The sequence below is a fragment of the Caulobacter sp. DMC95 genome (assembly GCF_056313785.1).
In genome coordinates this window covers 372,862-485,177 of sequence record NZ_JBQUZP010000001.1, presented here as the reverse complement: position 1 = coordinate 485,177, position 112,316 = coordinate 372,862, and the positions used below count along the sequence as shown (strand labels likewise).

Here is a 112,316-nt window from a genome sequence, read left to right as displayed (position 1 = left end):
GACTCCCCGCAACGCCAGGAGAGCGTGATGACCCAAACTGACCTCAGCGCCTTTTTCGGCGCGGACCTCGCCACCGCGGACCGCGACATCTTCGATCGCATCGGTCGCGAGCTGGGTCGCCAGCAGAACCAGATCGAACTGATCGCCTCGGAGAACATCGTCTCCAAGGCTGTGCTAGAGGCTCAGGGCTCGATCCTGACCAACAAGTACGCCGAGGGTTATCCGGGCAAGCGCTATTACGGCGGCTGCGAATATGTCGACGAGATCGAGACCATCGCGATCGAGCGCGCCAAGGCGCTGTTTGGGGCGGCCTTCGCCAATGTGCAGCCGCACTCGGGCTCGCAGGCCAACCAGGCGGTCTTCATGGCGCTGCTGCAGCCGGGCGACACGTTCCTGGGCATGGATCTCGCCGCCGGCGGCCATTTGACGCACGGCAGCCCCGCCAACCAGTCGGGCAAGTGGTTCAAGCCGATCTCGTACTCGGTCCGGCAGCAGGACCAACTGATCGACTACGACGGCGTGGCCGAGATCGCGCAGCGTGAGAAGCCGAAGCTGATCATCGCCGGCGGCAGCGCCTACAGCCGCGAGATCGACTTCGCCAAGTTCCGCGAGATCGCCGACTCGATCGGCGCCTACCTGATGGTGGACATGGCGCACTATGCGGGCCTGATCGCCGGCGGCGCCTACGCCAACCCGATCCCGCACGCCCATGTGGTGACCACCACGACGCACAAGACCCTGCGCGGTCCGCGCGGCGGCATGGTGCTGACCAATGACGAAGCGATCATCAAGAAGGTCAATTCGGCGGTGTTCCCCGGCCTGCAGGGCGGTCCTCTCGAGCATGTCATCGCGGCAAAAGCTGTGGCGTTCGGCGAGGCGCTGCAGCCTTCGTTCAAGGACTATGCGCGACAAGTTGTCGCGAACGCTCGGGCTCTGGCCGAGGCGCTGCTGAAGTCGGGCGTGAACATCGTGTCTGGCGGCACCGACAGCCACCTTATGCTAGTCGACCTTCGTCCGAAGGGCGTGACCGGCCGCGACGCCGAGCACAGCCTCGAACGCGCTTACATGACCTGCAATAAGAACGGTGTTCCGTTCGACACCGCGCCGTTCACGATCACCTCGGGGATCCGCCTGGGAACGCCCGCCGGGACGACGCGCGGCTTCAAGGAAGCCGAGTTCACTCGTGTCGGCGAACTGATCGGCGAAGTCGTGAATGGCTTGGCGGTCAATGGTCCTGACGGCAACGCATCGGTTGAGGCCAAGGTCCGCGAAGAAGTGCTGGCCTTGACGGGCCGCTTCCCGATCTACAACTAATTGGGTGATTGCGCCGCGGAGGGGGCTAGATCATGCGTTGCCCGTTCTGTGGCCATGCCGAGAGCCAGGTCAAGGATAGCCGCCCGTCGGAAGACGGCGCGGCCATCCGTCGTCGTCGGATGTGTCCTGAATGCGGAGGTCGCTTCACGACTTTTGAACGCGTTCAGCTGCGCGAACTCATCATCGTCAAGCGTTCCGGGCGGCGGTCGCCGTTCGATCGGGACAAGCTCGTAAGGTCGGTGGGTCTCGCAACGCAGAAGCGTCCGGTGGATCCCGAACGCGTCGAACGCATGATCAATGGCATCGTTCGCCAGCTTGAAAGTATGGGCGAAACGGAGCTTCCGTCTTCGACTGTGGGCGAAATGGTGATGAAGGCGTTGAAATCTCTCGATGACGTCGCCTATGTCCGCTACGCGTCCGTTTACCGGGATTTCAAGGAAACCAGCGACTTCGCCAAGTTCCTGACCGAGGAAGGTCTGAGCGACGGCGGCGAAGAAGAGCCATAATCCGTTAATCCAGATGTGTGTTTGTAAGGTCACGCGGCGCGCGTGGCCGTGGAGAGTTGAGCTAGATGGTTGAAGAGAATATCCGCCTGCTGATCGTGGAGGGCCGAAGTCATTCGGGTATCTCCGACGAACTGCTGCGCGGAGCCACACAAGCCATCGAGGCGCAGGGCGCAGAGTACGACGTGATTACCGTGTCCAGCGCGCTGCAGATCCCGACCGTGATCGCCATGGCGGAGGACGCGGGGCACCGGCCTGTCGGCGTGCGCTATGACGGTTACATCGCCTTGGGTGTCGTCATCCGGGGCGAGACCTACCATTTCGAGCTGGTCGCCAATGAAACCGCCCGAGGCCTGCAAGACCTGGGTGTCGCCAAGCGGATGCCCATCGGATTTGGCGTGCTGGCGGTTGATGACGAAGCCCAAGCCTTGATGCGGGCGCGGGTCAGCGAAGGTGATCGAGGCGGGGCGGCGGCCAAGGCCTGCCTGGAGACAATCGCCCTGAAACGTCAACTGCTGGGGCAGACTCGATGAGCGGCGCACGTATTCAACCGCGCTCTGTAGCGCGTCTCGCGGCTGTGCAAGCCCTCTATCAGATGGAAGTTTCGGGCGCTGGCGTCGACTCCGTCATCCGCGAGTTTGGCGAGCATCGCTTTGATCGGGATGTCGAGGGCGAACAGCTCGCGGCGGCCGACGAGACCTTCTTCGCCGACCTCGCGAGAGGCGTCGTGGCGAATCAGAACAAGATCGATCAGGGCATCGTTAAGCGCCTAGCCTCGGGCTGGCGGCTTGAGCGGCTGGATGCGACGGCCCGCGCGGTGCTTCGCGCCGGAGCGTTCGAGTTGATGTACCGACCCGACGTTCCGACCGAAGTGGTCATCAATGAATATGTAGAGATCGCGAAATCCTTTTTTGAGGGTCCCGAGTCAGGCTTCATCAACGGCGCCCTCGACGCGATCGCCCGTGATGCACGAGACTGACGAAGAAGACTGGTTCGCCGAAGACGACGCTGCGGCCCCCGCAGCGGCGCCGGCGACTGAATTCGATCATATCGCGCGGTTGTTGCGGCCGCTGACGCGGGGCGACCCTGTCGCGCTGGATCTTCTGGACGACGCAGCCGTGCTGCCGTCCAGGCCGGGCTACGACCTGGTCATCACCAAAGACGCGATGGTCGCGGGCGTTCATTTCCTCGCTGATGAAGCGTTGGACGTGGTGGCAAGAAAGCTTCTGCGCACCAACCTGTCTGACCTCGCCGCCAAGGCCGCCGAACCCTACGGCTATTTCCTGGCGGTCGGATGGCCCTCCGGCTCTGACGTGGCCTCCCGCGAGACGTTCGCCAGGGGACTGGCCGAGGACGGAGCCGCCTTCGATATCTCACTTTTGGGGGGAGACACCGTCACGACGTCCGGTCCCCTGGTCGTCTCCGCGACCTTCTTGGGGTGGGCGCCGCAGGGCGAGACTATCCTTCGCCGCGGCGCTAAGCCCGGCGACAGGTTGATGGTTTCTGGCACGATCGGCGACGGCTGGTTGGGCCTTCTGGCGCAGTGGGGCGAAGTGGTGGATGCGGACGGGACGATGCTGCGCCGCTATCGCCAGCCCGAGCCGCGCGTGACGTTGCGCGACGCCATGCGGGTGCACGCGAAGGCCGCCGCTGATGTTTCCGATGGGCTGCTGGCGGACAGCAGCCATATCGCCAAGGCCAGTGGTTGCCGGGTCCGTGTCGATCTGGAGCGCCTGCCGCTGTCGCCGGGCGCTCAGGCCTGGCTGGATCAGCAGCCCGAACAGGTCGAGGGGCGGATCTCGCTGGCGTCTGGAGGCGACGACTACGAGATCGTCTGCGCCGTCGATCCCAATGAGGCCTGGGCCTTTCGCGTCGCCGCAGCCGCCGCAGGTGTGAAGGTCAGCGAGATCGGTGAATTCGTCGAAGGCGAGGGGGTTTCGGCCTACTACAAAGGCCGCGACGTCACGCCCTCGCGCCTCGGTTGGCTTCACGGCTAGCGCCGCGATTAGGCATATTTCAAGGCCTCTGGCGTAAATGCTGGGCGCATGAGCCTGCGAAACATTTCTAAGCGCCGCATTCTGATGACCGCCGCTTTCAGTGCTGTGGTCATGATGGCTGGTCCCGCCCTAGCTCTGGAAGAGAAGAAGGAGGGCGGCGGACAGGCGCTCGACCCGACCTACAAGCTGGGGTCAATGACTATTCCAGTCATCGCCAATGGCCGGATCGTCAACTACGTGTTCGTGGCCATGACGTTGAAGCTGACCTCTGGCACCGATGCGTCCACTTTCAAGGACAAGGAGCCGGCTCTCCGCGACGCCATTGTGCGTGCGGCTTACAAAACGCCGTTCACGCGCGCCGATACGTGGAAGGAGGTGGACGGGCCTCGTCTGACGACCTTCGTGCTGAGTCAGTGCGCTGTCTTGCTCGGCAAGGGCAAAGTGGCGTCAGTTGAGATCGTCAAGCAGATCCCGCGGCAGCAGTTGATGCCGCCCAAATCCTCCGGCGCGGCTCAGGCTGATAGGGAAGTCTTGCGCCCCTGATTGGGGTTTCGCTTAAGCTTCCACGCGGCAAACGCTTGTTTCGAGCCGGGTTGCGCGCCCCCCGACCATCTGACAGTCTCGTTCGGATGACGCTGTTCCGGGTGTCATTCTAGGGAGCATCGAGGGGGTACGAGGCCAAAGGCCCGCCCGTCGATCAGGGTGGCGGGTTTGACATGCGTCATTCCTCCGGCGCTCGGATCGACGTCCCCTCGTGATTGAGAAACGCGAAGGGGCGAAGAACTAATGAGTCTTTGGCTTTATCTGGCCATTGCGGCCGGGCTTCTGGCGGTGCTGTACGGCGCCGTGCAGACAGCGAGTCTAATGCGGGCCTCAGCCGGCAACGCGCGCATGCAGGAGATCGCCGCAGCGATCCAGGAAGGCGCGCAGGCCTATCTGAACCGCCAGTACACGACGATTGGTATCGTCGGTGTGGTCGTCGTCGCCGCTTTGGCGTTCTTCTTTAAATCCTGGGAGCAGCCGGTGGGCTTCGCGCTGGGCGCGGCGCTGTCAGGCGCAGCGGGCTTCGCAGGCATGCTGATCTCGGTGCGCGCCAACGTCCGCACCGCCCAAGCCTCCTCCGAGAGCCTCGCCAAGGGCCTGTCGATGGCCTTCACCTCCGGCGCCGTGACCGGCATGCTGGTGGCCGGCTTCGCCTTGCTCGGCGTGGCGGGCTACTACTACGTCCTGCTCTCGACCGGCCACGAGGCCACCGATCGGGTCGTGGTGGACTCGCTCGTCGCTTTGGGCTTCGGGGCTTCGCTGATTTCGATCTTCGCCCGTCTGGGCGGCGGCATCTTCACCAAGGGCGCCGACGTGGGCGGCGACCTGGTGGGCAAGGTAGAAGCCGGCATTCCGGAAGATGATCCGCGCAACGCCGCAACGATCGCTGACAACGTCGGCGACAATGTCGGTGACTGCGCCGGCATGGCCGCTGACCTGTTTGAGACCTACGCGGTGACCACGGTCGCCACGATGGTTCTGGCGGCGATCTTCTTCCGCGGGACCGAAGCCGTCAGCGCGATGATGCTGCTGCCGCTGGCCATTTGCGCGGTCTGCATCGTCACCTCGATCATCGGCGCGTTCTTCGTTCGCCTGGGCAAGAGCCAGAACATCATGGGCGCGCTTTACCAGGGCCTCATCGTGACCGGTGTGTTGTCGATCCCGGCGGTCTGGTACGTGATCCACCAGCTGGTCCCGAACGCTGTCGAAGTGGACGGCCGCTCCTACGGCGCTGATGCGCTGTTCTACTGCGGCTTGGCCGGCCTGGTCGTCACCGCCGCCATCGTGATGATCACCGAGTACTACACCGGCACAGGCTTCCGCCCGGTCAAGTCGGTGGCCCAGGCGTCGGTCTCCGGCCACGGCACCAACGTGATCCAAGGCCTGGCGATGTCTCTTGAGGCTACGGCTCTGCCGGCCCTCACGATCATCGTCGGCATCGTGGTGACCTATAATCTCGCGGGCCTTTTCGGCATCGCTATCGCCACCACGACCATGCTGTCGCTGGCGGGCTTCATCGTCGCGCTGGACGCCTTTGGCCCGGTCACCGACAACGCCGGCGGTATCGCCGAAATGGCCGGTCTGCCGCCGGAAGTCCGCGTCACCACCGACGCGCTGGACGCCGTGGGCAACACCACCAAAGCCGTCACCAAGGGCTACGCGATCGGTTCGGCCGGTCTCGGCGCGCTGGTGCTGTTCGCCGCCTATACCGAAGATCTGAAGTTCTTCTCGGCCAATGCTGCGCCTGGCAGCTTCTTCGACGGCATGGGCGCGGTGACCTTCGACCTGTCCAACCCATATGTCGTTGTGGGCCTGCTGTTCGGCGGTTTGCTGCCGTTCCTGTTTGGCGGCCTGTCGATGACCGCCGTCGGTCGCGCCGCCGAGTCGGTGGTCGCCGAGGTGCGTCGTCAGTTCCGCGAAAACCCCGGCATCATGACGGGCGAGGTCAAGCCGGAGTACGGCAAGGCCGTGGACATCCTGACCAAGGCCGCCATTCGCGAAATGATCGTGCCGAGCTTGCTGCCGGTCGTCTCGCCGGTGGCTCTGTTCTTCGTGATCCAGGCCATCGCTGGCAAGGTCGACGCCTTCGCGGCCCTCGGCGCCATGCTGATGGGCGTGATCGTCACCGGCCTGTTCGTCGCCATTTCGATGACAAGCGGCGGCGGCGCCTGGGACAACGCCAAGAAGGTCATCGAAGAAGGCTTCACCGACAAGAACGGCGTCCTGCACAAGAAAGGCGGCGAGACGCACAAGGCCGCCGTCACCGGCGACACCGTCGGCGACCCCTACAAGGACACCTCTGGTCCGGCCGTGAACCCGATGATCAAGATCACCAACATCGTTGCCCTGCTGCTGCTGGCGGTCTTGGCGCACGGCGCCTGATTTCTCTGAGAGTAGTCTGAAACGCGAACGCCCCGGAGCTCGCTCCGGGGCGTTCTGCTTTGATCCGCGACGACAGCGACTGCGCGCACGCTCAGTAGATGTCTTCGAGGTCCATCTCTTCAAGCGCGTCCTGGACAGCGGCTGGCGCCGCGCCACGGCGCTCTGCGCCCTGGAAGTCGTGGTCGATCCTGCGGCGTCGGCACGGTCCGAAGTACCCGCTGACGCGCACAAAGGGGCGCGGATTGTTGATGATCTCGTTGATCCTGTGCATCACGCCCCGTGCGGTCAAAGGCTTCGCGAGAAACTCCGTCACGCCAGCCATCCGCGCCTCGTTCAGGGTGCGCTGCGTTGCGTGGCCGGTCATCATGATGATGGGCACGAAGTGGTTCGGGCTCGCGGTGGACGTGCGCACCCAGCGGATAAACGCCAGGCCATCCACCGGCTGCATCATCAGGTCGGTGAAGATGATGTCGATTTCCTGGGTCTGAAAAATCTTCAGGCCTTCGAGACCGTCGTTGGCTTCACGAATCCGACGGACCCCGGCCGCCTTCAACATCGTGCCGACCACCTTGCGCATGTTCGCGTTGTCGTCGACCAGCAGGACCGACACATCGCGGAAATCCATTCCCTCCACAAAGCGCCTCCCTCGTTATCGTGAATTCGAGCCGTGAAATCTTGGCGGCTGGAGTCGAGGAAACATCGGATTGAGTTGATAGAGTCTTTCAACTGCCCCTTGGGACTCGAATTGGGGTGGTGAAACGCGCGTTGAGAATAAAATCCCGCGCCTCATCTTGCCATTTTGAGTGGTGCTTCTGAGTTATCGATCACCAGCGCGCGAAAAAGGCCGCCTACCAGACGGTGGGCGGCCTGTTCTACAGTCGACTTGTCGACTTTGGTCTATCGATTGCCGGGGCGTTGGCCTGGAGCGGTATCGTCCTGAGGTAGCATGCCGCCGCGTCCGACGTTCCCGAGCAGCTGCTCGAGAATGGTCATCTCGCGACCACGGGTCGGCGTCTCGCGGCCGTTGTAGGCGATGACCTTTCCGTCCTGCAGCGTGTAGGTGTCCACCGAGGCGACCTTCTCGTCGGCCGGGTTGAACTTGATCGCCACGACATCGCGCTTGATCACGCGGGGCATGTAGAAGGCCACACGATCCGTCGTTTGCGAGATGTAGTACCAGGTGTTGTTGTCAAAGGTCGAAACCGCCGACGGCGAGCCAAGCTTCTCCATGAGCGTGGACTTGCTGTCCTCACCGACCTTCATCTCGGCCGGCTTGGCCTCGATGGCTTGGAATCCGGAGTAGCTTGTCAGCGGCGTGCACGCCGAGGAAGCGAGCGCCAAGGCCAGGACGGCGGCGGCGAAAACGGCGGGGCGAGACATCAAGGCTCCGAACCGGAAAAATGCAGACTTTGACCTATCGCCCGCGCGGGCTTAGTTCAATGCCCGCGTGAACGCGGACTCTGCGGATAGCGGTATGTCGCGGCGAAATCGAGGCGTTTGAATGTTTCTGGACAGGTGGCTGAAGCCGAGACCCGCAAAGCTGGCGGGGGCTAAGCTCTATGCGTCCGCGGTTGGGCAGGCCCGATCCGCGACCTTCTATCGCGACTACGGTGTCCGTGACTCGCTGGAGGGGCGCTTTGAGCTCTTCAGTCTTCACGTCATTTTTTTGATCGAGCGCTTGAAGGGGCAGGGCGATGCGGCGGCCGAGACCTCGCAGGCTGTGTTCGACGCCTATGTTAAGGGGCTCGACGACGCGTTTCGCGAGATCGGTGTGTCCGACACTTCCGTTGGAAAAAAAATGAAGAAGCTTGCGGGCGCGTTCTATGGCCGGTTGAAGGCCTATGACGAAGCGGTCGAAAGTCTACCGGATACGGTTGCGACCTCCGGGCTGATGGCGCGGACCGTGCTGGAAGAGCGCGGGGAAGGCGAAGCGGCGGCGCTGACCGCCTACGTGGCGAGAACGCGCGAAGCGTTGACGGCCCAGCCGCTGGACGCCTTGCTACAAGGAGATGTGACTTGGCCAACCCCGTGACCGCCCCCTGGCCCTGCGAGATTTCTTTGGCTCAGGTGGATCGCGGCGCGGTCAGCCTGCGGCTTGAGCCATCGGCTGATCAGCGCAAGGCGATCGCCAGGCAACTCGGTTTGGTCAGGCTAGAGGCCCTCAGCGCGGAGGTTCATCTTGCTTCATGGCTTGATGGCGCCAGCATCTCGGGCGTGCTTCGCGCGCGTGTGGTCCAGACTTGCAGCGCAACAGCCGACGACTTCGAGACGCCGATCGATGCGCGTTTTTCCCTGAAGGTCCTTCCTGCGAACAGCGAGAACGCGCCGCAGGAGGAGTTCGGTGACCTCGGCGCGGATCCCGATGGCGACGATCCGCCGGATGTCCTGGAAGGCGAGGCGATCGATGTCTCGGGCTATGTCGTCGAGCATCTGGCTTTGGAGCTGGACCCGTTTCCCCGCAAGCCAGGCGCGGTGTTTGTCCAGCCCCCGGAGCCGACGGAAATCTCGCCCTTCTCGGCCTTGAAGGGGCTCAACCTTAAGAGCGAGGAAGACTGACGTCGCCCGTGAAAGGGCCGCGGCGATTGGGCCGCGCGACGCCTCTTGAAGGGGGCGGTCCTGCCTCCTCGGGCGGGTTAGGTCCGACTCGCCTGCTTGCGTGATAATCACGCGGATGTATCGTCCGCCGCCTTGAGGGCGGCGCGACCGCCTGCCGGAGCTCAAAGCGCCACGTGTCACAATCCCTCGTCATCTCCGTCGACGCCATGGGCGGCGACCACGGCCCTTCCATCGTTGTCCCCGGGATCGCTCAAGCACTGAGAGCTCTTCCAGGCGTACGCTTTCTGCTCCACGGCGATAGCGCTGCGATCGAGGCCGAACTGGCGAAGTGTCCCGCCGCCAAAGCGGTGAGCGAGGTTCGCCACTGCGACAAGGCTATCGGCATGGACGAAAAGCCGGCCCAGGCCATGCGCCGGGGCAAGGGCTCCAGCATGTGGAACGCCATTGAAGCCGTTCGCGAGAACCAGGCCCAGGCCTGTGTGTCCGCCGGCAACACCGGCGCCCTGATGGCGATCTCCAAACTGATCCTGCGTATGGGCGCCGAGTTGGAGCGGCCGGCGATCGTCGCCAACTGGCCGACCATGAAAGGCGTCACGACCGTCCTGGATGTCGGCGCCAATGTGGAGAGCGACGCTTCCCAGCTCGTGGAGTTCGCCATCATGGGGGCGGCCTTCCACCACGCCGTTCACGGCGCCAAAAGGCCCACGGTCGGGCTTCTGAACGTGGGTTCCGAGGACCAGAAGGGCCATGAGGAGGTGCGTGAGGCGCACGCCATTCTGCGGGAAACCACGCTGGATTTTGACTACCATGGCTTCGTCGAGGGCAACGACATCGCTCATGGCACCGTCGATGTGGTGGTGACCGACGGCTTCACCGGCAACGTCGCCCTCAAGACCGCCGAGGGGTTGGCGCGCTTCTTCTCGAACGAGATCAAGTCGACCTTGACCTCCGGGCCGTTGGCCATGTTGGGCGCTCTGATCGCTTCAGGCGCGCTGAAGAAGATGCGCCACCGCCTTGACCCCAGCCGCGTAAACGGAGCGCCGCTGCTGGGCCTGAACGGCATCGTCGTAAAAAGCCATGGCGGCGCGGACGCCAGTGGCTTCGCCTCGGCCCTTCGGGTGGCGACCAACCTCGCGCGCAGTGATTTTCGCGCCGAGATCGATAGAAATCTCAAGCGCCTGACCGCTACGGCGGCCATAACCACGCCCGCGGACGGGCAGGGCCCTGGCGCAGACGCCCAAGGAGCGGCCGAGTGAGCGTAGTGCGAAGCGTTGTAACGGGCGTCGGCGCCTATCTGCCGCCCAAGGTCGTGACTAACGACGATCTCGCCAAGTTCGTCGACACCAGCGACGAGTGGATCGTCGAGCGCACCGGCATTCGCCAGCGCCACCAAGCGGCGGACGATCAGCCCGTGTCGGATTTGGCGTTCGAGGCGGCCAAGGAAGCGCTGGCGGCGGCGGGCAAGACGGCGGCCGATCTCGATCTGATCATCGTCGCCACGACGACGGGCGACCTGACGTTCCCGGCTACGGCTACGATCGTTCAGCGCAAGCTCGGCGCACCGGTGGGTGTCGCCTTCGACGTCCAGGCCGTCTGCTCCGGCTTCGTCTATGCGTTGAGCGTGGCTGACGGCTTCGTCGCGCGCGGCCATGCCAAGTGCGCGCTGGTGATTGGCGCCGAAGCGATGACGCGTCTGATGGACTGGAGCGATCGCGGGACTTGCGTTCTCTTCGGCGACGGCGCTGGCGCTGTTGTGCTCGAACCGAGCGAAGGCGAGGGGACCACTGACGATCGCGGCATGCTTGGTTTCGCCCTTCGCGCGGACGGGACAAAGCAGGATCTCCTCTATGTCGACGGCGGACCGTCGACGACCGGGACCGTCGGCAAGCTGCGCATGCTGGGTAATCAGGTGTTCAAGCACGCGGTCGTCAATATCTCCGAAGCGATCCGCGCGGCCGCCGACAAGGCAGGCGTGGCCGTCGCCGATGTCGACTGGTTCATCCCGCACCAGGCCAACCAGCGCATCCTTCAGGGCGTGGCCCATCGCTGCGGCATTGACGAGGAGAAGGTCATCTCCACCGTGGCGATCCATGCCAACACCTCCGCCGCCTCGATCCCGTTGGCCTTCGCGCACGGGATCAAGGATGGCCGAATCAAGAAGGGCGACCTGCTGCTTCTTGAGGCGATGGGCGGCGGGCTGACCTGGGGCGCTTGCGTCATCCGGCTATAGGTTGATCTGAAGTCGTTATCGCCTTGCGCGATCCTCTGTCAGGGCATGAACTCCTGGCGTTGAGTCTTTGACTTCATGCGGTAATCGCGGCATGAGGTCGTCGGTGAACCTACGCGCGGTCAGTTGAGGGCGGCCGCACGACTCCAGGGTTCGCCGCGAGTGCTCCATCTAGAGCGGCCGCTTGGTCGCTGCGATACGCGTGAAGGGGGTTGCATGAAGGGCGCTACTTTGACCCGAGCCGACCTGTGTGAGGCGGTTCATGAGGAAGTCGGGCTGACCCGCCAGGATTGCGCAGGGCTGGTCGAGCGCACTCTCGATCTCGTCGCTGAGGCGCTGGAGCAAGGCGAGACCGTCAAGTTGTCAGGTTTCGGGGTCTTCCAGGTTCGCGCCAAGCGCGCTCGCATGGGGCGCAACCCTAAAACCGGCGAACCAGCCGAGATCGAACCGCGTCGCGTGATCGGTTTCCGCGCTTCTCAGGTCATGAAGGCGCGTATCGACCGCGCTCTGGGCGACTAGGGACTGTTTGCGGTGGCGAAGGGGCCTAACGCCTTCCGCACGATCTCAGAAGCCGCCGAGGAGCTTGGCGTCCCTCAGCACGTGCTTCGCTTCTGGGAAACAAAGTTTTCTTTCATCCGACCGATGAAGCGCGCCGGCGGGCGCCGGTTCTATCGGCCCCAGGATATCGCCGTGCTCAACGGCGTCCGCGCGCTGCTGCATAGCGAAGGCCTGACAATCAAGGGCGTCCAGAAGCTGCATCGCGATCAAGGGCTAGCGCACGTCATCGCCGCAGGTCTGGGTTCGAACGGCTCGGCGAGCCTGGACTCCGGCTTTGACTATGAGACGCCCCGTGGAGAGGCGGCCAGGGTCGATGAGCGGCGTGATCGATTGGCCTTCGCGCTAGCTGACCTCACCGCCATCAAATCCCGCCTCGACGGACTTTTGGCGCGCGGTTGATTTCTGCCCAAATCGGTGTTGCCCAAGGGCAGGGCGGCGCCTATAAGGGCGCTCCTTCCGCGTCGGAGCGTGGCGCAGCCTGGTAGCGCACTTGACTGGGGGTCAAGGGGTCGCAGGTTCGAATCCTGTCGCTCCGACCATTTCCTTCGGGAAAGCGTGGAAGATCAAAGGCCGCCCGTAAGGGCGGCCTTTTTCGTATGCCGTGCTATCGCACGCCGGTGTCGAGAGGCTGGTCCGCCTTGCCCATCCAGCTGATGAGCGGGATCACCGGCATTATCCAGCCCATACCCAGGGCCACGAAATAGACCAGATGTACGAAGCGGTTCTGCGGCAAGTGGTCGTAGAGGCTGGTGAAGATCCAGATCCACGCGAACAGAATCACCATGACGCCGATCGAGCCGATCAGCTTCCGCAGGCGTGCGGGAATCAGGCGGGGAGGATTTGAGGGGGCGTTCACGTAGGTCTCCGAACGAGGCCAAGAATGGACAGGAACAGGATCGCGCCGACACTGGACACGATCAGTTCGCCGACGAACCCCGCCAGATGCAGGTCTATCCGCGAGGCGATGAAGGCTCCGATGAATGAGCCAACGACGCCGATCAAGAGCTTGATGAACAGCGAGTGGCGGCGCGCCAGGACGATATCCGCGATCCATCCCGCCAGAATGCCGATCACTGCAGCCGCGAAAACCCCCATTCCGCTCATCGATCGCTCCGCAATGTCCGCGCCTTGCGTTCTTTCGCACGAAGCGATGGCCCCGTCATGTCGGGCCACAGAGAGATTGATGCAGTCCATTCTCAGGCGTAGGGAGAGAACCGCCGCAATTCGGCCCACAAGTGACGCTTTTCCGACCCCATGACGTCTTTCCTGCGTTCCGACCGCTCGCGACCCGTTGCGATCTGGCTCTTCATCGTCGCCGCAATGGTGTTCGCCATGGTGGTCGTTGGAGGAGCCACCCGCCTGACGGACTCAGGCCTCTCGATCACGGAGTGGAAGCCCATCATGGGCGCTCTCCCGCCCATGTCGGAACAGGCCTGGCGCGAGAGCTTCGAGCTCTACAAGCAGATACCGCAGTACCAACTGGTGAACCCCGACATGACCCTTGAGGCGTTCAAGGGCATCTTCTGGTGGGAATGGGCGCATCGCCTCCTTGGGCGCGTCGTCGGCGCGGCCTTCGCCATTCCCTTTGTCGTGTTCCTGATCCGCAAGGCCATTCCCCGGCGCCTGATCTGGCGTTGCGCAGCCATGTTGGGGCTGGGCGGTCTGCAGGGGCTGGTCGGCTGGTGGATGGTCTCCAGCGGGTTGTCGGAGCGCGTATCCGTGGCTCCCGAACGGCTGATGACCCATCTGGGCCTCGCCCTCGCCCTTTTTGTTTTGCTGATCTGGACAGCGTTGGACGCCTGGAACGGCTCACCGCGCGTCGAGGAGCGCAGTCCCTGGCGGGGATGGGCGCTGGCCTTTCTGGGCGCGGTGTTCTTCCAGAGCCTGCTCGGGGCGCTCGTCGCCGGCAACGATGCTGGGTTGGTGTACAACGACTGGCCGTTGATGAACGGACGCTTGTTCCCAAGCGATTATATCGGCGCGGGTTTCTGGGGCACGCTGGCTCACAGTCAGGCGGCCGTCCAGTTCAACCATCGAGTTTTCGCCTACGCGCTGCTGGTCGCAGCGATTCTGATGGCGGTTGTGGCCAAGCGTGACCGGCTGTTGGTCGCCGACGCCAAGGGGGTCGCGGTCGCCGTCGCCGTCGTGGTCTGTCTGCAGGCGGCCCTGGGCGTCTGGACCCTCGTGGCGGCCGTGCCCATCAGCCTGGGCGTGGTGCACCAGGCTGGCGCTGCAGTGTTGCTGGCGGTGGCGACCACCTTCGCTTGGCGGGTCCGCCGCCCGTAAGAGCGTCGGCGCCGCGAGCAAGGCTTGCGGCGCTGTTTGGATGCTAGACCTTAACGGTGGCCCAAGGACCGCTGATCGCCAGGGTGATGCCGGGCGATTGAACATTGACGAACAGCGTGGTTCCATCCGGCGAGAAGCATGCGCCGGCGAATTCGGAATTGCCGGCGAAGACGTTGCGCCCGAGGGTGTAGACCTTTCCGCTGGGCGTCACGCCGCGCAGGTGGTTGCGTAGGGTGTCCGAATAACGATCCTCGCAGATGATCAGGTGGCCCCAGGGGGCCACCGTAAGATTGTCGGCGTAGTCCAGCACGCGGTCGTTCTGACTTTCGACGAACAGTTGCAGCTTGCCCGGCTGATCGTTCTCGCCGACCTGGCCCTCCGCAGGCGAGGGAACATAGCGGAAGATCTGCCCCGAGCCGGCTGCGCCGCCGGCCGTCGCCGTAAAGTAGACCTCGCCCGCGCCGAAGTGGACGCCTTCGCCTCGCGAGAAGATCGCCGCGCCCGCCCGATGACCTCGACGTCGCAGATCGTCATAGGGGTTGTCTACGCCATCGAGATCGATCCAGCGGACCGCCTTCCAGCCATTGATGGGGAAGCTCTTATCCTCCTGGTTCCGCGTATCGCCGCCTTCCTGTGCGTCGACGAGGCCAAGAGCCTGGAGGCGACCGCCGGCTGCGAGGTTGCGACGGTCATTCGGGAGGAAGCGATAGAACAGCCCGTCGGCGACGTCCTCGGTAAGGTAGACGACGCCGGTACGCGGATCGATGCAGGCCGCCTCGTGCTTGAAGCGCCCCAGCCCCTTCAGCGCAACCGGCTCAACCAGCCCTATGTGCGTGGACGGCACCTCAAAGACATAGCCGTGATCCTTGCCGACCTCGAGGCCAGCTTCCAGGGTCGTCTCTTCGCAGGTCAGCCATGAACCCCAAGGGGTGACGCCGCCGGCGCAGTTCACGATGGTTCCGGCCAGGCTCATGTGCTGGCGCTCAGTCTGGCCGGTCTTGAGATTGTAGAGCTGCGTGGTCGTGCCGCCGGGCAGGGGGACTTCCCCATTCTGGAAATCCCAGACGCGGTTTCGGTCGATGCGATCAATGAGGCGCTGCGAGAGGCCGAATGGGCCGTCATGTATGTCGCTGACGGACAGCTCGTGATTGCGGACGAGCAGAACCTTGTCTTCACCCGCAGCGAAGCAGCCCATGCCATCGAACTTTCCGGGGACCAGAAGGCCGTCGTTCATGGTCTCGCCTGCCTGGGCGATCACGCGATAGCGGAAGCCCTGCGGCAGATCGAGCAGGCCCTTGGGGTCCGCGATCAGATCGCCGTAGCCCTCGACCTCGTTCAAATAGGTTTCGGCCTCCAGGGCCTCATCCTGCGCTCGGACGGAAAAGCCGCTGAACGCCAGGCTGGTGGCGGCGGCTCCCAGGAAGCTTCTGCGTGAAAAGGCCATGGTCGAGGTCCGTGGGGCTGTTGATGGCATGCCTATGCCCAAGGTTCGTGACGGTTCGAACACAGTAGTGCGGTATTATGATACCTCTTAACATAAGGCACTGTAATTATTGACTATTGTAAGTTTTTGGCTGTGCAGTTGTTGACAGCGCCCGGCGCCTCCCGTACATGCCGCGCCTCACACGGACGAAACCGGTTTTCTCGGGTTCGGACGCCCAGAAATTACGGATCAATCCCATGCAGAAGATCACGGCTTCCTTGAAGCCAGCCGAGGTCGAGAAGAAGTGGATCGTGGTCGACGCCGAGAACGCCGTTGTCGGCCGTCTGGCGACGTTCATCGCCATGCGTCTTCGCGGCAAGCATCGTCCTGACTACACCCCGCACGTCGACTGCGGCGACTTCGTCGTCGTCATCAACGCCGACAAGGTGAAGTTCACCGGCAAGAAGATGGACGACAAGGTCTACTACCGTCACACCGGTCACCCGGGCGGCATCAAGGAAACCACCCCGCGCAAGGTGCTGGGCGGCAAGTTCCCGGAACGCGTCCTGGAAAAGGCCGTTGAGCGCATGCTGCCCAAGGAGAGCCCGCTGGCTCGCAAGCAGCTGACCCACCTGCTCATCTACAACAACGGTGAGCACCCGCACCAAGCGCAAAACCCCGAAGTCGTCGACTTCGCCGGTCGCAACGCCAAGAACATCCGGAGCCTGTAAGCTATGACCGACGCTCAAGGCTTTGACGCGCTGGCCAGCCTGTCCAGCAACCCGGAAGCTGCCGCTCCGGCCGAACCCAAGATCGACGCCCAAGGCCGCGCCTACGCGACCGGCAAGCGCAAGAACGCCATCGCGCGCGTCTGGATCAAGCCGGGCAAGGGCTCGATCACGATCAACGGTCGTGACCAGGAAGTCTACTTCGCCCGTCCGGTGCTGCGCATGATGATCGCCCAGCCGCTGGAAGTGACCGATCGTCTGGGTCAGTTCGACGTCGTCGTGACCGTGGAAGGCTCGGGCCTGTCGGGTCAGGCCGGCGCCATCCGTCACGGCCTGTCCAAGGCTCTGACCTACTACGAGCCTGGCCTGCGCCCGGTCCTGAAGCCGCACGGCTTCCTGACCCGCGACAGCCGCGTCGTCGAGCGTAAGAAGTACGGCAAGGCCAAGGCCCGCCGCAGCTTCCAGTTCTCGAAGCGCTAATCGCGACGATTACGTCTACGGGAAAGGGCGCTTCGGTTCGGCCGAAGCGCCCTTTTTCTTGTCCTGTCTCTTGTTCGGATTGGAGTCCGCCATGGCGAACGCTCCCAAGGTCTTCATCGACGGCGAAGCTGGCACCACGGGCCTGCAGATTCGTGAGCGCTTGGTTGGCCGTACCGATCTGCAGCTGATCTCGATCGATCCGGACAAGCGCAAAGACGCCGAGGCGCGCGCTGCGATGCTCAACGATGCGGACGCGGTGATCCTGTGTCTGCCCGACGACGCCGCGAAAGAAGCCGTGTCGCTGGTCAGCAACCCGAACACGGTGATCATCGACGCCTCGACCGCCTATCGTACGGCGGAAGGCTGGGCCTACGGCTTTCCGGAGCTGGACAAGGAGCAGCGTGGCAAGATCGCTGCAGCGAAGCGGATCTCGAACCCGGGCTGCTATCCGACCGGCGCGATCGCCCTGACGCGCCCACTGGTCAGCGCCGGCATCCTGCCGCCTGAACTGCCGGTCTCGTACAATGCTGTCTCGGGTTACAGCGGCGGCGGCAAGGCGATGATCGCCGAGTTCGAGGACGACAGCGCGGCCAACTTCACCAAGGTCCCTTTCCGGATCTATGGGCTTTCCCAGGCTCACAAGCACGTTCCTGAAATTCAGAAGCACGGCGGTTTGTTGACCCGCCCCTTTTTCGCCCCAGCGGTTGGGCGTTACATGCAGGGCATGCTTGTCGAGATGCCCCTGCATTTCGTCACGCTTCACGGCACGCCGTCGCTGCGTGCGATCCACGAAGCGCTGGCGGATCACTACGCCGGTGAGCGGTTCGTCGAAGTCGCCTCTCTGGACGAGGCCAAATCTGTGACGACGCTCGATCCGGAAGGCCTGAATGGGACCAACCGGCTCAAGCTGTTCGTGTTCGGTTCGGGCACCAGCGGTCAGGCTCGCCTGGTGGCCTTGCTCGACAATCTGGGTAAAGGGGCGTCCGGCGCGGCGGTTCAGAACCTGAATATCGCGCTGGGGCTGGATGAGGCCGCCGGGCTTTAGATACGCGCCTCAGACCCGCCAGCGGTAGTGGCCGGCGGGCTTGTGGAGCTTGAAGCGCCACAGCGGCTCCTCCTTGACGCCGTCGCCGATATTGTGCGCGACGCGAACGGGTTCAGCGCTGACCGCCACGCCGAGATGGGGGCGGCCGCCCGCCAGCCGCCAGGTCAGGATATCGCCGGGCGCGACATTGTCGAACGCGTCGCCGCCGAGAAGACGCGAGCCGGGGAGGGGGAGTCTGGCCTTCTGCCGCGCAAGGAACACCTCGAGGTTCAGAACCCGCCTATGATCGATATTGGCGTCGGGCGCGGCTAAGCCCCACTCTCGGCGGGACGGATAGGCGTCGAACGCCGCTTTCATATCTTCATGAATTCGCTGCTGCAGGTCGATGTCCCAAGCGTCGCGCGCCGCGCGGATCAAAACATCAGAGCAAACGCCGCTGGTTCTAAGCACATCGCCATTCGGGTAACCGATCGAGCGATAGCTGGCGTCGTAGGTGAGGGTGACGCCGATCTGCGCCCGGGCGGCGGCTGCCAACTTTCGCCCTGCATCCGGAATGAGGGCGTGACCGATGTCCGCACGCGCCAACAGGGGCGTTGCGGCGAACATTCCCAAGACTGTCCGGCGATTGAACGTGAGCATGCGCGGAAGCTTGGCCACGATCCTGGCGACTTTTGGGCGAACGGGGTTCGCTTTTTGGCCGTGGCGAGGTTGTCCCTCGATAGCCGCTACGGTTGTGACTTTACGAGCACAAACGAGCCCGGTGCTTCCTCCAGCGGTTTCAGCTTGCCCTTGGCCGGATCGCGGGCCGGAACCTGCTCGCCCGAGCGCGCTTTCAGCCACTTCGACCAGTGCGGCCACCAGGATCCGGGATGCTCCTGCGCGCCTGCGATCCATTGTGCGACATCGGTAGGCAGCTGGTCATTGGTCCAGTGCTGGTACTTCCGGGCGTCGGGGTGGTTGATCACCCCGGCGATATGGCCAGAGCCCGCCATCGTGAAGGTCACCGGGCCGCCGAAGGCCTTGGCCCCGCGATAGACGCTGCGGTACGGGGCGATGTGGTCGTCTTTCGAGGACTGCACATAGATCGGGATCTTGACCTTAGAAAGGTCCAGCCGCTCGCCACCCAGGCTCAGCTTGCCGGTTGTCAGGGCGTTGTCCTTATAGAAATTGCGCAGATAGAACAGATGCAGGGCTTTGGGCATGCGCGTCTGGTCGGCGTTCCAGAACAGCAGGTCGAACGGCCGCGGCTCTTTGCCCATCAGGTAGTTGCTGACGAAGAACGACCAGATCAGGTCGTTGCCACGCAGGGCGTTGAAGGTGTCCGCCATGGACTGACTGGGCAGGAAGCCGCCCGCCTGATCCATCTGCTGCTCGATCGACTGCAGCCATTCCTCGTTGGTGAACAGCAGCAGGTCGCCGGCCTCGGCGAAGTCCTGTTGAGCGGCGAAGAAGGTGGCGGAGTTGATCCGCTTGTCGCCCCGCGCGGCCATGTGCGCCAGAGCGACCGAGAGCAGGGTTCCGCCGATGCAGTACCCGACCGTGTTGACGCGATCGACGCCGCACTGGGTCATGACTTGTTGTGCGGCGTCGTAGATGCCCTCGAACATGTAGTCTTCGAAGGTCTTGTCCGCGAGCTTCTGGTCCGGATTGACCCAAGACGCCACGAAAACCGTGAAGCCTTGGCCGGTCAGCCAGCGGATCATCGAGTTCTCGGGCCGCAGATCCATGATGTAGAACTTGTTGATCCACGGCGGGAAGATCAGCAGGGGTATCTCGCAGACGGTCTCCGTGATTGGGTCGAACTGCAGCAACTGCAGGATGTCGTTCTGATAGACGACCTTGCCGGGCGCAGTCGCCACGTTCTCGCCGACCTTGAACTTGGCCAGGTCCGTCTGGCTGATCGCCAACTGGCCGCCCCCACGCTCGAGATCGGCCGCGAAGTTTTCCATGCCGCGCACCAGGCTCTGCCCTTGCGTCTGGACGACTTCGCGAAGTGCGGCGGGGTTCGAGATCAGGAAGTTTGACGGCGAGAATGCGTCGGTCAGCATCTTGGTGAAAAACTCGACCCGACGCTTGGTGGCGGGGTCGACCCCGTCCACCTCGGCGATCAGGCCGTTCAGCCAGTTCGACGACAGCAGATAGGACTGCTTCATGAGGTCGAACATCGGGTTCGACGCCCAGTCGGGGTCGTTGAACCGCTTGTCGCCTGCGGCCGGGGCGACCACAGGCGCGACGTCTTCGCCAGCGGCGCGACGCGCTGCGGTCTGCCACAGCTCCATGTACTGGCCAAAGAGGTCAGCCTGAGCTCGCATCAACCGATCGGGTTGCGCCGCAAGCCGCGTCATCACCTCGTTTAGGGCTGGGGCCACGTGGAAGGGATCGGGCGTCAGGGCGGCGGGACGGTCTGCTTGGCGCAGCGCCGCCTCGGCGATCGCGCCCTGAGCGGTGACGGCCGCGCGCGCAAGATTCGCTGACAGGGTCTCAACCATCTTCAGCTGGTCTGGCGACAGCATAGACTCAAACGGTGGGAAGGCCGCTGCTTCCGCTTCTGGCGGCGGCGGCGGCGCAGCGCGCGGCGAATCGCCTTGGGGCGGAGTTTGGGCGGCTTCAGGCTTGGCCTTTGACTTGGCCGCCTTGGCGGCGGCTTTAGGTTTTGCGGCCACCTTGTCGGTCTTGACGGCCTCATCGGCCTTGAGCGCGGCCTTCTTTCGAGGCTTGGGGGCGGCCTTCGCCGTGGCCATGAGGTTTCCTCCGCGAGTCCAAAGCCGGGTTGAGAAAAGCGCTGGACGCCTTTCGCTCGCCGCGATCATCGCATAAGACCAGAAACAAGATGAACGGCGAAACCCGCAAAATCGTACGCATTGGTTTGATCCTCGGCTTCGCGGCCGGAGTGACCGCGTGCGCCAGCCCGTTCTCATCTGGTCAGGTCGACCCGAGTTCTCCGGTCGCGGCGGCCGCGACAGCGGCAGCCAAGGTCAAAGGGCCCCGCCGGAAGTTCGCTGACATCCCCGCTATTCCGACGGACGTGCCAACGGATGATCAGATTCGAGCCAATGTCGTGCAGCAGCAAGCCGCAGGCGCGGCGCTGAACAAGGCGACCGCGCCGAACACGTGGGAGCTCAAGGACTCCGAGTCGTACGCCGCCAGGGCGCGCCGGGACGCTAACCCGCCCGCGCTCGCCGCGCCGACCGAGGCCGACCGCGCAAACACCGAAGCCTTCGCCCGCGCAGCCCGCGGCCGAGCTAGCGCGCCTCCGTCCCAGCCCCAATAGGGCGACGGAGGCATAATCTTCCTTCAGCTGGCTTGGCTTGGCCCCGCTTGGGGTCTATCCATGCCCGACTTTCGCTCCCAAAGCGCCGGAGCGGCGCATAGAGCCCTCATGAGCACCGATTTCCACCGTATCCGTCGCCTACCGCCCTACGTCTTCGAGGAGGTCAACAAGATCAAGGCCCGCCTTCGCGCCGAAGGCACTGACATTATCGACTTCGGCATGGGTAATCCCGACATGCCGACACCACAGCACATCGTGGACAAGCTGATCGAGACCGCGCGCGACCCCAAGGCCGGTCGCTACTCCGCCTCGAAGGGCGTGCCGGGCCTGCGCAAGGCGATGGCCAACTATTATGGCCGCCGGTTTGGCGTGAAGTTGAACCCCGACACTGAGGTCATCGCCACGCTGGGCTCCAAGGAAGGCTTCGCCAACCTCGCCCAAGCGCTGACGGGGCCGGGCGATGTCATCATCTGCCCGAACCCGGCCTATCCGATCCACGCCTTCGGTTTCATCATGGCGGGCGGCATCATCCGCCACGTGCCCGCGCTGTCGCCGGAGGAGTACCTCTCCAACATCAGCCGCGCGGTGAAGCACTCGGTGCCGCCGCCCAGCGTGCTGATCCTGTCCTATCCGTCGAATCCGACGGCCCAGTGGGTGGATCTCGACTTCTACAAGGACGCCGTCGCCCTGGCGAAGAAGCACGATCTGCTGGTCATCAGCGACGTCGCCTACGGTGAGATCTATTTCGACAACAACCCGCCGCCGTCGATCCTGCAGGTGGACGGGGCCAAGGACATCGCCGTCGAGGTCAACTCGCTGTCCAAGACCTACGCCATGGCCGGCTGGCGCGTGGGCATGGTGGTTGGCAACGCCCGCATCTGCGCGGCGTTGGCGCGCGTTAAGTCGTATCTCGACTACGGCGCCTATACGCCCGTGCAGGTGGCCGCCGCGACGGCCCTGAACGGGCCTCAGGACTGCGTCGATGAGATCCGGGGCATCTACAAGAGCCGCCGCGACACGCTGATCAAGTCGATGAAGGCCGCAGGGTGGGATATCCCCAATCCGCCGGCCTCGATGTTCGCCTGGGCCAAAATCCCGGAAGCTTATCGCGAGGCGGGCTCGATGCTGTTCTCGCGGTTGCTGATCGAGGAGGCCGGCGTCGCCGTCGCTCCGGGTATCGGCTTTGGCGAGTATGGCGAGGGCTATGTGCGGATCGGTCTGGTCGAGAACGAGCACCGGATCCGTCAGGCCGCGCGCAACGTGAAGAAATTCATCGCCAACGCCGACTCCATTCTGGCCAAGGCCCACAACAAGATGGAACAGGCCTAACAAGGCTGCGTCGGACGGCGTAACGAGGATTCGAAGATGACGAACAAGACCTGGCGCATCGGTGTCGCCGGCCTGGGCACGGTCGGCGGCGGTCTCCTGCAGTTTCTGGCGGAGCGTCCCGGATTCGCGCCGGCCGGTGACCAGGCGGTCGTGACGGCGGTGTCCGCCCGATCGAAGTCGCGGCCGCGCACGGTCGACATTTCGAATCTCGTCTGGTTCGATGATCCCGTGGCCCTGGCCGCCTCGCCGGAGATCGACATCTTCGTCGAGTTGGTCGGCGGCTCGGATGGCCCTGCCAAGGCCGCCGTTGAGACCGCCCTTAAGGCGGGCAAGCCGGTGGTCACGGCCAACAAGGCCCTGATCGCCGAGCACGGTTCCGAACTCGCCGCCCTGGCGGAGGCCACCAACACGCCGCTGCTTTTCGAGGCGGCGGTGATGGGCGGCGTTCCGGCCGTAAAGATGATGCGCGAAGCCCTGGTGGGCGACGACATCATCTCGGTCGCCGGCATCCTCAACGGCACCTGCAACTTCATCCTGTCGGAGATGGAGAAGACGGGCCGCTCATTCGCCGACGTGCTGCGCGAAGCTCAGGGCCTTGGCTACGCCGAGGCTGATCCGACGATGGACGTCGGCGGTTTCGACGCCGGCCACAAGGCTAGCATCTTGGCCGCGCTGGCGTTCGGCTGCGCGCCGAACTTCGCCGCCGCCGAGATTGAAGGCATCAGCGAGGTCGATCTGCTCGACATCAAGCTGGCCAAGGACCTGGGCTACCGGATCAAGCTGATCGCCGGGGCGGCCAAGTCCGACGACGGCGTCGCGGTGAAGGTTCATCCTTCGCTGGTGCCGCTGGACCATCCGCTGGCCCAGGCCGGCGGCGCGCTCAACGCCTTGTTCATCGAGGGCAAGCGGATCGGGCGGATTTTCGTGCAAGGCCCTGGCGCGGGCGCGGGCCCGACGGCGGCGGCTGTTGCGGCCGACATCGCCGACGTGATGACCAAGGCCGTGCGTCCGGTGTTCCAGGTGCCTGCTGGCGACCTAAAGCCGTTCGTCTCGATCGATCCGTCCAAGGCGGTCGGCAAGGCCTATCTACGCGTGATGGTCCAGGACCAGCCCGGCGTGATCGCCGCCATCTCGGAAACCCTGGCCGAGTGCGGCGTATCGATCGACAGCTTCCTGCAAAAGCCCGTGGAAGGTGCGGGTGGCGTTCCGATCGTGCTCGTTACCCATGCGACGCCGGAATCGAACCTCCTGGACGCGATTAGCCGCATCGAAAAGCTGCAGACCGTGCTAGAGCGTCCCCGCCTTCTGCGCGTCGCGCGCATCTAACGACCCGAAAAACTGGGCGACGAGGGCGACATTGGGAACAAGGCCGCCTCGTCCGGGGCGGTCGGGAGAAACGGATGAGTTCGAACACCCTGGACCGTGCTCTGGTCCTGGACGCCGTTCGCGTGACTGAAGCCGCCGCCATCGCCTCGTGGACCATGTTGGGTCGTGGCGACGAGATGGCCGCCGATCAGGCTGCGGTCGACGCGATGCGCAACGCTCTCAACGAACTGGATATCGATGGCGAGATCGTCATCGGCGAAGGTGAGCGCGACGAGGCGCCGATGCTCTACATCGGCGAGAAGGTCGGCACGGGGAAGGGGCCGCGCATCGATATTGCGCTGGATCCGCTGGAAGGCACGACCCTGGCGGCCAAGTCCCAGCCCAACGCGCTGACGGTGATGGCCTGGGCCCCCAAGGGGACGCTGCTCAACGCGCCCGACACTTATATGGACAAGATCGCCTGCGGCCCTGGCCTGCCGGCTGGCGTAATCGACCTGGATCGCTCTCCAGCCGAGAACATTCAGGCGGTCGCAGACGCCAAGGGCGTAGCGCCGTCCGAGATCACCGTGTGTGTTCTCGACCGACCGCGCCATGCTGAAATCATCGCCGGCGTGCGCGCTGCGGGCGCGCGAATCCACCTGATTACTGACGGCGATGTCGCGGGCGTGATTAACACGACGGACCCCTCGACCGGCATCGATCTCTATCTTGGATCTGGCGGCGCCCCCGAGGGCGTGCTGGCCTGCGCGGCGCTGAAGTGCGTTGGCGGTCAGTTCCAGGGGCGTCTGCTGTTTCGCAACGCCGACGAACGCGCCCGGGCTGCGCGCTGGGGCGTCACAGACCTCGACAAGAAGTACGACCTGCATGAGATCGTCCGCGATGAGGCGATTTTCGCCGCGACGGGCGTCACGCGCGGCGGACTGCTGGACGGCGTTGTCTATCGCGATGGCTGCGTTCACACGCACACACTGGTGATGAACTCCTCGACCGGCACCGTCCGCGAGGTCCGCATGAAGCGGAAGGTCTGAAACCTTTGTGTCATGGCCAGCGCCTAGATGGGGCGCTCTGATTTCGGTTTGAGGACGAGAATGACCGCTTTTGTCGACCTGGCCGCCCGGCTCGCGGCCGAGCCGGCGGACGCCGCCCTGAAAGACGTGATTTTAACGCTCGCTGAGACCTGCGCGCGGATCAGCCGCGTCGTGGCCTCCGGCGCGCTGTCGGGCAGCCTGGGCGCGGCGGGCAGCACCAATGTGCAGGACGAAGAGCAGAAGAAGCTCGACGTCATCACCAACGATATGTTGAGCGACGCGCTGAAGGCCTGTGGTCCTGTGGCCGGCCTGGCCTCTGAGGAACTGGAAGAGGTCGAGCCCACGGGCCGCGTCGGCGGTTATCTGGTGACCTTCGATCCGCTGGATGGCTCCAGCAATATCGACGTCAACGTCTCGGTCGGTACGATCTTCTCGGTTCTGCCCGCGCCGGCCGGCCATGCGCCGACTGAAGTTGATTTCCTGCAGCCGGGTCGCAACCAGGTCGCGGCGGGTTACGCGGTCTACGGGCCCCAGACGATGCTGGTGGTGACGCTGTCCAGCGGCGTCAACGGCTTCACGCTGAGCGCCGATGGCCGCTGGCTGTTGACCCACTCCGATCTGGCGATCAAGGCCGATACGGCCGAGTTCGCTATCAATATGTCCAACCAGCGCCACTGGGCGCCGCCGGTGCGCCGCTACATCGACGGCTGCCTGCAGGGCAAGGAAGGCGCGCGGGGCAAGAACTTCAACATGCGCTGGGTGGCCTCGATGGTGGCTGACGTCCACCGGATCATGATGCGCGGCGGGGTCTTCATGTATCCCTGGGATGCGCGTGAGCCGGACAAGCCGGGCAAGCTGCGCCTGATGTACGAGGCAAACCCGATGAGCCTGCTGGTCGAACGGGCGGGCGGCAGGTCGATTGAAGGGCTGACCGAGATCCTGGATATCAAGCCCAGTAAGCTTCACCAACGCGTGCCTGTTGTCCTGGGCTCAGCGAACGAGGTCGAGGTCATCCGCGCGGAGATGCGCGCTGGCTGACCGACGTCCGCCCTTGTCGTGTCGGCGCCGCATGGTTCGAATCCTCGCGACAAGCTAGGCTCGTCCGATGCCCGCCGATGGTGTCACCTCTATTTCCTCCAGCGCTTTCTTGGGCGTTGAACGGTCGCTGAGCGGCCGCAGCTGGCGCGAGCGGCCGGCTGACATGGCGGTTGTCCGTGAAATTCAGCAGCGCCACGGCCTGATCGAGCCGTTGGCCCGGGCGCTGGTGTCGCGGGGCGTGACGCTCGAACATGCCGAGCACTATCTGCGCCCGACCCTCAAGGCGCTGTTTCCGGACCCATCGCTGTTCACCGACATGGACCGGGCGGCCGAGATCCTGATCGACGCCCTGGAGCGCGGGCGACCGACCATGGTTTTCGCCGACTATGACGTCGACGGCGCCACCAGCGCCGCGCAGTTGGTCCGATGGTTCCGCCATATGGGCGTAGAGCTGCCCATCTACATTCCAGACCGCCTGACCGAAGGCTATGGCCCGAGTCCGGCGGCGTTCCGCAAGATCCGTGACAGCGGCGCTGAGCTGGTCGTCACTCTCGACTGTGGCGCGGCGGCTTACGATGCGATCGCCAGCGCTGGAGATATTGGGCTTGAGGTCGTTGTGATCGACCATCACCTGATGCGCGAGGACCCGCCGGCCGCCGCAGCCGTGGTCAACCCGAACCGGCCAGGCTGCCAAAGCGGGCAGGGCGTGTTGGCGGCTGCCGGGGTCACCTTCGTGCTGCTGACGGCGCTGAATCGCGAAGCGCGTAAACGGGGCCTGTTCACCGAGGATCGACCGCAGCCCGATCCTCGCCAGTGGTTGGATCTCGTCGCTCTTGGCGAAGTCTGCGACGTCACCCAGCTGGTCGGCTTCAATCGCGCGCTGACGGCGCTGGGACTGCGCGCCATGGGCAGTTGGGCCAACCCAGGCCTGAAGGCGCTCTTCGATGTCGGCAAAGGCTCGGGTGATCCTTCGGTGTTCACCGCCGGCTTTATACTAGGTCCCCGCATCAACGCGGGGGGGCGGATAGGTCGGTCCGATCTCGGCGCGCGCCTTCTGTCCACTGACGATCCGCTGGAAGCGCGTGCGCTGGCCGAAGAGCTCGACAGTCTCAACACCGAGCGTAAGGCGGTCGAGGCCGCCGTGGTCGAAGAGGCGGCGGCGATGCTGGAGCGCGGCAGCAATTTCAATCCCGACGCGCCAGTGATCGTGGTCGCCGGCGATGATTGGCACCCGGGCGTGATCGGCATTGTCGCCGGCCGTCTGCGCGAACGTTATCGCAAGCCCGTCGTGGTGATCGGGATCGATCGCGCGGCCAATGTCGGCAAGGGATCTGGTCGCTCCCAGCCGGGGGTGAACCTCGGCAAAGCGATTCAGGCGGCCTTCGAGTCGGGCCTCCTCATGGCCGGAGGCGGCCATGCGATGGCCGCCGGGCTGTCGATCCGTCCCGAGATGATTCCTGAGTTGCGCGCCTTTCTGGAAGAGCGGCTGGCGGGCGAAATGGAGGCTGTTGGCGTCGAGGCCGTGGAGGTCGACGCCTTGGTTCAGCCGCGGGCGGCGAATCGTGCGCTGCTGGACGACTTCCAGCGCTTGGCGCCGTTCGGTCCCGGCAACCCCGAACCCTTTTTCGCGTTGACCCAGGTCCGGCCCGACCGCGTCTCTGCGTTGAAGGGCGGGCATGTCCGGATGGACCTGGTTAGTCCGACGGGAGATCGCTTGAAGGCGATCAGCTGGCGGAGCGCCGAGACTCCTCTGGGGCAGCGACTGCTGGCGGGCGGCGGTCCGCTGGATGTGGTCGGCAAGCTCAAGCCCGATGACTATATGGGCCGTAACGGCGTGCAGCTCGAGATCGAGGACGCCCATGATCCGCGAGCGCGTTACGCGGGCTAACTTGCGACCGGACATGAAGCTGAGCGCGGGAAAAGTACGCACTAAAAAAAGTACTTTGGAGCGGGTTGCGCACCCCAAACGGTGCGGCTATACACCCGCTTCCTCGCGGGGCCGTGGTCCCTTCGTCTATCGGTTAGGACGCCAGATTTTCAATCTGGAGAGAGGGGTTCGACTCCCCTAGGGACTGCCACCCGCGAGGCCATATATCGGCTATGTTCCGCTTCGGCGGTGATGTGGTCCCTTCGTCTATCGGTTAGGACGCCAGATTTTCAATCTGGAGAGAGGGGTTCGACTCCCCTAGGGACTGCCATCTTCGGCTGTATTTCAGAATTGTTTCCACATTGTGGCTGCGACGAAATGTCGCGGAGCGTGCTTTCACGCGATTTTCGCGCGATTCCGCCATTGACGGCTCTCCTCACGCGAGAACACTGTTCTTGTAGTGCTTGCTCCGATGGGCTGATTGGGCAAGCCAGAGGGGTGGGATGTCTGGTTACGATTTTGAGGACGCTGCGGCGCACGAGGAGTTCGTGCGCATCTGCGGCAAGGTGAAGTGGTTCGACGCCGGCAAAGGCTATGGGTTCATCGTACCGGATGATCCCGGGCAGACCGGGCTCAAGGACGTGCTTCTGCATGTGACGTCGCTGCGCAATTGCGGGCGCGAGACCGCCATGGAAGGCGCCGTGATCGTGTGCGATGTCGTTCGTCGGCCGAAAGGCTGGCAGGTCAGCGAGGTCGTCAATCTCGACGAGAGCAGCGCGCCGTCGCCTCTGGAGCGTCAGAGGCGCACCTTCGCCGAAAGTCCCGTTCGGCGGGATGGTCTGCGCGACGGCCATGGCCGAGGCGCTCTGGCGCCGGAAGGTCCCGCCGAGCACGCCAAGGTGAAATGGTTCAACCGCACCAAGGGCTATGGCTTCGTCATCCGTGACGCTGAACCCGGCGATATATTCGTGCACATTGAGACGCTCCGACGCGGCGGCCTCGAGGATCTGCAGCCGGGTGATGACGTTCTGGTGCGCTTCGCGCGCGGTCCAAAGGGGCTGGTCGTCGCCGAAATCACCGCCAGCGACGCCTGACTTTCGCCGTTCGCCTCGGGAAGCTAACCTCGGCAGAGGCTGGCTTTCCGTGAGGCGATGCGTGACCGAGTCGATGATCCACAGACGAACCTTCTTGACCGCAGCGGCGCTCGCCGCCAGCGGCGGGTCGGCGTTCGCCGCGAGCAAGCTGGAGACGGTCGAGATCGTCACGAGCCGTGGTCGAACGCGATTTCAGGTCGAGATCGCCGCTACGAAAGCCGAGCAGGAGCGGGGCCTTATGTTCCGCAAGTCGCTCGCGCCGGATCGCGGCATGCTCTTTACCTACAATCGCCCCCAACCGGTCGCCTACTGGATGAAGAACACGCTCATCCCCCTGGATATTCTCTACATCCAGGCCGATGGCCGGGTGCTGTCCATCGCCCGCAACGCCCGCCCGCACGATCTGACCCCGCTGGCGTCGGGCGGTCCGGTGCTGGGGGTGCTGGAAATCGCCGGCGGTCGCGCCGCGCAATTGGGCATCTTGCCGGGTGACCGCGTGCTGCATCGCATCTTTCCGAAGTAAACATGCGCGCGCCTTTGTTGATCCGCGCGCCGAACCCCTGTAGAGCAGCCGCCTGCCGATGTTTCGGAGCGTAGCGCAGCCTGGTAGCGCATCTGTTTTGGGAGCAGAGGGTCGCAGGTTCAAATCCTGCCGCTCCGACCATCGGTAAGGTACTTTGGGAGAGGTCCATGCTGGCCCGCATCTATCGCCCCGCCAAGAACGCCATGCAGTCCGGCAAGGCCAAGACCAAGGACTGGGTGCTGGAGTTCGAACCGGCCAGCGCGCGCAAGCCAGATCCGCTGATGGGATGGACGACCTCCAGCGACATGAACGGGCAGATCCGCCTAACTTTCGAAACGCGCGACGAGGCGATCGCCTACGCCCAGCGCCATGAAATCGCCTTCCAGCTTTTCGAGCCCAAGACTCCAAAGCGCATCCTGAAGGCCTACGCCGACAACTTCGCGGCCAATCGCAAGCAGCCCTGGACCCACTAGGACTGCCGCGTCCCGAGCCGGCGAGCGCGCGCCCTTAGCTCAGTTGGATAGAGCATTCGCCTTCTAAGCGAACGGTCGCAGGTTCGAATCCTGCAGGGCGCGCCAGTTGGGCGCGGGCGAGAATAGATTCAGAAAATCAATAATTTGCCGGATCTTCGTTTTGGCGTCTCGCCTGTTGCGGCGTTGGCTGCGTTGTAGTCGGCGCCAGCGCGGTCGGATCGCGCGCCTTGGCCGTCTCCGGCGACGAGGCCCACCCCGCCAACCTGGGGCGGCTATGTTCCAAGGGCGCGGCGCTAGGCGCGACCGTCTCGCTGGCGGGAAGGCTGCTGGAACCGACAATCCGCGGGCGCGCCGCCAGCTGGTCCGAGGCTACTGCTCTGGTCGCGCGTCGGTTCAAGGAGACTATCGCCCGGCACGGTCCTGACAGCGTGGCTTTCTACGTCTCCGGTCAGCTGCTGACCGAGGACTACTACGTCGCCAACAAGCTGATGAAGGGCTTCATCGGCTCGGGCAATATCGACACCAAAAGCCGTTTTTGCATGGCCTCGGCGGTGGTCGCCCATAAGCAAGCCTTCGGCGCCGACCTCGTCCCGGGCTGCTACGAGGATCTCGACCTGGCGGACCTCGTGGTGTTCAGCGGCCACAACGCCGCCTGCACTCATCCGGTGCTGTTCCGGCGGATGGAGGCGGCCCGGGCGCGGGGCCAGAAGCACGCGGTCATCGACCCGCGCCGCACCGACACCGCCGAGGGGGACGGATCTTCACCTGGCCCTGGCGCCGCAAAGCGATGTGCGGCTGTGGAATGGGTTACTGGCCGATCTGATCCGACGTGGCGTGATCGACGCGGACTTTCTGCGCGACCATGTCGACGGCTATGCGGAGGTGGTCGCGGGCCTCGCCGGGGACGACCAGTCGCCAGCGGCGGGGTTCGCTGTTCATGCCGATGCACTGGACTGACGCTTTCGCCCCGGCGGGGCGCGAAGCCTGGATCCGAGACGACACGCTGGTCGCCGTCCTCTACATGACCGAGGCTGACCGTTTGCCGCCTTGTGACTGGTTGGCCGATCTCTTCGCCGCGCCGTTGACGCCTGAAACGCGCGCAACCTTGCTGCACGGTTTCCCGCCAGGCGCGCCGGTCAACAAGGGGCCGATGGTTTGCGCCTGCCTCAAGGTCGGCGGCAAGGCGATCGAGGCGGCCATCGCCGCCGGAGCCTCTACGATTGACGCGGTCGGCGCCGAAACCGGTGCAGGCACGAACTGCGGCTCCTGTCGCCCCGAGATCAGCCGCATGATCCGCATCTTGGCCGACGCCAAACGGGAGACTGCCGACGTCCTCTAGCGTTCAGCCAGGACAGGTTCTGTTGGTCGGCGCGGGGCCTGGTCCTGTCGATCTGATGACGGTCCGGGCGATGCGTGCGGTCCGGGAGGCTGGGGCTCTTTTGTACGACGCCCTGTGCTCGGAAGAGGCGGTGGCCTTGGCGCCGCCCGGCTGTATTCGGATCCAGACCGGAAAGCGCGCTGGGCAAACCCAGCATGACTCAGAGCGACATAAACCGGATCATGCTGCGCCTGGCGCGCCGCGGACTGCGGGTGGTGCGGCTGAAGGGAGGAGACCCGTCGATCTTTGGCCATGTCGGCGAAGAGTCGGCTTTCCTCAACGCCCATGGTGTCACGCCCGAAGTAGTGCCCGGCGTCACGGTGGCCTGCGCTGCTGCGGCCCAGTTTGGGTTCCCGCCGACGCATCGTGGATAAGCGCGGCGGGTGGTCTTCACGACGGCTCGGGTTGAGAACGGTGCGATGGCGCATGATTGGCGCTCGGGCGCCGATCCCGAAGCGACCATTGCGGTCTACATGGAGGGGGGGCGAGGCGGCGCCCGATCTCGCGAAAGCTCTGATCGCTGCGAGGCGCGCAATCCCAACGCCTGTGGCCATGATCGAACGGGCTGGCGCCGCCCACGCACGACTGACCACGACATCCCCAGGTGCGCTGACGTCAGGGCCGATAACGACGAATGGCGGCCCTTTGCTCATCGTCGTCGGCGAGGTCGTCGCCCAGGCGCAAGCCCGAAACGCCGGTGACTGCTTTCGGGAGCGCGCATCGTGAACGCGCTTACCGCTGACTCGCTTGCGCTCATGACGCACTACTTGTCCGCCGAGAATAGCCTGTTCGACTTCGAACGCGAGGCCTCTGGATCTTTGCGCCGCACCCCGATGGTAGTGCGCTTCAAGTTGGATCGCGTCGGGTTGCAGCTCTTCCTCCAGCAGTGGCGTCAACTCAAGCCGGCTGAGCGCGCGCGGCGGTGCTCCAGCTCTGTGAGTCATTCGAAGAGGTCTCGGCTTATCGTCCCCGATTGATTGCGGCTCTGTTGGCTCAGGCTGATCAGCCGCCGGAGCTGTTCTCACCAGACCCCTCGCCAGACTGATCTGGCCCGGAGGTCGTCGCCGACAGGGTCACGGCTTGGTACGTGGGTCCTGACCTTTAATCCCCCGGGTCGGCGTGCTAGGCGCGCCTGTCGCCGCCACAGCATTTCACCATGACCAAGCTCAGCCGCTCGGGTCACAAGAACGATAGTTTTCTTGTCGCGATGGTCGAGTTCGGGCTGCTAGAGGCGCCTTATGGATAAGTATCGCGTTTCGCGTTCGGTCGTTTGGTTCTGGATCGCTGGGCTGGCGCGGGGCGACGAGCCCCCCGGACGATGATCCGACCTTGATGTTGGCTCGATCATACCGGCGGTTGCGGACGCTCCTCAGTGCTTCGAACACTAAACTTGCATCGTCGCGTGACACATTTCTAACGGCAACCCGATGGTTCGGCGCGCCTGCTGATCCAAGGTTCGACCATGTGTGTTAGTGCTTCCGGATCACGGCTTGAGCGCCGTCCTTGACCTTCCACTTGTAGAAGGTCGCCGAGCTGAGCCCATACTTGCGGCAGAGGTCCGCCACCTGCACGCCCGCTTCCTGCTCACGCAGGATCCCGATGATCTGCTCTTCCCTGAACCGTGATCGCTTCATCTGTCCGTCCGTTGGTCAGGGCGGACTCTAGTTATTTCTGGAGGAGTTTTAGGGGAGCATGTCACTGCCGCCGGCATCGTGATCGGCAAACTCACCGATCACGATGCGGTAAAGTTAGAGCAACTCGTACGCAGGAATCGTCAGGAATTCTTCCAGACCGTCCGACAGTACCATCCTAGTGAAGATATGCGCGGCATCCTCCAGGCGTGGTGAGGCGAAATCCCGCCGAAGGTCGATCATTTCCTGGGTGAACAGGCTGACGAACAACTCGGGGGTCAACACGCGGCCATCGTCAAGCGCGGCGCCGAGGCGGACCCACTGCCACAGTTGCGTGCGGCAGATTTCGGCGGTGGCTGCGTCCTCCATCAGGTTGTAGAGCGGCACCGCGCCGCGACCTTCGATCCAGGCCTGGGTGTAGCGGACGCCCACCCGAATGTTTTCGCGGATGCCGGCCTCGGTGCGCGAACCCTCGTGCAACTCCAGCATCTGGGCCTGAGTGATCGAGAGATCGTCAAGCTTGCGGTCGCGCTGGTTCGGCGTCGGCATCAGGCGGTCGAAGACCTCCATGGCCACCGGAACGAGGTCGGGGTGCGCCACCCAGGTGCCATCATGGCCGGCCCCGGCTTCCCGCTCCTTGTCTGCGCGCACCTTGGCGAAGGCCGCTAGGTTGGCGGCCTCGTCGCCCTTGACCGGGATCTGCGCCGCCATGCCGCCCATCGCGAACGCGCCACGGCGGTGACAGGTCTGGATCAGCTTCAGCGAATAGGCGCCGAGGAACGCCTTGCCCATCACCATGGCCGAGCGGTCCGGCGTCAGGAACTCGGCGCGGCGGCCCAGGCGCTTGATGAACGAGAAGATGTAGTCCCAGCGGCCGCAGTTGAGGCCCACGATGTGGTCCTTCAGCTCGTAGAGGATCTCGTCCATCTCGAAGGCGGCGGGGATGGTCTCGATCAGCACCGTGGCCTTGATCGTGCCGACCGGCAGGCCAAGCACCTCTTGGGCGCGGACGAACACGTCATTCCATAGCCGGGCCTCAAGATGGCTCTCGAGCTTGGGCAGATAGAAGTACGGGCCCGAGCCTTGGGCGATGGCGGCCTTGGCGTTGTGGAACGCGTAGAGGCCAAAGTCGAACAGGGCTCCGGCCACGGCCTGACCGTCGACCTCGACATGGCGTTCCATCAGGTGCCAGCCGCGCGGGCGGATCTTCAGCACGGCCGGGGTTGGCCCCATGGCGTAGGCCTTGCCCGACTTGGCGTCGACGTGAGTCAGTTCGCCTTGCCAGCGGTCTTTCAGATTGATCTGGCCTTCGACGACGTTGGCCCAGGTCGGGGCCGTGGCGTCCTCGAAGTCGGCCATGAACACCTTGGCCCCGCAGTTCAGGGCGTTGATGATCATCTTGCGGTCGACCGGCCCGGTGATTTCAACCCGGCGATCGAGCAGGTCGCTGGGGATGGCTGCGACCGTCCAGTCGGCGCTGCGGATCGATGCGGTCTCATCGAGGAAGTCGGGCAGTTCGCCCGCGTCAAAGCGCGCCTGGCGCGCTTGGCGGGCTTCCAGCAACTGGCGACGACGCGCGTCGAAACGACGGTGCAGGTCTGCTACGAAAGCCAGGGCTTCAGGGGTGAGTACTTCCGCAGCTCGGCCTTCAACGGGACCGGTGACCTGGATGTTGGCGGCGATGTCGAGCGGCATGGGAAGCTTTCCGTAGGGTGGGATCGGCTCCCCGGAGGTCCGGGGAGCCGTCATCGGGACTCTGGTCGGTTCTTGATGGTCAGGCGCTCTTTTCGGCGCCTTTTTCACGAACGGTCGGGACGATCTGATCGCCCCAGTTGCCCGCGCCGTCATGATGGCGCGAGGTGCGCACCAGCTCCACCGAATAGCCGGCGGCGATGGCGCGACGCACGGCGTCGTTCAGGCGGTGCGAGGCCTCGGCGAGCCGTTCGACGGCGCGCCTTTCCTCATCGGCGTCGGGCATGGTGGCGGGAGAGAATGCGGTCATGGCTCTGCTCCTGGGCTTGATGTGTCCGGCCTATTCGGCCGCGAACTGGTTCATGGTGTTGGCGTGGCCGCCGGCCTTCAGGGCGCGTTCGCCGGCGACCATCTCCTTGAAGGTGTCGCCGAGATCCGAGCCGACCTCGTGCTGGTGCTTCACGGCTGACACGCCGCGGCGGATTTCCTCGCGCTGCACCGTGTTGACGTAGGCCTGCATGCGATCCTCGCCGAAGTAGCCCCGCGACAGCTCGTCCACGCTCTTGGCGGTCAGGTGGAAGGTCGGCAAGGTGATCAGGTTGTGGAACACCCCGGCGCGGGCGGCGATGTCGACCTGAAAGCGGGCCAGACGCTCATCGGCCTCGCGGCCCAGGTCGCTCTTGTCGTACTCGGCCGACATCAGCGCATTGCCGTCCGGGTAGCTGTCCTTATGGATCTTGCCCTCGGCGATCCACTGGTCGCGCACCTGCTTGCGTAGATTGAGCGTCCAGTTGAACGACGGCGAGTTGTTGTAGGTCAGCTTGGCGTTCGGCACGACCTTGCGGACCTCGGCCACCATCGAAGCGATCTCGTCGACATTCGGGGTGTCGGTTTCGATCCACAGCAGATCGGCGCCGCCCTGGGTCAGGTTGGCGATGCAGTCCTCAATGACGCGCTGGCGGCCGGTGCCGTCCTGGAACGCGAACAAGCCGTTGGGCATGCGCACAGGCTTGACGAAGGCACCGTCCTTCATGATCGCCAGCTCGCCATCGCGCAGCGGGTTCTCGGGCGTGATGGGCTCGGTCTTCAGCCACTTGATGTAGTCGGCGGCCAGATCGCCTTCGCCCTGGCTGACCGGGATCTTCTGGGTCAGGCCCGCGCCCAGGCTGTCGGTGCGGGCGACGATGACGCCGTCGTCCACGCCCAGTTCCTCGAACGCCAGGCGGCAGGCGCGCAGCTTCTCGATGAAGTCTTCGCGCGGCACCGTGACCTTGCCGTCCTGGTGGCCGCACTGCTTGGCGTCGCTGACCTGGTTCTCGATCTGCAGGCAGCAGGCGCCGGCCTTGATCATCTCCTTGGCCAGCAGGTAGGTGGCGTGCTCGTTGCCAAAGCCCGCGTCGATGTCGGCGATGATCGGCACGACGTGGGTCTCGAAGTTATCGATCGCCTTGATCGCCGCCTGCTCGGCGACCTGATCACCGGTCTTGCGCGCGGCGCGCAGGGTTTTGAAGAGGTCGTTGATGGCCACTTCGTCGGCCTGGCGCAGCGAGACGTAAATCTCCTCGATCAGGTCGACGACCGAAGTCTTCTCGTGCATCGACTGGTCGGGCAGGTGGCCGAAGCGATTGCGCAGGCCCGCGACCATCCAGCCCGACAGATAGACATAGGCGCCCTTGGTCGTGCCGCGCAGGCGCTTGACCGCCTTGATCATCTGCTGGGCGTGGAAGCCCGACCAGCAGCCCAGCGACTGGGTGAACTTGGAGCTGTCGCGGTCGTACTCGGCCATGTCGGCGCGCATGACCGGAGCCATGGCGCGGGCGATATCCAGGTGGGTGTTGAAGGTGTTCTGCAGCTTCAGCTGGATGATGTCGTCGACGTCGACGCCGCCCGGCGTGACGCCTTGCGGGTAGCGCTTAAGCAGGGTGTCGCGGAGTTCGGCATAGGTCTTGCGCTGCGTCATGGTCGTTCGATCCCACTACAGTGGCCGAGGCGGTGAAGCCTTGCGGGTCCAGGAAAACTCGTGATCGAGAGCTAGCGCTGCGCTGCGGGATCGGTCGAACCTATTGAAGGCAAATTGTCAAAGATCGACTTTGTAATTTCTGTAAAGTTATGACAAATTGACGAAATGGCGGCGCTCGACAAGAAGCAGAACGACAAGAAGCTATTCCTCGGCGGACGGCTGAAACGGCTGCGGCGCGACTTGGGCGTGACGCAGGCGCGTATGGCCGAGGAGCTGGGCGTCTCCGCCAGCTATCTGAACCTGCTCGAACGAAATCAGCGGCCCGTGACGGCGCAGATCCTGCTGCGTCTGGCCGACGCCTACGATCTGGACCTCCGGAGCCTGTCGGCCGACGATCCTGGCGGCGGGGCCGGGCTGGAGGAGGTCTTGGCCGACCGGATGTTCGCGGACCTAGCCGTGTCCCGACACGAGGCGGCCGAGGTCGCCGAACTGTCGCCCGGGATCGCCGAGGCGATGTCGCGACTCTATCGCGCCTATCTGGATCGCGGCCGCCTGATCGATCTTGGCGCGTTCGAACGCCCGGACGGCGCGGGGCCGGCCTCGGATCTGTCGTCGCCGACCGACTGGGTGCGCGATCTGGTCGGCGCGCAGCGCAACCACTTCGCCGAGCTGGAGGCCCTGGCCGAGTCGATTGTCCGGCAGTTGAAGGCCGACCCGCAGGACCTGGGGCCGGCGGTGCGCGAGCGTCTGCAGAGCCGGTTCGGCGTCCAGACCCGGATCATGCCCCTCGAGGTCATGACCGGCTCGTTGCGCCGCTACGACCATCACCGCAAGCGACTGATGCTGTCCGAAACCCTGGCGCACGCCAGCCGGACCTTCGGGATGTGCTACCAGCTGGGTCTCATGGAAGGCGGGGAGGTGCTGACCGAGCTGACCGACCGCTTCAAGGCGCCCGATCGCGCCACGCGCCAACTGCTCAAGGTGTTCCTGGACGGCTATCTCGCTGCAGCGATCATGATGCCCTACGAGCCTTTTCTCGCGGCCATGGAAAGCAGCGGCTACGACATCGAACGCGTGCGCTCGCGCTTTGGGATCAGCTACGAGCAGGCGGCCCAGCGGTTGACCACCCTGGGGCGCGCGGGTTCGCGCGGCGTGCCCTTCTTCATGATGCGGCTGGACGCGGCCGGCAACATCTCCAAACGCTTCGCCGCCGGTCCCTTCCCGTTCTCGCGCTTTGGCGGCGCCTGTCCGCGCTGGAACGTCCACGATAGCTTCAAGACCCCCGGCCGGATCGTCACCCAGGTGATCGAGACGCCCGACGGCGAGCGCTATTTCACCCTGTCGCGTACGGTGCGGCGCACCTCGGGCCTGCAGGCCGGGCTCGAGGACGAGCTCGTGGTCGGTCTCGGTTGCGAGCTGAAATACGCCAGCAAGCTCGTGCATGCGCGGGGCCTCGACATCGCCAATCCCATCGCCGTGGAGATCGGACCCTCTTGCCGGATCTGCGAGCGCCCAGCCTGTCCGCAGCGGGCGGCGGCGCCCATCAACCGGACCCTGATGGTCGAGGAAACCAGCAAGGCGCTGTCACCTTTTCCGTTCGTCCGGTAGCGAAGCGCCCGGCCATCACGCCGGGCGCTTCTGAGTTTAAGCTAGTCCTTCCAGTCCGGCAGGGCGGCCAACTGGGCCTTGGTCAGCTTGGTGCGGACGATATGGTCGTCGTGATCACCCGGTTCAGGAGCGACCGACACGTCTGCAAGCGCCACGACGACCTTTTTATCCGGGCCCATGCGGTCGATCTCAAGGACGACCGCCGTTGGCTTGCCGGCGGTGTCGAGTAGGACATGCTCGACTTCGCCTGCCTTGCGATTGGCCGAGTCGATGACGTCGGCGTCCTCGATCTGGCCCACAGTGAACACGCCCTTGGCCGCCTGGGTCTCATTGCGGGCGATCGTAGTCTGAGCCAAGACGCTGGTGGCCAAGGCGGCGAACGACAGTCCCAGAACAATGCTCTTCATCGGCTTACTCCTTGTGACATGGGCTCAACTAACGTGAGCCACGCGGCACGGTTGCGCTCCAATGAACAAGGATCCGTCGTTGGAGCACTTGCGCGGCTCTCAAGGTCCGCCTTCGCACCTGACACGCCGCTGACGGCTCGACGCGAGTTTGTTGAAGGTCCTTGTTCTGTGGAGGCGCCAATTCAGCCATGGCGCAGCGCCGCCGCAGAAGTCCCGTCATTCACTGTCGAGAACGGGATGGGCCTTCGCGGATAGCCTCGTTGGTCGGTCGACGACACTTCGACCTTGCAGCAACAGTTATCCTTGAGATCTACCGTGTCTGAGCCATCCGCATATAGCTTGGTCAGCATGGGTTGGCGGTAGATCGGCTACCTCTGAATAGAGCGCTTCCTGACCGCTAGCGTGGACGTAAAAGGACTTGTCACGCCCAGGGGTTGAGCGGAAGATGTTCGTGTTGGCGTGGGGCGTTGGGCCTTGATCGCGAGTCGAGGCGGTTACGGGGGCGTGAAGGTTTCGGGGCAGGCGGCCGATGGCTCGGTCGCGTCGGCGCATGAGCGTCTGGCGCGCGAGGGCGGTTTTCAGTTCGACCATGCTGTCGTCCCGCCACCCAAGGTTCCCGGTTGGTTGGCTTGGTTGGGCGAGGCTTTGAAGGCCGCTGCGCCGGTGCTCAAGGTCGTGTTCTGGATCGGCCTTGCGGCGCTGGCCGTGCTGATCATTGTGGCGATCGTTCGGGAAATTATCCGGCTGAAGGCGCCGCCGGCCCGCGCCGAAGGCCCCGAGCTCACGGCTGATCCTGTCTGGAGGCCGGACGCCGCCGCGGCCCGCGACCTCCTGTCGGCCGCCGATCAATTGGCCGGAGACGGACGCTTCCTGGAGGCGGCGCACCTGCTTTTGCTGCGCAGTGTCGAGGACATTCAGAAGCATCGACCCAAGGCCCTGCGTGTGTCCTACACCGCGCGGGAAATCGCCCTGCTGCCCGCCCTGCCGGACGCCGCGCGATCCGCCTTCGCCGGGATCGCCGGCGTCGTCGAGCGCGGTCTGTTCGGCGGTCGGCCCGTAGACGCCGAGGACTTCGCCGCCTGCCGCGCGGCCTATGAGGCGTTCGCCCTACCCGAAGGGTGGGCGCGATGAGCGGGCGTGGCGCGACGGGCGCGTTTTCGCCGATGGCGATGATCGTCATCGTGCTGGTGGGTGTGGTCAGTCTGGCGGGCCTCGGGGTGCTGTCGGCCTATGCGCCCGAGTTGAAAAAGGGCGACAACGGGGGCGCGCACGCCCTGTCGCGTTCCTCGGTGGGCTATGCTGCGACGATGCGTCTGCTGCAGACCTCAGGACGCGGCGCGCTGGTCGGCCGAGGGCCCCTGCCGGCCTCGGCGGAGGAGGGGCTGCTGGTGCTGACCCCGGCCCTGGGCGCCGGCGCGGTGAACCTCGAGGACTTCGATCATCTCGGCCCGAAGCTGGTCGTGTTGCCCAAGTGGGCGACGATGGCGGATCCGAACCGTAAGGGCTGGGCGGTGGCCACCCGTATCGTCGACGGCAAGACCAGCCTGGCGGTGCTCCCCGCCGACCTGCGCAAGGGCCTGACGCTCCGCGCGCCCCCGCCGGAGGTCGGGCCTCTACGCCTCTACCGTCCCAACGGACAGGCCTTCGGCCGTCAGCCCTCGGTGCGCGCGCCGCGCAGCCTGGAGGGGAAGGGCTGGACGCCGGTGCTGACAGACGAGGACGGTCGCATGGTCCTGGCCATGCACACCGAAAGCCAGACCTATGTCCTGGCCGAACCCGACCTTGTGAACACCAGCGCGCTGAAGACGCTGGAGGGCGCGCGGACCGCCGTGGCGCTCTTGGACCTGATCCACGCCAAGGACACCCCGGTGGTGTTCGATGCGACGCTGCACGGCTTCGCCCGGTCGCGCAGCCTGCTGCGCCTTTTGCTGGAGCCGCCGCTGGTCGGGGCGACCCTGGTGCTCGTCGCGCTGGCGGGGTTGGCGGGGCTGCAGGCCGGCGTGCGCTTTGGCCCCGCCCTCAAGCCGCGCCGCGCCGTGGCGCTGGGCAAGCTGGCGCTGGCCGACAACACGGCGGGCCTGATCCGCCTGGCGGGGCGCGAGGCGCGCATGACGCCGCTGTACGCCCAATTGATCCGGGCCTCGGCCGCCCGCGCCATCGGCGCGCCGCGCGGGATGGATGATCCCGCCCTAGACGCGTTCCTCGACCGCGTCAGCGTCATCGTCGGCGCGTCCAGCACCTTCACCGCGCTCGCCGAGCGCGCCCGCGCCGCCACCGTCTCGGACATGATGCAGGTGGCGCGCGACCTACACCTTTGGAAGCAGGAGCTGATCCGTGGACGGCAATAGGATGAACGTCGGCGACGTGGGCGTGCTGGCCGGGCGGATTCGGGCCGAGATCGGCAAGGCGGTCGTCGGCCAGGACGAGGCGGTGAACCTGCTGCTGGTGGCCCTGTTCGCCGGCGGCCACGTTCTGCTGGAAGGTCCGCCCGGGACGGCCAAGACTCTGCTGGCCCAGAGCTTCGCCCGCAGCGTCGCCCTCGACTATGGCCGCATCCAGTTCACTCCCGACCTGACGCCCGGCGACGTGATCGGGGCCAACCTGTTCAACTTCCAGACCTCGACCTTCACCCTGACGCGCGGTCCGGTGTTCTGCGAGCTGCTGCTGGCCGACGAGATCAACCGCACGCCGCCCAAGACCCAGGCGGCCCTGCTGGAGGCCATGCAGGAGCGGCAGGTGACGATCGATGGCGTCTCCCACCCGCTCAGCCCCCGGTTCACGGTGGTGGCGACCCAGAACCCCATCGAGCAGCAGGGCACCTATCCGCTGCCGGAGGCGCAGCTGGACCGCTTTCTGTTCAAGCACGTGCTGGACTATCCCAGCATCGAGCAGGAGCGGGCGATCGTGGTGGGACATGGTCAGCGCACGGGCCAGATGGATCCCGCCGCCTTCGGGGTGGAGCCGGTTCTGGATCGCGAGGCGATCGATGCGGCCGTCGCCACGGTCGCGCAGGCGCGACTGACCGATGAGGTGGTCGGCTACATCGTCGATCTGGTGCGGGCGACCCGCGACTCCACCGATATCGAGAGCGGCGCCTCGCCGCGCGCCGGCGCCATGCTGGCGGTGGCCGCCCGCGCCGCCGCCGTGCTCGACGGCCGCGACTATGTCGTGCCCGACGATGTGAAAGCCCTGGCGGTTCCGGCCCTGCGCCATCGCCTGATCCTGTCGCCGGCCGCCGAGATCGAGGGCCGCAAGATCGATCAGGTTCTCAAGGGCCTGATCGAGCGGGTGGCGGCGCCCCGGTGATCTATCCCACCCGCCGCGCCGTGATCGCCATGGCCGCCGGCCTGCCGCCGGCGCTGCTGGTCGGCGTGCTGGTCCCGGCCGGCTGGCTGACGGGCTTGGCGTGGATCGGCCTAGTCGTCCTGGTCCTGGTGGCGGACGCCCTGTCGGCCGCCTCGCGCGGCGGCCTGACCCTGGAGCCGACCGACACGCGGGCCTTTTCCGTGGCGCGGCCCGGTCAGGCGCGGTTCGTCGCGACCTTCGCGCCGGCGCGCACGCCCTCGCGCGCGTTCGCGGCGCTGGAGGCCGACGAACGGCTCGGGCTCGCGAGCGCCTTCGTCGACGCCCCGGTCGAGGCGGGCGTCGCGCGGTTCGCCTTTCCCCTGACGCCCGAGCGGCGCGGAATGGGCAAGCTCGCCCGGCTGTGGGTGCGCTGGACCGGTCCGCTGGGCCTGGCCTGGAAGCAGAAGGTCTTTGACCTCGATGTCGACGCGATGGTCGGAACCGATCTGGCGGGCGTCCGCGAGGAGGCTGTGAAGATGCTGGCCCGCGACGCGGCGATCGGCGCCAAGACCCAGATCGAGCGCGGCGAGGGTTCGGAGTTCGAGGCGCTGCGCGAGTTCAGGGTCGGCATGGACCGGCGCGCGATCGACTGGAAACAGTCGGCTCGGCACATGCAGTTGCTGGCCAAGGAGTTCCGCACCGAGCGCAACCACCAGGTCGTGATGGCGATGGATTGCGGCCGGGCCATGTGCGAGCCCGTCGGCGGGGCGCCGCGCATCGATCGGGCGATCCACGCGGCCCTACTGCTGGCGCTGGCCTGTCTGCGCTCGGGCGACCGGGCGGGCTTCTTCACCTTCGACGCCGCGCCGCGACTACTCACGGGCGTGGTCGGCGGGGCCGACGCCTTTGGTCAGTTGCAGCAGGCCGCCGCGCGGATCGACTATTCGACCGAAGAAACCAACTACACCCTGGCGCTCAGTCATCTGGCCGCCAAGCTGGGGCGTCGGTCGCTGGTGGTGGTGTTCACCGACTTCACCGATCCGACGGCCGCCGAACTGATGATCGAAGCTTCGGCCAGGCTCCTGACGCGGCATCTGGTGCTGTTCGTGGTCATGCAGGACGAGGAGCTGGAGACCATGGCCGCCGCCGACCCCGCCGAACCGGCCGACGTCACCCGCGCGGTCGTCGCCGCCGGCCTGTTGCGCGAGCGTGAGGTCGTCATCGCCCGCCTTCGCCGGCTAGGCGCCCATATTGTCGAGGCCCCGGCCGCCCGGATCGGTCCGGCGCTGATCAACGCCTATGTCGACCTGATGCGGAGGGAGCTGCTGTGATCGAGGTCAAGGTGGATCCGCGCCTCAAGAGCCAGCGCTTCCGCCAGGAGCGCGAGGCCGACTGGCGGCGCCTGGAACGGCTGATCGGCAAGGTCGAGAAGGGCTCGATCGCCGATCTGTCCGACGAAGACCTGCTGGCCGCCCCCGTCCTGTACCGGTCTGCGCTGTCGGCCCTGTCGGTCGCCCGCGCCACCTCGCTGGACCGGGCGCTGATCGCCTATCTGGAGACCCTGTGCGCGCGCGCGTACTTCTTCGTCTACGGCTCGCGCGAGACCCTGAGGGGGCAGCTCAAGAGCTTCTTCGCGGGCGGCTGGTCGGCGGCCGTGCGCGGACTGTGGCGCGAGACCCTGGTCAGCGCGGCCCTCATGGCGCTAGGCGTGGCGATCGCCGCCTGGCTCGTCGGGCATGATCCGGACTGGTTCTACGCCTTCGTGCCCGGCGAACTGGCGGGCGGACGCGATCCAGCCGCCACGACCGAGGCGCTGGCGGCCACCCTGGGCGGCAAGGATGCGAGCGGGCTTACGGTCTTCGCCACTTTCCTGTTCACCCACAACGCCCAGGTCGCGCTTCTGGCCTTCGCCCTGGGTTTTGCGCTCTGCGTCCCGACGGCGGGTTTGGTGCTCTACAACGGCGCGATGCTGGGGGCTTTCCTGGCCCTGTTCGCCAGCCGTGGCCTGGGACTCGAGCTCGGCGGCTGGCTGCTGATCCATGGCGTCACGGAGCTGTTCGCGGTGATCCTGGCCGGCGCGGCCGGGCTCAGGATCGGCTGGGCGGCGGCCTTTCCCGGCGAGCGGCGGCGCCTCGACGCCCTAGCCGAGGCGGGCCGTCACGCTGCGGCGGTGATGGGCGGGGTGGTGGTGATGCTGTTCCTGGCCGGCCTGCTCGAAGGCTTTGGCCGGCAGCTGATCACCGACACGGCGGCGCGCTACGGCGTAGCGGCGGCGACCGCCCTGATGTGGGGCCTCTATTTCTACGGACCGCGTCGTCATGGCTGAAGCCAAGTTGACCCGCGCCTTCGTCACGCCCGAGGGCGTGGATCTGCGGCTTGAGCTGGGCGAGGCCGGTCAGCGGGCCGGCGCCTTCCTGCTGGACGCGGCGATCATCATCGGCGTGCTGATCGCCGCGACGCTGCTGCTGGGCTTGCTCGGGATCGGCGCGATCGGCGCCATGGGCCGCGGCGGCGGCGAGATGATGGCGGTGATCTGGCTGCTCGGCTTCTTCCTGCTGCGCAACTTTTACTTTGTCGGCTTCGAGCTGTCGGCGGCGGCGGCGACGCCGGGCAAGCGCGCCATGGGCCTGCGCGTGGCCGCCCGCGACGGCGGCCGTCTGCGTCCCGCCGCCATCTTCGCCCGCAACGCCATGCGCGAACTGGAGGTGTTCCTGCCGCTCAGCATCCTGCTCGCGCCCCAGGGCGACGGCGGCGTCGAGAGCTGGGCGTATCTGCTGGGCTTCATCTGGGCGGGGATCTTTGTGTTCTTTCCCCTGTTCAACGCTGATCGCCTCCGGGTCGGCGATCTGGTCGGCGGGACCTGGGTGGTGCGCACGCCCAAGCAGAGCCTCGTGCGCGACATGGCCGATGACGGCGCCGAGCGTCTGGCGCGCTACGACTTCACTGAGGCCCAGATCGACGCCTACGGCGCCAAGGAGCTGCACGTGTTGGAAGACGTGCTGCGTCAGCGCGACCGCAAGACCATGCGGGCCGTCGCCGCCCGCATCGCGCGCAAGATCGACTGGACCCTCGGCGCGATCGACGACGATCACGACTTCCTCAGCGCGTACTACGCGGCCCTGCGCAAGCGGCTGGAGGCGCGGCTCTTGATGGGCGTGCGACGCCGCGACAAGCACGACGTCTGAGCCGGAGCGTCAGAGCATTTTTGAACGAAGTGGTTCCGGTTCGCGTGAAGAAAAATGCGCCAAAACAGAAGATTGGAGTTCACGGCCTGACGCGGTCAGATCGTGAACCCTAGTCGAACACCGCCGCCAGCTGGTCGGGCGCGGCGCCCTCCTTGCCGGTGCGCAGTTCGTAGTAGATCGCCGCCGCGCCGGCGGCCGAGATCACGCCCTGGACGGCGTTGGTCAAGGCGCTGACCAGGACGGCGGCCAGCGCCATCAGCGAGGGCGCCTGGGTGGCGGTCAGGAGGCCGCTTTGGGCCGTGGTCACGCCCGCCGTGGCCGCCAAGGCCTGTACGGCGCCGCTGATGATCATGGCGAGCACGAAATAGATCACCAGGAGGCCAAAAATGCTCCAGCGGTGGCCGCGCGTCAGGTCGCCGCTGCGGCCGAAGCTGGCCTCGACGCTGCGCTTTTCCATCACAAGCACGGGCGCGGCGACGGACCACGCCGTCATCAGCATCAGGCCCGGCACGATCAGAAGAAGGATACCCAGGGAGACGCCGAGCGTCTGCAGAATGCCAAGTCCGAGCAAGGGGAGAGCCTTGCTTGCGCCCACACCGAGGGCCTCGCCCAGCCGTATCGATCGGCCGTTGAGACCCGAGATGGCGCTGTGAACGACGACGCCCTGCATCAACAGGCTGCCGACAAAGGCCACGATCCCGCCGACAACGCTGGCTAGGCCGATGACCCAGAGCTCCGGATAGAGGAAGCCAACCACGCTCGCCGCGAAGACGGGCAGGGCGACCAACACCACGCCGCTGATCGCGAACAGGCTAAAGTTGTCGCCGATGACCTTGAAGGTCCGCTGCATCACCCGGCCCAGCTCGAAGGCGCCGCCGGTCGTTTCCATGGTCGTCATGTGAATCTCGCTTCTCGATTGAGCGACCCTAGAATGCGACCTAAGCCTTTAGCAATGCGCAGTACGACCGGCGCGAGGCCTTAGCCAGTTTTGGCGCAACTGCGCCTGGATGGCCTCGATCATGGCCTGGAAGGTGGGGCGCTTGTCGTCGCTGTCCGTGGCGTCGCGCTTAGAGAATTCGACGACCATGGGTCAGGCCTGGGTCTCGGCATAGGCAAGCGCTTTTCGGCGCAGATCAGAGGTGGTGAGGTCGCCCTCGCTCGCCGGCCGGTGGAGACGCGAGGATAGAGCGAGACCCGGCAAGGGAAGGGGGTGAGTGTGGAGCGTTGGCGATCCATGCGACGTCCTCAGGAGGAGGTGTTGGGCGATGGATCTAAGGGGCGCTCGGTCGCCACAGCTGGCAACCAAGGGCGAAGGGGGCTTCCGGAAATGAAAAAGAATGAGGCGGCCGAGCGCTTGGTGGTAGCATCCATTGCCTGGATTTGGCATCAACCAAAGCGAGTTCAGCGCACTTGGCTTGTGGGAACTAGTTGCAAGTCCGATAACTTTCGTACGCACTGCTGATTTTTGGCATATTGAGTGCGGGCGCGGCTGGCGGGGCTACTTGCAGGTGGCGCGCTATCGCGAGCGCCAAGCGCTGACCGGTCAACAAGCGCATTGATCCGAGCGAAACTGTTCGGATAGCTATGGCGACCCCAGTTCCAGATGTGATCTCCAACTATGCGCGCGACGATCAAAGACGTTTCGGCACACGCTGGCGTCTCGACCAAAACGGTCTCGCGTGTTCTCAATCGCGAAAAGTACGTGTCCGACGATGTTCGCCGGCGCGTCGAAGAAGCGATTGAGAAGCTGAATTTTCAGCCCAGCGCCGCAGCGCGGACCTTGGCGGGCAAGCGTAGCCACCAGATCGCGCTGATCTATGACAATCACAGCCCGCACTACATCCATCAGATCCAGACCGGCATCTGGGAGCGTTGCATCGAGGAAGGCGTGCGTTTGCTGGCCCAGCCCTGTGACGCCGCCTCGCCGACCCTGGCGGCCGAGATCGGCGGGCTGATCGACCAGACCCATGTCGACGGCGTGATCCTGTCCTCGCCGGTCACCGACGCGGTGTCGGCGCTGGAGGAGCTGGATCGGCGCGGCGTGCCCTATGTGCGGATTTCGCCGGGCACCGATCATGGGCGTAGCCCTTCGGTGTCGATGGACGACGCTCAAGCCGCCGACGACATGACCGCCCACCTGATCGCGCTGGGCCACAAGCGGATCGGCTTCATCATCGGCCACCCGAACCATACGGCCAGCGACCTGCGGCTGTTCGGCTATCGCCGGGCCCTTGATCGCGCGGGGCTGCCCTATGAACCGCGGTATGTCCGCCAGGGCCTGTTCGACTTCGCCTCGGGCGAGGCGGCGGCCGACAGCATGCTGGATCTCGTCAATCCGCCTACGGCGATCTTCGCCAGCAATGACGACATGGCCGCCGGGGTGCTGACGGTCGCGCATCGGCGGGGGATTCCGTTGCCCGGCGGGCTGTCGGTGGCGGGCTTCGACGACACCGCCTTGGCCAGCCAGCTCTGGCCGCCGCTGACCACGGTGCGTCAGCCGACCCGGCAACTGGCCCATGCGGCGGCGGGGCTGTTGTTCGAAGGCGTCGAGACGCCGGTGAACCGGCGCCTCTCGCACGAGCTGGTGCTGCGGGCGTCGACAGCGCCGCCGCCTAGCCCGCAATAAGGATCTTGGCTGCGGCCGCCGACAGCAACAGGGCGACCAGGGTGGCGATCAGGATCGGGAGCAGGGCGCGCAAGCCGGTCGACATCAGCGACTGCATCTGGGAGCGCAGGCCCGTAGCGGTCACCGCGCAGGCCAGCAGCGCGGTCGCGGTATGGCTGGCGGTGTCGGAGACGGTCGCGGGGATCACGCCGATCGAGTTGAAGGCGGCCAGGCCGAAGAAGCCGATGACGAACCAGGGCAGCAGCGGCGCGGCGACCTTGGCCTCGGCGTCCTTGGGCAGGAACAGCGCCACCACCATCAGGGCGGGCGCGAGCAGGGCGACGCGGGCCAGCTTGACGATCGCGGCGGTCTCGCCCGCCAGGGGCGAGACGCTGTAGCCGGCTCCCAGCGCCTGGGCGACGTCGTGGATCGCGGCGCCCAGCATGTAGCCCGACTGGACCTCGCCAAGATGCAGCTGATGGGCGATGGCCGGGTAGAGGGTCATGGCGGTGGCGCTGCACGCCGAAATGCCCACCAGCACCAGGGTCAGCTGCGCCTGGCTGGTCCGCCGCTCGCCGAGCAGGCTGGCGAACGCCATGGCGGCCGAGGCTCCGCAGATCGCGACTGCGCCGCCGCACAGCGCCCCGAATGCGCCCGAGAACCCCAGCCGGCGCGCGGCCAACACGCCAACGCCCAGGGTCGCTGCGACCGTAAGGCCGATGGCGGCCAAGGCGGCGGGACCCAGGGCTAGGATCTGTCCGAACGTGACCCGGCAAGCCACCAGCACGATCCCAAGGCGGAGGAAGGTCCGCGACACGAGGTCGAGGCCCGGATCAAGCCGGGTGTCGGTGCTCAGGAAATTCAGCGACAGACCGAACAGCAGGCACATCAGCGTCAGGGGCGCGCCGTAGTGGTCGGACACATAGGCCGCCGCGAGGGTTGCGAGGACGGCGAGGGCGATTCCGGGGGCGTACTGACCGATGCGCTGCATGAATAGGCCTTCTTTCCCGGGATTTCGCCGAATTTCGCGCTGTCTGCGATCTGACACCGTTATCATATTCGACATGACGCGCAATCGGCTCGCTGGAGTCTCGCTCAAGCGGTGTGGCTAAAAGTTTAGTAAAATCAACGAATATTGATAACCTTCAGCGACATCATGATTATCGCAAGGTAAGGGGGTGGCTCGAAAATTCGGTTGCGCGCCCAAAAAAGCCAAGCAATATGACAACGATGACATATCTCGACCCGCCCGCCCTGACCCGTCCGCTTGGCCCTAACGGTCCCGAGGTTTCCTCGGTCGCGTGGGGCATGTGGCGCTTCCGTGGAGACGACGTCGGTCAGGCGCAGGCTCTCGTTGAGGCGGCGCTGGACGCGGGCGTCACCCTGTTCGACACCGCCGACATCTATGGCCCGGACAATGGCGAGGCGTTCGGCGCGGCCGAGGCCCTGCTGGGTCGCGTGCTGGATCAGTCGCCCGCCTTGGCCCCGCGCATGGTGATCGCCACCAAGGGCGGCATCATTCCGGGCGTGCCCTATGACAGCAGCGCGACCTATCTCGGCGCCGCCATCGACGCTTCGCTCAAGCGCATGGGCGTCGAGCGCGTGGCGCTGTGGCAGATCCACCGTCCCGACATCCTGACCCACCCCGAAGAGATCGCTCGCGCGCTGGAAGCGGCTCACGCGGCCGGCAAGATCGGCGCGGTCGGGGTGTCCAATTACCTGCCGTCGCAAGTCGAGGCGCTGGCGGCCTATCTGTCGTTGCCGATCGTCTCGTGTCAGCCCGAGTTCTCGCCGCTGGCCATAGCACCCGTCTCCGACGGGGTGCTGGACCAAGCTCTTGCACGCCGGATGGCGGTGCTGGCCTGGTCGCCGCTGGGCGGCGGTCGCCTGGCCAAGCCGTCGACGCCGCGCGAACAGGCCGTGTGCGCGATCCTCGACCGTGTGGGCGAAGCCGCCGGCGTCTCGCGTGCGGCCGCCGCCTACAGCTGGATCATGGCTCATCCCGCACGGCCAATCCCGATCGTCGGCACCCAGTCGATCGCGCGCATCGCCGAGATCCCCGACGCCTTCAAGCCCCGCTGGACCCGCGCCGACTGGTACGCGGTCCTGTCCGCCTCGATGGAAGCTCCCCTGCCATGACCCAAGCCCCCTGCGAGATAAGCTGGTTCTCGGCGCTCTGCGACGACGACTACGAGTTCCTGGGCGTGCCGGACCCCAAGCTGAAGTCCAGCTGGGAGCATTGCCGCGACATCGTGCTGCAAGCTGAATCTGGCGGGTTCGACAACATCCTGCTGCCCTCGGGCTATGAACTGGGCATCGATACGACCGCCTTCGCGGCCGCCATTGCGCCGATGCTGCGTCGGATGCGCCTGCTGATGGCGGTGCGCATCGGCGAGATGTGGCCGCCGCAGCTGGCGCGCCAGATCGCCACGATCGACCGGATCCTAGGCGGACGTCTCGCCGTCAACATCATCTCGTCCGACATGCCCGGCGAGAAGCTGGCCTCGGGCCCACGCTACGCCCGAACGGTCGAGGCGATGCACATCCTCAAGACCCTGCTGAACGGCGACAGTCTGGATCACCAGGGCGAGTTCTGGAACCTGAAGCTGGATCCGCCGCGTGTGGGCATGCTGTCGGGCAAGGCGCCGCAGCTCTACTTCGGCGGCCTGTCCGAAGACGCCCGCGAGGCCGCCGCCAAGGGCTGCGACGTCTATCTGATGTGGCCGGACAAGCGTGAGGTGGTCGCCGAGATCATCGCCGACATGACCGCCCGCGCCGCAAAGTATGGCCGCACGCTCCGTTTTGGCTACCGCGCCCACGTGGTTGTGCGCGACACCGAGACCGAGGCGCGCGCCGCCGCCGATCGCCTGCTTAGCAAGCTGGACGCCCAGGCGGGCGCCGCGATCCGGGCCAAGTCGCTGGACGCCACCTCGGTCGGCGTCCAGGCCCAGGCGGCCCTGCGCGAGAGCGCCAGCGAGGACGGCTACGCCGAGGCCAACCTCTGGACGGGCGTTGGCCGGGCGCGGTCGGGTTGCGGCGCGGCGATTGTCGGCGATCCGGACCAGGTGCTGGCCAAGCTGAACGACTATCGCAGCATGGGGATCGACGCGTTCATCCTGTCGGGCTACCCGCACGCCGCCGAGGCCGACCTGTTCGCGCGTCACGTGCTCCCCCGCATCGATCACGGCCCGTTGGGCTGAGACGAGGGGAGGGCCTCATGTCCGGTCATCGACCCTTTGTCGTCGGGCTTGGTGGGGTGGCGTCCGCGCCGTCCTCGACCGAACGCGCGCTTGCGGTGACCCTGGGCGCGATCGAGGCGCGCGGGGTCGAAGTCCGTGCCTTTGGCGGCGACTTTCTGGGCAAGCTTCCGATCTATGCGCCGAAATCGGCGCACCGCACACCCGAGGAACTGGAGTTCCTAGCGGCCGTGCGTCGCGCCGACGGCTTGGTGATCGCATCGCCGGGCTATCACGGCGGCGTCTCGGGCATGGTCAAGAATGCGCTCGACCTCTTGGAGGAGACCGCGAAGGACGCGCGCGTCTATCTCAGCGGCATGCCCGCGGGCCTCGTCGTCACCGCTTATGGCTGGCAGGCGACCGGAAGCACGATCGCGGCGCTGCGCTCGACGGTTCACGCCTTGCGCGGTTGGCCGACCCCGATGGCGGCGGCGATCAACAGCGCACAGTCGAAGTTCACTGAAGACGGCGGGTGCGATGACGCCGCCGCCGTCAGCCAGCTCACGCTCGTTGGTCAGCAGGTCGTCGAGTTCCTAAGCCGCAGCCACCGCGCTCCCTCGGAGGCGCTGGTCGCAGTGTAGGCGCACTCAGATTTTCTCATGAAACCAAACCACCCGGGACGGCTCATTAAAGTCGATCGATGAGGTGGGAATTAAACGGGAGGGTACTAAAATGCTTGCGGATCGTAAGTCTCTACTGGCGGCGGGTTCGGTCGCCGCCATCCTTGCCTGGGCCGCTCCGGCCCTGGCCACGGCCCAGGCGCAGGACGCCCCGGTGATCGAGGAGGTCATCGTCACGGCCCAGAAGCGTTCCGAGAACGTCCAGAAGGTGCCGATCGCCATCAGCGTCGTCAGCGGCGAGGCGATGGAGCGGGCCAACATCAATTCGGCCGAACAGCTGATCCAGGCTGCGCCATCCCTGACCTTCAGGAAGGGCAACACCAACAAGGATTCGGCCCTGACGGTCCGCGGCGTTGGCACCATCTCGTTTGCGTCGGGCGTTGAGCCTTCGGTTTCGACGGTCGTCGACGGCGTGGTCTACGCCCGCAGCGGCCAGGCCACCGCCGACTTCCTGGACCTGGAGCGCATCGAAATCCTGCGCGGTCCGCAAGGCACGCTGTTTGGCAAGAACGCCTCGGCCGGCGTTATCAGCATGATCACTCGCGCGCCGACCCAGGAGAAGACCGGCTACGTCGACGCCTCCTACTACGAGGGCAACGAGTACCGTATCCGCGGGTCGGTCTCGGGTCCGCTGTCGGACACCCTGGCCGGCTCGCTGGCGGGCTTCTTCAGCCACTTCGACGGCAACGGCAAGAACGTCTTCGACGGCAAGGACATCAATGGCTACGAGCACAGCGGCCTGCGCGGCCGCCTGCGCTGGACGCCGAACGAGGACCTCAGCGTCGACCTGATCGCTGACTACTCGCACAACGTCGACAACGGCTATGCCGACAGCATCGGCACGGTGTTCTCCAGCCCCTACAACGACAACGTCTTCCTGCCGTCGCTGAGCCCGCTGAAGCCCGGTCCCGGCAACAAGGACATCGACAACGACCAGTCGCCGATCACCAAGGACATCAACAGCGGCTTCTCGGCCCAGGTGAACTGGTCGGTCGGGGAATACTCGCTGACCTCGATCACCGCTTATCGCAACTGGAAGAACCAGCAGGTCCGTGACGGCGACTTCCGTTCCGACGCGCCGACCTACGTGCTGGCCGCCGACATCCGCAGCCATGACTATGGCCGCCTGAACTTCGATCAGTTCACCCAGGAACTGCGGATCGCTTCGCCGCTGGGCCGCTTCTTCGAGTATGTCGCGGGCGCTTATTACTACCACACCTGGGAGAGCAACTACTTCAACCGCACGGTCACCAACTGCACCAGCTCGACCCTGGCGCCGGTGACCTTGGGCACGCTGGGCACGGTCACGCCCTGCAAGCCGGGCGCTTCGACCTACGCCTCGAACGCGGGCATCGGCGAGTTCGCCGCCACGCTCGAGAACTACGCGGTCTTCGGCCAGGGCACGCTGAACTTCAGCGACCGCTTCCGCGGCATCGTCGGCGCGCGCTGGACCCAGGACAAGATCGACTTTGTCCACCGCCGCGTGCGCACGTCCGGCGCGGCCGCGCTGAGCGGCGTCAACCCGACCTTCTCGGCGACCGGCGGCACCAAGGCTGACGGCTGGTCGGGCAAGATCGGCGCCCAGTACGACGTGACCCCGACCGTGATGGCCTACGCCAGCTACACCCGGGGCTACAAGGGCCCGGCCATGAACGTGTTCTTCAACATGCAGGCCAACGACAACTTCGGCATCGCGCCGGAAACGTCCGACTCCTACGAGGCGGGTCTTAAGTCGCGCCTGCTGGATGGCCGCCTGGTGCTGAACGTGTCGGTCTTCGACACGACCTACGACAACTTCCAGGCCAATAATCAGGACATGATCGGCACCACGGTCATCACCCGCCTGACCAACGCCGGGACGGTCAAGTCGTCGGGCTTCGAGACCGACTTCACCTTTGAGCCTATCCGCAACCTGCGCTTCAACGGCGGCTACGCTTACGTCGACGCCAAGATCGACCAGTTCAAGTGCCCGACCACCGGGACCTGCGCGGCCCTGGCGATCAACGGCAAGCCGCTGCCGTACTCGTCCAAGCACAAGCTTTCGGTGAACACGAGCTACTTCGTGCCGCTGGAGGGCCAGGCGTTCGACCTCGATTTCAATGTCGGGGCGCAATACCAGAGCAAGATGGGCTTCGACATCAACCAGAACCCCAACGCCGTGCAGAAGGGCTACTCGACCCTCGACGCCAGCGTCTCGGTGATCAGCAAGGACGAGAAGTTGCGCCTGTCGCTGATCGGCAAGAACCTCACCGACGAGCACTTCGTGATTAACCGCATCCCGAACGGCACGTCGTTCCTGCGTCAGATCACGCCGCGTGACGGCGAGCGCTACTTCGGCGCCTCGCTCCGTTACACCTTCAACTGACGTTCCCCCTGCGGGTCCGGTTCCCCGGCCGGACCCGTTCTTTTTGTTCTTTGTGACCGAGCTCGGCCGGTCGCATCGGAGGCGCTGGTGCTCGATTACGTCTCTCTCCCCGACGGTTTCGCCCTAAGCGCGGCGGGACGGGAAATCCTGCGCCATACCGCCGATGCGCCCTGCCTGTTCGTCGGCGTCGGCCAGCCCGACGTAAAGATGGCGCGCGGCAATTTCGACATTTCCGACTACGTCGTCGAGCGCGTGGCGCTGCGGGCTGCGCATGTGGAGGTTCGCCCCGACCGGGTGCGCATCGGCTTCGCCGCCGAAGCCGGATTGCCCGAACGGCTGGCGATTGAGGTCTTCGCCAACGGCCACATCGTTTTCGACGGCGCCGCCGCTTCGGTGAACCGGCTGTGGCTGCGCCTTGTCAGCGAGGCCGGCGAGCACCTCTGGGGCGGCGGCGAGCAGATGTCCTATTTCGACCTGCGCGGCCGTCGCTTTCCGCTCTGGACGTCCGAGCCGGGCGTCGGGCGCGACAAGTCTACTCAGATTACCTGGATGGCCGACCAGGTCGGGGCCGGCGGCGACTATTTCCACACCAACTATCCGCAACCGACCTATGTCTCCTCGCGGCGCTACGCTCTGCATGTCGAGACCACGGCCTATGCGGTGTTCGACTTCCGCCACGAGGCCTTCCACGAGATCGAGGTCTGGGAGGTCCCTGAGCGTCTGGAGGTCTTCACCGCCGACGCCTTCGTTGACCTCGTCGAGGCGCTATCGGAGCGTTTCGGCCGTCAGCCGCCGCTGCCCGACTGGGTGCTGGACGGCGCGATCATCGGCCTGAAACAGGGCGAGGAAAGCTACCGGCGGCTCGAAAACTTCGTGGCCGCCGACGCAGCGGTCTCGGGCCTGTGGTGCGAGGACTGGGTGGGGCTACGCATCACCTCTTTCGGAAAGCGCCTGTTCTGGAACTGGAAGTGGAACGAAAGCCGCTATCCCGGTCTTGATCGCAAGATCGAGGACCTGGCTGCGCGGAACATCCGCTTCCTGGGCTATGTGAATCCGTATCTCTGCATCGACGGCGACCTCTATCCGGTGGCGCGCGACGCGGGCTATCTTGCCCTGCGCCTGGATGCGGACGAGCCCTACATTGTCGACTTCGGCGAGTTCGACTGCGGTGTCGTCGATTTCACCAATCCGGCGGCGGCCGAATGGTTCGCCGAGGCGGTGATCGGCCAGCAGATGCTGGACTTTGGCCTCTCAGGCTGGATGGCCGACTTCGGCGAGTATCTGCCGACCGACGTGCGCCTGGCCAATGGTGTCGACGGCATGCTGATGCACAACGCCTGGCCGACCCTGTGGGCCAAGGTCAACGCCGACGCCGTGGCCTCGCGCGGCAAGACCGGCGACACGCTGTTCTTCATGCGCGCCGGTTACAGCGGCGTGCAGCGCTATTGCCCGCTACTATGGGCTGGCGATCAGTCGGTGGACTTCTCGCGCCACGACGGCATCGGCACGGTGATCGTCGCGGCCCTGTCGTCGGGCCTGCTGGGCAACGCCTACCATCACAGCGACATCGGCGGGTACACCAGCCTGTTCGGCAATGTCCGCTCCGCCGAGCTCTTGATGCGCTGGAGCGAGATGGCGGCCTTCACCGCCGTGATGCGCTCGCATGAAGGCAACCGCCCGGACGACAACCTGCAACTGGACCAGGACCCCGAGGTGCTGGCGCACTTCGCCCGCATGACCCGGATCTATCGCCACCTGGCGCCCTACATCCGGAGCCTGCGCGACGAGGCCGGCGCGCGCGGATTGCCGCTGCAGCGTCCCCTGTTCCTGCACCACGAGGACGATCCGGCGACCTATGCCGAGCAGACCCAGTATCTGTTCGGCCGCGACCTGCTCGTCGCGCCGGTGATCGAGGAGGGCCGCAAGGCCCGCGCGGTCTATCTGCCCGCCGGCGCCGACTGGGTGCACGCCTGGTCGGGCCAGGTCTTCGCCGGCGGTCAGACCGTCGACACCCCGGCCCCCTTCGGCAAGCCGCCGGTCTACTATCGGAGCGACGCGGCGGACGCGGCGCTGTTTCGCGACCTGCGGGCGCTTTGAGGATCTGCCATGACGCTCAAGTTCGACCGCCGTTTCCTGCTGGGCCTGCTGATCGTCGCCAGCATCCTCAACTACGCTGACCGGCAGATCATCGCGATCCTCAAGCCGATGCTTCAGGAGGATCTGAACTGGACGGACGCCGACTACGGCCATCTGGCCGCGACCTTCCAGTTCGCGGCGGCGATCGCGTTCATGTTCACCGGCTGGTTCACCGATCGCGTGGGCCTGAAGATCGCCAACCCGTTGGCCGTGGGTTCGTGGAGTCTGGCGGCCATGGCCCATGGCTTGGCCCATACCGTTGCGCAGTTCACGGTGGTTCGTGCGCTTCTGGGCGCGACGGAAGCCATGGGCACGCCGACGGGCATCAAGACCATCGCCTCGGTCTTCGACGCCAAGTCGCGCTCGCTGGCGCTGGGCTTGCTGAACGCGGCAGGCAATATCGGCGCGGTGGTCACGCCGCTGTTCGTGCCGTTCCTGGCCGAGGCGGTGGGCTGGCGCAACACCTTCGCCATCGTCGGCGGCGCTGGCCTTGTCTGGGTGGCCGTCTGGTACCTTGGTCGCGCCAACAGGATGCTGGACGACCATGCCCGCGCGGCCCGCGAGGCCAAGGCGGCTGAGGCGGCGCTGGACACCACCGATCCCGTCGCGGCCGTCGCGCCGACCAAGGTCAGCTGGCGTGAGGTTTTCACTGACCGCGCGACCTGGGCGGTGATGGGCGCCAAGGCCCTGTTCGATCAGGTCTGGTGGTTCCTGCTGTTCTGGACGCCGGACCTGTTCCACCGGGTGTTCGGTCTCAGCATGAAGCAGTTCGCCCTGCCGCTGGCGAGCATCTACCTGATCGCCGCCACCGGCTCCTTGGTGGCCGGCGCGGTGGTCAACCGCCTGCTCGCCAAGGGCTGGAGCGTCAACCGGGCTCGCAAGACGGTGATGCTGGTCTGCGCCCTGTTGGTCGTGCCCGTGCCGCTGGTGCTGCACGCCCCGAACGCCTGGGTGGCCGTGGCGCTGCTGGGCCTGACCCTGGCCGCCCATCAGGGCTTCTCGGTCAATGTGTTCGGCATCATCACCGACGTCGTGCCGGCTCAGCGGGTCGGCACCGCCACCAGCCTCGGCGCCCTGGCGGGCAACCTCTCGGGCATGGCGGTGTTGCAACTGGCGGGCATGCTGCTGACCAACGGGGTCGGTTACCTGCCGCTGTTCCTGATGGCCTCCTGCGCCTACCTGCTGGCCCTGGGCTGGATCCATCTCTGGCTGCCCAAGCTGCGTCTCGCCAACCTCTGACCTGGAAGCGTCTGTCCCGTGTCTGATCTGAGTTCCGACGCCGTTCTCGACCTCGTTATCATCGGGGGCGGCGTCAACGGCTGCGGCGTCGCCCGCGATGCGGCTGGTCGCGGCGCGCGCGTCGCCCTCATCGAGCAGGGGGACCTGGCCGGCGCCACCTCCTCGGCCTCGACCAAGCTGATCCACGGCGGCCTGCGCTATCTGGAGCACTACGAGTTCAAGCTTGTGCGCGAGGCGCTGTTCGAGCGCGAGCGGCTATGGGCGATCGCGCCGCATCTGATCCAGCCGCTGCGGTTTATCCTGCCGCATCACCGCGACTTGCGGCCGGCCTGGATGCTGCGGATCGGCCTGTTCCTGTACGACTATATTGGCGGCCGTAAGCGCCTGCCCCCAACCCGCACTCTGGATCTCCGCGTCGATCCGGCGGGCGCGGTTCTGAACCCGATGTTCCAGCGCGGCTTCGAGTACTCGGACCTCCAGGTCGACGACGCGCGCCTTGTCACGCTGAACGCCCTGGACGCCGCCGAGCGCGGCGCGACCGTTCTGACCCGCACGCGGGTGACCTCCGTCCGGCGGGAGGGCGAGCTCTGGCGCGTGCAAGCGCTCGACGCCGGCGGCGGCGAGATCACGCTGTCGGCCCGCGCTCTCGTCAACGCGGCTGGGCCCTGGGCTGACGGGGTGGCGGGCATGACGGCCACCCATGCGGACGCGCGCCTGCGCCTGGTGCGGGGCAGCCACATCGTCATTCGCCGGCGTCTCGATCCGCGCGCCTTCATCTTCCAGAACGGCGATGGCCGCATCGTCTTCGCCATTCCGTATCAGGACGATTTCACCCTGATCGGCACCACCGATGTCGACCACACGGCCGGCCCGGCCGAGGTCCTGGCGACTGACGCCGAGGTCGACTACCTGATCGACGCCATCGGCGAGTACCTGGTCCAGCCGGTCGCACGCGATGAGATCGTCTGGCGCTGGGCCGGCGTGCGGGCGCTGCTCGACGACGGCGCCGACAGCGCTCAGGAAGCCACCCGCGACTATGTGCTGTCGCTGGACGCCGAGGGCGGCGCAGCGCCGGTCGTGCATGTCTTCGGCGGCAAGATCACAACCTATCGCCACCTGTCCGAGGCGGTGGTCGACAAGCTGGCGCCGCATGCGGCCTGGGCCAGGGCGCCCAAGTGGACCGCCCGCCAGCCGCTGCCGGGCGGGGATCTGGGCCCCAAGGGTCTTGAGGGCTGCATCGGCGATCTGATGGCCGCCTATCCGTTCCTTTCCCCCGATCTCGCCCGCCGTCTGGCCAAGGCCTACGGCGCACGGGCCCACGCCGTGCTGGGCGACGCGCGCAGCCTGGCGGATCTTGGACGCGACTTCGGCGCGGGCCTGTTCGAGCGCGAGGTGCGCTACCTGACCGCGGTCGAATGGGCGCGCACGGCCGACGACGTCGTCTGGCGGCGCAGCAAGCTGGGCCTGCGCCTTGAGCCCGAACAGGTCGTCGCGCTCGACGCCTTCCTGTCCGGTCGCGAGCTTTAAGATGCGCCAACACATCCTCGTCCTCGACCAGGGCACCACCTCGTCGCGGGCCATCGTCTTCGACGCCGAGCTTCAGATCGTCTCGGTCGCCCAGCGCGAGTTCCCGCAGCACTTCCCGGCGCCCGGCTGGGTGGAGCACGATCCGGAAGACCTGTGGACCAGCAGCCTGACCGTCTGCCAGGAGGCGCTGGCCAGGGCCGGTCTCGTCGCCGCTGACATCGCGGGCATGGGCCTGACCAACCAGCGCGAAACGGTGGTGGTCTGGGATCGGACGACCGGCAAGCCGATCCACAACGCCATCGTCTGGCAGGACCGCCGTACCGCGCCGCTGTGCGACAGGCTGCGGGACGCCGGTCACGAGCCGATGATCGCCGGGCGCACTGGCCTGCTGATCGACCCCTATTTCTCGGCCAGCAAGATCGCCTGGATCCTCGACAACGTTCCGGGCGCGCGCGACGCGGCGGAGGCTGGCAAGCTGGCCTGCGGCACGGTCGACAGCTTCCTGCTGTGGCGGCTGACCCTGGGCGCGACCCACGCCACCGACGCGACCAACGCCGCGCGCACCCAGCTCTACAACATCCATGACGGCGACTGGGACGAGGCGCTGCTGGCGCTATTTGACGTACCGCGCGCGCTGCTGCCTGAGATCTGCGACAGCTCCGGAGACCTCGGCCGGACGTCGCCGGAGTGGTTCGACGGCGCGATTCCGATCTGCGGCGTGGCGGGCGATCAGCAGGCCGCCCTGATCGGCCAGGCTTGCCTGGCGCCCGGCATGGCCAAGGCGACCTATGGCACCGGCTGCTTCCTGCTGCTCAACACCGGCGACACGCCCGTGGCCTCGCGGCATCGTCTGCTGACTACGGTGGCGTATCAGCTTGACGGAAGGCGGACCTACGCACTGGAGGGCTCCATCTTCGTGGCTGGCGCGGCGCTACAATGGTTGCGCGACGGCCTGAAGGTTCTGCCCGATGCGGCCAAGGCGGACGTCATGGCGGGCCGCGCGGCTGGTGGTGAGGTTCTGATGGTGCCGGCCTTCGTCGGCCTGGGAGCGCCGGACTGGCGACCTGAGGCGCGCGGGGCGATTTTTGGGCTGACCCGCGCGACAGGTCCCGATGAACTCGTCAGAGCGGCTCTGGAGAGCGTCTGTCACCAGACCCGCGATCTGCTGGAGGCGATGCGGCGCGACCTTGACGAAGCGATTGATCTGGCGCGCCTGCGCGTTGACGGCGGCATGAGCGCTTCGGACTGGATGCTGCAGGCGTTGGCCGATACGCTCAATGCGCCAGTTGATCGCCCACTGGTCCGCGAGGCCACGGCGCTTGGCGCAGCCTGGCTAGCGCAGAGAGTAACGTTTCCAGAGGCGCGGGAAGCCGAGTTTTGGAGCCTGGATCGGACGTTCGTTCCGGACGGCGACGAGATCCATCGCGCTGCGGCCGCCGCACGATGGCGCCGAGCTATCGCCGCCGTGATATCTTTGGAGGGCGCCGACTAGGGCCACCTGCGTGTTTGGGCGATGAGCCTCATGGTCTCGCATCTCATAGGAACGCTCCACGCTTTTTGCGACAGGCTGTGGGATGCCTTGAACCGCCTTGCGAGGCGCGTGCCTTGTCGGGTAGGGCGGTCGTCGAAGAAGAGCATCTCGAACTTGGGGTAGCGCCGCCGAGCAAGTGAGTCGGAAAGGCGGGGCCTAACTCCCGCCGCGTTACAAAGACGCCGCCGGCTCATTCCTGGAGGCGTCGCGCGCGTCCAGTTGCTGCCGAATGGCGTCGTGGGCGGCCTTGTCCATTTTATGGCCGAATATCAGGGCCGCCCCTGCGAGACCCAGCAACGCGGGCGCCAAGGAGAAGGCGCTCGACAGTGCGGCTAGGGCGGTCGGATCATTGTCGGCCCCGAGATCGGCCCGGAAACCCATGGCTTCGATTGCTGTCACCGCCGCGAAGACCGCAAGAGCGGACCCGATCTTTACGGAGCCGCTGAGCAGGCCAAAAAGCAGGCCGCTGCGGTCGACCCCGCTGTGCAAGCGCTCCTCGTCGCTCAGATCCGCCATCATCGCCCGCAGAAGGATCGGGCCTGCGCTGTAGGGAAGACCGGCCAGCGTCATGGTGACGATCGCCCAGGCCAATCCGTGCGGCGCGATCAGCACCGTCATCTGAGCGATCGAGTAGGCGATCGCGGCGATGGTCAGGGCGCGGTGCTTGCCGAACTTGCGGCCCAATCGTGACCAGAGCGGCGCGCCGGCGAGGCCGCCAACGAAATACAGCAGTAGCAACAGGCCCGCTTCAGAACGGTCCCAGCCCCGAACGGCCTCAAAAAAGAAGAAGAACAGCGTGCCTGCGATGACAGGACCAGTGCCAATCAAGATATCCGCACCGAGCAGCCGCAAGACAGATGGCCGACGCAGCAGGGCCAAGTGTTGTCGCCAATCCGACGTGTTGGCGTTGGGTGGGGTGAAGGGCTCGCTAACGGCCATGAGGGCGACAAGGATGGCGACCGGCAGGGCCAACACCACGAACCAGCCCATCGCGCGAACGCCAGCGGCGTAGTCGAGCCCAAAGACGCTCTTCATCAAAGGCGGCATCGTCAGCACGATCAGCGTGCCCAGCACAGTGAACGCCTGCCACCAGCCGAATACTCGCGTTCTCTGGCTGTATTCCGGAGCGATCCGCGCGGCCCAAGCGACATGAGCCATGGACGCCATCGACTGTCCCAGAAAGCCCATGATCAGCCACAGAAGAAGATAGCCCCCGCCAACGCCCGGCTGCGCCATGAATAGCATCCAGACCGCGAGTACGGCGATCGGAAGACCGGTCAACAACCAAGGTCTGAAGCGGCCAAGCCGGGTGTTCGTCTTGTCGATGGCAAATCCGAGGGTCGGATCCAGCCACAGATCGAAAAGTCGAACGATCGCGAAGGCAAGACCAATGGAGCCAAGGTCTAAGCCAAGGTCCGTGGCGTAGTAGTTTGGCAGATAGACCACCACGGGCATCAGCATTGCGGCGACCGGAACACACGGCAGCGCAAAGGCGGCGAGTCGCCATGTGCTCATCGGCGCAAGGTCGCCTTTTCCGTTCCCCTGGCTGATGGCGGCCTCCCAGCTTAGTTCTTGTTGTCCGCTCACATTCAACGACGTGGAAAGTCGACGCAATCCAGTTCGAAGTGTCCAGCCGGGCGCACCGAAGGACCGTGGTCGCGTTGAGGCCCAGCCTAGGTTCAGAGGCTCTTGGCCCAGACGACCCCGCGCCTGATCGTGCGGGCCTGCTATTCATGCACGGTGAAACTGTCACAACCGCAGGCTAGGACGCCGCTATGCCGATGATTTCTCGTAAGACGCGCCAAGGCCTTTTTGGCGCCGCGGTGGTGATGGCCCTTTTGGCGGACGTCATGACGACGACCGCCTTCGCCCATCCTGGACACGCGGTCGAGCCGGTCGCCCCGGCCCACCCGAAGTCACCGCCCGTCAAGGCCTCCGAGCGTCGGTGGCTGGCGGGGGATCATCACGTGCATAGCTGGTTCAGCGTCTCGTTGAAGCCCAGTGCTGATCCGTCGCAGCCTCCGATCCTGGTTAAGGCGGGCGACGCGGTGAACCCAATCACCGTCAACGCTCGCATGGCCGCCAAGCATGGCCTGTCGTGGATGGTCGCCACCGATCACGGCGGCCCGAACCATTCGAAACTGAACCGCGATGAAGCCTATCCCGAACTGCTACGTGCGCGCGTCGAGACGCCGAGCGTCCTGCAGTTCTGGGGTATGGAGCTCGATACGCCCGCCGCTGAGCATTCCAGCTTGATCATCCCGCATTCGGCGGGGGAACGGGACGCGTTGTTTGGGATCGAAAGCCGCTACAACCGGCGCGAGCCCTGGCCGGCCGATCCAGCGCGTAATCAGGAGGCCTTCATGCTGGAGGCCTTGAGGCACATGAAAGCTTTGGCGGAGCCCCCGATCGTCATCGCCAACCATCCGTCGAGGTCGGCGACGGGCGTGGGCCAGTATGGGGTGGTGTCACCCGGCGAGCTGCGCAATTGGAACGACACCGCCCCCGACGTCGCCGTCGGCATGGAAGGCGCGCCGGGGCACCAGGCGTCGAGCCTGAAGCCGGACGGCTCGCTGAAGCCGCAGGGCGATCGCGGCGGCTACGGGCGCGCGCCGACCATGGGGGGATTTGACCAGATGACCGCCAAGCTGGGCGGCTTCTGGGACGCTATGCTGGGCGAGGGCCGTCGCTGGTGGGTCACCTCGACCTCGGACTCCCACCGCCACTACACGGATGGCGGAGAGGACTTCTGGCCCGGCGAGTACTCCAAAACCTATGTGAAGGCTGCACGTACTTACGACGATGTCTTGGACGGTCTGCGCACCGGCCGGATCTTTGTGACGTTGGGCGATCTGGTCTCGGAGGTTGACGTCACCGCGACCGCCGCCGGGGCCAAGGCCGAGATCGGCGGGCGACTGGAGGTCCCGGTTGGTTCGGACGTTACGATCGTGATCCGCGTGCGCGATCCCGCCGGCCAGAATTTTGGTGGTTTCTCGCCCAATGTCGCGCGCGTCGACCTAATTCAAGGCGACATCCTGGGGCCAGCAAGCGACCGCACCCTTGACGTCAATCCGACCACACGGGTGGTCCGCGCCTTCGCGCCGTCTTCCTGGGCGCGGGACGGTGAGACCCTGTCGATGGTCCATGTGCTCAAGAACGTTCGTGGCCCAACCTACATCCGCGTGCGCGGGACGAGCGGCGCGGAAGGCGAACCCCTGCCGGATCCTCTGGGCGAGGATCCGTGGTCAGACCTGTGGTTCTACGCCAACCCGATCTTCATCGTCACGAAGTAGGAAAAGCGGGGGTGAGCTGCGGTCCGAGCAGACGTTCCCCTTAAACCGCGGTGGCCTTGCGGACCGGCCGAACCCCCGCCTCGCGGAGCGCGGCGATCGTCGGAAAGCCGTCCACGGCCATCAGCAGGTCAAGCTCAGCGAGGATGCACTTCAGGACGTGAGCGACTCCGTCGATACCGCCGACCGAAAGGCCGTAGGCGTAGGGGCGACCAATCCCGACCGCGCGCGCGCCCATCGCCAGCGCCTTGGCGGCATCTGAACCGGATCGAATCCCGGAGTCGAACAAGACGGGCGTAGCCCCGCTGGCCGCGACCACGTCTTCAAGGAGATCGATCGCGGCTATCCCTCCGTTGGCCTGGCGACCGCCGTGGTTCGAGCAGAAGACGCCATCGACTCCAAGGTCCACGGCGCGACGCGCATCGTCGGGGTGACAAACTCCCTTCAGCACGATCGGCAGTTTCGTGACCGATCTCAGCCACGGCAGGTCCTCCCAGGTCAGGGTCTTGCCGAAGAGGGCCCCCCAAGTGCGGATCGCAGTGGCGGGATCTTCGGAGACGGGCTTGCCGAGAAGCGCGAGGAAACGCGGATCGGTGAAGTAGTTCTGCAGAACATGGCCCCTTAGCTGGGGAAAATTGGCGTCGTTGAGATCGCGCGGCCGCCAGCCGGTCACCCAGGTGTCTAGGGTCACCACCAAGGCCTTGAAGCCGGCGGTCTCCGCACGCCGGATGAGGCTTTCGGCCAGCTCCCGGTCCTTGGGCGTGTACAGCTGAAAGAAGCCGACCCCGTCGCCCAGCGCCGCGCCGACCGCCTCGATGGGGTCGTTGGCCAGGGTGGACGCCATGACCGGCACGCCCGTGCGCTGGGCGGCCATCGCAGTGGCGATGTCGCCGTGACCGTCCTGGGCGCACATGCCAATCACGCCGATGGGGCTCATGAACAGCGGGGTGGGCAGCTTGAGGCCAAAGAGCTCGATCGACAGGTCGCGCTTGGACGCATCCACCATCATCCGCGGCACGACACCCCAGTCATGAAACGCCTCGGCGTTGCGTCGCTGGGTGAACTCGTCGCCACAGCCGCCCTGCACATAGCTGAGCAGGTCGGGCGACATGGCGGCGGTGGCGCGCGCTTCCAGGGTCTTGAAGTCGACCGGCCACTTGGGGCGTACGCCCTGCAGGCCGGCCCCATAGATCTCATTCTGGTAGTCGCCGTAGTGAGCCATGGACCCCGCCTCCCGCATATCTTTGCTTTGACTCACTGTAGCGCGCCGAACGCATGTTTGAAGAGGCGTTCAGCGCGACAGCGCGGACTTGTCCAGCGTCCTGAACGCCCCCGACGCCATTCAAGTCGCGGGCGTCTGAGCGCTAAGCGCCGCGGGCCAGCCGGCCAGCCCGCACCGCTTGCGCCAGATCATCCAGAAGCCGCACCGAGGTGTCCCAGTCGACGCAGGCGTCAGTCACCGACTGGCCATAGGTTAGGGCCTGTCCGGCCACGATGTCCTGACGACCCGCGATCAGATTGCTCTCGATCATCACGCCCATGATCGGCGAGCCACCGGTCGCGATCTGGGCGCAGACGTCGGCGATCACGGCGGGTTGGTTCTCGTGGTTCTTGCCGCTGTTGGCGTGGCTGACGTCGACCATGATGCGCTGTGGCAGCCCGGCCTTGGCCAGGACTTCGGCGGCTGCGGCGACGCTGGCGGCGTCGTAGTTCGGGGTCTTGCCGCCACGTAGAACCAGGTGGCAGTCGCCATTGCCGGTCGTTGTGGCGATCGCCGCGCGACCCTCCTTGGTGACCGCCAGGAAGTGGTGCGGTTGGGACGCGGCCATGACGGCGTCGACCGCGATCTTCACGTCGCCATTGGTGCCGTTCTTGAAGCCGACCGGACACGAAAGGCCGGACGCCAGTTCACGGTGGATCTGGCTCTCGGTGGTGCGGGCGCCGATCGCGCCCCAGGCGACGAGGTCGGCGATGTACTGTGGGGTGGTCACGTCCAGGAACTCACAGGCGGCGGGCAGACCTTGGGCGCTCACGTCCAGAAGAACCCGACGCGCCAGACGCAAGCCATCGTTGATCCGGAATCCGCCGTCGAGGCCCGGATCATTGATCAGGCCTTTCCAGCCCACGGTCGTGCGCGGCTTCTCGAAATACACGCGCATGATCACTTCCAATTCACCCGCATGCCGCTCGCGCTCGGTCGCCAGGCGGCGGGCGTAGTCGATCGCCGCCCTCGGGTCGTGAATGGAGCAGGGGCCGATCACCACGACGAGGCGATCGTCTTGACCCTGAAGGATCCGATGGACGGCCTGGCGCGCTCCGCCAACGATGTCGGCCACCGACGATGTGGCCGGCGCTTCGCCAATAACCTGGGCGGGCGGGCTCAGGGTTTGTAGCTTCTCGATCCGCAGGTCGTCGGTCGGGACGGGGAGGTTGACGAGTTGGGCGGCTGAGGTGGAAGGCATTGGCGCGACTCCGGAAACTGGGAGGTCCGGCGGCCATTGAAAAAGCCGCCCGGGAAACCCCTGGCGGCTGGTGAAGATATTCGATGGCCCTAATCTCAGGCCAAACGATCCCCTCCCGGCGCCAGAGGCGTCGGATAGCTAAAATACCAAAACTGCTGTTGGCAGGCGGCGAGGGTCATCGGATCCGAGCCTAAACACAAGATCGGCGGATGTCACGCCCCCAAGTTCGCTTTGCTGCGCGAGCGTCTTGAGGGCGCAGGAGAACCCGCCGCATGGCGGGTTCTCGGCCAGATTAGGGTTTGGCCGACAGCGCCTTGAGATCCGCGTCGACCTTGGCGACCATCTCGTTGGTGATCTGCCCATCGGCGTAGGCTTGCAGCTCCCGCAGGCTCATCGACTTGAACTGCTCGAAAGCCGGATGCTTGGCGAGCGTGGGCAAGGTCTTTTCGAGAGCCGCCTTGGCGGCGGGGTCGGCGACCACAGCCTGCAGGGGGGTGTCGGCGGAGAAGGCGCTCGCCGCAGCGGCCGCCGGCGGCGGCGATGCGTTCTGAGCCAAGGCCGGCGTGGCCAGAAGTGCGGCGAGGACGAGGCCGGTCGCGATACGCATCGAGGAGCTCCATTTCGAAATAGGACCCGCACAGGACAGCAGTCCGCCGCCAACGGTCAAGTCCAGTCGACACGTTTCGAAGACCGGCGGCTTCAAGCGACCGTCACGGGAATCAAGGTCAAACTAGGTAGTCGTGCGTATGCGACAAACTGCGCGCGATCGCACGGAAGTCACTGGCGGTTAATCCATAGATTGAATGCTTGTCCGACTTTTGTAGGGGCGGCCATGATTGAGTTTGACAGCATTGAAGCGCAGCGGCGCACGGGCGGGAAGCTTGTCCTGGCTTGCAATGCGGCGATGGTGGTGTTGACGCCGATCGCTAGCCTGGTTGCGGGCAATCCGATCCCCCCGTTGGCTGGCGTGGCGACCGCCCTGGCGCTGGTGGCGTTTGTCGCCTACCGGCTTGCAGCGGATCACTTTGGTCAGCGACTTGTCTCGGCGCTTGTTCTTGTCGCCCAGGTCGGTCTCTTCGTCCTCGCGTTCAGCGGCAGTCCCTTGCAGGGAGAGGCGCGAATGGCCTTCCTGGCTGCGCTGGCCTTGCTCGTGGCTTATGGCGAGTGGCGGATCATCGCCGCAGGCGCGCTCGCCGTTGCGGGGTGCCATGGCGCTGCGGAGCTTATCGCGCCCCATGCGCTGGGCGGCGGCGGCGGTCTGATGGCCACAGCGTTTGCAATCGGCGTCACGGCCGCCACGGCTTGGTCACTGATCTGGATGACTGCGGGGGTGTCGCGCCTGTTCTTGACGGTTTCGGCGCGTACGCAAAACGCCGAAAGAGCGGCCGAACAGGCTGAGGAGGCCCGTGAAGCGGTGGTGGCCGAGCGCAACGCGCGTGAGCAGTCCGTCGCCGAACGCGCCGCCCTCAAGGCCGCGATGGAAGCCGAGCAGAACCTAGTCGTCGCCGAGTTGGACGCGGCGATCACCAAACTGGCCGATGGTGATCTGACCTGGCGTCTGAACCAGAGCTTCGCCGAACGCTATGAAGGTCTTCGCGCCAACTTCAATCAGGCTCTTGAACGCCTGGAGGCGGCTATGGGCGATGTGACCACGCGCGCTTCGACCATGAGCGCTGGGGTCAATGACATGAGCCGCGCCTCGGACGAGCTGGCGCGCCGCACCGAACAGCAGGCCGCCAGCCTGGTGCAGACCGCCACCGCGCTCGGCCAGGTGACCGTCGCGGTCAACGAGACCGCCGAGAATGCGCGGCAGGCCAACGCCGCCGCCGAAGGCGCGCGCCAGGAGGCGGAACGCTCTGACCCCGTCGTGACAGAAGCGGTCGACGCCATGACCCAGATCGAGACCTCGTCCGGCCAGATCAGCCGGATCATCGGTGTAATCGACGAGATCGCGTTCCAGACCAATCTTCTGGCGCTGAACGCCGGTGTGGAAGCCGCACGCGCGGGCGAGTCGGGCAGGGGCTTCGCCGTCGTCGCCCAGGAAGTCCGGGCGCTGGCTCAGCGGTCCGCTAGCGCAGCCAGCGAGATCAAGACCTTGATCAGCGCCTCGACGGCCCAGGTTTCGGCAGGGGTTGAGCGCGTGGCGCGAACGCGGGAGGCGCTGCAGAGGATCGTCGCGCGGGTCGCCGAGATCGATAGCCAGGTCAACGCCATCGCTCGCTCCGCGAACGATCAAGCCCAGAGCCTGCGCGAGGTGAACACCACCGTCGGCGAGATGGACCGTGTGGTGCAGCAGAACGCGGCCATGGTGGAGGAGACAACGGCGGCCGCGCATGCGCTCCGCTCCGAAGCGCAGGATCTGAGTGACCGCATGGGTCTCTTCAAGATCGCAGGAAGCGTGGGCGGTGGCGTCCGACGAGTCGCCTGACTCGGCCACAAGGGGGAGGCCGTTGACGTCTCCGCCTCCGCGCCAGACCTCTGCGGCGCCAAAGCTATGGCGCGAGACGGCTTGGCGCGTTCATGAGTCTTTTTAGATCGCGGTGACGCGAGCCGCCGCTCGCGCAGGGCTGCGAAGGCGCGCCGTAGCAAGACCGATGGCCACCATGGTGAAGCCGACGGCGACGTAGCACGCAGGGCAGTGCCCGGCGAACGCCCAAGCATCTTGGCTGGACGCGCAGAGGGGGCCTGTCAGGAGGCGAGGCGCGGCTTCACCCAAGGCCACCGCCCAGCTAACCAAAGCCAAAGCGCCGGCGAGCGGAACGCTGTTGCGGACCAGGACCTCAAGATGGGGCACGTGATCAATCTCCCATGACGTGGACGCACCATGGCTCGTGATTGGGGAGGGGGCTTTGATGCGTGTCAAAGCCGGAGGAGTCGGAGCGTGACATCCAGGGGCGAGGTTCGCCCCAGGGAGTCCGTATGTCCGCAACCACACTTAGAAGCGCCGGCCCGCCAGCGGGCTCCGCGGCGCTTCTCGCCATCTCCGTCGTCGGCGCCTTCCTGGCGATCCTCGGCGCTGGTCTCACCCATGATCCGATGTTCCGTCTGCAGATTGGAACATTCGCGCTGGCTGGCGTCCTCGCCGCCTTCGCCCTGAACGCCGGTCTGGCGGGAGGGACGCTCCAGGATCATCCCGATCAATATTCAGATAACGTGGTCAAGGCGGGCGTCATCGCCACCATGTTCTGGGGCGCGGCGGGCCTTCTGGTCGGCGTGATCATCGCCGCCCAGCTGTCCTGGCCGACAATCTTCTATTTCCCGGACCTGGGCTTCCTGAACTTCGGCCGTTTGCGGCCGCTGCACACCTCGGCGGTGATTTTCGCGTTCGGCGGCAACGCCCTGATCGCGACGTCCTTCTATGTCGTCCAGCGCACCTGCAAGGCGCGTCTGGCTGGCGGCATCACGCCGTGGTTCGTGTTCTGGGGCTACCAGCTGTTCATCGTGCTGGCCGCCACCGGCTATCTGATGGGAGCGACCTCGGGCAAGGAATACGCTGAGCCCGAGTGGTACACCGACCTGTGGTTGACCATCGTCTGGGTCGCCTATCTGCTGGTGTTCCTCGGCACGATCTGGAAGCGCAAGGAACCCCACATCTACGTGGCCAACTGGTTCTACCTGGCGTTCATCGTCACGGTCGCGCTGCTGCACCTCGTCAATAACGCCGCTGTTCCGGTCGGCCTTCTGAACCACAAGTCCTACGGCGTGTTCGCCGGTGTGCAGGACGCCCTGGTCCAGTGGTGGTACGGCCACAACGCCGTCGGCTTCTTCCTGACCGCCGGCTTCCTGGCCATGATGTACTACTTCGTGCCCAAGCGCGTTGAGCGTCCGGTCTACAGCTATCGTCTGTCGATCGTGCACTTCTGGGCGCTGATCTTCATCTACATCTGGGCCGGCCCGCACCACCTCCACTACACCGCGCTGCCGCAGTGGGCGCAGACCTTGGGCATGACCTTCTCGATCATGCTGTGGATGCCCAGCTGGGGCGGCATGATCAACGGCCTGATGACCCTGTCGGGCGCGTGGGACAAGCTGCGCACCGACCCCGTCGTCCGCATGATGGTCGTCTCGATCGCCTTCTACGGCATGTCGACCTTTGAAGGCCCGGTGATGTCGATCCGCGCGGTCAACGCGCTGAGCCACTACACCGACTGGACCATCGGCCACGTGCATTCCGGCGCCCTGGGCTGGGTCGGCTTCATCAGCTTCGGTGCGATCTACTGCCTGGTGCCATGGCTCTGGAAGAAGCCTGGGATGTACTCGAACAAGCTGATCGAGTGGCACTTCTGGATCGCGACCACCGGGATCCTGCTCTACATCGCCGCGATGTGGGTGTCGGGCATCATGGAAGGCCTGATGTGGCGGGAATACACCCCGCAAGGCTTCCTGGCCTACAGCTTCATCGAGACGGTCTCGGCCAAGCACATCGAGAACGTCATCCGGACGGTCGGCGGTCTCATGTACCTGAGCGGCGCCCTGATCATGATCGTCAACATGTGGAAGACGATCGCTTCGCCCTCCGCTGCGCCGGCCGACGCTTCGGCTGCTCCCGCCAACGCGATCGCCTGAGGTCTCTGATGTCCATCTGGAAGCACCACGCCAAGTTCGAGCGGCATTCGCTGCTGCTCGTCGTCGGCATCCTCCTGGTCGTCTCGATTGGCGGCCTCGTTGAAATCGCCCCGCTGTTCTGGCTGCAGGGCACCATCGAAAAGGTCCAGGGCGTGCGCACCTATACGCCCCTGGAGCTGGCCGGGCGCGACATCTATGTCCGCGAGGGCTGCTATCTCTGCCACTCGCAGATGGTCCGCCCGCTGCGCGACGAGGTCGAGCGTTACGGCCACTACAGCCTGGCGGCCGAGAGCATGTACGACCACCCGTTCCAATGGGGGTCCAAGCGCACCGGTCCTGATCTGGCGCGTGTCGGCGGCAAGTACTCCGACAGCTGGCACCGCGACCACCTGATCGATCCGCGCTCCGTCGTGCCGGAGTCTGTGATGCCGCCGTACAAGTTCCTGGCCACCAATGACCTAGACTACAGCGACATCGCCGCCCGTATGAAGGCCCAGAAGACGGTCGGCGTGCCCTATACCGCTGATCAGATCGCCAACGCCGAGAAGGATCTCGAGGCGCAGGCCGATCCGTTCTCGACCGACGCTGTGGCGCTGCGCGGCCGTTACGACGCCAAGGTCGTCAACCGCGACTTCGACGGCGACCCGAACAAGGTCAGCGAGATGGACGCCATTGTGGCCTATCTCCAGATGCTGGGCACGACCGTCGACTTCAAGACGTACAAGGCCCACGCGCCGGAGAACCAACGATGAGCGGTCTCTCCTATGAAATCGTGGCGCGCTTCGCGCAGCAGTTCGGGCTGATCTACTTCGGTCTGATCTTCCTCGCTGGCGTCGCCTACGCCCTCCGGCCCTCCAAGAAGGCCGAATTCCAACACGCCGCGCGCATGCCGCTGGACGACGGGGAGCAACCCTGATGGCCGACCGCAAGATCGATGACGCCACGGGCGTCGAAACCACCGGCCACGAATGGGATGGCATTCGCGAACTGGATAATCCGCTACCCCGCTGGTGGCTTTGGATCTGGTACGCGAGCATCGCCTTCTCGATCGGCTACTGGGTGCTGATGCCCGCCTGGCCGGGACTGAACGGCTACACCAAGGGCTTGCTCAACAAGTCCGACCGGGTCGATGTCAGCCAGGAGCTCAAGGCGCTCGAAACGCACCGGGGTGAGGGCGCGGCCATGCTGCGCACCGCCAGCCTGGAGCAGATCGAGAAGGACCCCAAGCTTCAGGCCTACGCCCAGCAGGTCGGCCAGTCGGTGTTCGGCGACAACTGCGCGACCTGCCACGGCATCGGCGGCACGGGCTCCAAGGGCTACGCCAATCTGCGCGACGACGTCTGGCTATGGGGCGGAAAGCTGGAAGACATCCAGTACACCATCACCCATGGTATCCGTTCCGGCGCTGAGGGCGCACGCGTCTCGCAAATGCCTGCTTACGGCCGCGACGAGATGCTCCAGCCGGCGCAGATCGATGATCTCACCGAATATGTGGTGAACCTGTCGCGTCGCCCGGCGGACGCCGGAGCAGTCGCTCGCGCCGCCCCGTTGTTCGAGGCGCAGTGCTCGGCGTGCCATGGTCCGCAGGGCCTGGGCAATCAGCAGCTTGGGGCGCCGAACCTGACGGACGCCGACTGGCTGTTTGGCTCGGATCGCGCATCGATCCGGGGGCAGATCTACGCCGGCAACGGCGGGGTGATGCCCGCCTGGGGCGGTCGTCTGAGCCCCGAGACCATCAAGGCGCTGAGCGTCTACATCCACAGTAACGCAGGCGGTCAGTAGGGCCCATGCCCACGCTTATCGACAACACTCCTCCTAAACCCGATACCCGCTCGGCGGTTTCCGCCGCTGAGCGGGCCAAGGGCAAAGGCGACGCCAAGGGCGGCCTCTACAAGCCGCGCCAGCCGATCTATCCCAAGCTTGTCCATGGCAAGTGGCGGATGGTGAAGTGGGTGCTGCTGATCGCCACCCTAGGCGTCTACTACATCACGCCCTGGATCCGCTGGGGAAGGCCAGAAGGCTTTCCGCAGCAGGCGGCGCTGGTCGATTTCACCGGCCGCCGCTTCTACTTTTTCGACATCCAGCTGTGGCCGCAGGAAGTCTATCTCTTCACCGGCGTTCTGATCGCCGCCGCGCTGGCGTTGTTCCTCACGACGGCGCTGTTCGGTCGCCTGTGGTGCGGCTACGCCTGCCCGCAGACCGTCTGGACAGACCTCTACATCGTGGTCGAGCGCCTCTTCGAAGGTGATCGCAACGCCCGGATGCGCCTCGACGCCGCGCCGCTGTCCTTCAACAAGGTCTGGCGCAAGACCGGCAAGCACCTGATCTGGCTGGGCATCGCCTTTGGCACTGGCGGCGCTTGGATCTTCTATTTCCACGACGCGCCGACCCTGATCCGCACCTTCTGGATCGGCCAAGCGCCGGCCACCGCCTATGTGTCCTGCGCGCTTCTGACGGCGACGACCTACATCTTCGCGGGGTGGATGCGTGAGCAGGTCTGCACCTACATGTGCCCGTGGCCCCGGATCCAGGGCGCGATGCTGGACCAGCACTCGCTGCAGGTGACCTATCTGCGGGAGCGCGGCGAGCCGCGCGGGGCTCACAAGAAGGGCCAGAGCTGGGAGGGGCGCGGCGACTGTATCGATTGCCGCCAGTGCGTCGTGGTTTGCCCGATGGGCATCGACATCCGCGACGGCTCGCAGCTCGAGTGCATCAACTGCGGTCTCTGCGTCGACGCCTGCGACGATATCCTGGGCAAGCTGGGCCGCCCCACGGGCTTGATCGCCTATGACACGGATGCGGCGGTCGCCGCGCGCACTTGCGGTCAAAAGGCGGTCTACAAGCCGGTCCGCTCGCGGACCATCTACTACGCAGTGGCGCTCGCCCTCGTCGGCGGTCTGACCCTGTGGTCCTTGGTCACGCGTCCGAAGGCCGACCTTCACGTCATCCGCGATCGCAACCCGACCTTCGTGCGCATGCATGACGGCGCGGTGCGCGACGGCTACACCCTGAAGATCACCAACCGCACTTTCGCCGAGCGCCGCTTCGACATCACCTTCGAAGGCGTGCACGGCGCGCGTCTCAGCCAGCCCGGGCAGACCGTCCAGGCCGTGACCCTGATCGTGCCCGCTGACCAGGTGGTCTCGGCCCGGGTCTTCGTCACCGCGCCGGCGGACGCCGACCTGGCCGGCAGCGTGCCGGCCCGGTTTCTCGCCAAGTCCGACGACATCTTGGCCGAGTCCAAGACCGTCTTCCTCTCTGGAGCTGCGAACCCGCAATGACGATCGCCGCGCAATCCGTAACGACCGCGACCTCGCGCAAGGGCCAGATCACCGGCTGGCACGTGCTGTTTGGCGTCGTCGCTTTCTTCGCCCTGATCATCGCCGTGGACGTGGTGTTCATGGTGCTGGCTTACCGGACCTTCTCGGGTCAGGTCGCTTCCAACCCCTATGAGGCGGGGCTGGCCTTCAACAAGACGCTGGCCCAACGCGAGCGCGAAGCCGCGCTGGGCTGGACGGCGGCGGTTGAGACGCAGGGCGGCGGCGCGGTGGTCGTGCGGGTGCGCGATCGCGCGGGGCAGCCGCTTGATCGTCTCTCGGTTACGGGATCGCTCGCGCGTCCAGCCACGGAGGTCGGCAAGCAGGTGCTCGACTTCAAGCCGCTGGGCGACGGCCGCTATCGGGCCACGGCCAAGTTGGACGGGGCCTGGGATCTGCGCGCGACGGCGCGCGACGCCCAGAACGCCTTTGAACTGGAAGCGCGCCTGGTGTCGCAATGAGTCACAGCCTCGCCCTGCATCGTGATCTAGAGGCCTTCGTTCGGCGCGACGACGCCGGGCGGGGGCGGTTCGAACTGCTTGTGCGCGGGGCCCGCTGCGCTGGCTGCATCAACAAGATCGAGAAGGCGGTGCGCGCGCTGCCGGGCGTGGAGGCGGCGAGACTGAATCTGACGACCGGCAAGCTCTCGGTCGAGCTGGCCGGCAAGATCTCTGATCCGGGGCGCGTGCTCGAAGCCGTGGAGGACCTTGGCTATCGCGCCTGCCTGTTCGACCCGGCCGAGGCCGAGGCGGCGCAGGATAAGGAGGGCAAGGAGCTCGCTCTCGCCCTTGGCGTCGCGGGCTTTGGCGCCGGTAACGTCATGATGTTCACCGTTCCGGCCTGGGCGGGCCTGTTCGGGCAGGAGCTGACGCCGGCCACCCTGACCTTGATGTACTGGATGGCGGCGATCGTCGCCACGCCCTGCGCGCTGTTCGCCGGCAGGCCGTTCTTCCGCTCAGCCTGGGCCTCGCTGCGGCGTGGCAAGGCCAACATGGACGTGCCGATCTCGATCGGGGTGATCCTCACCCTGATCGTCAGCTTCTCCGAGACCCTTCTGGGCGGGAAGCATGCCTATTTCGACGCGGCGGTGACGCTGCTGTTCCTGCTGCTGATCGGCCGCTATCTGGATCACCGCCTGCGAGCGGGCGCCCGCTCTGCGGCCCGGGATCTCCTGGCGCTCCAGGCGCCGGTCGCGATGCGCCTTACCGAGGGGGTCGAGCAGGGCGTTCCCGTCGCGGACATCCGCGTGGGCGACCTGCTGGCCGTCACGCCCGGCGAGCGCATTCCGGTCGACGGCTTGGTCGAGCAAGGCGTGTCCGAACTCGACAACGCCCTGATCACCGGCGAGACGGCGCTGGCGCCCGTCGCCGCCGGGGCCCGATTGCACGCCGGCGCGCTGAACCTGTCGGGCCGACTGGTCATGCGAGCCACGGCGCGGAGCGAGGACTCCACGCTCGCCGCCATCGCCCGACTGATGGAAGCCGGCGCCCAGGCGCGCTCGACCTATGTTCGGCTCGCCGATAAGGCCGCCGCGCTCTACGTCCCTGTGGTTCACACGGCGGCGGCTCTGACCTTTGTGGGCGGGTGGGCGTTGGGCCTTGGACCCCGCGAGGCGCTGCTCCGCGCCGCAGCGGTGCTGATCGTCACCTGTCCTTGCGCCCTTGGTCTGGCGGTTCCCGCCGTCCAGATCGCGGCGAGCAGCCGGCTGTTTCGTAAGGGCGTGCTGGTTAAGTCCGGCGCGGCTTTGGAGCGCCTGGCCGAGGCTGATCACGTGGTCTTCGACAAGACCGGCGTGCTGACCGAGGGGCGTCCGGCGCTGATCGACGCGCCGGCGCATCTGGTGACGCTGGCCGCGCCGCTGGCGCGCGCCTCCCGCCACCCTTTGGCGCGCGCTCTGGCGGCCGAAGCCGGCGCCGGACCGGTCGCACAAGACTGCGTCGAGACGGCCGGGCAGGGCGTCGAGGGCTTCATCGACGGGCGTCGGGCCCGACTGGGCCGGGCCGGCTTTGTCGGCGTCGAGGCCGGCGGCGTGCGCGAGACCGAACTCTGGTTCGGTTTCGAGAACGACGTGAAGATCCGCTTCGCCTTCGAGGATCGGCCGAGAGCCGACGCCCGGGACACAATCACCAAGCTTCGCGCTTTGGGTCTGTCCGTAGAGATCCTTTCGGGCGACGTCGAAGGACCGGTCCGCGATGTAGCGCGCGACGTGGACGTCAGCGACTGGCGCGCGGGCCTGACCCCGGTCGAGAAGGCCGCTGCGGTCGATGCGCTGAAAGCCCAGGGCAAAAGGGTGCTGATGGTCGGCGATGGCCTCAACGACGCCGCCGCTCTCGCCAAGGCGCATGCCTCGATGGCGCCGGGCGCGGCGGTGGACGCAGCCCAGAATGCGGCCGACCTGGTCTTCACCGGTGACGAACTGGCCGCCGTCGTCGAGTCCATCGAGACCGCGCGGGAATCGCGGCGACGGGCGCTGGAGAACTTCGGGTTTTCGGCGCTCTATAACCTTGTCGCCACGCCGGCGGCGATGTTCGGACTGGTCAATCCCTTCGTGGCGGCCCTGGCCATGTCAGGCTCTTCGATCATCGTCTTGCTCAACGCGGCGCGTCCGCGTCTCTGGAGTTTCCGCCGATGAACATTGTCCTGTTTCTGGCTCCGGCCTCGATCGGTCTGGGCGCGCTGGGCTTGCTGGCGTTCTTCTGGACGATGAAGGCCGGCCAGTATGATGATCCCAAGGGGGATGCTGAGCGGATCCTCTATGACCATCTCGACGATAAGCCGCCAGCCAGCGAAGGGTGAGCGATACTTAAGGATCCGCCGGCGCTTCTGAGGCTTTCAGGTCTGACACAGGTCAAATACTTGATCGATATAGTCGTCCACATTCCCATCGCGACAAGAAACAAGACGTCGCAGGAATTGGGGATAGACAATGAAGAAGCTCGCTCTTTCGCTCGCCGCCTTTGGCGCGCTCGCCGCCGGCGCCGCCCAGGCTCAAGACTTCACGCCGAACGCCAAGGGCGATCTGATCGTCCATGCTCGCCTGACTCAGGTCGCGCCGGCCAAGGACGCCGCCATCCTGACCGCCGCCGGCGCTAACTCGGGCCTCAAGGCGCATGTCGGAAACGACATCAAGCCGACCCTCGGCTTTACCTACTTCCTGACCGACAAGGTCGCCGTCGAGGCGATCCTGGGCACCACGGAACACAACATCCGCGCTCAAGGTCCGGGCACCGACGTGCTGGTGCACAAGACCTGGGTCCTGCCGCCCGTCGTGACGCTGCAGTACCACCCGCTGCCGGCCTCGCAGGTAAGCCCCTACTTTGGCGCCGGCCTGAACTACATGCTGTTCTACAGCGACAAGAACAAGAACGGCTTCACCGTGAAGGTCGACGACGGTGTCGGCTATGCGCTGCAGGCCGGCGTCAACATCAAGATGAAGAACAGCTGGCTGCTGAACGCCGACGTCAAGAAGGTCTATTTCAGCACTGACGCGAAGATCAACGGCGGCGCCCTGAAGGCCAAGGTCGACCTTGACCCGGTCGTCGCCTCGATCGGCCTGTCGCGCCAATTCTAACCCCCCCCGACGGACGCCCCCGGACGTCCGTCCTCTTCCTCCCCGTCGGTTCGCCGACGGGGAGCTTTTGTTTGTCTGCTCTTATCGGACGTGACGGAGATCGTGGAGGCGATTGATCGGCGTCAAGGTGGCGCTGGCGGTATCCGCGCATACAGCTCGCAAGAAGCCGAGGAGCGCGTCGATCATGTCTCTAGAAGCCCCCGATCTCCTGCGCGTTCGGGCCTTGCCGCTGTTCGAGACTGCGGCTGATGAGGTCTTTGGTCGGCTCATGCGGGGCGCCTTCCTCCAGCGCTTTCCGCGCGGATCGCAACTGACGACCCAGGGGCTGCCGGACAACTTCCTGTTCGTGCTGCTTGAAGGGGCGATCGAGCTAGAGGGGAGCTCCAGCGACCGCGAGTCGACCCTCGCGCTGCTGTGGCCCACCGCCACGCTGGGCCTGGCTTCCATCGTCCTGGACAGCCCGAGCTTGATGACGGCGCGAGCCACGAAGGCAAGCTTGATCCTCATGGTCCCTGGCGAAGCCTTCAGGCATGCGCTGAGCGAGGATGCGGGGTTGGCGCGCGCGGTGGCGGAAGAACTTGCCGGTTGCTTCAGCGGCGCGGTGCGCTCCCTGAAGAACTGCAAACTGCGGACGGCCAGGGAACGGCTGGTCAGCTATCTGTTGGCGCAGCAAGAGCGGCAAGGGGGCGGGCCCGTAGTCAAGCTGCCCTGTCGCAAGCGCGTCCTGGCCTCGCTGCTGGGTATGACGCCGGAAAATCTCTCACGCGCCTTCTCCAGCCTTGGGCCGCATGGGGTCGAGATCGATGGGGCCACGGTCACGTTTCGTCAGTCTGATGGCTTGGCGCAGTTGGCCCATCCCGACGCCATGATCGACAACGATATCGGTGAAGCCTTCAGTCAAGCCGAGCGCGAGCGTCGCCGTGGCGCCCGCACCGCGATGGCGTCGCACTAGCGCTGACGGCCGTACTAGCACCTCTTCACAAAGCATCCGAACCGATGATCACCCAGACCGTTCTCTCGTCCGTTCAGCGGGCGCAAGCCGAGCGCAACCTGCCGCGCTACACGAGCTATCCCACTGCGGTGGCGTTCGACGCCGCGCAAGTCGATCAGGCCGCCAGTTGGTTCGCCCAGACCCGAGCTGACGACCATCTGTCGGTCTACGTCCACGTGCCGTTTTGTAGGCGGCTTTGCTGGTATTGCGGCTGCAACACCTCGATCGCCCACACCTATGAACGGGTCGGGACCTATGCCGAGGTCCTGGCGCGCGAGATCGATCTTACGGCTCGACGGCTTGGGGAGCATGACGGGCTTGCGCATCTTCATTTCGGCGGCGGCAGCCCCAACGCTCTGAGCCCTGGGGACTTCAAGCGCCTCGTGGCGCAACTGGCGACGACGTTCAGGATTCGCCCCGGCGCCGAGATCGCCGCCGAGCTCGATCCAGGAATGCTCTCCGACGCATTCGTAGACGCCGCCGGCGAGGCCGGCTTGACCCGCGTGAGCCTGGGGGTGCAAACCTTCGATCCGGCGGTCCAGGCGCTGGTTAACCGCGTCCAGCCCTTCGAACAGGTTAGCGCCGCTGTCGACCGCCTGCGCGCCGCGGGTATCGACGCGTTGAACTTCGACCTGATGTACGGCTTGCCTGGGCAGACCGTTGATAATGTCTACGCCTCCACGAAGACCGCCTTGGCGCTGAGGCCGGATCGCGTCGCGGTGTTCGGCTACGCCCACGTGCCGTGGATGAAAAAGCACCAAACGATGATCCGCGAGGCGGACCTCGCTGATATTGACGGCCGGTGGGCGCAGGCGGATGCGGCGGACGCAGCGTTGGTCGAAGCGGGCTATGTCCGGATCGGTCTGGACCACTATGCGCTGCCGGATGACGCGCTGAGCCGGGCTGCGGCTGAAGGGCGACTGCGCAGGAATTTCCAAGGCTATACCGATGATCCCGCGCCCGTGCTGGTTCCGATCGGTCCGTCTTCGATCGGCCAGTTTCGGGAGGGCTTTGTCCAGAACCTGACGCCCACCGACGCCTGGGCCTCCAAGATCGCTCGGGAAGAGCTGCCTCTAGGGCGCGCGTTGGCGATCACCGACGAAGACCGACTGCGCTCGGCCGTGATCGAACGGCTGATGTGCGATATGCGGGTCGATGTCGCGGCTCTTTGCACGGCCCATGGCTTTGCGCCTGATCATCTGGCTGGCAGTCTTGCCAGTCTTTCGGCTGTCGAGGTCGCCGGCCTTTGCGTGCTCGACGGCAGCTCCGTCGTGATCCCGGAGTCGGCGCGCCGCCTGATGCGTGTGGTCGCCGCTGCGTTCGACGAACGGCTCCCCGTCGCGGTCAACCGCCATGCCAAGGCTGTCTAAAGCTCTCCACCGATCCGCTCGACCTCTTTGGCCAGGGCTTCCATGTCCAGCACGTGCAGCGAGCGCCCCTTCTGGCGGACGATATTAAGGCTGGCGAGCCGGTTCAGCTCACGTGTGACCGGTTCGCGTTGACTGCCCACCAAAACGGCTAGCTCGGCGTGCGTAGGGCAGGGGTGGATAACGGCCGTCCGTCCGTCTCCCCCCGCCGCCGAGGCTATTCGCAGAAGTTCAATGTCTACGCGGCAGGCGACGGAAATCGCGGTCAGCTCGAACAAGCGATCGGTAAGAGAGCGCGTTAGCGCCGCCATGTCCTCAAGCAGCGCTCGCATGAAGCGGGGTGACGACTCGAAGAGGTCCCGGATTAGACGCGCCGGCAGCCGGACAAGCCGAACATCCTCCAGCGCTACGATGTTCACCGATCTTGGCAGGCCGTCGATCGCTGAGATCTCTCCGAAATAGGCCCCGGGACTCAGGCGACGATAACCGACTTCGCGTCCCGACCGTGCGTACTGGTTGGCCAAGAGCGCACCCTCCAGCAAGAGATAGATCCCTTCATCCTGGTCGTGACGTTGGACGATCATCTCGCCCTTACCATAGCGCAAGGGCTCAAGGCGCTGCATCAGCCCCTCGATCTCTTCCGGTGTCATGTATCGAAACAGTTTATTGTTCCGATGGTCTTCTGGCGCTCCCTCGTTCGGCGTATGGGTCGCGACGCGCTGAGCCGACGGTGGAATCACGGTCATCTGATACGCTCCTGCGCTGTCGATCGGGGGCGATGATGAATAGCCGACAACGGTACAAGGCCTTTATCAGCTATAGTCATCATGATCGCAAAGCCGCCGAGTGGCTCCATCGGAGCCTCGAGAGCTATCGCCCGCCCCGTGGGCTCCGCTCCGGCGGCGCGGAGACGGTTGAGAGTGGTCTAAAGCCGATCTTCCGTGATCGTGACGAGCTGTCAGCGGCCGCCGACCTGAGCGAGGCGATCCGCGAGGCGTTGGATCGCTCCGATGCCCTCATCATCCTGTGCTCGCCCCAGTCCGCCGCATCACTTTGGGTGGACAAGGAAGTCGCTCATTTTCTCGCTTCGAGGGGCGCAGACCATGTGATCAGCGTGATCGCGCCCGACGCGCCAGTGAGCCTCTCCCTCGGAGAGCTTTTGCCGCTCGCCTTGAAAGCTGCGCTGCCGCCGGGCGTCGAGCCTCTGGCGGTGGACTTGCGGCAGGACGCCGACGGCAGGAGGCTTGCCAAGCTCCGGATCGCCGCTCGCCTGCTGGGCGTCAATCTGGATCGGCTGGTGCAGCGTGATGCGCGTCGGCGACTACGCTTGATGGCGGCTTTCAGCAGCTTGGCGCTAGCGGTCACCGTTGGGATGGGCGCGATGACCGTCGTGACGTTGAAGTCGCGCCAGATCGCGCGGGAGCAGCGGGATGAGACCGAAGCCCTTGTCGCTTACATGCTGGGTGACCTGCGTGAACAGCTAGAGCCCGTCGGTCGTCTGGATCTCCTAGACGGCGTGAGCGCGAAGGTCCTGGCCTACTACGCCAAGGCGCAAAGCGACCGGCTGGACGACAAGGCGCTGGCCCAGCGCGCCAAGGCGCAGACCCTTCTGGGGACGATCCGGGAGCAGCGCGGTGACTTGGTCGGCGCGCAGGACGCCTTCGCCCAGGCCGCCGCGACGACTCACGCGCTCGTGCAGCGCGCTCCGAATGATGGTGATCGGGTCTTCGACGAAGCTCAGAACGTCTATTGGCTGGCCTATATGAAATGGCGCCGCGGAGAGGTCGCGGAGGCCGAGCGCGGGTTCAAGCGATACGCCGAGCTCGCCCAGCGACTGGTGGCGATCGACCCCAATCGCGCGGAGTGGCGGATTGAAGGGGCCTATGCCGAGAGCAACCTCGGAACGCTGCTGTTTGAAGAGGGGCGCGCCGAGGAGGCGCTGGTTGCGTTTCGGGCCGCCTTCAGGATCTTTGAGGCCGAACGCCTCAGAGCTTCGAATGACAAGCAGCGCCTGACCGATGCGGCCAACGCGCGCGCCTGGATCGCCGACGCTCTGCTTTTGATGGCCAAACCGCGAGACGCCTTCATTGAGCGCAAGGCCGCCGCCGACTTGTTGGAGGAAGGCGTAGCGGCTTTTCCGAAAGACCAGCGGATGGCGGCCAAGAGTGTCGCGACCCAGCTTGGTCTTGGCAGGCTTGAGATCGACTTGGGTCGGCTTGAGGACTCGCGGCGTCGACTGACCGCGGCGAATATTCGCTTGCGAGAGCTCGCTGCCCTGGACCCGACCAACACGCGTTGGCGGGAATATGTTCTCGTCGGTGAACTCGACCTGATCGACGTCGAGACGCGCTCCGGTGATCTGGCCGCGGCAAGGTCCCGGCATGCCGCCGCCAGCGCGACCTTGGCGCGATCCCGCAAGGGGCAGCAAGCGACGGAGTGGCGAGCCGATCTTGACGGACGTCTGGCTCGGCAGGCGATCGTTCTGGCCTTGAGCGCCGGCGACACCGCAGCGGCCAAGGGCATGGCCGAGCGCCTTGTGGAGCGCCTGGAGTCCTCCAACGGCGATCCCGACACGGCCACCAGCAACTCTGATCTGCTTGGCTATGCGCAGTTCACTGAAGGTAGGCCCGCCGCCGCCATCAAGACGCTATCGCCCCGTCGTAAATCTCTCCCGCCCGCAAGTCTCGACGTCCTGGCGCGCGCCTATTGGGCGGTCGGCCAGCGCGATGAGGCGATGAAGATCGTGCGCAGTCTCAAGCAAGAGGGGTACGCGCACCCTGGGTTTGTTGCGTTTTGGCGAGAGTCGCCCGCAGGTGAAATTCTCAGTCGGGAGACTTGAAATGACCGAACCAACACCCGAAAAAGTTGTGGAGCTCGTCATCGGCTTGGACGAACGATACAACTTCATGAACTTTGTGGACCCGCGGCGGCCCAAACGGCTGTTCCTGGATCTGAGCGAGCGCTGCGAGTTGGTGTTCACTCTAAGCGATCAGCTTATCAATGCAGGCTGGTCATTTCAGCGCAGACCCATCGAAATCCAGCGCGATTTCGGTGTGAACTTCTCAAGCTATGTCTGGGTGCCGTACTCGATCGATGGCGGCGACTTGGCTCCGCGGTCGCGTTTCAAGGTCATCTACGAGGATCAGCGGATGGGCGAGTACACCTACAGCCTCCTGATGCTGGACTCGCACGGCCAGAAGATCGATCTCGATCCCAACATTGATAACGGCGCTGGCCGTATTCCCTGATCCAGGCGGGATGTTTGATCCAGAGCATGTGGTCGCGCTCATACGGCGAGGGGAGGTCCTCGCCGCCTATGACATCGCCCATGCCGCGCTTGAGACAGAGCGGGACGACACGCAGGCCGCCTATCTCGCGGTCCTATGCTTGGCGCGCGCCGGGGCGTTGGATTTCGCCCGGTCGGAGTATGTGCGACTGGGACTGGATCGCGCCGAGGGCCATGACGCCGTAGCCTTGGGCGCGCGTCTGTTGAAGGATGTCGCGCTGGCGGCGCGGGGACCACGCCGTCTTGCGTTCGCCAGGGCCTCGATCCGCCAGTATGAAAAGCTGTTTGGGGCGTACGGTGGCGTTTACGGGGCCATCAACGCTGCGACCATGACGCTTGTGGCGGGGGACGCGTCGAGCGCTGCTGCGCGCGCGCGGGCGGTGCTGGCGATGTCGGCGCCCGCCAGTCTAACCGCCGAGGGGGCCTATTACGAAGCCGCGAGCCGCGCCGAGGCCCGCTTCCTCACCGGAGACCTAGACGCTGCGCGTGACGCCATGACTGAAGCGGTCAGCCTGGCGCCCACCGCCTATGCCGCGCATGCTTCGACGCTTCGGCAGTTGGAGATACTATGCAGCGAGACGGGCGTGGACGCCGCCTGGCTGGAGTCCTTACGGCCTCCCGCCTGCGCGCATTTCACCGGGCATATCCTCGACACCACCGGGGCGGCCCTGTGCGGTTCGGTGCTACGTGAGCGCGTCGACGCTTTGCTCGTGAAGGAGCGGGTGGGCTTTGGCTACGGAAGCTTGGCGGCGGGCGGCGACATCATTTTCGCCGAGGCGCTTCTGGCCGCCGGGGCTGAGTTGCACGTGGTGCTGCCCGTTGAGCAAAGCTCGTTCGTGCGCGTGTCGGTCGCACCGTTTGGCGACGCCTGGGTGGAACGTTTCGAGCGCTGTTTGTCTCGCGCCACATCACTCAGATACGCTTCCTCGGACCCTTTCCTCGGCGATGAGCAGGTCTTCGCCTACTCAAGCCAGTTCGCGATGGGCTGCGCGGTGCTGCGCGCAGAGACGCTGTCGACCAAGGCCGTGCAATTGGCGATCTGGGACGGTCACGCAGGGGGCGGGCCCGCCGGCGTGCACGCCGACTTGAACTACTGGTCGCGGAGCGGCCGACAGCGCGCGGTGATCGAAATTGAGCGGCCGCTTCCAACACCTCGCCCGCCAGGCGCTGGCGCCGACCCCAAGCGCGGCATGAAAGCCATGCTGTTCGCCGACATGCAGGGGTTTGGCGCGCTTCGCGATGATCAGATCCCAGTCTTCGTGGATGCGGTGATGGCGCGCTTGGCGAGTGCGGTTGAGTCGCTTTCCGCTCGCCCGGTTCATCTCGAAACCTGGGGTGACGGTTTGTTCCTGGTCTTTGACGCCCCCATCGACGCGGCGCGCGCGGCCCTGGCGCTGATGGAGGCGCATCGCACTCTGGATCTGAGGGCTTTGGGGCTGCCGAGAAGTCTTGGCTTGCGGATCGCGGGGCACTACGGCCCGGTTCACCTCCGCACGAATCCGATGACGAAGTCGCCTGCGGTGATGGGCGCTCACGTCGTGGTGGCCGCGAGGATCGAACCCGACGTCGCCCCTGGATCAATCTGTGTCAGCGAGGCGCTCGCTGGCGCGTTGGCGACCTTTCACGGCGACACGCTGCGCTGCGGCTATGTCGGGCGCACCCAGGGACGCAAGGGATTTCCGGCGACGCCGATCTTCAGCCTGACCCGAGCTGTCTAGCCGAAATCTCGCCTTGCTCCGGCGCGCTGTGCAAATCCTCACATCCAGACTGCGCTGACTCAAACACAGTTCATGCGTCGACTGCGTCGCGCTTTGCGGGAACGAAACGGCTCGCGCCTCTTGAAGGCTTAGGCCCCTAGGTCCCGACGAGCGTCGCCGCGAGACCCGACTGCGGACCCAGCCACCCGCCGGCTGGGTCCGTCTTTTCAGGATTGGTGGAGCGAGCGGCGCCTCGTGCCGCCGGAGGAGTCGCGTATGAGCCTGGACCGCACCATGATCTCAGAGCCAGCCGTCGTTGCAGGAAGCGGAGAGGACGCCACCGAGGTGGCGAGCACATTTCTTCGTCATGCGGTGAATGTCTGGGCTCGCGAGCACGACCTATCGGGCGAAACCCTTTCGGGCGTCGTCAACGACGTCCTTCAGTACGCCACGACCACGGTTAATGAAGCCCGGTTCGGGCGAGGCGGGGTATAGGTTTCAAGGCTTACAGGGTTGTGGCGATGGACACTCTGGCTGGCGCGGCGCTAGCGCCCCTTCTCATCAAGGCGCTGTGGTTGCTGTCCGTTGCTGTGGTCGCCTTCTGCGTCGTTCGCGCGATATCGGCGCGGGGGCGCTTGGCTGAGACTTTGCGCGTTTTGCAGCTTGTAAGCGATCAACGGGACGAGGCCTTGAGCGCCCTCGAACAGAGCCGTCAGACCATCGCCGACCTTGAGCGCCGTCTCGCCTCTCAAGGCGACAGCGTGCGGCTGAGCATGGCGCTCACCGACGAGCGGCTCGCCGAGGCCTCGCGGGCGAAGGCGCGCGAGGCTCGGATCAAGCGCCTGCTCGCCGCTGATCCTCGTGCGGGGGAGAGCCGCGTGGAGACCGCCAACCGGCTCATTGACGAGGCGCTGAACGAGCCCCGCACGTGGTCTGACCCTAGCTAGCGATCTACGGCTAGACGGAACACCATCGTGTTCCGATAGGTCTGACCGGGGTTGAGCCTCGTCGACGCGAACTGTGGCTTGTTGGGCGCATCAGGGAAGTGCTGGGGCTCAAGCGCGATGCCGTCGCCCTGGCGATACATCTTGCCGCTCTTGCCGACCATCAAGCCATTCATGAAGTTGCCGGCGTAGAATTGAATTCCCGGCTCGGTGGACAGGATCTCCAAGGCCCGTCCGCTCTTGGGATCCGACAACCGGGCCGCCAGCCGCAGCGCGCCGCCCGATGGGCCGTTCAGGACGTAGTTGTGGTCGTAGCCCCGTCCAATGACCAGCTGCGGATCGCTGGCGTCACGGATACGCTCGCCGACTGCTGTGGGCTTTCGGAAGTCGAAGGCGGTTCCCGCGACGGGGGTCACCACGCCCGCCGGGATCAGCTCGGCGTCGACCGGCGTGTAACCGTCGGCCGGAATGGTGAGCACATTGCCCATCGCGCCCTCGGGGGCCCCTTCGCCGGCCATGTTGAATAGGGCGTGGTTGGTCAGGTTCACGATCGTCGGCTTGTCGGTGGTCGCGCCATAGGTGATCGTCAGCTGGTTCTGCTCGTCCAGCGCATAGGTCGCCGTGACCGTCAGCGTTCCTGGATAGCCTTCCTCGCCATCGGGGCTGACATAGCCAAAGGTCACGGAGGCGACTGGCCCGGACTTGGCGTCCAGCACCTTCCAGACGACCTTGTCGAAGCCTTTGACGCCGCCATGCAGCGCGGCGACGCCGTCGTTGTTCAAGGCCAGCTGGTAGGTCTTGCCGTCGAGGGTGAAGCGTCCCTTGCCGATCCGGTTAGCGAACCGGCCGACGCTGGCCCCGAAATAGCTGTTGTTGCTGGCGTAACCGGCCGCATCCGCGAAGCCGAGGGCGACATCGGCGGCTTTACCGTCGCGGCCCGGCGCGATCAGCGACTGCAGGGTCGCGCCGTAGGTGATCACTGTGGCGCTCACGCCGTTTGCGTTGGTGAGAGTCAGAGCCTCGACCGTCTCGCCCGAGGGCAGCTTTCCGAAGGGCTTGCGCGAGAGGTCCGCCGCTTGAGCAGTCCCAGCGAAAAGCAGGGCCGCGCCGCATAGCGCGATGGTCTTCAGCCTCATGGTCCTCTCCCTCGATATCATTATTGGCTGCAAGGTCGCTCTAGAGTGACTTCACGGTCGTCACAGTGGACGCCCCCCGCGCGAGCCGATTGCGCGCGGGATAGTGGAACGGCGGGGCTTCGATCTCGAAAACGTCCCCCTCCTGGGTCAGAAACCCTGAGGCGAACGATAGCGTCGCCGCGCCGAAGAAGTGGACGTGGAGGTCGCCGGGGCGTCGGAACAGGTCGTACTTGAAGTGATGATGTTCGAGGTTCGTCAGGGCGTGGGACATATTGCCCTCGCCAGACAGGAACGGCTGCTCCCAGGCGACCTTGCCGTTCCGGATGATCCGGCTGGCGCCATGAATTTCCTCGGGCAAGCGTCCCGTGAGCAGCTCAGGGCCAAGGGCGGCGTTGCGAAGCTTTGAGTGCGCCAGCCACAGATAGTTGCCACGTTCGACGACGTGGTCGGAAAACTCGTTGGCTAGGCAATAACCCAGACGATAGGGCGTTCCGTCAGGGCCCACGATATAGACCCCGGCGATTTCAGGCTCCTCGCCGCCGTCCTCGGCGAAGGATGGGGAAACCAGAGGCTGGTTGGGGCCAACCAGTTGCGAGCCGTCGCCCTTATAGAACCATTCGGGTTGCACGCCGATCTCGCCGGCAGGCGGCTTACCGCCCGCTACGCCCATCAGGAACATCCGACGGGAATCGGTCAGAGGCTCGTCGGTCCCGGCCTGGTGGGCGAGGGCGGCCTTGTGCATCTGGTCGCGGCTCTCTGCGGAGCCCAGATGGGTCAGGCCGGTGCCGGTGAGCAGCAAGTGTGCGGGATCGGGATGATCTATGGGGGCTAGCACCCGGCCCTCGGCGAGGGCGGCGTCGAAATCAAGGGTTTCACCCAAAGGCCGCGCTTGAGCCGCCTCCGATAAGGTCGCGTCGACGCGGATGGCGACTTGAGCCAGCTCATAGAGCGTATCTGCGACCTCCACGCGGCGCGCACGGCGCGAGTTGTCGATCGCGACAAGCCGCCGGTCGCCTTCCGGTGTTTTCAGCTGCGCGAATCGAAGAACCACCCGTCTGAACTCCAGAGGTCAATAATAGTCAGACAAATAACCGTCCTAACCGCGCTGTCAAACCAGTGTCATCCGGACGGCGGCCGAATTTCCTTGTTGCAGGGCCTGTGACATTCTTAGAGTCCGGCCCCGCAGGTCCATCGCCTGCTAGGCAAGTTGGAGCGATAAGCGAGTGGCGAAGGCGAGGCGCGATGAGGGCGGCGGCGAACCCGAGCGCGAAGAAGCGCCAGGTCGCCTCCACGGGGCGATCGCACGATCGCTCGGCGCGGCGATCGTCTCAGGCAAGCACCAACCCGGTGACGTGCTGACCAACGAGATCGAGGCCAGCGAAAGGCTCCAGGTCTCGCGAAGCGCCTATCGCGAAGCTATCCGAATTCTCGCGGCGAAGGGTCTTGTCGAGAGTCGACCCAAAACGGGGACGCGCGTCAGTCCGCGCGCGCGGTGGCGTCTTCTGGATCCCGAGGTTTTGTCCTGGTTCTTCGAGTCCGAGCCAAGCGAGTCCTTTCTCCAGGAACTCTATGAGCTGCGCATGATCGTCGAGCCGGCTGCGGCTGCGCTCGCGGCGAAGCGCCGGGACGCTGGCCAGCTGGAGCGCATGCGCGCCGCGCTGGTCACCATGCAGCACGAGACGCTCGCGACGGAGGCGGGGCAGGCGGCTGACCGCGACTTTCACGACGCGGTTTTGGAGGCCACGGCCAACGGACCGCTCTTCACGCTCAGCAGCAGCATCGGCGCGGCGGTCCGCTGGACCACGATCTACAAGCAACGCTCCCGCGACCTCGCACGCGACCCCGTTCCGGATCACTGGAAGGTGTTCGACGCCATCGCCGCTGGACGTGAGGACCAAGCCCGTGAGGCGATGGAGCGGTTGGTCACGCTTGCTCTGGAAGACACCCGCGCATCCATGACCGCTTAAGCCTTGTATTGGGGCGGTTTCGTCCTCCCCAAGGCCGAGAGACGCTTGCATTGACGCCCTGTGATGCGGGGTATAGTCAGACAAATGAAAAAGCGAGGCGGTGACGAGCCGGCGTGGTCGTTCCGCGTCGATTTCCGGCGGTCGCAGCCGCCGGTTCCTGGTCATCAAGGGTTGTCATGAGCGTCCCTAAAGTCTCCCCCCGCACGCTCCGCTCGCGGGCCTGGTTCGACAATCCGGACAATATCGACATGACGGCGCTCTATCTCGAGCGCTACTTGAACTTCGGCCTGACCCTCGAAGAGCTGCAGTCGGGCAGGCCCATCATCGGGATCGCCCAGACCGGCTCGGACCTCTCGCCGTGCAACCGTCACCACCTGGTGCTTGCAGAGCGCGTTCGCGAGGGCATCCGCAGCGCTGGGGGCATCGCGTTGGAGTTCCCCGTCCATCCGATCCAGGAAACCGGCAAGCGGCCCACGGCCGGCCTTGATCGCAATCTGTCCTATCTCGGTCTTGTCGAGCTGCTCTACGGCTATCCTTTGGATGGCGTTGTGCTGACGATCGGCTGCGACAAGACCACGCCCGCCTGCCTGATGGCGGCGGCGACGGTCAACATCCCGGCCATCGCTCTGTCGGTCGGCCCGATGTTGAACGGATGGCACAAAGGCAAGCGGACCGGCTCGGGCACGATCGTCTGGAAGGCGCGCGAGATGCTCGCCGCCGGCGAGATCGACAACGCCGGTTTCATCAAGCTCGTCGCCAGTTCAGCGCCGTCGACCGGCTACTGCAACACCATGGGCACGGCGACGACGATGAACTCGTTGACTGAGGCGCTGGGCATGTCACTGCCCGGCTCGGCGGCGATCCCGGCGCCGTACCGAGACCGTCAGGAGAACGCCTATCGGACCGGGCTGCGGATCGTCGAGATGGTGGCCGAGGACCTCAAACCGTCGGACATCCTGACCCGGGAGTCGTTCCTCAACGCGGTCGTCGTCAACTCAGCGATCGGTGGCTCGACCAACGCCCCGATCCACCTGAACGCCCTGGCGCGTCATATGGACGTGGAGCTCAAGCTTGAGGATTGGGAGGTCGCCGGCAAGGACGTGCCGCTGCTGGTCAACCTGCAGCCCGCCGGCGAGTATCTCGGCGAGGACTATTATCGCGCAGGCGGCGTGCCGGCGGTGTTCGGTCAACTGATCGAGCAGGGCCTGATCCACGAGGATGCGCGGGCGGTGTCGGGCCAGAGCATTGGCGAGCAGTACCGCGGCGCCGTCATCGAGGATGAGGACGTCATCCGACCCTTTTCGCGTCCGCTCGTCGAGCGCGCTGGCTTTGCGATCATGCGCGGCAATCTGTTCAACTCGGCGATCATGAAGACCAGCGTGATCAGCGATGAGTTCCGCGCGCGCTACCTGTCCAATCCAGAGGACCCAGACGCCTTCGAAGGTGACGCGATCGTCTTCGACGGGCCCGAGGACTATCACCACCGGATCGATGATCCGGCTTTGGGGATAACGGCCAACTCGATCCTCTTCATGCGCGGCGCGGGCCCGATCGGCTATCCCGGCGCGGCCGAGGTCGTGAACATGCGTGCGCCGAACTACCTGATCAAACAGGGGATTCATCAATTGCCCTGCATCGGGGACGGACGCCAATCGGGCACGTCCGGGTCGCCGTCTATCCTCAACGCCTCTCCTGAGGCGGCGGCTGGCGGCGGGCTCGCCCTGCTGAGGACGGGCGACCGGGTTCGCTTTGATCTGCGCAAGTCGCGGGTGGACGTGCTGATTTCCGCTTCGGAAGTCGTGGAGCGTCGCAGGGCTTTGGAAGCCGCGGGCGGCTACGCCTATCCGGAAAGCCAGACGCCCTGGCAGGAGATCCAGCGCGCCGTTGTCGGACAGATGGATACCGGAGCGGTGCTCGAGCCCGCCGTGAAGTATCAGCGGATCGCCCAGACCAAGGGCCTGCCGAGGGATAATCACTAGAGCCGTCGTCGACTCCGACCTTCGTCGAACGTCGATCTGGAAACAATATTGTCGGACAAATAGTCCGCTGCTATGGACTCCTTAACGACGGAACGTTGATTGGGAGGGAACCATGGGCGGCAAGTGGTGGGGCGCGGCGATCGCGCTGCTGGCCATGGCGACGGGCGCGCAGGCGGGTGAAATCACCGCCACCGCGACGTTGAGGGGCGACCAGACCGGTCCCGCGATCTCGCGCTACATTTACGGTCAGTTTTCCGAGCATCTGGGCGCCGGCGTTTATGACGGCATCTGGGTCGGGCCCGACTCGAAGATTCCCAACGTCCGAGGCGTTCGCAGCGACGTCGTCGGCGCGCTGAAGGCGATCAAGACTCCGGTGATCCGCTGGCCGGGCGGCTGCTTTGCTGATGAGTACCACTGGCGCGACGGCATTGGCCCGCGCGACAAGCGTCCCTCTCGCAAGAACAACTGGTGGGGCGGCTCGCCCGAGACCAACGCGTTCGGCACCCACGAGTTCATGGACTTCGCCGAGCAGGTCGGCGCTGATCCGTATGTCGCGGTCAATGTCGGTTCGTCCAATCCGACCGAGATGCGCGAGTGGATCGAGTACATGACCTCGCCGGGTGACGACACCCTGGCCCAGGAGCGCCGCGCCAACGGTCGCGACAAGCCGTGGAAGGTGCCGTTCATCGGCATCGGCAACGAGAACTGGGGCTGCGGCGGCGAAATGACGGCGGACTACTACGCCAACGAGTACCGCCGCTTCTCGTCGTTTTTCCACAAGAACAGCGACAATCCGGCGGTTCGAGTGGCGTCGGGCGCCAATTCGTTCGACGTGAACTGGACCGACGTCCTGACCAAGGCGGCGGGCAAGCAGATGGACGCCATCTCGCTGCACTACTACACGATCCAGACAGGCGACTGGAACAAGAAGGGCGCGGCGACTGGCTTCGACAAGGCCGCCTGGGGCAAGTCGTTCGCGCAGACCCTGCGGATGGACGACCTGCTTCGCCAGCACATCGCGGTGATGGATCGCAATGATCCCCAGAAGCGCATCGGGCTCTATGTCGACGAGTGGGGGACTTGGTACGATCCTGAGCCGGGCACGAACCCTGGCCACCTCTACCAACTGAACACCTTGCGCGACGGCGTGCTGGCCGCAGCGAACTTCAACATCTTCCATCAGTACGCCGAGCGCGTGCGGATGGCGAACATCGCCCAGACCATCAACGTCCTTCAGGCTGTCATCCTGACCAGGGGCGATCAGATGGTGCTGACCCCGACCTACTACGCCCATCAGATGTACGTGCCGTTCCAGGACTCGACGGCGATCCCCCTGGAGACCAAGGCGCCGGAGATCGATGTCGCCGGCAGCAAGATCCCGGCCTTTAACGCCTCGGCGGCCAAGGGCAAGGACGGCAAGGTCTATGTCGCGATCGCCAACATGTCTCCAGATGACGGCGTCAAGCTTAGTCTCGCGCTGGCGGGCCTGAAGGCCAAGTCCGTGAGTGGTCAGGTCCTGACGGCCGACAAGATGGACGCGATGAACGCCTTCGGCGCCAAGCCCGCCGTGGTTCCGGTCGACTTCAAGGGCGCCAAGCTTTCCGGTGACCGTCTGACCCTGGATATCCCCTCGAAATCCGTGGTCGTGGTCAAACTGGACTAGGGGGCGAGCGTGGCCGCAGAGCTCACCCGCCGTGGCGCTGTCGCGGGTCTAGGCGGCGCCGCGCTCGCCGGCGGCGCGCCCACATTGGCGCGCTCGACTGAAGCGCTGACGGATCGTCTCTGGTACCGGCAGCCTGCCGTTGAGTGGGTCGAGGCCCTGCCGGTCGGCTCCGGCAAGCTTGGCGCGATGGTCTTTGGCGGCGTGGCCGCCGAGCGGCTGCAACTCAATGAAGACACGTTGTGGGCGGGCGGTCCGTATGAGCCGATCAATCCCGAGGCCCGCGCCGCGCTGCCGGAGATCCAACGCCTGATCGCGGCTGGGGAGTACGCCAAGGCCGAAGCCCTGGCGGACGCCCAGTTCCTGGCGCGGCCCAAGCATCAGATGTCCTACCAGACGATCGGTGACTTGCGGCTGGACTTTCCGGGCTTGGCCCAGCCGGTCTCGGACTACAGGCGAGAGCTGGATCTCGATGGGGCGATTACGACGACGCGCTTTCGGCTTGGCGGCGTCGCGCACCAGCGCGAGGTGTTCGCCAGCGCGCCGGACGGGGTGATCGTGGTTCGTCTGTCGGCCAGCCGGGCTCGGGCGATCTCGGTCGAGCTGAGATTCGCCTCGCCGCTCAAGGCCGATGTCGCCGTTGAGGGGGAAGAGCTGATTCTGTCGGGCGTCAACGACAGTCAGCAAGGCGTACCGGCGCGTCTGCGCTTTGAATGCCGTGTCCAGGTTCGCGCCAAGGGCGGGCGGGTCATGGGTGGTGAGGGCAAACTGCACGTGGAAGCGGCGGACGAGGTCGTCTTGCTGATCACGGCCGCAACCAGCTTTCACCGCTATGATGATGTGTCGGGCGATCCGCGCGCGCTCAACGTGGCGACGCTGGCGCGCTCGGTCGGCCGGTCGTGGCCCCAGTTGCTCGAACGACATCAAGCTGATCATAGGGCGCTCTTTCGGCGCGTGGACGTCGATTTTGGTCATACGCGGGCTGAGCTGGCGCCGACCGACGAGCGAATCCGTCGCTCGCCCACGGCGGACGATCCGTCATTGGCGGCGCTTTACTTCCAATATGGCCGCTACCTGCTGATCGCCTGCTCCCGGCCCGGTAGTCAGCCGGCCAACCTGCAGGGCGTCTGGAACGACAAGACCTCTGCGCCCTGGGGCGGCAAGTACACGATCAACATCAACACCGAGATGAACTACTGGCCGGCCGAGCCTACGGCGCTGCCGGAGCTGGTGGAGCCTCTGATCGCCCTGGTCGCTGATATCGCCCAGACCGGCGAGCGTATGGCCAAGGCGGTGTATGGCGCACGCGGCTGGGTCGCCCATCACAATACCGACCTGTGGCGCGCGACCGGCCCCATCGACGGCGCCAAGTACGGGGTTTGGCCGACCGGAGGGGCTTGGCTCTGCAAGCACGTCTGGGATCACTACGACTATGGGCGTGACCTGAGCTACCTGGCGCGGGTCTATCCGCTGATGAGGGGCGCGGCGCGGTTCTTCTTGGACACGCTGGTGGTGGATCCAGCGTCCGGCGCCCTCGTGACCAGTCCTTCGATCTCGCCCGAGAACGAACACGGCCGCGGCGCCGCCCTGGTCGCCGGCCCCACGATGGACCAGGCCATCCTCCGCGACCTGTTTGACAACTGCCTGAAAGCCGAAGCGATCCTTGGGCCGGACGACGCCTTTGTCGCCGAGCTGAGGTCCGCCCGCGCCCGCCTGGCGCCGTACAAGATCGGCAAGGACGGGCAGCTGCAGGAATGGCGCGAGGACTGGGACGCCGATGCGCCGGACATTCAGCATCGTCACGTTTCGCATCTCTACGGTCTGTTTCCATCCGACCAGATCGCGATCGACCAGACACCAGCCCTGGCGGCTGCGGCGCGTAAAAGCCTCAAGACCCGGGGCGATTTGTCGACGGGCTGGGCCATCGCCTGGCGGCTGAACCTCTGGGCTCGGTTGGGCGAGGGAGATCACGCCCACCACATCCTGAAGCTCTTGCTTGGGCCTGAGCGCACCTACCCCAACATGTTCGACGCCCATCCGCCGTTCCAGATCGACGGCAATTTCGGCGGTGTCTCGGGCATGACCGAGATGATCCTGCAGAGCCGCAACGATCAGATCCACTTGCTACCAGCCTTGCCTTCGGCGTGGCCGACGGGGCGCATGACGGGCCTGCGAGCGCGAGGCGCGGTAGGCGTCGATGTCCGCTGGCGCGCTGGACAGCTTGAAGACGCGGTCATCCGGGCCGGGGCGGATGGCCCCGTTCGTCTCGTCTGCGGCAGCTCGAGCCTGTTGCTCGACCTCCGAAAGGGCCAAACTCGACGCGTCGTTCTGCGCGAAGGTCGTCTCGTCCTGACCTAGGTCCTGGATGGCGCATCGGCCGCGTTCCGGCTAAGAGGCGCATCATGCTGCGTATTTCGGAATTGAAGCTGCCGCTCGGCCATGCGCCGGACGCGATGGAGCCCGCCATCCTGGCGCGTCTGGGCGTGCCGGCCGGTGACTTGGTGCGTTTTGCTGTGGCCCGACGCGCCAATGACGCGCGCAAGAAGTCCGCCATCCAGATGGTCTATTCGGTCGATGTCGTCCTGCGCGACGAGGCCGAGGTGCTGCGCCGGTTCGAGGGCGACCACCATGTGCGGGTCACGCCGGACACCGGCTATCGCTTCGTCGCCAAGGCCCCCGAAGGCTTTTATGGGCCGCGCCCGGTCGTCATCGGCGCGGGTCCTTGCGGGCTGTTCGCCGGCCTGATCCTGGCGCAGATGGGCCTGAAGCCGATCATCGTCGACCGCGGCAAGGTCGTGCGCGAACGCACCAAGGACACCTGGGGCCTCTGGCGCCGCAGCGAGCTCAATCCGGAGTCGAACGTCCAGTTCGGCGAGGGCGGGGCAGGGACCTTCTCAGACGGCAAGCTCTACAGCCAGATCAAGGATCCGCGCTTCCTGGGCCGCAAGGTGCTGACCGAGTTCGTCAAGGCCGGGGCGCCCGAGGAGATCCTCACTGAGGCCCATCCGCACATCGGCACCTTCCGCCTTGTGCACATGGTCGAGAACATGCGCGCCCTGATCGAAAGCCTGGGCGGCGAGTACCGCTGGCAGCACCGGGTCGAGGACTTCGATATCGCGGTGGGCGAGGACGGCGTGCGGCGCGTGAAGGGCCTGCACATCGCCGGCCAGCCCTATCTGCCGGCCACTCACGTGGTCATGGCCTTGGGCCATAGCGCTCGCGACACCTTCCAGGTGCTGTACGATCGCGGCGTCCATATCGAGGCCAAGCCCTTCTCGATCGGCGTGCGCATCGAGCATCCGCAGTCGTGGATCGATCGGGCGCGCTTTGGCGACTGCGCGGGTCACAAGGACCTGGGCGCGGCCGCCTACGCCATTTCGCATCACGCCAGGAACGGGCGGACAGTCTACAGCTTCTGCATGTGCCCGGGCGGCACCGTCGTCGCCGCGACGTCCGAGCCGGGGCGCGTCGTGACCAACGGCATGAGCCAGTATTCGCGCAACGAGCGGAACGCCAATTCCGGCTTCGTCGTCGATATCGATCCCGCGCGCGACTATCCGGGCCACCCGCTGGCCGGAGTCGAATTCCAGCGCAAGTGGGAGAGCCTGGCTTTCCAGGCCGGCGGCGGGACCTACCAGGCGCCGGGCCAGTTGGTCGGCGACTTCCTGGCGGGGCGTCCCTCGACCGCGTTCGGCGCGGTGACGCCGTCGTACAAGCCGGGGGTCCATCTGACGGACCTGGCGCAATGCCTGCCCGACTTCGCCATCGAGGCCATGCGCGAAGCGCTGCCGGTCTTCGGCCGACAGATCCCCGGCTATGACCATCCGGACGTCGTCCTGACGGGCGTGGAGACCCGGACCTCCTCGCCGGTGCGGATCACGCGCGGCAAGGACTTCCAGAGCCTCAACACCGCCGGCCTATACCCAGCTGGCGAGGGCGCGGGCTACGCCGGAGGAATCCTCTCGGCGGCCGTCGACGGGATCAAGGTCGCCGAGGCCGTGGCCAAGCAGTACGTCGCCGAAGGGCTTATCAGCGCCGCCTGAGGGAGCGTCACGCGTCCGCTGCGTGCAGGGCCTCAAAGCCCCGGCGCAGGTCGGCCTTGAGGTCCTCAAGGCCTTCCAGACCGATGTGGAAACGCAGGAGCGGCCCTTCCAGCCTCACAGGGATGGATCGCGCGCCAAGCTGCGGGTCGCAGTGCAGCGCGAGGCTTTCATAGCCGCCCCAGGAGAAGCCAAGGCCAAACAGCCTCAGGCTATCCATGAAGGCGTGCACCGCCTTCTCCGAGCAGGGCTTTAGGACCACGCCGAAAAGACCGCAGGCGCCGGTGAAGTCGCGCTTCCAGATCGCGTGGTCGGGACCGCCGGGGAGGGCGGGATGCAGCACGCGTGCGACCTCGGGACGCTCCTGCAGCCAGCGCGCCATGGCCAGACCGTTCTCGGCGTGGCGGGGCAGGCGCGTCGACAGGGTGCGCAGGCCGCGGAGCATCGTGTAGGCGTCATCAGACGACACTGACCAGCCGATGTCCCACATGGCGTCGCTCAACAACTTGGCGACTGTGTCGTCTCGGGTGGCGACCGATCCCATGAAGCAGTCAGAGTGCCCGCCGACGTACTTGGTCAGCGCCTGGACGCTCAGGGTCACGCCGTGCGCCAACGGCTTGAACAGCAGGCCGGCCGCCCAGGTGTTGTCGATCAGCGTCAGCACGCCCCGAGCATTGGCCGCTGCGGCGATCGCCGGGACGTCCTGCATCTCGAAGGTCAGCGACCCAGGGGCCTCCAGGACGATCAGGCGCGTGCTCGACGTCACCAGGGCCATAAGCGCGTCGGCGGAGAGCTTGGGATCGTAGTAGCGCGTGGTGACGCCGTAGCGGCCCAAAACCCGATCGCAGAACCTGCGCGTCGGCTTGTAGGCGCTGTCGACGACCAGCACCTCGTCGCCGGCCTTCAGCACGGCCAGCATCGCCCCGGTGATCGCCGCAAGGCCCGAGGGATAGAGCGTGACGTCCGTTGCGCCCTCCAACTCGGCCAGGGCGCGCTGCAGCGCCGTGGGCGTCGAGAGGCCTGTGATGCCGTAGGTGAGCTGATCGTCGTCGTAGAGCGAGGCGGCGTCCGGCAGCAGCACGGTCGAGCCCCGCTGAATTGGCGGATTGACCGTCCTTCCCAAGCGAGCGGGCTCAGAGCCCGTGTGGATCAGGCGGGTTTCTTCATCCATGGCGGGTCTCGACGGTAAGGCGGGCTACTGGGCCGGTCCCGTGGCGACCGGCGTATCCGCCAAGCCGCCCCATTCCGTCCAGGAGCCGTCATAGACCGCCGAGCGCGGCTTGCCCATCCGCGCCAGCGCCAAGGCGACCACCGAGGCGGTGATGCCTGAACCGCAGGTCGAGACGACGGGTCTGGTGATATCCACGCCGGCGGCCTCGAAGACGGTCTTCAGGTTCTCGGCCGATAGCATGGTCCCATCCGGCGCGATCAAGGCCGACAGGGGGATGTTGCGAGCGCCCGGCATGTGGCCGCTGCGCAGGCCGGCGCGCGGTTCCGGATCGACGCCCTCAAAGCGTCCGGCGGCGCGCGCATCGACGATCTGCTCGCGACCGCTGGCCACGACATCGCGCATCTGGTCGAGCGAGCGATAGACATCGGCCTGATAGCGCGGCGTGAAGTGCCGTTCTTGCGGAAAGACCGGACCATCTTCGATCGGGCGGCCCTCAGCTATCCACTTGGGAAGACCGCCGTCCAGCACGACGACGTCCTCGTGACCCATGGCCCGGAAATGCCACCACACGCGCGCGGCGGGCAGAATGCCCGTGCTGTCGTAAACGACGAGGCGCGAGCCGTCGCCCAGGCCCAGCTTGCGGACCCGCGAGGCGAACTTCGTGGGCGACGGGATCATGTGCGGAAGATCGCTGGTCTCGTCGGCGATCTCGTCGATGTCGAAGAACACCGCGCCTGGAATATGCGCCGCCAGGAACTCCTTGTGCGGGTCGCGCTGGGCGGCCGGCATGTGCCAGGAAGCGTCGACCACGCGCACGTCAGGAGCGTCGAGATGCTGGGCCAACCAGGCGGTGGTGACCAGCGGATCGGACGGAGTGCTCATGGGGCGCCTTTCGGGGTCTGACTCGCCACGCTGGGGGGCGGGCAACATCGCCCCCACGCGCTGCGATCGCAAGCTACATCCACGGCGGCGTCGGCAGGCCCTTTTCCTTAAGGAAGCCGGGGTTGAAGAGCTTGGACTGGTAGCGGGAGCCGTGGTCGCAAAGCACCGTCACGATGGTGTGGCCCGGACCCATCGCCTTGGCCAACTTGATCGCCCCGGCGACATTGATCCCCGCCGATCCGCCCAGACACAGGCCCTCGTACTGCACGAGGTCATACAGCACCTGCAGCATCTCCTCATCGGAGACACGGAAAGGATCATCAATCACAAGACCCTCGAGATTGGCCGTGATCCGTCCCTGGCCGATACCCTCGCTGATCGACGAGCCTTCCGATTTCAGCTCGCCGTGCTTGTACCAACCGTACAGCGCTGCGCCGAAGGGATCGGCGAGACCGATCCTGACGCTGGGCTTGCGTTCCCGTAGCGCCGCCGCGACACCGGCCAGGGTGCCGCCCGATCCTACGGCGCAGATGAAGCCATCGACCTTGCCGTCTGTTTGCTCGAAGATTTCCGGCCCCGTACTACGGTAGTGCGCGTCGCGGTTAGCGGTGTTGTCGAACTGGTTGGCCCAGATCACGCCGTTCGGTTCGGTTTCGGCAAGTTCCTCGGCCAAGCGCCCGGAATAGCGAACGTAATTGTCCGGATTGGAGTAGGGGACGGCGTCCACCTCGACCAGTTCGGCGCCCAGCAGGCGGATGGCGTCCTTCTTCTCCTGGCTCTGGGTGCGGGGTATGACGATGGTGGTCTTGTAGCCCAGCGCCGAGGCGACCATGGCCAGGCCAATACCCGTATTGCCCGCCGTGCCCTCGACGATGCGACCGCCGGGCTGAAGCAGGCCTTTGGCCTCCGCGTCGCGGATAATGGCCAGCGCCGCCCGGTCCTTCACCGATTGGCCGGGGTTCATGAACTCGGCCTTGCCAAGGATCTCGCACCCGGTGGCTTCGCTTGCGCGGGCCAGACGGATCAGGGGCGTGTTTCCGATCGCGTCGAGGACGCTGGGCAGGACGGACATGGCGAGCCTTGGGGCAGTTTTCGGATCGCTGGTAGATCGTGTCGCGCCGCTCGTGCGCAACCCCAGTTTTCCTGAAGGCGTAACACGTGAACGGGTAAAGCATCAGTGGGTGCGGGTGGTTATGCCCTTATCCACAAGACGCTAGATGGGAAAACTAAGCCAAAGGGCTTACCGATTACGCTCGGCTCAGGCCAAGCTGGATCACGTTCGTCCGTTCCGTCCGAAAGCCCGCTTCGCAATAGCTGAGATAGAACCGCCATAGGCGCCGAAAGCGCTCGTCGAAACCGTCCTTGCGGATTTCGCTCCAGGCGGCTTCGAAGCGACGAGCCCATTCGGCCAGGGTGTCGGCATAATTCTGCCCGAAGCGCTTGAGATCGCTCCATTCTAGGCCTGCACGCTCGGTCTCTTCCTTCAGGCGGGCCTCGCTGGGCAGCATACCGCCCGGGAAGATGTAGCGCTGGATGAAGTCGGTCTGACCGCGATACTCGTCGAACAGTTCGTCACGGATGGTGATGATCTGCAGGCCCGCGCGCCCGCCGGGAACGAGCACGTCTCGCACCTTGCCGAAATAGGCCGGCCAGTACTCCTCGCCCACGGCCTCGAACATCTCGATCGAGGCGACGGCGTCGTAGCGGCCTTCGACGTCCCGATAGTCGACGAGGCGAATGTCGGCTCTTTCGGAAAGGCCCTGCTCGAACAGCCGCTTGCGAGCGAAATCATATTGAGCCTGGGAGATGGTGATGCCAGTGACCTTGGCCCCAACCTCCTTGGCGGCGAACTCCGCGAAGCCGCCCCAGCCACAGCCGATCTCCAGCACATGTTTGTCAGGCGCCAGGTCGATCGTTCGGGCCAGCGCCGCGTACTTCGCGCGCTGGGCCTCGGGCAGCGGCTGACCCGGGCGCTCATACAGCGCCGAGGAGTAGGTCATCGTCGGGTCCAGCCACCGCGAGTAGAAGCTGTTCCCCAGGTCGTAGTGAGCGTGGATGTTCTTCTTCGAGCCTGAGCGGCTGTTGCGATGCAGGAGATGGTATAGGCCGTGAATGGCCCGCATCAGCGGATTGCCCGACACCAAGGCGCCCAGCTTGTCAAAGTTCAGCGAGAACGCCTCCAACACGGCCGACAGGTTGGGTGTCTCCCACTCACCGGCCATGAAGCCCTCGGCGAAGCCAATCGCGCCGGACGTAAAAGCTCGTCGCATGAAATTGTAATCATTGACTTTTAGAGTAGCGTCAGGACCCGGGTTGGGGCCCGTAATCGTCATCGACTTGCCTGTGGGCAAAATCCAGGTGATCGAGCCCGCGTCCCAATTGCTGGCGACGACACGCAAGGCCGCGCGGAAGGCCGTGGGGGCGGTTCGCAAATCGGGATCGTTCCAGAGCGCAGTTTCCAAGGCCAAGCCTCGCATCCGGTTACGCGTTCATTAACGCCTTCGACAACCGCTCCGTAAACCCCCGCGCTCAGCTAGAGGCTGTGATAAGCCTCCAGAGCGCGTTCCCGCGCCTTGGCGTGGTCCACGATCGGTCGGCTATAGAGACGTTTGGCGCCGGCGGTCAGATGCAGAGGCTTGGTCCATGGCTTGTGGATAACCTCGTCAGGCATGCTGCGAAGCTCGGGAACCCAGCGTCGGACATAGTCGCCTTTCGGGTCGAATTTCTCGCCCTGGGCGATTGGATTGAAGATGCGGAAGTAGGGCGATGCGTCTGCTCCGCTGCCAGCGGTCCACTGCCAGTTGCCCACGTTGTTGGCGAGGTCTGCGTCGAGCAGCGTGTCCCAGAACCACGCCTCGCCCTCACGCCAGTCGATCATCAGGTGCTTGATCAGGAACGAGGCCACGATCATGCGCACGCGGTTGTGCATGAAGCCCGTAGTCCAAAGTTCGCGCATCCCGGCGTCGACGATCGGGTAGCCAGTCTCGCCCTTCTTCCAGGCCTCCAGCGCGCCCTCGTCCCTGACCCAGGGAAAGCCATCGAACTCCGGCTTGAAGTTTCGGCTGGGCATCTCAGGCCAATGGAACAGGATCGAATGGTTGAACTCGCGCCAGCCGATCTCGGACAGGAACTTGTCGGCTTCCGCACCAGGAATGTCGCCATGGTCCGCCGCATTGCGGGTCGCCAGCCACACCTGACGGGGGCCGATTTCGCCGAAGTGCAGGTGCGGCGAGAGCTTGGATGTCGCCTCCACGCCCGGAATGTCGCGCTGGTCGCCGTATCCGGCGATGGGCCCCTGCAGGAAAGCGTCAAGGCGGGCGCGAGCGCCGGACTCGCCCGGCGTCCAGAAGTCGAAGCCTTTGGACCAGTCCGGTTTCGTCGGATGGAGACCCCAGTCGGTCAGGCTCTCACTTTGCGGAACGCGATCCGGGGCTAGCAGCCGCTGAGGTGCCGCCGCCACCTCGACCTTGGTCATATGTTCGCGCGCCGCCCGCCAGTAGGGCGTGAAGACCTTGTAGGGCTGGCTGGATCCGTTCTTGACCGTCCAGGGCTCGTTCAAGAGGCTTGCGTTGAAGCTCTGGCACTCGACACCACGCACCTTGAGCGCCGCCTTGATCGCTGCATCGCGATCGATGGAGGCCTGGTCGTAGAGCCGGTTCCACAGGACGCAGCTCGCGCCGGATTGCGCGATGACGTCGTCTAGCACCTCGGCCGCGACGCCTCTGCGGAGGATGAGCCTGTTCCCCAGGGCCTCAAGGCTCGCAGCTAGGCTCTTGAGCGATTTGTCGAGCCACCAGAGCGAAGCGCCGCCCATCGGGCGCACGCCGGGGGTCTCGTCGAGGATGTAGAGCGGGATCACCGGCCGCCCGCTCTCCGCAGCATGGCGTAGAGCTGGATTGTCGGCTATGCGCAGGTCCTTGCGAAACCACACGATGACGGCGTCAGAGCCCGCCTTGCTGTCGCCAGAGTCGTTCCGCACTTGCACCATCTCGCCCCAAGGGTCACCTCTGGGGCGCCCGAAGCCCTAATACGCTGGAATTGCCGCCGTGGATCAGCCCAAAGCCGTCGCCCCCAACGCCGTCGTCGAGATCAAGACGCCGACCGGCGCTCCCGTTCGCATCGGCAACGGCGAAAAGCTGTCGATCATCGCCGGCCCCTGCCAGATGGAGAGCCGCCAGCACGCCCTGGAAACGGCGCATGCGCTGAAGGAGATGGCGCAGCGTCTCGGCGTCGGGCTGATCTACAAGACCTCCTACGACAAGGCCAATCGCACCTCGGCCAACGCCCAGCGCGGCATCGGCCTGAAGGACAGCCTGGCGATCTTCCAGGAGATCCGCGAGGTCACGGGCCTGCCGACCCTGACCGACGTGCACGAGACCAGCCACTGTCCGATCGTGGCCGAAGCCGTCGACGTCATCCAGATCCCGGCCTTTCTGTGCCGCCAGACCGACCTGCTGGTCGCCGCCGCCAACACCGGTCGCGCGATCAACATCAAGAAGGGCCAGTTCCTGGCCCCCTGGGACATGAAGAACGTGATCGCCAAGGTCACGGGCGCGGGCAACCCCAACGTCATGGCCTGCGAGCGCGGCGCCTCGTTCGGCTACAACACCCTGGTCAGCGACATGCGCGCCTTGCCGATCATGAAGGAGATCGGCTGCCCCGTAGTGTTCGACGCCACCCACAGCGTGCAACAGCCGGGCGGGCAGGGCACGTCCTCGGGCGGTCAGCGCGAGTTTGTCCCAACCCTGGCACGCGCCGCCGTGGCGGTGGGCGTGGCCTGCGTCTTCATCGAGACCCATCCCGATCCGGACAATGCGCCGTCAGACGGTCCGAACATGGTGCCGATGAACCAGTTCGAGGCCCTGGTCGCCAACCTGCTGCGCTACGACGCCCTGACCAAGGCGGCCTGAGCATGAGCCGCCGCATCGTCCTGGTCACCGGCGGCGCCGGCTTTATTGGTTCGAATATTGTCGCGCGGCTTTGTGAGGACCCGGCGCTCGACGTTGTGGTCTGCGATCGCTTGCGCGACGCGGCCAGCGGAAAGTGGCGCAACATCGCCAAGCATCCGATCGCCGACTTTGTCGCGCCTGAGCAGCTTTTCGACTGGCTGGGGCGGCGCGGCGCCGAGGTGGAACTGGTGATCCACATGGGCGCAGTGTCCTCGACCACCGAAGTCGACGCAGACAAGATCGTGCAGTCCAACTTCGTGCTCTCGCGTGACCTGTGGGACTGGTGCGCCCAGCACGGCAAGCGGCTGATCTACGCTTCGTCCGCCGCCACCTACGGCGATGGCGGCCTGGGTTTCGACGGCAAGGATGATCTGGCGTCGCTGCAGGCGCTGCGCCCCTTGAACGCCTATGGCTGGTCGAAGGCCCTGTTCGACCTCTACGCCGTGAGAGAGGCCCAGCGTGGCCGCGCACCTGCACAGTGGGCGGGTCTGAAGTTCTTCAACGTCTATGGGCCCAATGAGGACCACAAGGGCGGTATGAAATCGGTGGTGGCCCAGATCTGGCCGCGCATCGCGGCGGGGGAGGGCGTGAAGCTCTTCAAGTCGCACCACCCCGATTACGAGGACGGCGGGCAGTTGCGGGATTTCGTCTATGTCCGCGACGTGGTCGACGTCGTCAACTGGCTGGCCGCGAGCCCCGCCGTCAACGGAGTCTTTAACCTCGGCTCGGGCCAGGCGCGCTCATTCCGGGATCTCGCCGTCGCGACCTTCGAGGCGGCGGGCAGAGAGCCTGACATCACCTATATCGACATGCCCGAAGTGCTGCGCGGCAAGTACCAGTACTACACCCAGGCCGACATGAGCCGCTTACGCGCCGCAGGCTACGACGCGTCGATGACGACGCTGGAGGACGGCGTGGCCGACTATGTGGCCGGCTATCTGAACACCGACGATCCCTACCGCTGAGCACGTCCCGCTAACGTCGGGGCACGGTTGCCGTCCATTTCCGCGAGCGTAAGCTGAACGCCGATAAGTCGGGTCGAGCCCGGCAGGCAGGGAGCGAGAAATGGTCGGCATCGCCGCCTGGGGCGCCTATGCGCCGCGATTGCGTTTGAGCCGCAAGGCCGTCACCGAGGCCAACGCTTGGGTCGCGCCGAACCTCAAGGCCAAGGGCAAGGGCGAGCGGTCCATGGCCAATTGGGACGAGGACGCCCTGACCATGGCGGTCGAGGCGGCGCGCGACGCGCTCGGACCCGGTGATGATCGTTCGCAGATCGCCAGCCTCTATTTCGCCTCGACGACAGCGCCGTTTGCTGACCGCCTGAACGCGGGGATCGTGTCGGCGGCGCTGACCTTGGAGAAGTCGATCACGGCCAGCGACGTCACGGGCTCGCAGCGGTGCGGGCTGACGGCGCTGGGTCAGGCGCTGGTTGCGGGCGGAACCTCACTCGTCGCGGTGGGCGAACACCGCAAGGCGCGGGCGGTCTCAGCCCAGGAGCTGGACTTCGGCGACGGCGCGGCGGCCTTCGTGGTTTCGGACGGCCCCGGCGCGGCCGAGTTCCTTGGGCGCGGCAGCGTCACCGACGACTTCGTCGACCACTTCCGCGGCGATGATGGGGGCTTTGACTACTACTGGGAAGAGCGCTGGATCCGCGACGAAGGGATCGTCAAGCTGGTTCCGCCGGCGATCCGCAGGGCGCTTGAGGTTTCAGGGCTAAGCGCTTCGGATGTCGATCATTTCTGCTTCCCGTCGACATTCGCCGGCATGGCCGCCACCGTGGCGAAATCGGTCGGGATCAAACCAGAAGCCGTTCGCGACAACCTGGCCGCCGTCATGGGCGAGGCAGGCTGCGCGCATGGTCCGATCATGCTGGCCCACGCGTTGGAGCAGGCCAAGGCCGGCGAGACCATTCTGGTCGCCCAGTTCGGCCAGGGCGCCGAGGCCCTGTTGTTTCGCGCCACCGGCCAAGGGCAGCGTCCCGCGCGCGGGGTGACCGGATCTCTGGCCGATCGAGAAGTCGAGACCAACTATCTGAAATTCCTGACCTTCAACGGACTTGTCGACTGGGACAAGGGCATGCGGGCCGAGAAGGACAACAAGACGGCCCTGACCACCCTGTATCGCAACGAGGACATGATCCTGGGCCTTGTGGGCGGTCGCTGCCGCGAGACGGGGGTTATCCAGTTCCCGCGCACCCGCATCTCGGTGGCCCCGAACAATCCCGCCGTCGACACCCAAGAACCGTACAAGTTCGCCGAACGCCGCGCGAGCATTCTCAGCTACTCCGCTGATTATCTGACTTTTTCCATGGCTCCGCCTAACCACTACGGCATGGTTGTCTTCGAGGGCGGCGGTCGGATCATGATGGACATCACCGACGTTTCGCCGGGCGACGTCGAGACCGGCCTGCCGGTGCGGATGGTGTTCCGCATCAAGGAGGTCGACGAGAAGCGCGGCTTCGTCCGCTACTTCTGGAAGGCGACGCCCGACCGGGCCGCCATCGCCGCACAATCTGCCCAAGCCGCCGAATAGGGAGACCGATATGCCTCAAGGTATTCGCGACAAGGTCGCCATTCTCGGGATGGGCTGCAGCAAGTTCGGCGAGCGCTGGGACGCCGGCCCCGACGACCTGATGGTCGAGGCCTATCTGGAAGCCATGCAGGACGCCGGCATCGAGCCGACCCAGCTGGACGCCGCCTGGTTCTCCACTCACATTGACGAGATCGGCTCGGGCAAGGGCGGCACGCCGCTGGCGATCGCCCTGCGCCTGCCCAACATCGCCGTCACCCGCGTCGAGAACTTCTGCGCCTCCGGTTCGGAAGCCTTCCGGGGCGCGGTCTACGCCGTGGCGGCCGGGGCGGCTGACATCGCCCTGGCGGTCGGGGTCGAAAAGCTGAAGGACACCGGCTATGGCGGTTTGCCGGTAGCCAATCCTGGCACGCTCAGCCCACAGGTGATGCCGAACGGCTCCGCGCCTGGAAACTTCGCCCAACTGGCTAGCGCCTATCGCGCCAAGCACGGGGTCTCGAAGGAGGATCTCAAGCGCGCCATCGCCCACGTCTCGGTCAAGAGCCACGCCAACGGCGCCAAGAACCCCAAGGCCCACCTGCGCAAGCCGATCACCGAGGAGCAGGCGCTGAACGCGCCCCTGATCGCCGAGCCGCTGGGCCTGTTCGACTGCTGCGGCGTGTCGGACGGCGCGGCTGCGGCCATCGTCACCACGCCGGAGATCGCCCGGGCGATGGGCAAGCATGACCTCGTCACGGTCAAGGCTCTGCAGCTCTCGGTCTCGAATGGCTACGAAAGTCAGTATAACGGCTGGGACGGCAGCCACTTCCACACGGCCCGCATCGCCGCCGGCAAGGCCTACAAGGAGGCCGGTATCGAGCGCCCGCGCGAGCAGATCTCGATGATGGAGGTGCACGACTGCTTCTCGGTCACCGAGCTGGTGACGATGGAGGATCTGTTTATTTCGCCGGAAGGCCGGGGCTGGCGCGACGTGCTGGACGGCTTCTACGACGCGGACGGGGGCGTGCCCTGCCAGATCGACGGCGGTCTCAAGTGCTTCGGCCACCCGATCGGCGCCTCGGGCCTGCGGATGCTCTACGAGATGTATCTGCAGCTCCAAGGGCGCGCGGGCGAGCGGCAGTTGGCCAACCCTATCTTTGGCATGACCCACAACCTGGGCGGCGCGCCGGCCAGCAATGTCTGCTCCGTCGCGATCATCGGCCAGGAAGGGGCTTAAAGCCGTCCAACGCTTGGTGTAACCCAGGCGCATGGGCGGATCTTTCCAAGGCTTCAAGCGCTGGATTTTCGCGGGGGCGGCGCTGTTTCTGACGCTGATCCTCGCGGCCGCCTTCATCTGGCGCTACGACATCCTCAGCAACGCCCTGGATCCCAAGATCCCGTTCCTGACCTACAAGCCGCCGCCGGCGCCTGACTATGGCAAGCGCGAGGCCTGGGCCCTGCTGCCCGCCAAGGCGGAGGCTCCAGGCGCAGAAGCGTCGCCTGTCGATGTGTTCTTCGTCCATCCCACCACCTTCGACGGCGGGCGCGACTGGAATGGCGGCATCGACCAACCGAAGGCCCAGCGCTTCCTGTCACGGGTGGTGCTGCCGAACTATGCGGGGCCGTTCGAGCGTGTCGGACGGCTCTTCGCGCCGCGATATCGGCAGGCCAGCCTCTATACCTACCTCACCTTGCGAGATGACGCCCGGGACGCCCGTCGTTTCGCCTATGGCGATGTGCTTCAGGCCTTCCGCGCCTATGTCTCACGCTACGGCCAGGAGCGTCCTTTTGTGATCGTCGGCGTGGAGCAGGGCGGATCTCTGGTGGCGCGGCTGCTGCGCGAGGAGATCGCGGGCAAACCCGACCTCAAGCGCCGCCTCGTCGCAGCCTATCTGATCGAGGCGATCGTTCCCGCCGACGAGTATGGCCCGTCAGCGCCGCTCGGCGCTTGTCTTGGGCGTGGACAGACCGGCTGCGTGGCGGCCTGGGCCTCGGCGCAGGAAGGTGATTTCCGCGCGGCTCAGGAACTGACGGGACGCTCTCTGGTCTGGGACGGCGCGGACCAGCTGGTGAACCTCGAACATCGCCAGCCGCTTTGCTTCAATCCGCTGCTGGGCGCTGTCACGACCGAGCGCGCGCCGGCGCGCATGAACCTGGGCGCGGCCAACGCCACGGGCCTCGACTGGGGCGCCCGTCCCGCTTTCCTGCAGCGTCAGGTCTCGGCGCGATGTGAGAACGGACTGCTGCGCACCAGCCGGCCCAAATCAAACGCGCTCCGCGACACCGGGTCCTGGGCGGATCGGCGCAAGGTCGACGCGTTCAATCTATTCTATGCCGACATCGAAGCCGATGCGGCAGCGCGCGCCGAGGCCAAGATCGGCCGCGCGCTAAGCCCCATCGCCGCTGGCCAGCAGGGCGGCTAACCCGCCGTAGGTCGGTTGGTCGATGGCGATCTGGCCAATCGCGGTCGCCTTCAGATGGGCGAGAACCCGAGCGTCCAAAGGTGATACCCGACCGCTTCTCAGCGCCAGGCAGAGTTGATTGTTGAGCGTCGCGAAGTCGCCGGTCGCCTCCAGCAGTTCTGTCAGCCGCGTCGTTGCTTCAGCCTCCAGAGCGGCGCCTCGCTCGGCCTCGCGCGCCAGAACGGCGCGAGCGTTGTCGGCCACGCGCGACAGGAAGGCATGGCGTGCGTCGCCAGGCGCGGCGGATTCGGCGTCGAAAGCGGCGACGGCTCGCTCTAGCTCGGCGGCGGTCGGATGAGTGATCACGCCGCGCTCTCCATCAAGGTCACCAGATCGATCTCGGCTTCGCTGGTCCGCCGCCCGATCATTGCGCGTTCGACCGAGGTGTCTGCGCCGGTCGCGAAGCTCTGGTACATCATCAGGCACATCACCGCCCATTTCAGCGAGCCGAGCGCCTGCCAGAACCGGACGCGGTCCAGAACGATCTCACCGCCATAGCCCGCCAGCAGCTCGGCATAGTCGCCAAAGCCGCCCACCGGCTTTCGCCATTCCCCGAAGCGCCACGAGTTGACGCAGATCCATCCCAGGTCCTCAGCCGGGTCGCCCAGGTGCGCCAGCTCCCAGTCGAGCACGCCCACCAGACCCCGATTCGGATGGATCATCAGGTTACCGTTTCTGAAATCGCCATGGACCAGTACGGGCCGCTCGGGCGGCGCTGGCGCAATGGCCTCCAGCCACCGGAATGCGGCCTCCAGGATCGGCCGCTGCGCATCAAGGTCCCGATAGACGCCCTCGTAGCGGGCCAGTTCGCCGTGCGCATCCGAAGTCGCCAGTGGCGGCAGATGATCGGTCGGGGTCGCATGGATCTGGGCCAGCACCTCGCCGCAACGCCGGGCGAGCCCTGGACGAACTGCGGCGAAAGCCTCATCGCGGACGATGCGACGACCCAGGGTTTCGCCTTCGAGCCGATGCATCACATAGGCTTCGCCCAGTTGGTCGCCCGGCTCACAGAGGTGGGCGACGCCAGGCGTCGGCGCGCCTGCGGCTCCAGCGGCGCGGATCAGGGCGGCTTCGGACGCTAGGGGCAAGGCGGTTTCGCGGGGCAGGGCGCCATCCGGGCGACGACGCAGGATCAGGGGCGTGCCGTCGCTCAAGTCGAAGGCCCAGGTCTCGAGACTGGCGCCGCCAGAAAGGCGCCGCGCGTTAGCGACGCCGGTCGCTGCTGGCGACAGGCGAGGGGCGAGCAGGTTAAGAGCGCTGACGACGTCCATGGAAAGATGGTTCCTGGCCTAACCTTGCGTCACGCAAGAGGCTCCGCGCTTTACGACAGGCGCGGCGCGCCTTACGCACGAGGCGTTCACGCGCTTGAAACAGGATCTCCCATGCCCTCCGGCCTTGCCGCGCTGCTCGACGACGTCGCGGCCATCACCAAGCTCGCCGCCGCCTCGCTGGACGACGTCAGCGCCGCTGCGGGGAAGGCGGGCACGAAGGCGGTCGGCGTGGTCGTCGACGACGCCGCGGTGACGCCCGGCTACGCCATGGGCTTCACGCCTGATCGGGAGCTGCCGATCGTCTGGAAGATCGCGGTGGGGTCGCTTCGCAACAAGCTGATCTTCCTTCTGCCGGGGGCGCTGCTGTTATCGGCTTTCGCGCCTTGGGCGGTGACCCCCATCCTGATGGTCGGAGGCGCCTATCTCGCCTTCGAGGCGACAGAGAAGGTCCTGGAGGCGTTCACTCCGGAAGCCGAAGGCGAAGCGATCGAGGATTTGGCGCTCAGCGGTCCTGATCTCGAAAAGCAGAAGGTGGACGGCGCGATCCGCACCGACCTGATCCTCTCCGGCGAGATCATGGCGATCGCCTTGGCCGAGGTCTCGCACCTCAGCCTGCCGCTGCAGGCCGGCGCTTTGGCCTTGGTGGGCGTGCTGCTAACCGTGGTGGTCTACGGCGCGGTCGCACTGATCGTGAAGATGGACGACATCGGCCTGCATCTGTCCCGCCACTCGAACAGGGGCTCGCAGGCGCTTGGACGCGGCTTGGTCAAGGCCATGCCCGTGACCATGGAGGCTCTTACTGTGATCGGCACGGCGGCCATGCTCTGGGTGGGCGGCGGTATTATCGTGCACGGTCTTGAACATTTCCATCTCACGCCGATCCCTCACTGGGTGGAAGGACTCTCGCATTGGGCGGGACAAGCGCCGATCGTGGGGCCTGTCACCGGCTGGCTGGCGTTCGCCCTGGGCTCTGCGGTTGTCGGTCTGGTGATCGGCGGCGTCCTGGCTGGGGTCTTGCACCTCTGGCATCACCGCAAGGGCGCTGCGGCGCACTGAGCGGACGACTAGCCCGCCTCGTTCAGCGCCGAGGTCGGCTTCCAGTCGAAGAGTTCCTGGAGCATCCGCAGCGCTTGGCCGCGGGGCGAGGTGAGCGCTGGGTCGCGCGCCAGGATCAGGCGGGCGTCGTCGGCCGCAACGGCGATCAGATCGCGGTGCGCGACGGGATCGGCCAGGCAATAGGCCGGGAAACCGCTTTGCTTCAGACCTAGCGGGTCGCCGCCGCCTCGAAGCTCAAGATCCTTCTCCGCAATCTCGAACCCGTCGTCGCTGCGCCGAAGGATGTCCAAGCGCTGTTGGGCCACCTCCGACAGCGGCGGGTCGTAGAGCAGGACACAGGAGCTCTCGCGCGTTCCCCGGCCCACCCGCCCGCGCAGTTGGTGCAACTGGGCCAGCCCAAACCGGTCGGCGTGCTCGATGACCATGATGCTGGCGTTGGGCACGTTCACGCCCACCTCGACCACGGTTGTGGCGACCAGGACGCTGACCTCGCCGTCGACAAAACGCTGCATGACCGCGTCCTTCTCCGCCGGCGGCATCTGGCCATGAACCAGGCCAACGCCCGGCAGATGCTGGGCGAGATCGGCGGCGCGGTCCTCGGCGGCTCGCAGGTCGACCTTGTCCGACTCTGACACCAGAGGGCAGATCCAAAACGCCTGGGCGCCGCCAGCGATCGCGCCGCGCAGACGTTCGACGATCTCCGGTACGCGCGGTGTCGGCGCGGCGCGGGTGGCGACGGGCGTACGACCTGGCGGCTTCTCATCGATACGGGATACGTCGAGATCGCCAAAGACCGTGAGTTCAAGCGTCCGGGGAATAGGCGTGGCCGACATGGCCAAGAGATGCACGCCATCGCCTTTTTCCTGGAGGCGGCGACGCTCGTTCACGCCGAAGCGATGCTGTTCGTCGATGATGGTCAGGGCGAGCGAACGGAAGCTGACGTCGTCCTGAAACAAGGCGTGGGTTCCCACGGCGATGTGATGGGTTCCCTCGGCTAGTCCAGACAGCTTCGCCGCCCGACCTCCGCCCTTGTCGCGGCCGGTGAGCAGAATCACCGACAGGCCTAAGGCTTCCAGCGGCGCGGCGATGGTCTCGAAGTGCTGGCGCGCGAGGATCTCGGTGGGGGCCATCAGCGCGGATTGGAAGCCCGCGCTGGCGGCGTCGGCCATGGCCAGCATGGCGACGACAGTCTTGCCGGAACCGACGTCGCCCTGCAGCAATCGGCTCATGCGCTCGCCCGACGCCAGGTCGCCTCGGATTTCTGACAGCGCGCGGATCTGTGCGCCGGTCAGCTTGAAGGGCAGGGCCTTCTCGGCCGCGTCTGACAGCGGGCCCGCCGGGACACGCG

The 112,316-nt window shown here is 65.6% G+C and carries 103 protein-coding genes, 5 tRNA genes and 3 pseudogenes (1 of these 111 running past the window's edge); 79 read left to right on the top strand and 32 right to left on the bottom strand.

Annotated features, from left to right (window positions below; translation table 11 throughout):
* Positions 1 to 27 precede the first annotated feature (27 nt).
* The 7 genes from glyA to ACT53N_RS02325 all read left to right on the top strand — a co-directional run bounded on the left by glyA (position 28) and on the right by ACT53N_RS02325 (position 6,739).
* Complete coding sequence (glyA, locus tag ACT53N_RS02355) at positions 28 to 1,314, top strand: serine hydroxymethyltransferase (RefSeq protein ID WP_476062368.1); 1,287 nt, start codon at positions 28 to 30, stop codon at positions 1,312 to 1,314.
* Positions 1,315 to 1,346: 32 nt separating this feature from the next.
* The gene (gene nrdR, locus ACT53N_RS02350) at positions 1,347 to 1,820 is read left to right on the top strand and encodes a transcriptional regulator NrdR (RefSeq protein WP_062099500.1); all 474 of its coding nucleotides are present in this window, start codon (positions 1,347 to 1,349) and stop codon (positions 1,818 to 1,820) included.
* Between the two features lie 65 nt (positions 1,821 to 1,885).
* Positions 1,886 to 2,350, top strand: a complete 465-nt coding sequence (gene ribH / locus ACT53N_RS02345) for a 6,7-dimethyl-8-ribityllumazine synthase (RefSeq protein ID WP_476062367.1) — start codon at positions 1,886 to 1,888, stop codon at positions 2,348 to 2,350.
* A complete protein-coding gene (gene nusB, locus ACT53N_RS02340; protein WP_310211750.1) occupies positions 2,347 to 2,796 on the top strand; it encodes a transcription antitermination factor NusB in 450 nt (149 codons plus the stop codon). Before ribH ends, nusB begins: the two co-directional genes overlap by 4 nt.
* A complete protein-coding gene (gene thiL, locus ACT53N_RS02335; RefSeq protein WP_476062366.1) occupies positions 2,783 to 3,814 on the top strand; it encodes a thiamine-phosphate kinase in 1,032 nt (343 codons plus the stop codon). Before nusB ends, thiL begins: the two co-directional genes overlap by 14 nt.
* A 48-nt stretch (positions 3,815 to 3,862) precedes the next feature.
* The gene (locus ACT53N_RS02330; RefSeq protein ID WP_476062365.1) at positions 3,863 to 4,357 is read left to right on the top strand and encodes a flagellar basal body-associated FliL family protein; all 495 of its coding nucleotides are present in this window, start codon (positions 3,863 to 3,865) and stop codon (positions 4,355 to 4,357) included.
* Positions 4,358 to 4,600: 243 nt separating this feature from the next.
* Entirely contained in the window at positions 4,601 to 6,739 is a 2,139-nt protein-coding gene (locus ACT53N_RS02325; RefSeq protein ID WP_310211744.1) for a sodium-translocating pyrophosphatase, read from the top strand.
* A gap of 91 nt (positions 6,740 to 6,830) precedes the next feature.
* Here ACT53N_RS02325 and ACT53N_RS02320 read toward each other — a convergent pair whose 3' ends face one another.
* The gene (locus ACT53N_RS02320) at positions 6,831 to 7,373 is read right to left on the bottom strand and encodes a response regulator (protein ID WP_476062364.1); all 543 of its coding nucleotides are present in this window, start codon (positions 7,371 to 7,373) and stop codon (positions 6,831 to 6,833) included.
* 263 nt (positions 7,374 to 7,636) lie between these two features.
* The gene (locus tag ACT53N_RS02315; RefSeq protein WP_476062363.1) at positions 7,637 to 8,119 is read right to left on the bottom strand and encodes an outer membrane protein assembly factor BamE; all 483 of its coding nucleotides are present in this window, start codon (positions 8,117 to 8,119) and stop codon (positions 7,637 to 7,639) included.
* A gap of 121 nt (positions 8,120 to 8,240) precedes the next feature.
* Here ACT53N_RS02315 and ACT53N_RS02310 point away from each other — a divergent pair, with 121 nt between their 5' ends.
* The 7 genes from ACT53N_RS02310 (at position 8,241) to ACT53N_RS02280 (ending at position 12,619) form a co-directional block, all read left to right on the top strand.
* Positions 8,241 to 8,771: a ubiquinol-cytochrome C chaperone family protein gene (locus tag ACT53N_RS02310; protein ID WP_476062362.1), complete on the top strand. Its 531-nt coding sequence runs from the start codon at positions 8,241 to 8,243 to the stop codon at positions 8,769 to 8,771.
* The gene (locus tag ACT53N_RS02305; RefSeq protein WP_476062361.1) at positions 8,756 to 9,295 is read left to right on the top strand and encodes a YceD family protein; all 540 of its coding nucleotides are present in this window, start codon (positions 8,756 to 8,758) and stop codon (positions 9,293 to 9,295) included. The genes ACT53N_RS02310 and ACT53N_RS02305 overlap by 16 nt, the downstream gene beginning before the upstream one ends.
* Positions 9,296 to 9,468: 173 nt before the next feature.
* Positions 9,469 to 10,551, top strand: a complete 1,083-nt coding sequence (gene plsX, locus ACT53N_RS02300; protein WP_476062360.1) for a phosphate acyltransferase PlsX — start codon at positions 9,469 to 9,471, stop codon at positions 10,549 to 10,551.
* Positions 10,548 to 11,525 carry a beta-ketoacyl-ACP synthase III gene (locus ACT53N_RS02295; RefSeq protein WP_476062359.1) on the top strand — a complete coding sequence of 326 codons (978 nt, stop codon included), beginning with the start codon at positions 10,548 to 10,550 and terminating at the stop codon, positions 11,523 to 11,525. The genes plsX and ACT53N_RS02295 overlap by 4 nt, the downstream gene beginning before the upstream one ends.
* A gap of 213 nt (positions 11,526 to 11,738) precedes the next feature.
* On the top strand, positions 11,739 to 12,041 hold the full coding sequence (locus ACT53N_RS02290; RefSeq protein ID WP_096051474.1) for an integration host factor subunit alpha: 303 nt from the start codon (positions 11,739 to 11,741) through the stop codon (positions 12,039 to 12,041).
* A 12-nt stretch (positions 12,042 to 12,053) separates the two neighbouring features.
* On the top strand, positions 12,054 to 12,479 hold the full coding sequence (locus ACT53N_RS02285) for a MerR family transcriptional regulator (RefSeq protein ID WP_476062358.1): 426 nt from the start codon (positions 12,054 to 12,056) through the stop codon (positions 12,477 to 12,479).
* A 63-nt stretch (positions 12,480 to 12,542) separates the two neighbouring features.
* Positions 12,543 to 12,619: transfer RNA gene (locus ACT53N_RS02280), tRNA-Pro, on the top strand.
* A 65-nt stretch (positions 12,620 to 12,684) separates the two neighbouring features.
* Here the strand turns inward: ACT53N_RS02280 and ACT53N_RS02275 are convergent.
* Positions 12,685 to 12,936: a DUF2842 domain-containing protein gene (locus tag ACT53N_RS02275; protein WP_476062357.1), complete on the bottom strand. Its 252-nt coding sequence runs from the start codon at positions 12,934 to 12,936 to the stop codon at positions 12,685 to 12,687.
* Positions 12,933 to 13,184 (bottom strand): GlsB/YeaQ/YmgE family stress response membrane protein, encoded by a 252-nt coding sequence (locus ACT53N_RS02270; protein WP_476062356.1) that lies wholly within the window; start codon positions 13,182 to 13,184, stop codon positions 12,933 to 12,935. Before ACT53N_RS02270 ends, ACT53N_RS02275 begins: the two co-directional genes overlap by 4 nt.
* 150 nt (positions 13,185 to 13,334) lie before the next feature.
* Between ACT53N_RS02270 and ACT53N_RS02265 the strand changes: the two genes are divergently transcribed.
* Positions 13,335 to 14,366, top strand: a complete 1,032-nt coding sequence (locus ACT53N_RS02265) for a COX15/CtaA family protein (RefSeq protein ID WP_476062355.1) — start codon at positions 13,335 to 13,337, stop codon at positions 14,364 to 14,366.
* A 43-nt stretch (positions 14,367 to 14,409) separates the two neighbouring features.
* Here the strand turns inward: ACT53N_RS02265 and ACT53N_RS02260 are convergent, their stop codons facing one another.
* Positions 14,410 to 15,810, bottom strand: a complete 1,401-nt coding sequence (locus tag ACT53N_RS02260) for an alkaline phosphatase PhoX (protein ID WP_476062354.1) — start codon at positions 15,808 to 15,810, stop codon at positions 14,410 to 14,412.
* 236 nt (positions 15,811 to 16,046) lie between these two features.
* Between ACT53N_RS02260 and rplM the strand changes: the two genes are divergently transcribed.
* The 3 genes from rplM (at position 16,047) to argC (ending at position 18,042) form a co-directional block, all read left to right on the top strand.
* Positions 16,047 to 16,520 carry a 50S ribosomal protein L13 gene (gene rplM / locus ACT53N_RS02255; protein WP_476062353.1) on the top strand — a complete coding sequence of 158 codons (474 nt, stop codon included), beginning with the start codon at positions 16,047 to 16,049 and terminating at the stop codon, positions 16,518 to 16,520.
* Between the two features lie 3 nt (positions 16,521 to 16,523).
* The gene (rpsI, locus tag ACT53N_RS02250) at positions 16,524 to 16,997 is read left to right on the top strand and encodes a 30S ribosomal protein S9 (RefSeq protein ID WP_004624294.1); all 474 of its coding nucleotides are present in this window, start codon (positions 16,524 to 16,526) and stop codon (positions 16,995 to 16,997) included.
* 91 nt (positions 16,998 to 17,088) lie between these two features.
* Positions 17,089 to 18,042, top strand: coding sequence for an N-acetyl-gamma-glutamyl-phosphate reductase (gene argC, locus ACT53N_RS02245; RefSeq protein WP_476062352.1), 954 nt, complete (start codon positions 17,089 to 17,091; stop codon positions 18,040 to 18,042).
* A gap of 9 nt (positions 18,043 to 18,051) precedes the next feature.
* Here argC and ACT53N_RS02240 read toward each other — a convergent pair whose 3' ends face one another.
* On the bottom strand, positions 18,052 to 18,681 hold the full coding sequence (locus tag ACT53N_RS02240; protein ID WP_476062666.1) for a DUF1287 domain-containing protein: 630 nt from the start codon (positions 18,679 to 18,681) through the stop codon (positions 18,052 to 18,054).
* A gap of 86 nt (positions 18,682 to 18,767) precedes the next feature.
* Positions 18,768 to 20,783, bottom strand: a complete 2,016-nt coding sequence (locus ACT53N_RS02235) for a class I poly(R)-hydroxyalkanoic acid synthase (protein WP_476062351.1) — start codon at positions 20,781 to 20,783, stop codon at positions 18,768 to 18,770.
* An 89-nt stretch (positions 20,784 to 20,872) separates the two neighbouring features.
* Between ACT53N_RS02235 and ACT53N_RS02230 the strand changes: the two genes are divergently transcribed.
* The 16 genes and pseudogenes from ACT53N_RS02230 (at position 20,873) to ACT53N_RS02155 (ending at position 32,346) form a co-directional block, all read left to right on the top strand.
* Positions 20,873 to 21,313, top strand: a complete 441-nt coding sequence (locus ACT53N_RS02230) for a hypothetical protein (protein WP_476062350.1) — start codon at positions 20,873 to 20,875, stop codon at positions 21,311 to 21,313.
* Positions 21,314 to 21,421: 108 nt separating this feature from the next.
* Positions 21,422 to 22,642, top strand: coding sequence for an LL-diaminopimelate aminotransferase (locus ACT53N_RS02225; protein WP_010919258.1), 1,221 nt, complete (start codon positions 21,422 to 21,424; stop codon positions 22,640 to 22,642).
* Positions 22,643 to 22,678: 36 nt separating this feature from the next.
* On the top strand, positions 22,679 to 23,968 hold the full coding sequence (locus tag ACT53N_RS02220; protein WP_476062349.1) for a homoserine dehydrogenase: 1,290 nt from the start codon (positions 22,679 to 22,681) through the stop codon (positions 23,966 to 23,968).
* Positions 23,969 to 24,042: 74 nt separating this feature from the next.
* Positions 24,043 to 24,996 (top strand): class II fructose-bisphosphatase, encoded by a 954-nt coding sequence (glpX, locus tag ACT53N_RS02215; protein ID WP_476062348.1) that lies wholly within the window; start codon positions 24,043 to 24,045, stop codon positions 24,994 to 24,996.
* A gap of 60 nt (positions 24,997 to 25,056) precedes the next feature.
* The gene (locus tag ACT53N_RS02210; protein ID WP_476062347.1) at positions 25,057 to 26,034 is read left to right on the top strand and encodes a class 1 fructose-bisphosphatase; all 978 of its coding nucleotides are present in this window, start codon (positions 25,057 to 25,059) and stop codon (positions 26,032 to 26,034) included.
* A gap of 67 nt (positions 26,035 to 26,101) precedes the next feature.
* Complete coding sequence (gene recJ / locus ACT53N_RS02205; RefSeq protein WP_476062346.1) at positions 26,102 to 27,922, top strand: single-stranded-DNA-specific exonuclease RecJ; 1,821 nt, start codon at positions 26,102 to 26,104, stop codon at positions 27,920 to 27,922.
* Positions 27,923 to 28,037: 115 nt separating this feature from the next.
* Positions 28,038 to 28,112, top strand: a tRNA-Glu gene (locus ACT53N_RS02200).
* A 45-nt stretch (positions 28,113 to 28,157) separates the two neighbouring features.
* Positions 28,158 to 28,232 (top strand) — tRNA-Glu (locus tag ACT53N_RS02195).
* A 172-nt stretch (positions 28,233 to 28,404) separates the two neighbouring features.
* Positions 28,405 to 28,995, top strand: a complete 591-nt coding sequence (gene cspD, locus ACT53N_RS02190) for a stationary phase survival cold shock domain protein CspD (RefSeq protein WP_476062345.1) — start codon at positions 28,405 to 28,407, stop codon at positions 28,993 to 28,995.
* Positions 28,922 to 29,518 (top strand): DUF192 domain-containing protein, encoded by a 597-nt coding sequence (locus tag ACT53N_RS02185; protein WP_476062665.1) that lies wholly within the window; start codon positions 28,922 to 28,924, stop codon positions 29,516 to 29,518. The genes cspD and ACT53N_RS02185 overlap by 74 nt, the downstream gene beginning before the upstream one ends.
* Before the next feature lie 64 nt (positions 29,519 to 29,582).
* Positions 29,583 to 29,659 (top strand) — tRNA-Pro (locus ACT53N_RS02180).
* A 26-nt stretch (positions 29,660 to 29,685) separates the two neighbouring features.
* Complete coding sequence (locus ACT53N_RS02175) at positions 29,686 to 29,991, top strand: ETC complex I subunit (protein WP_476062344.1); 306 nt, start codon at positions 29,686 to 29,688, stop codon at positions 29,989 to 29,991.
* Between the two features lie 28 nt (positions 29,992 to 30,019).
* Positions 30,020 to 30,096 (top strand) — tRNA-Arg (locus ACT53N_RS02170).
* 59 nt (positions 30,097 to 30,155) lie between these two features.
* Positions 30,156 to 31,330, top strand: a pseudogene (locus tag ACT53N_RS02165) (molybdopterin-dependent oxidoreductase); the annotation flags it as partial.
* Between the two features lie 55 nt (positions 31,331 to 31,385).
* Positions 31,386 to 32,095 (top strand): annotated as a pseudogene (gene cobA, locus ACT53N_RS02160) (uroporphyrinogen-III C-methyltransferase).
* Positions 32,096 to 32,124: 29 nt separating this feature from the next.
* Positions 32,125 to 32,346, top strand: coding sequence for a nitrate reductase associated protein (locus ACT53N_RS02155; protein WP_476062664.1), 222 nt, complete (start codon positions 32,125 to 32,127; stop codon positions 32,344 to 32,346).
* A gap of 507 nt (positions 32,347 to 32,853) precedes the next feature.
* Here the strand turns inward: ACT53N_RS02155 and ACT53N_RS02150 are convergent.
* The 4 genes and pseudogenes from ACT53N_RS02150 to ACT53N_RS02135 form a co-directional block, all read right to left on the bottom strand.
* A pseudogene (locus ACT53N_RS02150) lies at positions 32,854 to 33,003 on the bottom strand (transposase); the annotation flags it as partial.
* A 114-nt stretch (positions 33,004 to 33,117) separates the two neighbouring features.
* Positions 33,118 to 34,695: a malate synthase A gene (aceB, locus tag ACT53N_RS02145; RefSeq protein WP_476062343.1), complete on the bottom strand. Its 1,578-nt coding sequence runs from the start codon at positions 34,693 to 34,695 to the stop codon at positions 33,118 to 33,120.
* Between the two features lie 79 nt (positions 34,696 to 34,774).
* Positions 34,775 to 35,002, bottom strand: a complete 228-nt coding sequence (locus ACT53N_RS02140) for a hypothetical protein (RefSeq protein WP_476062342.1) — start codon at positions 35,000 to 35,002, stop codon at positions 34,775 to 34,777.
* A 30-nt stretch (positions 35,003 to 35,032) separates the two neighbouring features.
* Positions 35,033 to 36,652 (bottom strand): isocitrate lyase, encoded by a 1,620-nt coding sequence (locus tag ACT53N_RS02135; RefSeq protein WP_476062341.1) that lies wholly within the window; start codon positions 36,650 to 36,652, stop codon positions 35,033 to 35,035.
* A 165-nt stretch (positions 36,653 to 36,817) separates the two neighbouring features.
* Between ACT53N_RS02135 and ACT53N_RS02130 the strand changes: the two genes are divergently transcribed.
* Positions 36,818 to 38,260, top strand: a complete 1,443-nt coding sequence (locus tag ACT53N_RS02130) for a helix-turn-helix domain-containing protein (protein WP_476062340.1) — start codon at positions 36,818 to 36,820, stop codon at positions 38,258 to 38,260.
* 41 nt (positions 38,261 to 38,301) lie between these two features.
* Here the strand turns inward: ACT53N_RS02130 and ACT53N_RS02125 are convergent, their stop codons facing one another.
* Positions 38,302 to 38,667, bottom strand: coding sequence for a PRC-barrel domain-containing protein (locus ACT53N_RS02125; protein ID WP_476062339.1), 366 nt, complete (start codon positions 38,665 to 38,667; stop codon positions 38,302 to 38,304).
* A 504-nt stretch (positions 38,668 to 39,171) separates the two neighbouring features.
* Between ACT53N_RS02125 and ACT53N_RS02120 the strand changes: the two genes are divergently transcribed.
* From ACT53N_RS02120 to ACT53N_RS02095, 6 genes are read left to right on the top strand one after another with little or no spacing between them, the layout of a single operon-like run.
* Positions 39,172 to 39,798, top strand: coding sequence for a DUF4129 domain-containing protein (locus ACT53N_RS02120; RefSeq protein ID WP_476062663.1), 627 nt, complete (start codon positions 39,172 to 39,174; stop codon positions 39,796 to 39,798).
* Positions 39,786 to 41,015 carry a hypothetical protein gene (locus ACT53N_RS02115; RefSeq protein WP_476062338.1) on the top strand — a complete coding sequence of 410 codons (1,230 nt, stop codon included), beginning with the start codon at positions 39,786 to 39,788 and terminating at the stop codon, positions 41,013 to 41,015. Before ACT53N_RS02120 ends, ACT53N_RS02115 begins: the two co-directional genes overlap by 13 nt.
* Positions 41,002 to 41,973 (top strand): AAA family ATPase, encoded by a 972-nt coding sequence (locus tag ACT53N_RS02110; RefSeq protein ID WP_476062337.1) that lies wholly within the window; start codon positions 41,002 to 41,004, stop codon positions 41,971 to 41,973. Before ACT53N_RS02115 ends, ACT53N_RS02110 begins: the two co-directional genes overlap by 14 nt.
* Complete coding sequence (locus ACT53N_RS02105) at positions 41,970 to 43,283, top strand: DUF58 domain-containing protein (RefSeq protein WP_476062336.1); 1,314 nt, start codon at positions 41,970 to 41,972, stop codon at positions 43,281 to 43,283. Before ACT53N_RS02110 ends, ACT53N_RS02105 begins: the two co-directional genes overlap by 4 nt.
* Positions 43,280 to 44,278 (top strand): stage II sporulation protein M, encoded by a 999-nt coding sequence (locus tag ACT53N_RS02100; protein ID WP_476062335.1) that lies wholly within the window; start codon positions 43,280 to 43,282, stop codon positions 44,276 to 44,278. Before ACT53N_RS02105 ends, ACT53N_RS02100 begins: the two co-directional genes overlap by 4 nt.
* Positions 44,271 to 45,137, top strand: a complete 867-nt coding sequence (locus tag ACT53N_RS02095) for an RDD family protein (RefSeq protein WP_476062334.1) — start codon at positions 44,271 to 44,273, stop codon at positions 45,135 to 45,137. Before ACT53N_RS02100 ends, ACT53N_RS02095 begins: the two co-directional genes overlap by 8 nt.
* Positions 45,138 to 45,246: 109 nt before the next feature.
* Here ACT53N_RS02095 and ACT53N_RS02090 read toward each other — a convergent pair whose 3' ends face one another.
* Positions 45,247 to 46,035 (bottom strand): DUF7847 domain-containing protein, encoded by a 789-nt coding sequence (locus ACT53N_RS02090; protein ID WP_476062333.1) that lies wholly within the window; start codon positions 46,033 to 46,035, stop codon positions 45,247 to 45,249.
* A gap of 48 nt (positions 46,036 to 46,083) precedes the next feature.
* Positions 46,084 to 46,224: a hypothetical protein gene (locus ACT53N_RS02085; RefSeq protein ID WP_476062332.1), complete on the bottom strand. Its 141-nt coding sequence runs from the start codon at positions 46,222 to 46,224 to the stop codon at positions 46,084 to 46,086.
* A gap of 531 nt (positions 46,225 to 46,755) precedes the next feature.
* On the opposite strand from ACT53N_RS02085, the gene ACT53N_RS02080 reads away from it, so the two are divergent.
* On the top strand, positions 46,756 to 47,763 hold the full coding sequence (locus ACT53N_RS02080; RefSeq protein WP_476062331.1) for a LacI family DNA-binding transcriptional regulator: 1,008 nt from the start codon (positions 46,756 to 46,758) through the stop codon (positions 47,761 to 47,763).
* Here ACT53N_RS02080 and ACT53N_RS02075 read toward each other — a convergent pair.
* Entirely contained in the window at positions 47,750 to 48,733 is a 984-nt protein-coding gene (locus tag ACT53N_RS02075; protein ID WP_476062330.1) for a YeiH family protein, read from the bottom strand. The two genes, ACT53N_RS02080 and ACT53N_RS02075, sit on opposite strands and share 14 nt — an antisense overlap.
* A gap of 230 nt (positions 48,734 to 48,963) precedes the next feature.
* Between ACT53N_RS02075 and ACT53N_RS02070 the strand changes: the two genes are divergently transcribed.
* From ACT53N_RS02070 to glpK, 8 genes are all read left to right on the top strand, one after another.
* Positions 48,964 to 49,881 (top strand): aldo/keto reductase, encoded by a 918-nt coding sequence (locus ACT53N_RS02070; RefSeq protein WP_476062329.1) that lies wholly within the window; start codon positions 48,964 to 48,966, stop codon positions 49,879 to 49,881.
* Positions 49,878 to 50,942: an LLM class flavin-dependent oxidoreductase gene (locus ACT53N_RS02065; protein WP_476062328.1), complete on the top strand. Its 1,065-nt coding sequence runs from the start codon at positions 49,878 to 49,880 to the stop codon at positions 50,940 to 50,942. Before ACT53N_RS02070 ends, ACT53N_RS02065 begins: the two co-directional genes overlap by 4 nt.
* A 17-nt stretch (positions 50,943 to 50,959) precedes the next feature.
* Positions 50,960 to 51,559, top strand: coding sequence for an NADPH-dependent FMN reductase (locus ACT53N_RS02060; protein ID WP_476062327.1), 600 nt, complete (start codon positions 50,960 to 50,962; stop codon positions 51,557 to 51,559).
* Positions 51,560 to 51,650: 91 nt separating this feature from the next.
* Positions 51,651 to 53,963 carry a TonB-dependent receptor gene (locus tag ACT53N_RS02055; protein WP_476062326.1) on the top strand — a complete coding sequence of 771 codons (2,313 nt, stop codon included), beginning with the start codon at positions 51,651 to 51,653 and terminating at the stop codon, positions 53,961 to 53,963.
* A gap of 87 nt (positions 53,964 to 54,050) precedes the next feature.
* A complete protein-coding gene (locus tag ACT53N_RS02050; RefSeq protein ID WP_476062325.1) occupies positions 54,051 to 56,060 on the top strand; it encodes an alpha-glucosidase in 2,010 nt (669 codons plus the stop codon).
* A gap of 9 nt (positions 56,061 to 56,069) precedes the next feature.
* Entirely contained in the window at positions 56,070 to 57,338 is a 1,269-nt protein-coding gene (locus ACT53N_RS02045) for an MFS transporter (RefSeq protein ID WP_476062324.1), read from the top strand.
* 18 nt (positions 57,339 to 57,356) lie between these two features.
* Positions 57,357 to 58,865 carry a glycerol-3-phosphate dehydrogenase gene (glpD, locus tag ACT53N_RS02040; protein WP_476062323.1) on the top strand — a complete coding sequence of 503 codons (1,509 nt, stop codon included), beginning with the start codon at positions 57,357 to 57,359 and terminating at the stop codon, positions 58,863 to 58,865.
* A gap of 1 nt (position 58,866) precedes the next feature.
* Positions 58,867 to 60,357 (top strand): glycerol kinase GlpK, encoded by a 1,491-nt coding sequence (glpK, locus tag ACT53N_RS02035; protein WP_476062322.1) that lies wholly within the window; start codon positions 58,867 to 58,869, stop codon positions 60,355 to 60,357.
* Positions 60,358 to 60,567: 210 nt separating this feature from the next.
* Here the strand turns inward: glpK and ACT53N_RS02030 are convergent, their stop codons facing one another.
* Positions 60,568 to 62,010 carry an MFS transporter gene (locus tag ACT53N_RS02030; RefSeq protein ID WP_476062321.1) on the bottom strand — a complete coding sequence of 481 codons (1,443 nt, stop codon included), beginning with the start codon at positions 62,008 to 62,010 and terminating at the stop codon, positions 60,568 to 60,570.
* 161 nt (positions 62,011 to 62,171) lie between these two features.
* On the opposite strand from ACT53N_RS02030, the gene ACT53N_RS02025 reads away from it, so the two are divergent.
* Positions 62,172 to 63,689: a CehA/McbA family metallohydrolase domain-containing protein gene (locus tag ACT53N_RS02025; protein WP_476062320.1), complete on the top strand. Its 1,518-nt coding sequence runs from the start codon at positions 62,172 to 62,174 to the stop codon at positions 63,687 to 63,689.
* A 40-nt stretch (positions 63,690 to 63,729) separates the two neighbouring features.
* Here the strand turns inward: ACT53N_RS02025 and ACT53N_RS02020 are convergent, their stop codons facing one another.
* The 4 genes from ACT53N_RS02020 to ACT53N_RS02005 form a co-directional block, all read right to left on the bottom strand.
* Positions 63,730 to 64,908, bottom strand: coding sequence for a lactate 2-monooxygenase (locus ACT53N_RS02020; protein WP_476062319.1), 1,179 nt, complete (start codon positions 64,906 to 64,908; stop codon positions 63,730 to 63,732).
* Positions 64,909 to 65,050: 142 nt separating this feature from the next.
* Complete coding sequence (locus ACT53N_RS02015; protein ID WP_476062318.1) at positions 65,051 to 66,148, bottom strand: 3-deoxy-7-phosphoheptulonate synthase; 1,098 nt, start codon at positions 66,146 to 66,148, stop codon at positions 65,051 to 65,053.
* Positions 66,149 to 66,243: 95 nt separating this feature from the next.
* Positions 66,244 to 66,327, bottom strand: a complete 84-nt coding sequence (locus ACT53N_RS02010; protein WP_127847013.1) for a hypothetical protein — start codon at positions 66,325 to 66,327, stop codon at positions 66,244 to 66,246.
* A 113-nt stretch (positions 66,328 to 66,440) separates the two neighbouring features.
* Positions 66,441 to 66,755 (bottom strand): hypothetical protein, encoded by a 315-nt coding sequence (locus ACT53N_RS02005; protein ID WP_476062317.1) that lies wholly within the window; start codon positions 66,753 to 66,755, stop codon positions 66,441 to 66,443.
* 225 nt (positions 66,756 to 66,980) lie between these two features.
* Here ACT53N_RS02005 and ACT53N_RS02000 point away from each other — a divergent pair, with 225 nt between their 5' ends.
* Complete coding sequence (locus ACT53N_RS02000; RefSeq protein ID WP_476062316.1) at positions 66,981 to 68,576, top strand: methyl-accepting chemotaxis protein; 1,596 nt, start codon at positions 66,981 to 66,983, stop codon at positions 68,574 to 68,576.
* A gap of 102 nt (positions 68,577 to 68,678) precedes the next feature.
* On the opposite strand, the gene ACT53N_RS01995 is transcribed toward ACT53N_RS02000, so the two are convergent.
* The gene (locus ACT53N_RS01995) at positions 68,679 to 68,942 is read right to left on the bottom strand and encodes a hypothetical protein (protein ID WP_476062315.1); all 264 of its coding nucleotides are present in this window, start codon (positions 68,940 to 68,942) and stop codon (positions 68,679 to 68,681) included.
* Between the two features lie 125 nt (positions 68,943 to 69,067).
* Between ACT53N_RS01995 and ccoN the strand changes: the two genes are divergently transcribed.
* The 11 genes from ccoN to hemN all read left to right on the top strand — a co-directional run bounded on the left by ccoN (position 69,068) and on the right by hemN (position 79,963).
* On the top strand, positions 69,068 to 70,714 hold the full coding sequence (ccoN, locus tag ACT53N_RS01990) for a cytochrome-c oxidase, cbb3-type subunit I (protein ID WP_476062314.1): 1,647 nt from the start codon (positions 69,068 to 69,070) through the stop codon (positions 70,712 to 70,714).
* A gap of 8 nt (positions 70,715 to 70,722) precedes the next feature.
* Positions 70,723 to 71,466 (top strand): cytochrome-c oxidase, cbb3-type subunit II, encoded by a 744-nt coding sequence (gene ccoO, locus ACT53N_RS01985; protein ID WP_476062313.1) that lies wholly within the window; start codon positions 70,723 to 70,725, stop codon positions 71,464 to 71,466.
* Positions 71,463 to 71,630, top strand: coding sequence for a cbb3-type cytochrome c oxidase subunit 3 (locus tag ACT53N_RS01980; RefSeq protein ID WP_476062312.1), 168 nt, complete (start codon positions 71,463 to 71,465; stop codon positions 71,628 to 71,630). The genes ccoO and ACT53N_RS01980 overlap by 4 nt, the downstream gene beginning before the upstream one ends.
* Positions 71,630 to 72,496, top strand: coding sequence for a cytochrome-c oxidase, cbb3-type subunit III (gene ccoP / locus ACT53N_RS01975; RefSeq protein WP_476062311.1), 867 nt, complete (start codon positions 71,630 to 71,632; stop codon positions 72,494 to 72,496). The genes ACT53N_RS01980 and ccoP overlap by 1 nt, the downstream gene beginning before the upstream one ends.
* 5 nt (positions 72,497 to 72,501) lie before the next feature.
* The gene (ccoG, locus tag ACT53N_RS01970; RefSeq protein ID WP_476062310.1) at positions 72,502 to 73,995 is read left to right on the top strand and encodes a cytochrome c oxidase accessory protein CcoG; all 1,494 of its coding nucleotides are present in this window, start codon (positions 72,502 to 72,504) and stop codon (positions 73,993 to 73,995) included.
* Complete coding sequence (locus tag ACT53N_RS01965) at positions 73,992 to 74,492, top strand: FixH family protein (RefSeq protein WP_476062309.1); 501 nt, start codon at positions 73,992 to 73,994, stop codon at positions 74,490 to 74,492. The genes ccoG and ACT53N_RS01965 overlap by 4 nt, the downstream gene beginning before the upstream one ends.
* Positions 74,489 to 76,663, top strand: a complete 2,175-nt coding sequence (locus tag ACT53N_RS01960) for a heavy metal translocating P-type ATPase (RefSeq protein ID WP_476062308.1) — start codon at positions 74,489 to 74,491, stop codon at positions 76,661 to 76,663. The genes ACT53N_RS01965 and ACT53N_RS01960 overlap by 4 nt, the downstream gene beginning before the upstream one ends.
* Positions 76,660 to 76,827: a cbb3-type cytochrome oxidase assembly protein CcoS gene (gene ccoS, locus ACT53N_RS01955; protein WP_476062307.1), complete on the top strand. Its 168-nt coding sequence runs from the start codon at positions 76,660 to 76,662 to the stop codon at positions 76,825 to 76,827. Before ACT53N_RS01960 ends, ccoS begins: the two co-directional genes overlap by 4 nt.
* 130 nt (positions 76,828 to 76,957) lie before the next feature.
* A complete protein-coding gene (locus ACT53N_RS01950; RefSeq protein ID WP_476062306.1) occupies positions 76,958 to 77,602 on the top strand; it encodes an OmpW family outer membrane protein in 645 nt (214 codons plus the stop codon).
* Between the two features lie 184 nt (positions 77,603 to 77,786).
* The gene (gene ftrB / locus ACT53N_RS01945) at positions 77,787 to 78,554 is read left to right on the top strand and encodes a transcriptional activator FtrB (protein WP_476062662.1); all 768 of its coding nucleotides are present in this window, start codon (positions 77,787 to 77,789) and stop codon (positions 78,552 to 78,554) included.
* A gap of 44 nt (positions 78,555 to 78,598) precedes the next feature.
* Complete coding sequence (gene hemN / locus ACT53N_RS01940; protein ID WP_476062305.1) at positions 78,599 to 79,963, top strand: oxygen-independent coproporphyrinogen III oxidase; 1,365 nt, start codon at positions 78,599 to 78,601, stop codon at positions 79,961 to 79,963.
* On the opposite strand, the gene ACT53N_RS01935 is transcribed toward hemN, so the two are convergent.
* Entirely contained in the window at positions 79,960 to 80,706 is a 747-nt protein-coding gene (locus ACT53N_RS01935) for a Crp/Fnr family transcriptional regulator (RefSeq protein WP_476062304.1), read from the bottom strand. The genes hemN and ACT53N_RS01935 overlap by 4 nt on opposite strands.
* A 35-nt stretch (positions 80,707 to 80,741) precedes the next feature.
* Between ACT53N_RS01935 and ACT53N_RS01930 the strand changes: the two genes are divergently transcribed.
* From ACT53N_RS01930 to ACT53N_RS01910, 5 genes are all read left to right on the top strand, one after another.
* Entirely contained in the window at positions 80,742 to 82,799 is a 2,058-nt protein-coding gene (locus ACT53N_RS01930) for a toll/interleukin-1 receptor domain-containing protein (RefSeq protein ID WP_476062303.1), read from the top strand.
* Between the two features lies 1 nt (position 82,800).
* Positions 82,801 to 83,208 (top strand): hypothetical protein, encoded by a 408-nt coding sequence (locus tag ACT53N_RS01925; RefSeq protein ID WP_476062302.1) that lies wholly within the window; start codon positions 82,801 to 82,803, stop codon positions 83,206 to 83,208.
* A 10-nt stretch (positions 83,209 to 83,218) separates the two neighbouring features.
* Positions 83,219 to 84,964, top strand: coding sequence for an adenylate/guanylate cyclase domain-containing protein (locus ACT53N_RS01920; RefSeq protein ID WP_476062301.1), 1,746 nt, complete (start codon positions 83,219 to 83,221; stop codon positions 84,962 to 84,964).
* A 273-nt stretch (positions 84,965 to 85,237) separates the two neighbouring features.
* Positions 85,238 to 85,438 (top strand): hypothetical protein, encoded by a 201-nt coding sequence (locus ACT53N_RS01915; protein ID WP_476062661.1) that lies wholly within the window; start codon positions 85,238 to 85,240, stop codon positions 85,436 to 85,438.
* 194 nt (positions 85,439 to 85,632) lie between these two features.
* Positions 85,633 to 85,890 carry a hypothetical protein gene (locus tag ACT53N_RS01910; protein WP_476062300.1) on the top strand — a complete coding sequence of 86 codons (258 nt, stop codon included), beginning with the start codon at positions 85,633 to 85,635 and terminating at the stop codon, positions 85,888 to 85,890.
* Here ACT53N_RS01910 and ACT53N_RS01905 read toward each other — a convergent pair.
* Both ACT53N_RS01905 and araD1 read right to left on the bottom strand, forming a co-directional pair.
* Complete coding sequence (locus ACT53N_RS01905; protein WP_476062299.1) at positions 85,887 to 87,023, bottom strand: aldose epimerase family protein; 1,137 nt, start codon at positions 87,021 to 87,023, stop codon at positions 85,887 to 85,889. The two genes, ACT53N_RS01910 and ACT53N_RS01905, sit on opposite strands and share 4 nt — an antisense overlap.
* 40 nt (positions 87,024 to 87,063) lie before the next feature.
* A complete protein-coding gene (araD1, locus tag ACT53N_RS01900; RefSeq protein WP_476062298.1) occupies positions 87,064 to 88,074 on the bottom strand; it encodes an AraD1 family protein in 1,011 nt (336 codons plus the stop codon).
* A 172-nt stretch (positions 88,075 to 88,246) separates the two neighbouring features.
* On the opposite strand from araD1, the gene ACT53N_RS01895 reads away from it, so the two are divergent.
* The 5 genes from ACT53N_RS01895 to ACT53N_RS01875 all read left to right on the top strand — a co-directional run bounded on the left by ACT53N_RS01895 (position 88,247) and on the right by ACT53N_RS01875 (position 96,672).
* A complete protein-coding gene (locus ACT53N_RS01895) occupies positions 88,247 to 88,990 on the top strand; it encodes a FadR/GntR family transcriptional regulator (RefSeq protein WP_476062297.1) in 744 nt (247 codons plus the stop codon).
* A 176-nt stretch (positions 88,991 to 89,166) separates the two neighbouring features.
* Positions 89,167 to 90,969 (top strand): IlvD/Edd family dehydratase, encoded by a 1,803-nt coding sequence (locus ACT53N_RS01890; protein ID WP_476062296.1) that lies wholly within the window; start codon positions 89,167 to 89,169, stop codon positions 90,967 to 90,969.
* Between the two features lie 112 nt (positions 90,970 to 91,081).
* A complete protein-coding gene (locus ACT53N_RS01885; RefSeq protein WP_476062295.1) occupies positions 91,082 to 92,632 on the top strand; it encodes an alpha-N-arabinofuranosidase in 1,551 nt (516 codons plus the stop codon).
* Between the two features lie 9 nt (positions 92,633 to 92,641).
* A complete protein-coding gene (locus tag ACT53N_RS01880; protein ID WP_476062294.1) occupies positions 92,642 to 94,987 on the top strand; it encodes a glycoside hydrolase family 95 protein in 2,346 nt (781 codons plus the stop codon).
* A 44-nt stretch (positions 94,988 to 95,031) separates the two neighbouring features.
* Positions 95,032 to 96,672 (top strand): NAD(P)/FAD-dependent oxidoreductase, encoded by a 1,641-nt coding sequence (locus ACT53N_RS01875; RefSeq protein WP_476062293.1) that lies wholly within the window; start codon positions 95,032 to 95,034, stop codon positions 96,670 to 96,672.
* A gap of 7 nt (positions 96,673 to 96,679) precedes the next feature.
* Here ACT53N_RS01875 and metC read toward each other — a convergent pair whose 3' ends face one another.
* The 5 genes from metC to ACT53N_RS01850 form a co-directional block, all read right to left on the bottom strand.
* Positions 96,680 to 97,840 (bottom strand): cystathionine beta-lyase, encoded by a 1,161-nt coding sequence (metC, locus tag ACT53N_RS01870; protein WP_476062292.1) that lies wholly within the window; start codon positions 97,838 to 97,840, stop codon positions 96,680 to 96,682.
* A 24-nt stretch (positions 97,841 to 97,864) separates the two neighbouring features.
* Entirely contained in the window at positions 97,865 to 98,722 is an 858-nt protein-coding gene (gene sseA, locus ACT53N_RS01865; RefSeq protein ID WP_476062291.1) for a 3-mercaptopyruvate sulfurtransferase, read from the bottom strand.
* 73 nt (positions 98,723 to 98,795) lie between these two features.
* Positions 98,796 to 99,794 (bottom strand): cysteine synthase A, encoded by a 999-nt coding sequence (locus tag ACT53N_RS01860; protein ID WP_476062290.1) that lies wholly within the window; start codon positions 99,792 to 99,794, stop codon positions 98,796 to 98,798.
* A gap of 175 nt (positions 99,795 to 99,969) precedes the next feature.
* The gene (locus tag ACT53N_RS01855; RefSeq protein ID WP_476062289.1) at positions 99,970 to 101,199 is read right to left on the bottom strand and encodes a class I SAM-dependent methyltransferase; all 1,230 of its coding nucleotides are present in this window, start codon (positions 101,197 to 101,199) and stop codon (positions 99,970 to 99,972) included.
* A gap of 56 nt (positions 101,200 to 101,255) precedes the next feature.
* Positions 101,256 to 102,707 carry a cryptochrome/photolyase family protein gene (locus ACT53N_RS01850; protein ID WP_476062288.1) on the bottom strand — a complete coding sequence of 484 codons (1,452 nt, stop codon included), beginning with the start codon at positions 102,705 to 102,707 and terminating at the stop codon, positions 101,256 to 101,258.
* Between the two features lie 61 nt (positions 102,708 to 102,768).
* Between ACT53N_RS01850 and kdsA the strand changes: the two genes are divergently transcribed.
* The 5 genes from kdsA to ACT53N_RS01825 all read left to right on the top strand — a co-directional run bounded on the left by kdsA (position 102,769) and on the right by ACT53N_RS01825 (position 108,602).
* On the top strand, positions 102,769 to 103,632 hold the full coding sequence (gene kdsA / locus ACT53N_RS01845) for a 3-deoxy-8-phosphooctulonate synthase (protein WP_476062287.1): 864 nt from the start codon (positions 102,769 to 102,771) through the stop codon (positions 103,630 to 103,632).
* 2 nt (positions 103,633 to 103,634) lie between these two features.
* Positions 103,635 to 104,636, top strand: coding sequence for an ADP-glyceromanno-heptose 6-epimerase (gene rfaD, locus ACT53N_RS01840; protein ID WP_476062286.1), 1,002 nt, complete (start codon positions 103,635 to 103,637; stop codon positions 104,634 to 104,636).
* A gap of 100 nt (positions 104,637 to 104,736) precedes the next feature.
* Entirely contained in the window at positions 104,737 to 106,203 is a 1,467-nt protein-coding gene (locus tag ACT53N_RS01835; RefSeq protein WP_476062285.1) for a hydroxymethylglutaryl-CoA synthase family protein, read from the top strand.
* A gap of 10 nt (positions 106,204 to 106,213) precedes the next feature.
* Positions 106,214 to 107,416, top strand: a complete 1,203-nt coding sequence (locus tag ACT53N_RS01830) for an acetyl-CoA acetyltransferase (RefSeq protein ID WP_476062284.1) — start codon at positions 106,214 to 106,216, stop codon at positions 107,414 to 107,416.
* Positions 107,417 to 107,447: 31 nt separating this feature from the next.
* A complete protein-coding gene (locus ACT53N_RS01825) occupies positions 107,448 to 108,602 on the top strand; it encodes a DUF3089 domain-containing protein (protein ID WP_476062283.1) in 1,155 nt (384 codons plus the stop codon).
* Here ACT53N_RS01825 and ACT53N_RS01820 read toward each other — a convergent pair.
* Entirely contained in the window at positions 108,567 to 108,947 is a 381-nt protein-coding gene (locus tag ACT53N_RS01820; RefSeq protein ID WP_476062282.1) for a DUF6285 domain-containing protein, read from the bottom strand. The two genes, ACT53N_RS01825 and ACT53N_RS01820, sit on opposite strands and share 36 nt — an antisense overlap.
* A complete protein-coding gene (locus ACT53N_RS01815) occupies positions 108,944 to 109,912 on the bottom strand; it encodes a phosphotransferase family protein (RefSeq protein WP_476062281.1) in 969 nt (322 codons plus the stop codon). Before ACT53N_RS01815 ends, ACT53N_RS01820 begins: the two co-directional genes overlap by 4 nt.
* A 111-nt stretch (positions 109,913 to 110,023) precedes the next feature.
* Between ACT53N_RS01815 and ACT53N_RS01810 the strand changes: the two genes are divergently transcribed.
* On the top strand, positions 110,024 to 110,968 hold the full coding sequence (locus ACT53N_RS01810) for a DUF808 domain-containing protein (protein WP_476062280.1): 945 nt from the start codon (positions 110,024 to 110,026) through the stop codon (positions 110,966 to 110,968).
* An 8-nt stretch (positions 110,969 to 110,976) separates the two neighbouring features.
* Here ACT53N_RS01810 and recG read toward each other — a convergent pair whose 3' ends face one another.
* Positions 110,977 to 112,316, bottom strand: partial view of an ATP-dependent DNA helicase RecG gene (gene recG, locus ACT53N_RS01805; RefSeq protein ID WP_476062279.1) — the 3' portion only. It continues 742 nt past the right edge of the window; only the last 1,340 of its 2,082 coding nucleotides appear in the window; its start codon lies off the right edge, out of view — the gene reads right to left on this strand; it ends in the stop codon at positions 110,977 to 110,979.

What these genes read in the sequence shown, in the direction of transcription:
- cspD (WP_476062345.1), top strand. Translation starts at nt 28,405, where the DNA reads ATGTCTGGTTACGATTTTGAGGACGCTGCGGCGCACGAGGAGTTCGTG.
- ACT53N_RS02235 (WP_476062351.1), bottom strand. Translation starts at nt 20,783, where the DNA reads ATGGCCACGGCGAAGGCCGCCCCCAAGCCTCGAAAGAAGGCCGCGCTC.
- ACT53N_RS01925 (WP_476062302.1), top strand. Translation starts at nt 82,801, where the DNA reads ATGACCGAACCAACACCCGAAAAAGTTGTGGAGCTCGTCATCGGCTTG.
- ACT53N_RS02135 (WP_476062341.1), bottom strand. Translation starts at nt 36,652, where the DNA reads ATGACGCAGCGCAAGACCTATGCCGAACTCCGCGACACCCTGCTTAAG.
- ACT53N_RS01935 (WP_476062304.1), bottom strand. Translation starts at nt 80,706, where the DNA reads ATGACCGTGATTCCACCGTCGGCTCAGCGCGTCGCGACCCATACGCCG.
- ACT53N_RS02185 (WP_476062665.1), top strand. Translation starts at nt 28,922, where the DNA reads ATGACGTTCTGGTGCGCTTCGCGCGCGGTCCAAAGGGGCTGGTCGTCG.
- ACT53N_RS02240 (WP_476062666.1), bottom strand. Translation starts at nt 18,681, where the DNA reads ATGCTCACGTTCAATCGCCGGACAGTCTTGGGAATGTTCGCCGCAACG.
- glpK (WP_476062322.1), top strand. Translation starts at nt 58,867, where the DNA reads ATGCGCCAACACATCCTCGTCCTCGACCAGGGCACCACCTCGTCGCGG.
- ACT53N_RS01860 (WP_476062290.1), bottom strand. Translation starts at nt 99,794, where the DNA reads ATGTCCGTCCTGCCCAGCGTCCTCGACGCGATCGGAAACACGCCCCTG.
- ACT53N_RS02090 (WP_476062333.1), bottom strand. Translation starts at nt 46,035, where the DNA reads ATGACGACCATGGAAACGACCGGCGGCGCCTTCGAGCTGGGCCGGGTG.
- ACT53N_RS01950 (WP_476062306.1), top strand. Translation starts at nt 76,958, where the DNA reads ATGAAGAAGCTCGCTCTTTCGCTCGCCGCCTTTGGCGCGCTCGCCGCC.
- ACT53N_RS02085 (WP_476062332.1), bottom strand. Translation starts at nt 46,224, where the DNA reads ATGGTCGTCGAATTCTCTAAGCGCGACGCCACGGACAGCGACGACAAG.
- ACT53N_RS01890 (WP_476062296.1), top strand. Translation starts at nt 89,167, where the DNA reads ATGAGCGTCCCTAAAGTCTCCCCCCGCACGCTCCGCTCGCGGGCCTGG.
- ACT53N_RS02055 (WP_476062326.1), top strand. Translation starts at nt 51,651, where the DNA reads ATGCTTGCGGATCGTAAGTCTCTACTGGCGGCGGGTTCGGTCGCCGCC.
- ACT53N_RS01960 (WP_476062308.1), top strand. Translation starts at nt 74,489, where the DNA reads ATGAGTCACAGCCTCGCCCTGCATCGTGATCTAGAGGCCTTCGTTCGG.
- ACT53N_RS01885 (WP_476062295.1), top strand. Translation starts at nt 91,082, where the DNA reads ATGGGCGGCAAGTGGTGGGGCGCGGCGATCGCGCTGCTGGCCATGGCG.
- ACT53N_RS02075 (WP_476062330.1), bottom strand. Translation starts at nt 48,733, where the DNA reads ATGCAGCGCATCGGTCAGTACGCCCCCGGAATCGCCCTCGCCGTCCTC.
- ACT53N_RS02125 (WP_476062339.1), bottom strand. Translation starts at nt 38,667, where the DNA reads ATGAAGAGCATTGTTCTGGGACTGTCGTTCGCCGCCTTGGCCACCAGC.
- ACT53N_RS02005 (WP_476062317.1), bottom strand. Translation starts at nt 66,755, where the DNA reads ATGCGTATCGCGACCGGCCTCGTCCTCGCCGCACTTCTGGCCACGCCG.
- ACT53N_RS02020 (WP_476062319.1), bottom strand. Translation starts at nt 64,908, where the DNA reads ATGGCTCACTACGGCGACTACCAGAATGAGATCTATGGGGCCGGCCTG.
- ACT53N_RS02330 (WP_476062365.1), top strand. Translation starts at nt 3,863, where the DNA reads ATGAGCCTGCGAAACATTTCTAAGCGCCGCATTCTGATGACCGCCGCT.
- ccoS (WP_476062307.1), top strand. Translation starts at nt 76,660, where the DNA reads ATGAACATTGTCCTGTTTCTGGCTCCGGCCTCGATCGGTCTGGGCGCG.
- ACT53N_RS02060 (WP_476062327.1), top strand. Translation starts at nt 50,960, where the DNA reads ATGTCCGGTCATCGACCCTTTGTCGTCGGGCTTGGTGGGGTGGCGTCC.
- ACT53N_RS01830 (WP_476062284.1), top strand. Translation starts at nt 106,214, where the DNA reads ATGCCTCAAGGTATTCGCGACAAGGTCGCCATTCTCGGGATGGGCTGC.
- thiL (WP_476062366.1), top strand. Translation starts at nt 2,783, where the DNA reads ATGCACGAGACTGACGAAGAAGACTGGTTCGCCGAAGACGACGCTGCG.
- ftrB (WP_476062662.1), top strand. Translation starts at nt 77,787, where the DNA reads ATGTCTCTAGAAGCCCCCGATCTCCTGCGCGTTCGGGCCTTGCCGCTG.
- ACT53N_RS02225 (WP_010919258.1), top strand. Translation starts at nt 21,422, where the DNA reads ATGAGCACCGATTTCCACCGTATCCGTCGCCTACCGCCCTACGTCTTC.
- ACT53N_RS02270 (WP_476062356.1), bottom strand. Translation starts at nt 13,184, where the DNA reads ATGAGCGGAATGGGGGTTTTCGCGGCTGCAGTGATCGGCATTCTGGCG.
- rpsI (WP_004624294.1), top strand. Translation starts at nt 16,524, where the DNA reads ATGACCGACGCTCAAGGCTTTGACGCGCTGGCCAGCCTGTCCAGCAAC.
- hemN (WP_476062305.1), top strand. Translation starts at nt 78,599, where the DNA reads ATGATCACCCAGACCGTTCTCTCGTCCGTTCAGCGGGCGCAAGCCGAG.
- ACT53N_RS02070 (WP_476062329.1), top strand. Translation starts at nt 48,964, where the DNA reads ATGACAACGATGACATATCTCGACCCGCCCGCCCTGACCCGTCCGCTT.
- rplM (WP_476062353.1), top strand. Translation starts at nt 16,047, where the DNA reads ATGCAGAAGATCACGGCTTCCTTGAAGCCAGCCGAGGTCGAGAAGAAG.
- ACT53N_RS01920 (WP_476062301.1), top strand. Translation starts at nt 83,219, where the DNA reads ATGTTTGATCCAGAGCATGTGGTCGCGCTCATACGGCGAGGGGAGGTC.
- aceB (WP_476062343.1), bottom strand. Translation starts at nt 34,695, where the DNA reads ATGCCGCTCGACATCGCCGCCAACATCCAGGTCACCGGTCCCGTTGAA.
- ACT53N_RS01930 (WP_476062303.1), top strand. Translation starts at nt 80,742, where the DNA reads ATGAATAGCCGACAACGGTACAAGGCCTTTATCAGCTATAGTCATCAT.
- ACT53N_RS02065 (WP_476062328.1), top strand. Translation starts at nt 49,878, where the DNA reads ATGACCCAAGCCCCCTGCGAGATAAGCTGGTTCTCGGCGCTCTGCGAC.
- ACT53N_RS01980 (WP_476062312.1), top strand. Translation starts at nt 71,463, where the DNA reads ATGAGCGGTCTCTCCTATGAAATCGTGGCGCGCTTCGCGCAGCAGTTC.
- metC (WP_476062292.1), bottom strand. Translation starts at nt 97,840, where the DNA reads ATGGATGAAGAAACCCGCCTGATCCACACGGGCTCTGAGCCCGCTCGC.
- ribH (WP_476062367.1), top strand. Translation starts at nt 1,886, where the DNA reads ATGGTTGAAGAGAATATCCGCCTGCTGATCGTGGAGGGCCGAAGTCAT.
- ccoO (WP_476062313.1), top strand. Translation starts at nt 70,723, where the DNA reads ATGTCCATCTGGAAGCACCACGCCAAGTTCGAGCGGCATTCGCTGCTG.
- ACT53N_RS02265 (WP_476062355.1), top strand. Translation starts at nt 13,335, where the DNA reads ATGACGTCTTTCCTGCGTTCCGACCGCTCGCGACCCGTTGCGATCTGG.
- ACT53N_RS01855 (WP_476062289.1), bottom strand. Translation starts at nt 101,199, where the DNA reads ATGCGAGGCTTGGCCTTGGAAACTGCGCTCTGGAACGATCCCGATTTG.
- ACT53N_RS02025 (WP_476062320.1), top strand. Translation starts at nt 62,172, where the DNA reads ATGCCGATGATTTCTCGTAAGACGCGCCAAGGCCTTTTTGGCGCCGCG.
- ccoG (WP_476062310.1), top strand. Translation starts at nt 72,502, where the DNA reads ATGCCCACGCTTATCGACAACACTCCTCCTAAACCCGATACCCGCTCG.
- ACT53N_RS02310 (WP_476062362.1), top strand. Translation starts at nt 8,241, where the DNA reads ATGTTTCTGGACAGGTGGCTGAAGCCGAGACCCGCAAAGCTGGCGGGG.
- glyA (WP_476062368.1), top strand. Translation starts at nt 28, where the DNA reads ATGACCCAAACTGACCTCAGCGCCTTTTTCGGCGCGGACCTCGCCACC.
- ccoP (WP_476062311.1), top strand. Translation starts at nt 71,630, where the DNA reads ATGGCCGACCGCAAGATCGATGACGCCACGGGCGTCGAAACCACCGGC.
- ACT53N_RS02325 (WP_310211744.1), top strand. Translation starts at nt 4,601, where the DNA reads ATGAGTCTTTGGCTTTATCTGGCCATTGCGGCCGGGCTTCTGGCGGTG.
- argC (WP_476062352.1), top strand. Translation starts at nt 17,089, where the DNA reads ATGGCGAACGCTCCCAAGGTCTTCATCGACGGCGAAGCTGGCACCACG.
- sseA (WP_476062291.1), bottom strand. Translation starts at nt 98,722, where the DNA reads ATGAGCACTCCGTCCGATCCGCTGGTCACCACCGCCTGGTTGGCCCAG.
- ACT53N_RS02290 (WP_096051474.1), top strand. Translation starts at nt 11,739, where the DNA reads ATGAAGGGCGCTACTTTGACCCGAGCCGACCTGTGTGAGGCGGTTCAT.
- ACT53N_RS01815 (WP_476062281.1), bottom strand. Translation starts at nt 109,912, where the DNA reads ATGGACGTCGTCAGCGCTCTTAACCTGCTCGCCCCTCGCCTGTCGCCA.
- ACT53N_RS02095 (WP_476062334.1), top strand. Translation starts at nt 44,271, where the DNA reads ATGGCTGAAGCCAAGTTGACCCGCGCCTTCGTCACGCCCGAGGGCGTG.
- nusB (WP_310211750.1), top strand. Translation starts at nt 2,347, where the DNA reads ATGAGCGGCGCACGTATTCAACCGCGCTCTGTAGCGCGTCTCGCGGCT.
- ACT53N_RS02080 (WP_476062331.1), top strand. Translation starts at nt 46,756, where the DNA reads ATGCGCGCGACGATCAAAGACGTTTCGGCACACGCTGGCGTCTCGACC.
- ACT53N_RS01875 (WP_476062293.1), top strand. Translation starts at nt 95,032, where the DNA reads ATGCTGCGTATTTCGGAATTGAAGCTGCCGCTCGGCCATGCGCCGGAC.
- ACT53N_RS01905 (WP_476062299.1), bottom strand. Translation starts at nt 87,023, where the DNA reads ATGAGGCTGAAGACCATCGCGCTATGCGGCGCGGCCCTGCTTTTCGCT.
- glpX (WP_476062348.1), top strand. Translation starts at nt 24,043, where the DNA reads ATGAGTTCGAACACCCTGGACCGTGCTCTGGTCCTGGACGCCGTTCGC.
- ACT53N_RS02175 (WP_476062344.1), top strand. Translation starts at nt 29,686, where the DNA reads ATGCTGGCCCGCATCTATCGCCCCGCCAAGAACGCCATGCAGTCCGGC.
- ACT53N_RS02015 (WP_476062318.1), bottom strand. Translation starts at nt 66,148, where the DNA reads ATGCCTTCCACCTCAGCCGCCCAACTCGTCAACCTCCCCGTCCCGACC.
- ACT53N_RS02130 (WP_476062340.1), top strand. Translation starts at nt 36,818, where the DNA reads ATGGCGGCGCTCGACAAGAAGCAGAACGACAAGAAGCTATTCCTCGGC.
- ACT53N_RS01825 (WP_476062283.1), top strand. Translation starts at nt 107,448, where the DNA reads ATGGGCGGATCTTTCCAAGGCTTCAAGCGCTGGATTTTCGCGGGGGCG.
- ACT53N_RS02045 (WP_476062324.1), top strand. Translation starts at nt 56,070, where the DNA reads ATGACGCTCAAGTTCGACCGCCGTTTCCTGCTGGGCCTGCTGATCGTC.
- ACT53N_RS01810 (WP_476062280.1), top strand. Translation starts at nt 110,024, where the DNA reads ATGCCCTCCGGCCTTGCCGCGCTGCTCGACGACGTCGCGGCCATCACC.
- ACT53N_RS02315 (WP_476062363.1), bottom strand. Translation starts at nt 8,119, where the DNA reads ATGTCTCGCCCCGCCGTTTTCGCCGCCGCCGTCCTGGCCTTGGCGCTC.
- ACT53N_RS02155 (WP_476062664.1), top strand. Translation starts at nt 32,125, where the DNA reads ATGACGCACTACTTGTCCGCCGAGAATAGCCTGTTCGACTTCGAACGC.
- ACT53N_RS01915 (WP_476062661.1), top strand. Translation starts at nt 85,238, where the DNA reads ATGATCTCAGAGCCAGCCGTCGTTGCAGGAAGCGGAGAGGACGCCACC.
- rfaD (WP_476062286.1), top strand. Translation starts at nt 103,635, where the DNA reads ATGAGCCGCCGCATCGTCCTGGTCACCGGCGGCGCCGGCTTTATTGGT.
- ACT53N_RS02220 (WP_476062349.1), top strand. Translation starts at nt 22,679, where the DNA reads ATGACGAACAAGACCTGGCGCATCGGTGTCGCCGGCCTGGGCACGGTC.
- ACT53N_RS02010 (WP_127847013.1), bottom strand. Translation starts at nt 66,327, where the DNA reads ATGACCCTCGCCGCCTGCCAACAGCAGTTTTGGTATTTTAGCTATCCG.
- nrdR (WP_062099500.1), top strand. Translation starts at nt 1,347, where the DNA reads ATGCGTTGCCCGTTCTGTGGCCATGCCGAGAGCCAGGTCAAGGATAGC.
- ACT53N_RS02260 (WP_476062354.1), bottom strand. Translation starts at nt 15,810, where the DNA reads ATGGCCTTTTCACGCAGAAGCTTCCTGGGAGCCGCCGCCACCAGCCTG.
- ACT53N_RS01835 (WP_476062285.1), top strand. Translation starts at nt 104,737, where the DNA reads ATGGTCGGCATCGCCGCCTGGGGCGCCTATGCGCCGCGATTGCGTTTG.
- ccoN (WP_476062314.1), top strand. Translation starts at nt 69,068, where the DNA reads ATGTCCGCAACCACACTTAGAAGCGCCGGCCCGCCAGCGGGCTCCGCG.
- ACT53N_RS01965 (WP_476062309.1), top strand. Translation starts at nt 73,992, where the DNA reads ATGACGATCGCCGCGCAATCCGTAACGACCGCGACCTCGCGCAAGGGC.
- ACT53N_RS02140 (WP_476062342.1), bottom strand. Translation starts at nt 35,002, where the DNA reads ATGACCGCATTCTCTCCCGCCACCATGCCCGACGCCGATGAGGAAAGG.
- ACT53N_RS02210 (WP_476062347.1), top strand. Translation starts at nt 25,057, where the DNA reads ATGACCGCTTTTGTCGACCTGGCCGCCCGGCTCGCGGCCGAGCCGGCG.
- ACT53N_RS02000 (WP_476062316.1), top strand. Translation starts at nt 66,981, where the DNA reads ATGATTGAGTTTGACAGCATTGAAGCGCAGCGGCGCACGGGCGGGAAG.
- ACT53N_RS02230 (WP_476062350.1), top strand. Translation starts at nt 20,873, where the DNA reads ATGAACGGCGAAACCCGCAAAATCGTACGCATTGGTTTGATCCTCGGC.
- recJ (WP_476062346.1), top strand. Translation starts at nt 26,102, where the DNA reads ATGCCCGCCGATGGTGTCACCTCTATTTCCTCCAGCGCTTTCTTGGGC.